The sequence below is a fragment of the Azospirillum brasilense genome (assembly GCF_022023855.1).
Classification (GTDB): domain Bacteria; phylum Pseudomonadota; class Alphaproteobacteria; order Azospirillales; family Azospirillaceae; genus Azospirillum; species Azospirillum brasilense_F.
Map to the genome: position 1 here is coordinate 633,882 of NZ_CP059452.1, position 115,343 is coordinate 749,224.

General features: G+C 69.2%; 88 protein-coding genes, 1 tRNA gene and 3 pseudogenes (2 of these 92 cut by a window edge). 43 read left to right on the forward strand and 49 right to left on the reverse strand.

Annotated elements, in window-relative coordinates; translation table 11 throughout:
- Positions 1-10,282, reverse strand: partial view of a filamentous hemagglutinin N-terminal domain-containing protein gene (locus H1Q64_RS29295; protein ID WP_237907389.1) — the 5' portion only. 7,625 nt of this gene lie to the left of the window's left edge; the window shows 10,282 of its 17,907 coding nt (coding positions 1-10,282); it begins with the start codon at positions 10,280-10,282; its stop codon lies beyond the left edge, outside the window.
- 21 nt (positions 10,283-10,303) lie between these two features.
- Entirely contained in the window at positions 10,304-11,935 is a 1,632-nt protein-coding gene (locus tag H1Q64_RS29300) for a ShlB/FhaC/HecB family hemolysin secretion/activation protein (protein ID WP_237907390.1), read from the reverse strand.
- A gap of 634 nt (positions 11,936-12,569) precedes the next feature.
- Here H1Q64_RS29300 and H1Q64_RS29305 point away from each other — a divergent pair.
- The 10 genes from H1Q64_RS29305 to H1Q64_RS29350 all read left to right on the forward strand — a co-directional run bounded on the left by H1Q64_RS29305 (position 12,570) and on the right by H1Q64_RS29350 (position 24,773).
- Positions 12,570-13,328: a molybdate ABC transporter substrate-binding protein gene (locus tag H1Q64_RS29305; RefSeq protein ID WP_237907391.1), complete on the forward strand. Its 759-nt coding sequence runs from the start codon at positions 12,570-12,572 to the stop codon at positions 13,326-13,328.
- A 362-nt stretch (positions 13,329-13,690) separates the two neighbouring features.
- Positions 13,691-13,766 (forward strand) — tRNA-Trp (locus H1Q64_RS29310).
- Positions 13,767-14,246: 480 nt separating this feature from the next.
- On the forward strand, positions 14,247-14,981 hold the full coding sequence (locus tag H1Q64_RS29315) for an RNA polymerase sigma factor (protein ID WP_237907392.1): 735 nt from the start codon (positions 14,247-14,249) through the stop codon (positions 14,979-14,981).
- A 74-nt stretch (positions 14,982-15,055) separates the two neighbouring features.
- Positions 15,056-16,120, forward strand: coding sequence for a patatin-like phospholipase family protein (locus H1Q64_RS29320; protein WP_237907393.1), 1,065 nt, complete (start codon positions 15,056-15,058; stop codon positions 16,118-16,120).
- Positions 16,117-17,298 carry an alanine racemase gene (gene alr, locus H1Q64_RS29325; RefSeq protein WP_237907394.1) on the forward strand — a complete coding sequence of 394 codons (1,182 nt, stop codon included), beginning with the start codon at positions 16,117-16,119 and terminating at the stop codon, positions 17,296-17,298. Before H1Q64_RS29320 ends, alr begins: the two co-directional genes overlap by 4 nt.
- Positions 17,295-18,497 carry an ABC transporter substrate binding protein gene (locus H1Q64_RS29330; RefSeq protein ID WP_237907395.1) on the forward strand — a complete coding sequence of 401 codons (1,203 nt, stop codon included), beginning with the start codon at positions 17,295-17,297 and terminating at the stop codon, positions 18,495-18,497. The genes alr and H1Q64_RS29330 overlap by 4 nt, the downstream gene beginning before the upstream one ends.
- A 2-nt stretch (positions 18,498-18,499) precedes the next feature.
- Positions 18,500-21,007, forward strand: a complete 2,508-nt coding sequence (locus tag H1Q64_RS29335) for an MFS transporter (protein ID WP_237907396.1) — start codon at positions 18,500-18,502, stop codon at positions 21,005-21,007.
- On the forward strand, positions 21,004-21,531 hold the full coding sequence (locus H1Q64_RS29340; RefSeq protein ID WP_237907397.1) for a GNAT family N-acetyltransferase: 528 nt from the start codon (positions 21,004-21,006) through the stop codon (positions 21,529-21,531). The genes H1Q64_RS29335 and H1Q64_RS29340 overlap by 4 nt, the downstream gene beginning before the upstream one ends.
- A gap of 44 nt (positions 21,532-21,575) precedes the next feature.
- Complete coding sequence (locus H1Q64_RS29345) at positions 21,576-23,717, forward strand: adenylate/guanylate cyclase domain-containing protein (protein WP_237907398.1); 2,142 nt, start codon at positions 21,576-21,578, stop codon at positions 23,715-23,717.
- A 15-nt stretch (positions 23,718-23,732) separates the two neighbouring features.
- Positions 23,733-24,773 carry a DctP family TRAP transporter solute-binding subunit gene (locus H1Q64_RS29350; RefSeq protein ID WP_237907399.1) on the forward strand — a complete coding sequence of 347 codons (1,041 nt, stop codon included), beginning with the start codon at positions 23,733-23,735 and terminating at the stop codon, positions 24,771-24,773.
- Positions 24,774-24,795: 22 nt separating this feature from the next.
- Here the strand turns inward: H1Q64_RS29350 and H1Q64_RS29355 are convergent, their stop codons facing one another.
- Both H1Q64_RS29355 and H1Q64_RS29360 read right to left on the reverse strand, forming a co-directional pair.
- The gene (locus tag H1Q64_RS29355; RefSeq protein ID WP_237907400.1) at positions 24,796-25,344 is read right to left on the reverse strand and encodes a hypothetical protein; all 549 of its coding nucleotides are present in this window, start codon (positions 25,342-25,344) and stop codon (positions 24,796-24,798) included.
- A gap of 144 nt (positions 25,345-25,488) precedes the next feature.
- Complete coding sequence (locus H1Q64_RS29360; protein WP_237907401.1) at positions 25,489-26,343, reverse strand: helix-turn-helix domain-containing protein; 855 nt, start codon at positions 26,341-26,343, stop codon at positions 25,489-25,491.
- A 774-nt stretch (positions 26,344-27,117) separates the two neighbouring features.
- On the opposite strand from H1Q64_RS29360, the gene H1Q64_RS29365 reads away from it, so the two are divergent.
- Positions 27,118-28,350: a plasmid replication protein gene (locus H1Q64_RS29365; protein WP_237907402.1), complete on the forward strand. Its 1,233-nt coding sequence runs from the start codon at positions 27,118-27,120 to the stop codon at positions 28,348-28,350.
- A gap of 21 nt (positions 28,351-28,371) precedes the next feature.
- Here H1Q64_RS29365 and H1Q64_RS29370 read toward each other — a convergent pair whose 3' ends face one another.
- From H1Q64_RS29370 to H1Q64_RS29380, 3 genes are all read right to left on the reverse strand, one after another.
- Complete coding sequence (locus H1Q64_RS29370) at positions 28,372-28,827, reverse strand: MarR family winged helix-turn-helix transcriptional regulator (RefSeq protein ID WP_237907403.1); 456 nt, start codon at positions 28,825-28,827, stop codon at positions 28,372-28,374.
- A 126-nt stretch (positions 28,828-28,953) separates the two neighbouring features.
- Positions 28,954-29,373, reverse strand: coding sequence for an organic hydroperoxide resistance protein (locus tag H1Q64_RS29375; RefSeq protein WP_237907404.1), 420 nt, complete (start codon positions 29,371-29,373; stop codon positions 28,954-28,956).
- Positions 29,374-29,555: 182 nt separating this feature from the next.
- The gene (locus H1Q64_RS29380; RefSeq protein ID WP_237907405.1) at positions 29,556-30,239 is read right to left on the reverse strand and encodes a lysozyme inhibitor LprI family protein; all 684 of its coding nucleotides are present in this window, start codon (positions 30,237-30,239) and stop codon (positions 29,556-29,558) included.
- Positions 30,240-30,700: 461 nt separating this feature from the next.
- On the opposite strand from H1Q64_RS29380, the gene H1Q64_RS29385 reads away from it, so the two are divergent.
- The 3 genes from H1Q64_RS29385 (at position 30,701) to H1Q64_RS29395 (ending at position 35,429) form a co-directional block, all read left to right on the forward strand.
- Positions 30,701-30,871 (forward strand): RSP_7527 family protein, encoded by a 171-nt coding sequence (locus H1Q64_RS29385; protein ID WP_237907406.1) that lies wholly within the window; start codon positions 30,701-30,703, stop codon positions 30,869-30,871.
- A gap of 156 nt (positions 30,872-31,027) precedes the next feature.
- Positions 31,028-32,095, forward strand: coding sequence for an HD domain-containing phosphohydrolase (locus tag H1Q64_RS29390; protein WP_237907407.1), 1,068 nt, complete (start codon positions 31,028-31,030; stop codon positions 32,093-32,095).
- Positions 32,096-32,108: 13 nt separating this feature from the next.
- Positions 32,109-35,429 (forward strand): PAS domain S-box protein, encoded by a 3,321-nt coding sequence (locus tag H1Q64_RS29395; protein WP_237907408.1) that lies wholly within the window; start codon positions 32,109-32,111, stop codon positions 35,427-35,429.
- Between the two features lie 36 nt (positions 35,430-35,465).
- Here the strand turns inward: H1Q64_RS29395 and H1Q64_RS29400 are convergent, their stop codons facing one another.
- From H1Q64_RS29400 to proV, 3 genes are read right to left on the reverse strand one after another with little or no spacing between them, the layout of a single operon-like run.
- Positions 35,466-36,362 (reverse strand): glycine betaine ABC transporter substrate-binding protein, encoded by an 897-nt coding sequence (locus H1Q64_RS29400; RefSeq protein WP_237907409.1) that lies wholly within the window; start codon positions 36,360-36,362, stop codon positions 35,466-35,468.
- 41 nt (positions 36,363-36,403) lie between these two features.
- A complete protein-coding gene (locus tag H1Q64_RS29405; protein ID WP_237907410.1) occupies positions 36,404-37,342 on the reverse strand; it encodes an ABC transporter permease in 939 nt (312 codons plus the stop codon).
- A gap of 2 nt (positions 37,343-37,344) precedes the next feature.
- Positions 37,345-38,541, reverse strand: a complete 1,197-nt coding sequence (gene proV, locus H1Q64_RS29410) for a glycine betaine/L-proline ABC transporter ATP-binding protein ProV (protein ID WP_145674028.1) — start codon at positions 38,539-38,541, stop codon at positions 37,345-37,347.
- A gap of 630 nt (positions 38,542-39,171) precedes the next feature.
- Between proV and H1Q64_RS29415 the strand changes: the two are divergent.
- Positions 39,172-41,212, forward strand: a pseudogene (locus H1Q64_RS29415) (M3 family metallopeptidase).
- Positions 41,213-41,301: 89 nt separating this feature from the next.
- The gene (locus H1Q64_RS29420) at positions 41,302-41,877 is read left to right on the forward strand and encodes a HutD family protein (protein ID WP_237907411.1); all 576 of its coding nucleotides are present in this window, start codon (positions 41,302-41,304) and stop codon (positions 41,875-41,877) included.
- 31 nt (positions 41,878-41,908) lie between these two features.
- Here H1Q64_RS29420 and H1Q64_RS29425 read toward each other — a convergent pair whose 3' ends face one another.
- From H1Q64_RS29425 to hutG, 4 genes are all read right to left on the reverse strand, one after another.
- Complete coding sequence (locus tag H1Q64_RS29425; protein WP_237907412.1) at positions 41,909-42,520, reverse strand: MliC family protein; 612 nt, start codon at positions 42,518-42,520, stop codon at positions 41,909-41,911.
- Positions 42,521-42,644: 124 nt separating this feature from the next.
- Complete coding sequence (locus H1Q64_RS29430; RefSeq protein WP_237907413.1) at positions 42,645-43,433, reverse strand: IclR family transcriptional regulator; 789 nt, start codon at positions 43,431-43,433, stop codon at positions 42,645-42,647.
- Positions 43,430-44,818 carry a formimidoylglutamate deiminase gene (locus H1Q64_RS29435; RefSeq protein WP_237907727.1) on the reverse strand — a complete coding sequence of 463 codons (1,389 nt, stop codon included), beginning with the start codon at positions 44,816-44,818 and terminating at the stop codon, positions 43,430-43,432. The genes H1Q64_RS29430 and H1Q64_RS29435 overlap by 4 nt, the downstream gene beginning before the upstream one ends.
- A gap of 35 nt (positions 44,819-44,853) precedes the next feature.
- Complete coding sequence (hutG, locus tag H1Q64_RS29440) at positions 44,854-45,654, reverse strand: N-formylglutamate deformylase (protein ID WP_237907414.1); 801 nt, start codon at positions 45,652-45,654, stop codon at positions 44,854-44,856.
- Positions 45,655-45,940: 286 nt separating this feature from the next.
- On the opposite strand from hutG, the gene H1Q64_RS29445 reads away from it, so the two are divergent.
- From H1Q64_RS29445 to H1Q64_RS29465, 5 genes are all read left to right on the forward strand, one after another.
- A complete protein-coding gene (locus H1Q64_RS29445) occupies positions 45,941-46,738 on the forward strand; it encodes a glutamine ABC transporter substrate-binding protein (protein ID WP_237907415.1) in 798 nt (265 codons plus the stop codon).
- A gap of 31 nt (positions 46,739-46,769) precedes the next feature.
- Positions 46,770-47,432: an amino acid ABC transporter permease gene (locus H1Q64_RS29450; RefSeq protein WP_035679436.1), complete on the forward strand. Its 663-nt coding sequence runs from the start codon at positions 46,770-46,772 to the stop codon at positions 47,430-47,432.
- A gap of 4 nt (positions 47,433-47,436) precedes the next feature.
- Positions 47,437-48,246, forward strand: a complete 810-nt coding sequence (locus H1Q64_RS29455) for an amino acid ABC transporter ATP-binding protein (protein ID WP_237907416.1) — start codon at positions 47,437-47,439, stop codon at positions 48,244-48,246.
- A 13-nt stretch (positions 48,247-48,259) separates the two neighbouring features.
- The gene (locus tag H1Q64_RS29460) at positions 48,260-49,456 is read left to right on the forward strand and encodes an MFS transporter (protein ID WP_237907417.1); all 1,197 of its coding nucleotides are present in this window, start codon (positions 48,260-48,262) and stop codon (positions 49,454-49,456) included.
- Between the two features lie 65 nt (positions 49,457-49,521).
- The gene (locus H1Q64_RS29465) at positions 49,522-50,718 is read left to right on the forward strand and encodes an ATP-dependent DNA helicase (RefSeq protein ID WP_137142537.1); all 1,197 of its coding nucleotides are present in this window, start codon (positions 49,522-49,524) and stop codon (positions 50,716-50,718) included.
- 69 nt (positions 50,719-50,787) lie between these two features.
- On the opposite strand, the gene H1Q64_RS29470 is transcribed toward H1Q64_RS29465, so the two are convergent.
- The 4 genes from H1Q64_RS29470 to bla form a co-directional block, all read right to left on the reverse strand.
- Positions 50,788-53,892 (reverse strand): molybdopterin dinucleotide binding domain-containing protein, encoded by a 3,105-nt coding sequence (locus H1Q64_RS29470; RefSeq protein WP_237907418.1) that lies wholly within the window; start codon positions 53,890-53,892, stop codon positions 50,788-50,790.
- Between the two features lie 14 nt (positions 53,893-53,906).
- The gene (gene nrfD, locus H1Q64_RS29475) at positions 53,907-55,040 is read right to left on the reverse strand and encodes an NrfD/PsrC family molybdoenzyme membrane anchor subunit (protein WP_237907419.1); all 1,134 of its coding nucleotides are present in this window, start codon (positions 55,038-55,040) and stop codon (positions 53,907-53,909) included.
- Positions 55,040-55,792 carry a sulfate reduction electron transfer complex DsrMKJOP subunit DsrO gene (gene dsrO / locus H1Q64_RS29480; RefSeq protein WP_237907420.1) on the reverse strand — a complete coding sequence of 251 codons (753 nt, stop codon included), beginning with the start codon at positions 55,790-55,792 and terminating at the stop codon, positions 55,040-55,042. Before dsrO ends, nrfD begins: the two co-directional genes overlap by 1 nt.
- Positions 55,793-56,070: 278 nt before the next feature.
- Complete coding sequence (gene bla, locus H1Q64_RS29485) at positions 56,071-56,961, reverse strand: class A beta-lactamase (RefSeq protein ID WP_237907421.1); 891 nt, start codon at positions 56,959-56,961, stop codon at positions 56,071-56,073.
- A 107-nt stretch (positions 56,962-57,068) separates the two neighbouring features.
- On the opposite strand from bla, the gene H1Q64_RS29490 reads away from it, so the two are divergent.
- The gene (locus tag H1Q64_RS29490) at positions 57,069-57,944 is read left to right on the forward strand and encodes a LysR family transcriptional regulator (RefSeq protein WP_237907422.1); all 876 of its coding nucleotides are present in this window, start codon (positions 57,069-57,071) and stop codon (positions 57,942-57,944) included.
- Positions 57,945-57,953: 9 nt separating this feature from the next.
- Here the strand turns inward: H1Q64_RS29490 and H1Q64_RS29495 are convergent, their stop codons facing one another.
- Positions 57,954-58,940, reverse strand: a complete 987-nt coding sequence (locus H1Q64_RS29495; RefSeq protein WP_237907423.1) for an aldo/keto reductase — start codon at positions 58,938-58,940, stop codon at positions 57,954-57,956.
- A gap of 342 nt (positions 58,941-59,282) precedes the next feature.
- Between H1Q64_RS29495 and H1Q64_RS29500 the strand changes: the two genes are divergently transcribed.
- The 3 genes from H1Q64_RS29500 (at position 59,283) to H1Q64_RS29510 (ending at position 63,841) form a co-directional block, all read left to right on the forward strand.
- Positions 59,283-61,310 (forward strand): methyl-accepting chemotaxis protein, encoded by a 2,028-nt coding sequence (locus H1Q64_RS29500; RefSeq protein WP_237907424.1) that lies wholly within the window; start codon positions 59,283-59,285, stop codon positions 61,308-61,310.
- Positions 61,311-61,427: 117 nt separating this feature from the next.
- Positions 61,428-62,567 carry an SbmA/BacA-like family transporter gene (locus H1Q64_RS29505; protein ID WP_237907425.1) on the forward strand — a complete coding sequence of 380 codons (1,140 nt, stop codon included), beginning with the start codon at positions 61,428-61,430 and terminating at the stop codon, positions 62,565-62,567.
- An 89-nt stretch (positions 62,568-62,656) separates the two neighbouring features.
- Complete coding sequence (locus H1Q64_RS29510; RefSeq protein ID WP_237907426.1) at positions 62,657-63,841, forward strand: HPP family protein; 1,185 nt, start codon at positions 62,657-62,659, stop codon at positions 63,839-63,841.
- Positions 63,842-63,895: 54 nt separating this feature from the next.
- Here the strand turns inward: H1Q64_RS29510 and H1Q64_RS29515 are convergent, their stop codons facing one another.
- From H1Q64_RS29515 to H1Q64_RS29525, 3 genes are all read right to left on the reverse strand, one after another.
- Positions 63,896-64,780 (reverse strand): ParB/RepB/Spo0J family partition protein, encoded by an 885-nt coding sequence (locus tag H1Q64_RS29515; protein ID WP_237907427.1) that lies wholly within the window; start codon positions 64,778-64,780, stop codon positions 63,896-63,898.
- Entirely contained in the window at positions 64,770-65,804 is a 1,035-nt protein-coding gene (locus tag H1Q64_RS29520) for an AAA family ATPase (protein WP_237907428.1), read from the reverse strand. Before H1Q64_RS29520 ends, H1Q64_RS29515 begins: the two co-directional genes overlap by 11 nt.
- Before the next feature lie 169 nt (positions 65,805-65,973).
- Positions 65,974-66,738, reverse strand: coding sequence for a M48 family metallopeptidase (locus tag H1Q64_RS29525; protein ID WP_237907429.1), 765 nt, complete (start codon positions 66,736-66,738; stop codon positions 65,974-65,976).
- 188 nt (positions 66,739-66,926) lie between these two features.
- Here H1Q64_RS29525 and H1Q64_RS29530 point away from each other — a divergent pair, with 188 nt between their 5' ends.
- Together H1Q64_RS29530 and H1Q64_RS29535 are read left to right on the forward strand one after the other, a co-directional pair.
- Positions 66,927-67,535 (forward strand): flavodoxin family protein, encoded by a 609-nt coding sequence (locus tag H1Q64_RS29530; RefSeq protein WP_237907430.1) that lies wholly within the window; start codon positions 66,927-66,929, stop codon positions 67,533-67,535.
- Between the two features lie 178 nt (positions 67,536-67,713).
- Positions 67,714-68,127 (forward strand): annotated as a pseudogene (locus H1Q64_RS29535) (hypothetical protein); the annotation flags it as partial.
- 303 nt (positions 68,128-68,430) lie between these two features.
- Here H1Q64_RS29535 and H1Q64_RS29540 read toward each other — a convergent pair.
- Entirely contained in the window at positions 68,431-69,459 is a 1,029-nt protein-coding gene (locus H1Q64_RS29540; protein ID WP_237907431.1) for an AbrB family transcriptional regulator, read from the reverse strand.
- A gap of 214 nt (positions 69,460-69,673) precedes the next feature.
- Here H1Q64_RS29540 and otnI point away from each other — a divergent pair, with 214 nt between their 5' ends.
- Together otnI and H1Q64_RS29550 are read left to right on the forward strand one after the other, a co-directional pair.
- A complete protein-coding gene (gene otnI, locus H1Q64_RS29545; protein WP_237907432.1) occupies positions 69,674-70,462 on the forward strand; it encodes a 2-oxo-tetronate isomerase in 789 nt (262 codons plus the stop codon).
- Positions 70,463-70,464: 2 nt separating this feature from the next.
- Positions 70,465-71,355 carry an AEC family transporter gene (locus H1Q64_RS29550; RefSeq protein WP_237907728.1) on the forward strand — a complete coding sequence of 297 codons (891 nt, stop codon included), beginning with the start codon at positions 70,465-70,467 and terminating at the stop codon, positions 71,353-71,355.
- Positions 71,356-71,390: 35 nt separating this feature from the next.
- Here H1Q64_RS29550 and H1Q64_RS29555 read toward each other — a convergent pair whose 3' ends face one another.
- The 12 genes from H1Q64_RS29555 to H1Q64_RS29610 form a co-directional block, all read right to left on the reverse strand.
- Entirely contained in the window at positions 71,391-72,347 is a 957-nt protein-coding gene (locus H1Q64_RS29555; protein ID WP_237907433.1) for a glycosyltransferase family 2 protein, read from the reverse strand.
- Positions 72,344-73,267, reverse strand: a complete 924-nt coding sequence (locus H1Q64_RS29560; protein WP_051140669.1) for a glycosyltransferase family 2 protein — start codon at positions 73,265-73,267, stop codon at positions 72,344-72,346. Before H1Q64_RS29560 ends, H1Q64_RS29555 begins: the two co-directional genes overlap by 4 nt.
- Positions 73,268-73,302: 35 nt before the next feature.
- Positions 73,303-74,736 (reverse strand): lipopolysaccharide biosynthesis protein, encoded by a 1,434-nt coding sequence (locus H1Q64_RS29565; protein WP_237907434.1) that lies wholly within the window; start codon positions 74,734-74,736, stop codon positions 73,303-73,305.
- Positions 74,733-76,166: an O-antigen ligase family protein gene (locus tag H1Q64_RS29570; RefSeq protein ID WP_237907435.1), complete on the reverse strand. Its 1,434-nt coding sequence runs from the start codon at positions 76,164-76,166 to the stop codon at positions 74,733-74,735. Before H1Q64_RS29570 ends, H1Q64_RS29565 begins: the two co-directional genes overlap by 4 nt.
- 97 nt (positions 76,167-76,263) lie before the next feature.
- Complete coding sequence (locus tag H1Q64_RS29575; RefSeq protein WP_237907436.1) at positions 76,264-78,516, reverse strand: GumC family protein; 2,253 nt, start codon at positions 78,514-78,516, stop codon at positions 76,264-76,266.
- 43 nt (positions 78,517-78,559) lie between these two features.
- Entirely contained in the window at positions 78,560-79,954 is a 1,395-nt protein-coding gene (locus tag H1Q64_RS29580; RefSeq protein WP_237907437.1) for a nucleotide sugar dehydrogenase, read from the reverse strand.
- 404 nt (positions 79,955-80,358) lie between these two features.
- Positions 80,359-81,537: a GNAT family N-acetyltransferase gene (locus H1Q64_RS29585; RefSeq protein ID WP_237907438.1), complete on the reverse strand. Its 1,179-nt coding sequence runs from the start codon at positions 81,535-81,537 to the stop codon at positions 80,359-80,361.
- 71 nt (positions 81,538-81,608) lie between these two features.
- Positions 81,609-82,499: a right-handed parallel beta-helix repeat-containing protein gene (locus tag H1Q64_RS29590; RefSeq protein WP_237907439.1), complete on the reverse strand. Its 891-nt coding sequence runs from the start codon at positions 82,497-82,499 to the stop codon at positions 81,609-81,611.
- A gap of 333 nt (positions 82,500-82,832) precedes the next feature.
- Positions 82,833-83,036: a hypothetical protein gene (locus H1Q64_RS29595; protein ID WP_237907440.1), complete on the reverse strand. Its 204-nt coding sequence runs from the start codon at positions 83,034-83,036 to the stop codon at positions 82,833-82,835.
- Between the two features lie 277 nt (positions 83,037-83,313).
- Positions 83,314-84,354, reverse strand: a complete 1,041-nt coding sequence (locus H1Q64_RS29600; protein ID WP_237907441.1) for a polysaccharide deacetylase family protein — start codon at positions 84,352-84,354, stop codon at positions 83,314-83,316.
- A 35-nt stretch (positions 84,355-84,389) separates the two neighbouring features.
- A complete protein-coding gene (locus H1Q64_RS29605; RefSeq protein ID WP_237907442.1) occupies positions 84,390-85,271 on the reverse strand; it encodes a glycosyltransferase in 882 nt (293 codons plus the stop codon).
- A gap of 872 nt (positions 85,272-86,143) precedes the next feature.
- Positions 86,144-88,324 carry a carbohydrate-binding domain-containing protein gene (locus tag H1Q64_RS29610; protein WP_237907443.1) on the reverse strand — a complete coding sequence of 727 codons (2,181 nt, stop codon included), beginning with the start codon at positions 88,322-88,324 and terminating at the stop codon, positions 86,144-86,146.
- A 430-nt stretch (positions 88,325-88,754) separates the two neighbouring features.
- Here H1Q64_RS29610 and H1Q64_RS29615 point away from each other — a divergent pair, with 430 nt between their 5' ends.
- Positions 88,755-88,901 carry a hypothetical protein gene (locus H1Q64_RS29615; RefSeq protein WP_237907444.1) on the forward strand — a complete coding sequence of 49 codons (147 nt, stop codon included), beginning with the start codon at positions 88,755-88,757 and terminating at the stop codon, positions 88,899-88,901.
- Between the two features lie 24 nt (positions 88,902-88,925).
- Here the strand turns inward: H1Q64_RS29615 and H1Q64_RS29620 are convergent, their stop codons facing one another.
- Positions 88,926-89,387 (reverse strand): Lrp/AsnC ligand binding domain-containing protein, encoded by a 462-nt coding sequence (locus tag H1Q64_RS29620; RefSeq protein ID WP_035679469.1) that lies wholly within the window; start codon positions 89,385-89,387, stop codon positions 88,926-88,928.
- Between the two features lie 195 nt (positions 89,388-89,582).
- On the opposite strand from H1Q64_RS29620, the gene proC reads away from it, so the two are divergent.
- Both proC and putA read left to right on the forward strand, forming a co-directional pair.
- On the forward strand, positions 89,583-90,425 hold the full coding sequence (gene proC, locus H1Q64_RS29625; RefSeq protein ID WP_237907729.1) for a pyrroline-5-carboxylate reductase: 843 nt from the start codon (positions 89,583-89,585) through the stop codon (positions 90,423-90,425).
- A 71-nt stretch (positions 90,426-90,496) separates the two neighbouring features.
- Positions 90,497-94,237 carry a trifunctional transcriptional regulator/proline dehydrogenase/L-glutamate gamma-semialdehyde dehydrogenase gene (gene putA / locus H1Q64_RS29630; protein ID WP_237907445.1) on the forward strand — a complete coding sequence of 1,247 codons (3,741 nt, stop codon included), beginning with the start codon at positions 90,497-90,499 and terminating at the stop codon, positions 94,235-94,237.
- 41 nt (positions 94,238-94,278) lie between these two features.
- Here putA and H1Q64_RS29635 read toward each other — a convergent pair whose 3' ends face one another.
- A complete protein-coding gene (locus H1Q64_RS29635) occupies positions 94,279-94,467 on the reverse strand; it encodes a hypothetical protein (protein WP_237907446.1) in 189 nt (62 codons plus the stop codon).
- A 211-nt stretch (positions 94,468-94,678) separates the two neighbouring features.
- Here H1Q64_RS29635 and H1Q64_RS29640 point away from each other — a divergent pair, with 211 nt between their 5' ends.
- Positions 94,679-95,719, forward strand: a complete 1,041-nt coding sequence (locus H1Q64_RS29640; protein ID WP_237907447.1) for an MBL fold metallo-hydrolase — start codon at positions 94,679-94,681, stop codon at positions 95,717-95,719.
- Between the two features lie 16 nt (positions 95,720-95,735).
- On the opposite strand, the gene H1Q64_RS29645 is transcribed toward H1Q64_RS29640, so the two are convergent.
- Positions 95,736-96,443, reverse strand: a complete 708-nt coding sequence (locus tag H1Q64_RS29645; protein WP_237907448.1) for an extensin family protein — start codon at positions 96,441-96,443, stop codon at positions 95,736-95,738.
- A gap of 217 nt (positions 96,444-96,660) precedes the next feature.
- Here H1Q64_RS29645 and H1Q64_RS29650 point away from each other — a divergent pair, with 217 nt between their 5' ends.
- Positions 96,661-96,963: a hypothetical protein gene (locus H1Q64_RS29650; protein WP_237907449.1), complete on the forward strand. Its 303-nt coding sequence runs from the start codon at positions 96,661-96,663 to the stop codon at positions 96,961-96,963.
- A gap of 15 nt (positions 96,964-96,978) precedes the next feature.
- Here H1Q64_RS29650 and H1Q64_RS29655 read toward each other — a convergent pair whose 3' ends face one another.
- The 5 genes from H1Q64_RS29655 to H1Q64_RS29675 form a co-directional block, all read right to left on the reverse strand.
- Positions 96,979-97,410: a hypothetical protein gene (locus tag H1Q64_RS29655; RefSeq protein WP_237907450.1), complete on the reverse strand. Its 432-nt coding sequence runs from the start codon at positions 97,408-97,410 to the stop codon at positions 96,979-96,981.
- Between the two features lie 138 nt (positions 97,411-97,548).
- Positions 97,549-97,884 (reverse strand): hypothetical protein, encoded by a 336-nt coding sequence (locus H1Q64_RS29660; protein ID WP_237907451.1) that lies wholly within the window; start codon positions 97,882-97,884, stop codon positions 97,549-97,551.
- Positions 97,885-97,943: 59 nt separating this feature from the next.
- Positions 97,944-98,762: an anti-sigma factor family protein gene (locus H1Q64_RS29665; RefSeq protein ID WP_237907452.1), complete on the reverse strand. Its 819-nt coding sequence runs from the start codon at positions 98,760-98,762 to the stop codon at positions 97,944-97,946.
- Between the two features lie 3 nt (positions 98,763-98,765).
- The gene (locus H1Q64_RS29670; RefSeq protein WP_237907453.1) at positions 98,766-99,314 is read right to left on the reverse strand and encodes a sigma-70 family RNA polymerase sigma factor; all 549 of its coding nucleotides are present in this window, start codon (positions 99,312-99,314) and stop codon (positions 98,766-98,768) included.
- Positions 99,315-99,405: 91 nt separating this feature from the next.
- Positions 99,406-99,777: a hypothetical protein gene (locus tag H1Q64_RS29675; RefSeq protein ID WP_237907454.1), complete on the reverse strand. Its 372-nt coding sequence runs from the start codon at positions 99,775-99,777 to the stop codon at positions 99,406-99,408.
- Between the two features lie 185 nt (positions 99,778-99,962).
- Here H1Q64_RS29675 and H1Q64_RS29680 point away from each other — a divergent pair, with 185 nt between their 5' ends.
- Entirely contained in the window at positions 99,963-100,313 is a 351-nt protein-coding gene (locus H1Q64_RS29680; RefSeq protein ID WP_237907455.1) for an ArsR/SmtB family transcription factor, read from the forward strand.
- A 10-nt stretch (positions 100,314-100,323) separates the two neighbouring features.
- On the opposite strand, the gene H1Q64_RS29685 is transcribed toward H1Q64_RS29680, so the two are convergent.
- The 3 genes from H1Q64_RS29685 to H1Q64_RS29695 are packed head-to-tail and all read right to left on the reverse strand — an operon-like array spanning position 100,324 to position 104,985.
- The gene (locus H1Q64_RS29685; RefSeq protein ID WP_237907456.1) at positions 100,324-100,647 is read right to left on the reverse strand and encodes a rhodanese-like domain-containing protein; all 324 of its coding nucleotides are present in this window, start codon (positions 100,645-100,647) and stop codon (positions 100,324-100,326) included.
- Positions 100,644-103,922 (reverse strand): efflux RND transporter permease subunit, encoded by a 3,279-nt coding sequence (locus tag H1Q64_RS29690; protein WP_237907457.1) that lies wholly within the window; start codon positions 103,920-103,922, stop codon positions 100,644-100,646. Before H1Q64_RS29690 ends, H1Q64_RS29685 begins: the two co-directional genes overlap by 4 nt.
- A 10-nt stretch (positions 103,923-103,932) precedes the next feature.
- Positions 103,933-104,985, reverse strand: coding sequence for an efflux RND transporter periplasmic adaptor subunit (locus tag H1Q64_RS29695; protein ID WP_237907458.1), 1,053 nt, complete (start codon positions 104,983-104,985; stop codon positions 103,933-103,935).
- 131 nt (positions 104,986-105,116) lie between these two features.
- Here H1Q64_RS29695 and H1Q64_RS29700 point away from each other — a divergent pair, with 131 nt between their 5' ends.
- The 4 genes from H1Q64_RS29700 (at position 105,117) to H1Q64_RS29715 (ending at position 109,248) form a co-directional block, all read left to right on the forward strand.
- Positions 105,117-105,320 carry a YgaP family membrane protein gene (locus H1Q64_RS29700; protein WP_174441400.1) on the forward strand — a complete coding sequence of 68 codons (204 nt, stop codon included), beginning with the start codon at positions 105,117-105,119 and terminating at the stop codon, positions 105,318-105,320.
- A gap of 85 nt (positions 105,321-105,405) precedes the next feature.
- Positions 105,406-106,701, forward strand: coding sequence for an NAD(P)/FAD-dependent oxidoreductase (locus H1Q64_RS29705; protein WP_237907459.1), 1,296 nt, complete (start codon positions 105,406-105,408; stop codon positions 106,699-106,701).
- A gap of 104 nt (positions 106,702-106,805) precedes the next feature.
- Entirely contained in the window at positions 106,806-108,647 is a 1,842-nt protein-coding gene (locus tag H1Q64_RS29710; RefSeq protein WP_237907460.1) for a sensor histidine kinase, read from the forward strand.
- Positions 108,637-109,248, forward strand: coding sequence for a response regulator transcription factor (locus H1Q64_RS29715; RefSeq protein WP_237907461.1), 612 nt, complete (start codon positions 108,637-108,639; stop codon positions 109,246-109,248). The genes H1Q64_RS29710 and H1Q64_RS29715 overlap by 11 nt, the downstream gene beginning before the upstream one ends.
- Positions 109,249-109,251: 3 nt before the next feature.
- Here H1Q64_RS29715 and trxC read toward each other — a convergent pair.
- A pseudogene (gene trxC, locus H1Q64_RS29720) lies at positions 109,252-109,699 on the reverse strand (thioredoxin TrxC).
- 267 nt (positions 109,700-109,966) lie between these two features.
- Here trxC and H1Q64_RS29725 point away from each other — a divergent pair.
- From H1Q64_RS29725 to H1Q64_RS29740, 4 genes are all read left to right on the forward strand, one after another.
- Positions 109,967-110,557 (forward strand): hypothetical protein, encoded by a 591-nt coding sequence (locus H1Q64_RS29725; RefSeq protein WP_237907462.1) that lies wholly within the window; start codon positions 109,967-109,969, stop codon positions 110,555-110,557.
- A 163-nt stretch (positions 110,558-110,720) separates the two neighbouring features.
- Positions 110,721-111,506, forward strand: coding sequence for an SDR family oxidoreductase (locus tag H1Q64_RS29730; RefSeq protein WP_237907463.1), 786 nt, complete (start codon positions 110,721-110,723; stop codon positions 111,504-111,506).
- A 29-nt stretch (positions 111,507-111,535) separates the two neighbouring features.
- Positions 111,536-112,909 (forward strand): aminodeoxychorismate synthase component I, encoded by a 1,374-nt coding sequence (gene pabB, locus H1Q64_RS29735; protein ID WP_237907464.1) that lies wholly within the window; start codon positions 111,536-111,538, stop codon positions 112,907-112,909.
- On the forward strand, positions 112,906-113,730 hold the full coding sequence (locus H1Q64_RS29740) for an aminotransferase class IV (RefSeq protein ID WP_237907465.1): 825 nt from the start codon (positions 112,906-112,908) through the stop codon (positions 113,728-113,730). Before pabB ends, H1Q64_RS29740 begins: the two co-directional genes overlap by 4 nt.
- A gap of 10 nt (positions 113,731-113,740) precedes the next feature.
- Here H1Q64_RS29740 and H1Q64_RS29745 read toward each other — a convergent pair whose 3' ends face one another.
- Both H1Q64_RS29745 and H1Q64_RS29750 read right to left on the reverse strand, forming a co-directional pair.
- Entirely contained in the window at positions 113,741-114,208 is a 468-nt protein-coding gene (locus tag H1Q64_RS29745) for a hypothetical protein (protein WP_237907466.1), read from the reverse strand.
- A gap of 104 nt (positions 114,209-114,312) precedes the next feature.
- Positions 114,313-115,343, reverse strand: partial view of a site-2 protease family protein gene (locus tag H1Q64_RS29750; protein WP_237907467.1) — the 3' portion only. The gene runs 55 nt beyond the window's last position; only the last 1,031 of its 1,086 coding nucleotides appear in the window; its start codon lies beyond the right edge, outside the window; the stop codon is at positions 114,313-114,315.

Genomic DNA, 115,343 nt, shown 5'->3' on the forward strand with positions numbered 1-115,343 from the left:
CGTTCATCTTGATCGGCGTGCCGGCGCCGGTGGCGGCGTCGGTGACGGTGCCGATGCTGCCGCCGGTGGCGGTCAGGCTGGCCGAATGGCCGGTCACATGGGTGCCGTTGCCGCTGCCCAGGATGGAGCCGGCGGCGGTCAGCGCGACCGCTCCGCTGGTGGTGTTGGCCGACACCGACTGGACCGTCATCGTGCCGGCCGACGCGATGGTGACCGAGCCGTTGGAGGCGGTGGCCGAGGCGACGGCAACGCCGGCGGCGGTGCCGTCGGTCACGTAGACGCTGCCGTTGGCGCTCGCCATGGTCAGGCCGGGAGTGGTGGTCTGGACCGACCGGCTGGAGGTGCCGATGCCCTTCCCGCCGGTCAGCGAGACCGAACCGCCGACGATCCGCGTCTCGGCGAGGCCGTCGTCATAGACGCCGCCGCCGCTGGAGCTGAGAATGACCGCACCGCTGCCGGCGTTGATGCTGCCGGCGATGATGTCGGCGTCTACCGCGGTGGAGGAGATGGTGATCGCCCCACCGCCGGTGCTGGCGCTGACCACCTGGAGGCGGTCGCCGGCCTGCACGTCGATCTTGCCGCCGGTCGTCGCGGCGTAGGCCAGCGCGGTGGCGCCGGTCGTGCCCAGATAGATGTCGCCCGACCCGCCGTTCACCTGCACCTGGGCCCCGCCCACGCCGACACGGGCGGAGGAGGTGCCGATGCCGCCGGCGCCGTTCAGCGCCACGGTCTTGGCCGTGACCGCGGAGCCGCCGTTGGCGGCCAGGATCTTGCCGCCGTTGCCGGTGGCGCTCAGCGTGACCGAGCCGTTGTTGGCCCCCGCCGTCACCGTCCCGGCGGTGATGGATCCGCCGGTCGAGGTCACGGTGATGCTGTTGCCCGCCACGTCGGTGGCGATGGCGACGTTGGTCAGCGTGATGTTGCCGCTGCCCGACACCACCACCGGGCCGTTCTGGACGGCAGCCGTCAGCCCACCCGTCAGAGACCCGGCAATGTCGAGGTAGACGCCGCCCGCGCCCGTGACGTTGGTGGTCAGCGCCCCGGTGCTGGACGTCGTGACCTTGAACGCCGAGTCCGCCGTCCCGATGCCGGTCCCCGCCGTCAGCGTGGCGCTGCCGGTGCCGAGGCTCAGGCTGGTGCCGCCGTTGAGGATCCGGCCGGCCGTCGCCGTCAGGGTCAGCGCCTTGCTGCTGTCGTAGGAGAGGTTGGAGACGGTCAGGTCGCCGGTCGCCGCGATCACCGTCAGGGCGCCGCCCGTGGTGATCGAGCTGAGGTTCAGCCCCGCCGCGTTCTTGACGAACAGCCCGCCGGTGCCGCTGCTGGCGGTCAGGCTGGACACGTTCATGCCCAGCGCCGTTGCGCTGGTGCCGATGGAACTGCTGTTGGTCTGCTCGTTGGTCTTCTTCTGGGCGTCCAGCTTCAGGGAGCCGGCGGTGATGATGGAGCTGTTGTTCACCGCCGTGATGCTGCCGGCGGTCGAGCTGTTGCCCGTCGCCGTCAGGCTGACCGTGCTGGAAGCGCCCGTCGTCACCGTGCCGATGGCGATCGCCCCCGGAGCCTTGAAGGTGAAGTCCAGGCCGGTGCTGTCGGTCAGGGTGGTGAAGGTGGTGACGCCGCCGCTGTCCGTGACGTTCCAACTGAGGTTGGTCGCCGTCAGGCTCATCGTGCCGGAGGTTGCGGTTCCGGTGGAGGGCGTGCGGTCGATGGTCAGCTTGGCGAGGTCGAGCGTGTCGGCAACGGTGAAGGTGCCGGGCGTCTTCAGCGTCAGGTCGGTCGTCGCGACGTTCAGCGTGGAGCCCGTGTCGGCGATGCCGCCCTTGGTGGCGGACAGCTCGACGCTGCCGCCGGTCACCAGATTGCCGCTGTTGGCACGGATGTTGCCGTCGCTGCTGGTCAGCGTCACCGACCCGGTCGTGGTGACGGTCCCGACGGTCAGAAGGCTGCTCCCCTGCGAACCGGTCGACAGCTTGATCGCACCGCCGCCGGTGCTCACCACCGACTGGGCGGTCAGGGCCTTGCCTTCCGACACCGCGATGCTGCCGACGGCGCTGGCGGTCAGCGTCGTGGTGCCGCCGGAACCGGCCGACGTCGAGATGGCGGAGACGTTGCCGATGGAACCGGTCGCCGTCAGGTTCACCAGATTGCTGCCGCCGATCGAGCCGCTGAGGATCGAGCCGCCCTGGTTGTTGATGACCGCGTTGGCGCCACCCATCGAGATCGAGCCGAGCGCGATGTCGCCGGTCGAGTTGTTCAGGGTCAGCGCACCGCCCAGACTCATGGAGTCGATGACCGTCGAACCGTGCAGGTTGATCACGGCGCCATTGTTGGCGTTCACCGTCAGGTTGCCTGTGGTGATGCTGATGAATTCACCCCCTTGCACACCAACCACGTTGGAGGAGGACGTCAAGCTCGCGATGCCGGCGTTGATCTTGAGGACCGAGTGGCCGTTCCCGACGATGCCGGGGGACGCGATCAGGTCGATCATGCCGGTCTTGCCGACGTCCAGGCCGCCGACAACCAACTTGCGGTGGCTGTCGAATGTGAAGCGCACGCCGCTGGCGTCGGTCAGCGAGGCCAGCACCGCCTGGGTGCTGCTCTCGGCGCCGGTCAGCGCGATGGCCGCGCCCGCCGTGTTCACCGAGGTCAGGCTGTAGGTGCGGTCGTTGATGGTCGACAAGGCGCTCTTGATCTTGAGCGTGCCGATGCGGGTGTCGGATTCGACGTAGAGGTCGCCCTTCACGTTGAAGGTCGCGGACGCCGCCGACAGATGGATCTTATTGTTGGAGGAGCCGATGGCCCCGCCGCCGCTCAGGGTCGCGGTGCCCGCGGTGATGCGGTTGGCCGGGTTGCCCGCGTTCGCCGACGCGGCGCCCATGATGGCGCCGGCGCTGGTCAGGTCGACGGTGCCCCAATTCTGCACGTTGAGCGTGCCGATGGACAGCGCGTGCTGGGTGTCCAGCTTGAAGGCGAGGCCGGTGGTGTCGCTCAGATTGGACAGCGTGGAGGTGGTGCCGTCGTCCGTCATGGTGAAGACGAGCTGCGGCGCGGTGATCTGATAGGTGCCGGCGCCGGTCGTCCGCGAGCTGGTCAGCGACAGCGCGGTCAGGTCCCGGCCGTTGTCCACGAAGGCGTCGGTCGCGGTGGTCAGCGCCAGCGTGTCGGCCATCGTCGCGATGTGGTTGGAGGACGATCCCGCCTGACCGATGGTCCCGGTCGAGGTGAGGGTGACCGTGCCGGCGGTCACCATCGAGCTGCCGGTGCTGAGGATATTCTTGCCGGTGCCGGTGGTCTCGATGGACACCTTGCGGGACAGGCCGCCGTTGATCGTGCCCAGGGCGACGCTGTTGTCGCTCTTGAACGAGAAGTCGAGGCCGCTGCTGTCCACGACGCTGGACAGGGTGTACTGGCTGCCGGTGTTGCTGTCGGTCAGCGCGAAGGTCAGCCCCTCGGACCGGATGTCGTAGACATTCTGCGTGCCGGCCGAGCCGTGCTTGACATCCAGGCTCAAGGCGTACAGGTCGGCGCTGTTCGTCAGATAGACGTTGCGCCCGGCGTTCACCTTGAGGGTCCGCGCCTCGGTCAGCAGCGGCGTGCCGGACGCCCCGATGGAGCCGCCTTCGACCGTCAGCGTCACCTCGTCCGCGCTCAGCGGCTTGGTTCCGGATTGGAGGAGCGACCCGTTGTTGGTCACCTCAATGTCCGCCGATGAACCGGCCTTCACATTCTTCAACGTCAGGGTGCCGGAGTTGCCGAGCGTCAGCGATCCCTTCAGATCGGCCGACAGGGTGCCGACCTGGGTGGTGAAGCGGGAGCCGCTGCTGGTGTGCCCGACGCTGGTCGCCTTCAACGTCAGGCTGCCCGCGGTGACGGTCGTGCCGCTGCTGTTCGTGGCGTCGATAGAGGAATCGCCGGCATTGGCCGTCAGATCGACGGTGCCGGTGCTCCCGACGTCGATCTTGGCGATCCGCAGGGCCTTGTCGTTGCTGATGTTCAGCTTCAGCCCGCTCTGGGTGACGTTCGACACCGTCAGGCCGGTTTGCGTGGAGTCGCTGAAGGTGGCGGTCAGGCCGGTCGACGTGATGGTGTAGTTATTGGTGGAGCCGCCAGACTTTTGGTGCCGGGTGTCCAGCGTCAGTTCGGACAGCGTGTCGTTGTTGCTGACCGAAACGTTGCCGCCCGACGTGATGGCCAACTTCGTCGTGCTGGTCAGGACAGCGCTGACGCCGCCGACGTTGCTGTTGGTGCCGGTGGCAGTCAGGGAAACCTGACCCGCCGTGATCCTGCCGGACCCGTTCCCGTTGACGGAGATACCACCGGACGCGCCCGAAGCCGCCCCGGTGGAGATCAGCGCCACCGAGCCGGTGGAGCTGGTGCCGGCGTCGATGGTGCCGGCCACGATGCCGCGATCCACGCTGTAGCGCAGGTCCATGCTGCCGTTGCTCGGCGTGGACAGGGCCAGCGTCTGGACGCCGCTGGCTTCCGTCACCGTGAAGCTGCGATTGGAGCCGAGGGCGTTGAACTGGTAGGTCCCCGTGCCGGTGGACGTCTTGTGCGTGACGGTGACGTCCAGCGCGGTCAGCGCGGTGTTGTTGTTGTTGATGTAGAGGTCGCCGTTGCTCACCAGGGTCAGCGACGAGGCGGAGGTCTTCACCGCCCGCGTGTCGGTGCCGATGGAACCGCCGTTGGTGCCGGAGCCGTTGGCCGACAGGGTGACGGAGGACGCCGCGATGGCCCCGCCGCCCGACATGGTGATCGTCGAGTTCTCCCCGCCGCCTGCGGTGGTCAGGCTGACCGAACCGCCGCCGGCGACGATCTCGGAAACCACGATATGCTTCTTGCCGGTGAAGCTGAAGTTGCTGTTGCCCGCACCCGTGATGTCGATCGAATGCGCCGTGCCGCTGTCGGCCAGCGAGTAGATCTGGGACCCGGTGCTGCCGATGGAGAAGGTGCTCTTGGTCGCGGAGGCCGTGGTGGCGTTCGTGCTGGTGATCGCCAGGCTGTTGAAGGCGCGCCCGTTGTTGTCGACGTAGATGTCGCGCCCCGATGTCACCGACAGGTTGCCGGTGTCGAGGCTGATGGCCCCGTAGAGGGTCGAATCACCGATGGAGGAGGAGGTTCCCGCCTCAAGCGACACCTTGCCGGCGGTGATCTTGCTGCCGTTGCCGGTGTTGGTGACGCCATTGGATGAGACGATGGCGACGCTTCCGCCCGTTCCAACGTTTACGGTGCCGACCTTGACCGCGCGCGATGAATTGAAGGCGAAGTTCAGCGCCGTGCTGCTGGTGACGGTCTGGATCGTGGACTGCGACGAGCTGTCCGACAGGGTGAAGACCTGCCCATTGACCGTGGTGATCCCGATGGTGCCGCCGGAGTAGGAGCCGCGCGTCAGGGTGAGGTCGGTCAGCGCCATCGTGCCGGCGATGCCGATGGACCCACCCGCGGTGATCGACAGGTTCGCCGTTGCCAAATCCAGCGCGTTCACGCTGCCGACGCCGCCGCTGGCGTTCAGGATCACCTTGCCCGCGGAAATCAGGGTGGTGGTGTCGGCGTCGCCCTGGATGCTGCCGTTGCTGACCTTCAACTCGACGGTGCCGTTGGTGGCGTTGACCGTCCCGACGGTCAGGGTGCCACTGGTTTGTGCGGCGCTGATGTCGCCACCCGCCGTCAGGCTGTCCAGCTTGACCGTGCTGCCGCTCAGGCCGAGCCACATGGAGCCGCCCGCGTTGGCAACCACGGTTCCGCCCTGCACGACGAGGGCGTTGGACGCGGAGCCGATGTCCTTCCCAGCGGTCAGGGTCACCGTTCCGGTGGAGCTGGCGCGCAAGCCGGCGCTGTTCGGGTTCAGGATCGACCCGTGGGTCGCCTTCACCGTGATGTCGCTGCTGGCGCTGGACGAGAAACTGGAGCCGAAGGCGATGTCGCCCCACGTCGCCGTTACCACAATGGGGTTGTTGGCGGCGCTGAAGAAGCTGCCGCCCAGCGTGACGAGATTCTTCTGGTTGTTGACGCCCGTCGAGGTCGGCAGGGTGATGTAGATGCCGCCGTCTGACGCCCTGGCGTTGAGGACCGGGGTGACGATGTCCAGATATTCGGTGCCCGAGCCGCTGCCGATCGCCTTGCTGGCCTTCAGGTTGACCGAACCGGCCAGCACCACCGTGGTCTTCGACCCGTCGTCCAGGATGGAGCCGTTCGTCGTCTCGGCGTTGAAGATGCTGTAGGTTTCGCTGGGCGAGGGCGTCCCGTTGTCGGGAAGGACGCCGTTCTTGTAGGTCAGATCGACCCGGCCCAGCCGGATGTCGCGGTCGCCCTTGAAGGAGAATATCTGGCCGGTGGTGTCGACCAGCGTGCGCAGCAGGTAGCCGTTGGTGGCGTCGTCGGTCAGGTCGAAGGCGAAGTTCGGCGCGGTGATCGAGTAGCTGTTCACCACCGTCGTGTCCGCATGCGTGCTGGTGACGCTCAGCGTCGCCATGTCGGACAGGTTGGTGACGTGCAGGTTGCCGCCGGTGGTCAGCGTCAGCTTCGTGGCGTTGAGCGCCAGCGGAGCGGAGGCGTCGCCCAGGCTGCCCGCCGCGGCGCTCAGCGTCACGGTGTCGGCGTTGATCCGCGTGTTCAGGCTGCCGTCGTCGCGGATGCTGCCGGTGGTGGAAGTCAGCGTGACCGTGCCGCCCGTTCCCACCGTGGCCAGATCGCCGACGATCAGGTCGATGTCGCTGTTGAAGTTGAGGGTGGAGAGCTTCGGGCTGCCGATCGCTTCCAGAATGGTCGCGGTGCCGTTGTCGCCGACCACAAAGTTGAAGTATTCGGAGGTGAGTTCCAGCGCGTTGGCGGCCCCACCGACATGGCGGTTGGTGATCGACAGGCTGGTCAGGATCACGCCGCTGTTGTCGAGATACAGATCCCCGACGTTGCTCAGCGTCAGCGACCCCGTGGAGGTGCGCAGATGGGTTCCGGAGCTCCCGATGGCGCCGCCCGTGCTCAGGCTGATGGCGTTGGCGGACAGCCGGTTGTTGGCGTCCTTGCCCAGGATCGCTCCGCCGGTCGCCGTCACGGAGATCGAGCCGGTGGTCGTCTTGATCGTCCCCAGCGTGGCGGCGCCGCCGTTCACGGTGAGCGAGATCGACGAGCCGGTGGAGGTGATGTTGTCCACGGTCACGGCGCCGGTCTGGGAGACCGTGACGTTGCCCGCGTTGTTGGTGACCGTCAGCCGCTTCGCCGCGGTGTTCACCGTCACGGTGGAGGTGCTGCCTCCGGCGGCGAGCGTGACGTTGTCGCCGGTGATCGTGCCGGACAGGCCGGAGATGCTGCCGTTGGCGGTCGTCAGGGTGACGTTGCCGTTGGCCCCGGCATTGACCATGGTCGCGGTGATGTCGGACACCGTGCCGTTCGCCGTGACGGAGATGCTGCTGGTTCCGTTGGCGCTGGTGATCGTCCCGATGGTGGTCGTGCCGCCGGTGGTGATCGCAACGTCGCCGTTGGTCGAGACGATGGAACCCAGCACCGCCGAGCCCGACGTCGTCAGGAACACCCCGCCCGCGCCGGAGGTGGCGTCGATGTTGTAGGAGCTGGCGGTCAGGGCCGTGCCGCTGGTGCCGATGCTGCCGGCAGCGTTCAGGACCAGGCTGTAGGAACTGATGGTGGTCGAGGCGTCGGCGTCGTTCAGGATGCTGCCGCCGCTGCTGGTCAGGGTCAGCGTGTTGCTGGCGCTGGCCACCGCGCCGACCGTCAGGTTGCCGGTCGCGGCGACGGTGGTGGCGCCGCCGCTGCTCAGGTTGGCCAGGGCCAGCGCGCCAGTGTTCGACAGGTTGATGCCGCCGCTGCCGGCCGTGGCCGTCAGGCTGGCGCCGGCGGTGTTCAGCGCCTGCGACGACGTGCCGATGGCACCGTTGCTGCCCGACGAACCTTTGGCGGTCAGCGTCAGCGCACCGCCGGTCAGCAGGCTCGCGCCCGTGCCGGTGATGTTGCCGGCGGTGCTGGTCAGCGCGACGGACCCCGTTCCGGCGCTGACCGTACCGACCTGGATGTTGCGATCACCGCGGAAGGCGAAGCTGTTCAGGCCCCCGACTTGGCTGATCGTGTCGAGCGCGGTGCCGCCGGACGAATCGGTGATGGTGAAGATCAGGCCCGTGGAGGCCAGGAAGAACTGGCTGTCGGCCCCGACCGTCCGGTGCGTGCTGGTGACGGAGAGATCGGTCAGTGTCCGGTCGTTGGTGACGAACAGGTTGCCGCCGGTGACCAGGGAGAGCTGGGTGCTGCTGGTCGACACCGCCGCTCCGCTGGCGCCGATGGCGCCGCCGGCGGTCAGGGAGATCGGGCCGCCGACGATCCGGCCGGCGTCCAACGCGGTCAGCGACCCGCCCTGGGCGCTGACGGAGACCGCCCCGGCGCTGCCCGAAACCGGCGTAGTGTCGATCAGGTTGGCAAGCTGGACGTTGTTGGTGGCCGTCAGCCGCACCGCGCCGCCGCGGGTCGTCAGCTTCCCGATGTTGGTCAGGTTGCTGGCCATGCCGTTGGCTTCCAGCACGATGTCGCCGCCGTTGGTGCGGATCTCGTAGCTGGCGTCGGTGAAGGCGATGCCGCTGGTGGTCAGCGACCGCAGGGTGAAGCTGTGGCCCGCCGTGGTCTGGAGATCGAGGCTGGTCTCCACCGTGATGAGGCCCGACGCTTCCAGCACGATGTTCGCGTTGCCGGCGATGCTCTCCAGCACCTGCTTCGACACCGTGTTGACGGCGTCGCCGCTGCCCAGGTTGGGGTCGTTGACGCCGATCGTGCCGTCCGCCGCAGCGCCGTCCTGGCTGCCCCCGGCGGAGCTGACGATGCGCAGGCTTTCCGGATCGAGCAGGAAGGTGCCCGCCGCGCCCTTGGGCGCGGTCAGGTCGACGCTGCCGGTCAGCGTGATGTCCTTATGGCTGGACACCTCGGCGAAGCCGCCGTCGCCGCCCTCGGCACCGCCGCGGGCGGAGATCTTACCGGCGTGCTTCGTGCTTTTCTGCGACAGCACCGTCACGCTGCCGCCCTTGCCGGACTTCACGGCGTCGGCGGACAGGGTGGCGCCGGCCTCGACCGTCACCTTGTCCGACCAAGTGCCGGAACGGCCCGTCTTGCTGCCGATGGCGACCTCGCCGCCGCCCTTGCTGCCGGAGGCGTCGACGCGGGCGTTCTTCTTCACGGCGATCTCGGCGCCGGTGGCGACGACGGTGCCGCCGGTCTGCCCCTCCCCGCGCCCGCTGGCGTCGACGGTGCCGCCGATGGTGACCTTGCCGGTGTCGCCGCCCGACAGGACGATCTTGCCGTTGGCGCTGCCGACCGAGGTGGCCTTGATGACGCCGTCGGTGTTGATGACGTTGTCGATCACGCCCTTCACGGCGCGCGCCGACAGGGTGACGCTGCCGCCCTCCGCGGCGATCTCGCCGGAATTGACGACCAGCGCCGCGACCGGCTTGCCGTCCGCGTCCTTCGCCACCGTCTTCACGGCGGAGCTGGCGTCGAAGCTGATCAGCCCGTCGCCGTGGAAATCGAGCGTGAAGGTCTCGGCACCGCCCAGCGCCACCTTGCCCAGCTTCGCCCGGATGACTCCGGAGTTGCGGACGTGCGGGGCCACGAGGGCGGCCAGGCCGCTGTCCTTGACGGTGATGTCGCCCTCGTTCACCACCATGGCGTTCGGCTTGGTGGAGGCTTGGTCGAACTGGTACTTGCCCGCCATGAAGTTGGCGTCGGAGATGTTGGCGGTGGTCGCCACCAGCCCACCGACGTCCACCTTCGCCCCGGCGCCGATCACCACGCCGTTGGGGTTGACCAGCATGACCGTGCCATTGGCCGACAGGCTGCCCATGATCTTGGACGGGTCGTTGCCGGTGACCCGGTTCAGCGTGACGCTGGAGGCCGAGGGCTGCTGGAAGGTGACCTTCTCACCGGCGTCGATGCTGAAGGACTTCCAGTTGATGATGGCCTTGTCGGTGGACTGCAGGATCTCCATCGACTTCGGGGTCGCCGACTGGATGGTCGCCGCGCCCGCGGTGACGGTGCCTTCCAGCGGGTTGGCGTAGGCCGCACCCGCGAACAGGGTGGACAGCGCCACGCCGATCACGCTGCGCAGCGCCAGCCGCGCGAAGTCGATGCCCCCTTGCGCCTTCGCCGCGCGGCGCTGGCGCCGGGTGCCGCCGCCGCGCTGGGGCGCCTCCGTCGCGGACGACAGCAGCAGCCGCTGGCGCAGCGTCTGGCGGTGGCGGCGCGCGCCGGGAAGCTCGGTGAAGCCGGAGGTGGTGGTGACGTTGCCCTTGCCCATATCCTGTTTCCCCCGGCCCTATCAGTATTGCGCAGTGATGTTGAAGAAGACCCGCATGTCCTTGTCGCCCTCGGTCGCGACGCGGCGGGTCAGCGGCTTGTCGATCTCAAGCGTCGCGAAAAGCCGTTCCACGAGGCTGGCGCGCACACCGCCGCCCACGGAGACCAGCGAATTCCGGCTGTTCTGCTCCAGGCTGGAGCGGTTCCACACCTCGCCGCCGTCGACGAAGCCATAGATCTGGACGGCTTGCGCGAAAGCGTTCTCCGGGACCACCGGCGTGTAGCGCAGCTCCAGCGACCCGGCCCAGCCGCTGTCGCCGGAGATCTCGCCCTCGTCGAAGGCGCGTCCGTAGCTCGGGCCGCCCAGCGCGATCTGCTCGCTGGCCAGCAGCGGCGTGCCCGCGGCCTGCATGGTGGCCGTCGCGAAAATGCTGAAGTTGGCCGGGAGTTGCTGCACGCGGGTGATGTCGGCGGTGAGTTTGGTGAAGTCGCTGCGCCCGCGCTCGCGCGATGCGTAGGCCGAGCCAAGCTTCGTCGCGTCGAGGATGTCCAGACCCTGGTGCACGAGGCCGCGCACCGCGGTGATGCCGTCCCAACCGTCGGTCCGGTCGTAGCTGAAACCGCCGCGCAGGATGCGCAGGCGGTCGCGGTTGAAACGGTCGCCGGAAATGTCGGTGTTCACGTCGCGGTATTCGAACTCGCCGACGGCGCGGAGGTTCTCCAGGCGCGAGCGGATCACCGGATAGCTGAGCGTGCCCACACCCGCGGCCACCCAGCTTTCCACGTCCAGCGGGTCCAGCGTCAGTCCGGGCCGCGACTTGGAATAGGAGCCGGTGGCCGAGAAGGTCAGCCCGTCGCCGGTCACCAGCGCCTGGTAGCCGGCGCCGACCGACCAAGCCCGCGACGCCGGAGAGGACACGCGCCCGCTGAGGTTCACCGTGTCGGCGTTCGGCCCGAAGGAGTTCAGCGCCGCCGTCGCGGTCGTCTGGGCGGTGCCGAGATAGGGCGTGTTGCGGTTGCTGAACGACACCAGGGCGTCCACCGCCTTGCGGTCCGTCTTCACCACCACCACCGAGGCGCCGAGCGTGTCCGGCGACGGCTCCAGGCTGGCGCGCACGCTCAGGCCGGCGAGGTCGTTCGCCAGGAGAAGACGGCGCTCGACCTCGGCGACGTTGATCGGCTTGACGCCGCGGAGCGGCTCCACCAGCCGCTTGACCGCAGCCAGCGCCGGGCCGATGTCGTCGGGATAAGTGATGTCGGACACGAAGCCCTCGACCACTTGGAGGCGGAAGGTGCCGTCCTCGATCGTCTGGGCGGGAACGATGACCCGGCTGGTGATGAAGCCGTCGTTGCGGTAGCGGAACTCGATGTCATTGGCGATCTTGAACAGGTCCGCCACCGACACCTCGCGGCCCAGCATATCTTGGTAAGCGGTCTTGAGGCTGTCCTGGCTGTAGGCGGTGGCGCCTTCGATGGAGACACTCCGCAACGTAAGACGGTAATTCTCGGCCCCCGCCGGTGCCTCCGCCGCGGGCGCCTTCGGCACCGTCACCGCGCCGCCCGGCACCGAGGGCAGCGGCATCACCGGACGCGGCGCCTCCGGACGCGGTTCCGCACCGGAGGGGAGCTGGGCCGGCAGCTGTTGCGCGAGCACGGGCGCTGTCGCACCCGCAAGAATAGCACTTGCCGCCAAGAAAGCCCACCAAGACGCTTTTCTTTTACCCACATCTTCGTTAGGGATGAAGATGAAGGAGGCGGCTTTGGTGGACGAGTTCATTGGACCGGTACCTTCACGCGATGGTCGTTGCTAACCTTTGATTAACGAAGACCCCGTCGGATCTCCATCTGAGGTAGCTATTTTTATCATACGATTTCGGATTGGGTGTTAGTCCTAGTTTGTCGGAATTTGTAACATTCATATCCTTGTCATAAGCGGCGCTGGGCTGGCGAACCGCATCGCAACACTGCGCTGACCGGGGGCGCTGGGTGCGCACCCCTCACGGCACGCTTCACTAGGCAGGGCGTCGAAGCCCAAAGGACTCATGACCGACGCACTTGTCGCATCGGGTTGCCTTGACGGGGAAAAGCTGCGGCATGCAGCCCGGCGAACATGTATTTTAAGTTGTGGGAAAGACGATGCGCTCCCTGTCCGGCGCTTCCGGATGAACGCGTCCGAAGCGGCCGTGCCATGACGGGAAGCATTGGTCCTCGCTCTTTTCCACGTCCGCTCCGTGCTCTATGCATAAGAAAAAGGCGTTTGGACACAAGCGGTGCGGACAGGGATCTCCATGAACAAGACGGCGGAGCGGTGGGACGGTGCGGTTCACCTGTTCGCCGCCGGTAGCCTGAAGGCCGCGCTGGGCGAACTGGTCCAGGCGTTCGAAGCGCGGGAAGGCATCCGGATCGCCCCCGTCTTCGCTCCTTCCGGTTTGCTGAAGGCACGGCTGCTGCAAAGTGGAGAGAACGGCCTGTTCGCCTCCGCCAACATGGCCCATCCCCGCGCGCTGGCCGACGTCGGACGCGCGGCAACCATTCGCCCATTCGCCCACAACCGGCTCTGCGCCATCGCCCAGCCGGAGGTGGGGGTCACGGCAGACACGCTGCTCGACCGCCTGCTCGACCCTTCCATCAGGCTCGGCACCTCAACGCCGCAGGCCGATCCCGCCGGCGACTACGCCTGGGAGGTCTTCCGCAAGGCAGAGGCCCTGCGCCCCGGCAGTTTCGCGGCGTTGGACGCGAAGGCGCTGCGGCTCACCGGTGGGCCGGAGAGCGAGGGGCCGCCGGAGGGGCGCGACCCCTACGGCTGGCTGATGGAGCGGCGCAAGGCCGACCTGTTCCTGACCTACCGGACCAACGCGCGGCTCGCGGCCCGGGAGATTCCGGGATTGAGGATCGTCGCCCTGCCGGCGGCGATGGCCGTGGGTGCCGACTATGGGCTGGCCGTCCTGAACGGCGCGGACCGCGGGCGGTCGGAAGCGCTCGCCCAGAGCATCCTGTCCCCAGCCGGTCAGGCGATCCTGCTCCGCCACGGCTTCACGAGCCCGTGACGCGGGAGGCGTCACACCCCAACCCTTCCCACGCCAAACCTTCCCACGCCAACCATGGCTTCCCCGACGCCATTCTTTAAAATTTGACATCGATATTTTCAAATGTGTCGTAGTTCTACAAATAGACCGGACTTTCCATTCCGCTTCATGACAATATTTACTTCTGTTGGTAAATTTTCACTTCCCATACTTCAGGGATGATAAGGCTGGCGGTGGTCCGGCCACGGTCGAGGTGCTTCCCCCAGGTCCGCTCGCCGTCCTGTCTGTGGTGAAAGAGCGTTTCGGGGTGGATCGCAGCAATTTTCCGCTGGTGTGCCGCTCTGAAATCGCCTAAAAGCGGCTTCCCGCTGCAAGGCGGCGACAGGAGTGTAGCTCAATTGGTAGAGCACCGGTCTCCAAAACCGGGGGTTGGGGGTTCGAGCCCCTCCACTCCTGCCATCCGGCAAGTGATTCGGATGGCCCCGCACACCGCGGTATCACCCCTCTGAATTATAGAAATCTGGAAACATTGTCAGGGCGGCGATCGAGCATTCGATCCCTTTGGTTAATAAACTTTTATCCTTAAAGCCCTGAACGGCTTGGCGCCGCGTGGCGTTACTGCCCCTATCCCGATCCTTCGCTGCGAACCCATAGAATCGACGCATCCGCCTGCGTGTGCATAGCCATGTCTTGATTATCAAGACATAGTGCGGTTGTGGTCGGATAGGCTTTTTTTTAGATAAGCTCGTCCGAAATACATAGGTATTTCGAAAAAAAGTATATCCAGTTCGTTCACACGTAGAACTTGGCGAGCGTCCCTTGAGCAAAACGCGCAAGGGACGTCATATGCAACAAAGAGCGCAACCTTTGGGGGATACCCCCACCGGAACAGCGTTGGATCGGCGGCGGGAACCGAAACGCCCCTGGCCCTCCCTGTCCATGGCCGGATCGCCGCGGCTTCTCTCCCACACCGGGGAGGATCTCCACGAATTGGACGATTCCGGCCTTTTGGAACGCATCGCGACCGGGGACCAGACCGCCTTCTGGGTCTTCTGGTGCCGCCATTACACCGACCTGTTCTGGACATATCAAAGGTTGTGCAAAGGAAACCGACAGGAAATCCACGACTGCCTGAGCGGGCTGTGCCTCAGCCTGTCGGATGTCCTGCCCCTCTACGCGCGCTCCATCCTCAACACGCGCACTTGGTTGCGGCGCACCGCCATCAACCATTTCATCGACCGGCACCGCGCCCACCAGCGCCATCCCGTCCTGGTCGGCTCCCTCGTCGAGATCGCCTCCATCGCCGACGGGTCCAGCGGGCGGGACGCCATGGACCCGGAACGCACCAACGCCGACCGTGCCCTGCTCGTCAAGGTCCTGGAGTCGCTCGACGGCATCCGGGACGAGCGGATGCGCCAAGCCGCCCGCATGCGCTTCATTGAGGAACAGCCCTACGCGGACATCGCGGCGGAGCTGTCCATCTCCGAAGAGCTGGCGCGCAAGTGGATCCAGCAGATCCGCAGCTATCTGCGCAGCGCCGTTCCCGATCACCGCGACCTGCTGGCGAAACCGCCGCCCGACACCCCGCAGGCGCGGCGCGCCACCAAGCACGGGGTGCTGACCAGAACACGCCCGCCCAAGGCCCCTCCCAAGGTGATGAAACCGGCGCTTTGACCAGCGCCGCACACCCGAGCACGACCCGTCCCATTCCGCCGTCCTCATCAGGACGCCAACGACCGGAGCCATTCATGCCCGACCAGACCATGCCCGCCCCCGCCGTCCAACCCGCCAACCGGAAGGGCGCCAAGCCGATCAACCTCGCGCTCCAGGGGGGTGGCGCCCACGGTTCCTTCACCTGGGGGGTGATCGACCGCATCCTGGAGGACGGGCGCCTGACCATCGACGGCATCGTCGGGACCAGCGCCGGCGCCATGAACTGCGCCGTCACCGCCTATGGCCTGACCATCGGCGGTCCTGAGGGCGCGCGGAGCAAGCTGCGCGAATTCTGGCGCCGCATCTCCGACGAGGCAAAGAAGGGGCCGCTCCAGCCGACCCCGTTCGACAAGATGTTCAGCAAGGGGAACATGGACTTCTCCCCGCTCTGGCAGATGTTCGACGCGCTGTCGCGCATGATGTCGCCGTACGAGTTGAACCCGATGAACATGAACCCGCTGCGCGACGTGCTGTCGGACGTGGTGGATTTCAAACGGCTGCGCAAGGCGCCGGCCTGCAAGACCTTCATCGCGGCGACCGACGTCTGCGCCGGCCGGCTGAAGGTGTTCGGTCCGAAGGACATCTCGGTGGACGCGGTCCTCGCCTCGGCCTGCCTGCCCTTTCTGTTCCAGGCGGTGCAGGTCGGCAACGCCTTCTACTGGGACGGCGGCTATTCCGGCAACCCGCCGCTGTTCCCGCTGATCGACCAGTGCGACAGCCGCGACATCCTGATCGTCCAGATCAACCCGGTCCGCGTGCCGGTGCCGCCGCGCACCGCCCGCGAGATCATGGACCGCGTCAACACGCTCAGCTTCAACTCCAGCATGATGCGCGAGCTGCGTGTCGTCGACTTCGTCTCCAAGCTGATCGACTCCGGCGAACTCAGCCCGGAGAAGCACAAGAAGATGCACATCCACACCGTCGACGCCGAAGAGGTCGTGGAGAAGCTGGGCGTCACCAGCAAGCTGAACGCCGACTGGGACTTTCTGATGTACATGTTCGAAACGGGCCGCCATAAGGCCGATGAGTTCCTGGATCAGCACTTCGACAAGATCGGCAGGGAATCCTCGACCGACATCAGCGCGAAGTTCCTTGCATGACGGGAACGCGGACGGGCCGGCGGGGCAGCACCACCGCCTGGGCGGACATCGATCTGCACGGCCTCGGCCGGAATCTGGAACGGTTGCGCCGCGGCCTTCCTCCCGGCCAAGCCGTCTTCGGCGTGGTGAAGGCGGACGCCTACGGCCACGGCGCCGGACCGGTCGGGCGAGCGCTCCAGCGGTTCGGGATCGACGGGCTGGTGGTGGCCGACATGGGCGAGGGCATCACCCTGCGGCGGGCCGGGGTCACGGCCCCTATCCTCGTCATCGACCCGCCGCTGCAAAGCCAGCTTCGGTTGCCCGCCCTGCACCGGCTGGGCGCCACCGTTACCAGCGCGGCGGAGGCGCGGGCGCTCGCCACCGCCGCCAACCGCGCCGGCCGGACGGTCGACGTGCATGTCCGGGTGAACATCGGCTTCGCCGGCTTCGGCGCGCCACGGACGGACCTGCCCGATGTGCTGACTGCGGTCGCCGCAGCGCCGGCTCTGCGGCTGGAGGGACTCTACACCCACCTGTCCGGCGCCTACGGCCCCTATGAGGATGGCGGCGTGGCGGAGTTGGAGCGGTTCGGCGAGGCGATCGACACGGCACGGTCCACCGGCCTGCTTCCGCCGCTGATCCACGCGCTCAGCAGCCCGGCTCTCGACCGACCCCTCCTAACCGACGCCGCGGCGCGCATCGGCTGTACCGCGGTGCGTTGCGGCGCCGCTCTGTTCGGCATCCGCATGGTGGGTGGAGAGGGATCGGCTTCCCTCGCTCCGGTGATGAGCGTGAAGGCCCGCGTCACCCGTGTGACGGCGCTGGAGCCGGGAGACGTCGCCGATTACGCCGCCGCCAGCGCGGCGCCCCGGCGCACGCGGGTGGCGGTCGTGCCCTTCGGCTTCTCCGACGGTCACCACCTGCACCGGCTGGCCGGCGGGGTCCTGTTGATCCGCGGATGCCCGGCGCCGGTCCTGGGCCGCCCCTTCATGAGCAGCCTGCTGGCCGACCTTACGGACGTCCCCGGCGTCCAGCCGGGCGACGAGGCGGTCCTGATCGGGCGGCAGGGCGATCACCGGATCACCGTGGAGGACATCGCGGCACGGTCCGGGCTGCGCCCCAGCGCAATCCCGCTTCTCGGGCCGCGGGTCGTCCGTCGCTACCGGTCGAGCGCCGCAAGGGAGGACCAAACGGAATGAGCCCCGCCGCCCCGCCGTTCGACTATCGAGCCCTTGCGGACAAAACCGGAGCCGCGGCGATCACCCGCCGCGGCTGGATGGCCGGCGCCGCTGCCGCCAGCCTCGGCGCCCTCTGCCCGTCGCCGGCGGTCCCGGCCGCCCCCCGCCCGCTCCCGTCGGTCCGGGACGTGCCGCGGCGCTGGCGTGTCGGCTACGCGGAATCCATGCCCTACGGCAATTACGCCGCGACGCTCGCCGCCATCCTCGGCGAGTTGGAGCGGATGGGCTGGACCGGCGGCCTGAGCGGCATGCCCTACCGTCCGGGGCAGACCGACACCGCCACCCTGTGGTCCTGGCTGGCCGCCCGTGCCGGCAGCCCGGTTCTCGACTTCGTCGCCGATGCCCACACCACCAACCTGACGCCCGACGGTGCCGCCACGCTGGTGAGACGTCTGCAGGATCCGGGCGACATCGACCTGATGATCGTCATGGGAACGGTCGCCGGCGTCGCCCTGGCGACCGACGCCCACCGGGTGCCGGTCCTCACCTTCTCCTGCACCAACCCGGTCGCCGCCGGGATCGTCGCGTCGGAGGCCGACACCGGGCGCGACCATGTGTGGGCGCATCTCGACCCGCGGCGGTTCCAGCGCCAGCTGGCCATTTTCCACAGGACCTTCCGGTTCCAGCGTCTGGGCATCGCCTACGACGACAGCCCGACGGGGCGGGCCATCGCCTCGCTGCCCGACATCGAGGCGTCGGCCGAGCGGCTCGGCTTCGCGCTGGTGCGGCGGCACGTCCGCGCGCCGATCGACCACCTCGACCAATACCGCTACGAGGTCGATCTGACCGCTGCCTGGGACGGGCTGTCGCGCGACGCGGATGCCGTCTACATCACCTACGGGCGCTGGCCGCTGGACCGTTTCACCTCGCTGGCCCGGCCCTTTCTGAAACAGCGCATCCCGACCTTCTCGCAGCTCGGCCCCGAGGAGGTGGAGCGCGGCGCGCTGATGAGCATCGCCCGCGCCGACATGGCGGGCATCGGCCATTTCGGCGCCGCCACCCTCGCCCGCGTCATGGCCGGCGAGCCGCTGCGCCACCTGCCGCAGGTCTATTTCGACACGCCCTCCATCGCCTGGAATGCGGCGACCGCGGCGGCCATCGGCTACCGCATCCCCTTTCCGGCGCTGCTGGCGGCGGATTCACTGCACGGAGTGCTCTAGCCATGGCCTCACCCGGCGCCCCGTCCGGCCGCTCCGGCCCCCTCCGCGCCTTTCTGGTGTCCGTGGTTCTGGTGGGAGTGACTCTGGCCTTCAGCCTGAGCATCAATCTCGGCTCCTTCCGCCAGAACCACGCGGGCACGCTGATGGCCGCCTTTGCGGTGGTCGGCGGCAAGACCGTGGAGAACGTCCAGGACGCGCTGGGCTACGGCAAGCCGTTGGACGACTTCTACGGGCTGGAGGCGATCCTCGACCAGCTCGCCGCCAATCTGCCCTGGGCGCGGGGGATAGGGGTGGCGGTGACGGACGGGCGCATCGTCGCCACCGCCAGGGGACGGCCCGTAGAGCCGATGGCGGAGGCCACCCTGCGCGGCGCCCGCGCCGAGTTGGAGCGGCGGCCCCACTGGTTCCGGCACGACGCCGACCGCGGGGCCTACTTCCTCTATCTGCCGATCCGCAATCCCGGCGAGGCCGAGCGGGACGGACGGACGGCGGACGCCCCCGCCGGTTTCCTGATCATCCAGTCCGACAGCGCCAGGGTCGACGACCGGGTGGAGGAATTCCGCGACAGCACCCTGCCGCAACTGCTGTGGACGGGGCTGGGGACGGTCGGCTTCCTCGGCCTGACGGGCCTTGCCATGGCCTTCGGTCTGCGCCGCGCGTCGGAGGGCCGCCGGGTCCGGCTGGAACGCCTGCGTCGGCTGCTGGCTCTCGGCGCGATGCTGGCCGCCCAGACCGCGGCGGCGGCGGAATGCTACACGCTGATTTCCACCGCCCATCTGGAGGCCGCCGAACAGGCGACCCAGATCGTCGCGCGGATGATCCGCAACGACGTCGAGTTGGTGGTCCGGCGCGGGCTGGACTATGGGGCGCTGGCCGGGGTGGACGGCTATTTCGAGCGCATCCGCGCCAGCATGCCCACCCTGCAATCCATCGAACTGGCCGTGCCCGGCGCAAGCCCGCCGGCGCACGATGGCCGTCACATGGTGACCGGCGTTCCCTTCCTGTCGGACATGCCGGACGTGACGCTGCGCTGGCCGCTCGCCCAGGACCGCGGCGGCGAGTCGCGCGAGCTGGTGGCCGTGGTGGACGGCGACCGGGTTGCCGCCCAACTGACCGAGTTCGGGCTGGACATGGCGACCATCCTCGTCACCTCGCTGCTGTTCATGTTCGAGATGGATCGTGCGCTCGGCGGGCGGACGCGGATGGTCCATCGTTCGGGCGACGGGCGCGCCGCGGCGGGTGAGACCGGCGATTTCGCCGGCTTCATCCGCTTTTCGGCCTTTCTGATGTATTTGGGCGCCTTTCTGCCGGTGTCCTTCGTCCCGCTGCTGATGACCAGCTTCGGTAGGGAGCCCTTTCCCTTTCTGTCACCGTCCCAGATCGCCGCGGCGCCGCTGACGGCGGAGATGCTGTGCGGGGTCGCCGCGGCGCTGGCCGCCGGACGGCTGACCGGGCGTCTCGGCTGGCGGGCGGTCTCACTGACCGGCTTCGCCGCTGCGGGGGCGGGAATGGCGCTGGCCGCCGTGGCGGTGATGACCGCCGACCCGATTCTGTTCATCCTGGCCCGCGGGCTGAGCGGGGCGGGCAGCATGGCCGGGCTCATCGCCGCGAACGCCCTGATCGGGCGGCTGCGCGGGGTTTCGGATGGTTCCGCTCTGCAACCCGGCCTGTTTGCCGGCATGTACGCCGGGGTGAATTGCGGGGCCGTTTCGGGCGCCCTGCTCTCCACCACCTACGGAGCGGTGACGGTGTTCGCCGCAGGCGCTCTGATCCCGTTGGCAGGGCTATTCTACACCGCTTTCGGCATTCCCCGCCTGCCCGGAACCGTCCCGCCGGACGCGCACTGCGCGCCCGCGGCCGTTCCCTCGCCCGGCAGCGCGACGGTCCACCCGCGGCGACGGCGTATCAAGGTGCCGCTGTTCCTGGCGCTGATCTCCCTGCCCACCGCGGTGGCGGCGATGTTCCTGCCCTTCTATCTGCCGCTGTTCATCGCGGATCTCGGCCTGTCGTCGGCGACGGTGGGCCGCGCCTACCTGCTGCACGGCCTGTGCGTCGTTCTGGCCGGGCCGCTGCTGACCCGGATGGCGGCGCGGCGCCTGCCGATTCCGGGGGTGACGCTGCTGTCGGCGGCGATGATCGCCGGGGCGCTGGCGCTGTTCGGTCTCCAGGCGTCGCTGTGGACGGCCTTCGCCACCGTGTTCGCGATCGGCTTGGCGGAGAGCTTCGGCCTGTCCGCCCAGATGCGCCATGTCGAGCTGCTGGCGGCGCGCGAGGCGCGGCGCCGCGATTCCGTGCTCGCCCTGCACGTCAACACCCGCAAGCTGGGACAGGCCGCCGGGCCGTTGCTGTTCGGCACGCTGGCCGCCGCCGTCCCGCTGGGCGCCGGCCCGGAGGGGGTGGGCGTGATCGGCGGGCTTCTGGCCGGCAGCCTGCTGCTCTTCGCCCTGCTGACGTGGCGGCGGACCGTCCCGCACCGCACGGCGCGCCAGCGGACGAAGGGCCGGCAATGACCGGCCTGCGCTTCGCCCTGCTGGCGCCGGACGCGCTGGGCGCCGTCCTGGCGCTGCAGCGGGAGGCCTGCGGCCCGCTGATGCACCCGCTTGGCGAGGCTGAACTGTTAGAGATGCTGGCCGGGCCGCACAGGGGCCATGGAGCGGTGCTCGGCGCGCTGACCGACAGCGCGCTCGCCGCCTTCCTCGCCGTGCAGTTTCCCGGTCGGGCCGCCCACAATCTGGGCCGCGACTACGGCCTTCCCGACGGGGACCTCCACCGGGCGCTGCACTTCACCGGCATCCTCGTGCACCCGGACCGGCGCGGACAGGGTCTGCACCGGCGCCTGATCGAAACCGCCGCCCAAGGGGTGCTGCCGCCGGACCGGCACCGCTACTGGTTCGCCACCGTCCGGCCCGAGAACACTGCCAGCGTGCGCGGAATGCTGTCGGTCGGCATGCATGTCTTCGCGCGCAAGCCCAAGCACGACGGCCACGACCGCCTTCTCTTCGTCCGCGACCTGTCCGCCCCGGCCGGCGGCTGAGGCTCCCCTTGTCACCGCTCCTTTGGCCCTCCGGAGACCGCCCGATGTCCCAAACGCCGTACCGGATACGCCTGCGCGTGGGAATCGCGCTGGCCTTTCTGCTGACGACGGTGCCGCTGATCGCGGTGATGCTCAGCTACCTCTATCATGAGAACTCCCGCACCGCGCTGGAGGTGGCGTCCCAGTCGATCGCGCGCACCACCCAGAGCGTCACCAACGACCTGAACGGGCTGGTCAGCCCGGTGGCCCGCGTCGCCGAGGCGATGGCCGGGTTCGGGCGGATCGACCGGAACGGGCTGCGCCGCATCGAATCGCTGCGCTACTTCTCCGACGCCCTGGCCACCCTGCCACAGCTCGCCTCGCTCTATGTCGGCTTCGCCGGCGACGGCGCCTTCTTCCAGATGGCCCGGCTGGCCCCCGACGGCGGGCGTTTCGGCCCCGCCACCCCGCCGCCGGGCAGCGCGCTCGCCCTGCGCATGCAGGATTCCAGTTCGGGCCGGTTCGCCGACTCCTATTTCTATCTGCGCTCCTGGGGGCAGGTCACCGGTGTGGAGCGGGTGGAGGCGACGGAGGACCCGCGCGCCGCCCCCTGGTACGTGGCAGCGCAAAAGGCCGGGTCGGCGGTGATGTCCGACGCCTTCGTCCTGTCGGCGACCGGGCGCCCGGTGGTCACCGTCTCCTACCGGATGGCCACCGACGACGGGGTGCCCATCGGCACCATCGGGGCCGACGTCTCGCTGGACCGGCTGGCGGCCCGGCTGGACGCCCTGCGCATCGGACCGTCCGGGGCGGTGTTCGTGATCGACGGCAACGGGCGGGTGATCTGCCACAATCGGGCCGACCTGCTGGTCGGCGGCGGCGGCGCGGCGGCGGCGCTTCACACCACCGCATCCTTTCCCGACCCGGTGCTGGCCGAGGCGGTGGAGCGCCGCAACAGCGGGGCCGGCGACCGCTTCATCGCCCCGCTGGGGCCGCAGGGCCGCGACTACATCGTCGAATTCGCGACCCTGGCCGACGGAATCGGCAGCGGATGGACCGTCGGCGTGGCGGTGGAGGTGGACGAGTTCGTCGGCTCGCTGCGCCGCGCCACCTACCGCATCGTCGTGATCGGCGCCGGGCTGCTGGCGGTGTCGGTCCTGCTGCTGCTGTGGCTGTCGCACCGGCTGACCCGTCCGATGCAGGACATCGTGTCGGAGACCAAGCGCATCCGCCATTTCGACCTGACCGGCCGCTTCGCCGTCCGCACCCGCGTGCAGGAGGTGGCGGAGCTGGCCGGCGCCGTGGAGGCCATGAAGGGCGGGCTGCGCCGCTTCGGCGCCTATGTCCCCAAGTCGCTGGTGCGCGACATCATCGTGACCGGCGACGGCGGCGAGCTGGGCGGCGAGACGCGCCCCCTCAGCATCCTGTTCAGCGACATCGCCGGCTTCACCGCGACCAGCGAAGCCATGCCGCCGCAGCAGGTCCTGGACCGGCTGACCACCTATTTCGAACGGATGACCGCCTGCATCCACGGTCATGGCGGCACGGTGGACAAGTTCATCGGCGACGCCATCATGGCCTTCTGGAACGCCCCGCGCCCCGACCCGGACCATGCGGAGCACGCCTGCCTCGCCGCTCTCGGCTGCCTGTCGGTCAACCGCGCCATCAACGACGCCTGCCTCGCCGCCGGCATGCCGCCGATGCCGACCCGGTTCGGCCTGCATCTGGGCGAGGTGGTGGTGGGCAACGTCGGTTCCTCCGACCGCATGCAGTACACGGCGCTGGGCTCCCACGTGAACCTCGCCTCGCGCATCGAGGGGCTGAACAAGGTCTACGGCACCAGCATCCTGGTCACCGGGGCGGTGGAGCACGCGGTGCGCGGGCGCTTCCTGTTCCGACCCGTCGATCTCGCCGTGCCCTCGGGCCTGTCGGCGCCGATCGAGCTGTTCGAGCTGGTCGGCGCGCTCGCCCCGCATTCGGCCTTCGCCCGCCCGCCGGAGACTCACGACCTCTGCCACCAGTGGCACGTCGCCGTCTCGCTCTACCGCGGCCGGCGCTGGTCGGCAGCGCTGGACCTGCTGCGGCCGCTGGCCGACGAGCCGGAGGTGGCGGCGCTGGCCCGGCTCTACATCGCGCGCTGCGAGCGGCTGATCGCCGACCCGCCCGGCGACGGCTGGGACCCCGCCGAGCATTTCAAATCCAAGTAGCCGGAAGAGGACGCGATGAAAAGCAGATGGACGGCGCGGCTGATGGCCGCCTGCACGGTACTGGCGCTGGCGCTCGCCGCCGCCGGGGTGTCCGCCGAGACGGTCATCAAGCTGGCCCACCCCAACCGCAACGACGCCTTCGACAACACCGCCGGAGCCATGGCGATCGTCTTCAAGAACCATGTCGAGGTGGCGACCGAGAAGCGCGTGCGGGTGGAGATCTTTCCCGAAGGCCAGATGGGCCGCGATGGCGACGCGGTGAAGCTGGTCCGCCAGGGGACCATCCAGTCGGCCATCTCCTCGGTCGGTGGGGTGGCGCCGCTCTACCCGATGCTGGCGGTCATCGACCTGCCCTTCGCCTATTCCTCGGTCGCCAACGCCTATGACGTCTTCGACGGCCCCTTCGGCCACCGGCTGGCCGAGGAGATCCGGCGCAAGGCGGGCCTCGCCGTGCTGGGCTTCGGCGATCCGGGCGGGCTGTTCACCATCACCAACTCCAAGCGCCCGATCCGCCTGCCGGAGGACATGAAGGGGCTGAAGATCCGCACCATGGATCTGGAGACGCACCGCACCATGATCGGCAGCCTGGGCGGCACGCCGGTCAACGTCGCCTGGTCGGACCTCTACAACGCGCTGGGCACCGGCGCGGTGGACGGCCAGATGAATCCGGTGCCGATCGTCCGCTTCGCCCGCTTCGACGAGGTCCAGCGCCACCTGACGCTGAGCAACCACCTGTTCCTCCCCTATGTCTGGGTGATGAACGCCAAGTTCCTGGACGAGCTCGCCCCCAGCGACCGCGCGGCCGTGATGAACGGCGCCCGTCTGGGCGTCGTCGCCAGCCGTGGCCTCAGCCGCCTGATCGAATCCTCGGACCGCGGCCTGCCGCCGCTGGCGCAGCGCATGGAGGTCCACACGCTGACCCCGCGCGAGGCGGAGGCGTTCCGCAAGGTGACCCAGCCCGCGGTGCGGCAGGCCATTGAGCGGCGGTTCGGTGCCGAGGGGGTCGAGATGCTGGCCGCCTTCGAACGGGCGATCCGCGAGGAGCGGACGCCGTAAGCAGCGCAGCCGGCCGGTCAGCTCATCCCATCCGCCGGACCGCTCCCCCGGCCAGCGCGCGCAGCCGGCCGGCGCGGCCGTGGCCGGTTTCCTCACCCGCCCCGTCTCCGGACGCGCTTCCCGCCGCCGCGATCACCGACAGCCGCCGCGCTAGTGCCCATTCCGGCGCGCAGGCCTCCTCGCACAGCCCCCGCATCTCCGCGATGGACGGGCGCCATTTCTGCGTGCGACGCCAGGTCCGCGCCGCCGCGTCGACCGCCCAGGCCGGGAATTCCCCCAGATCCTCCGCCCAGTCGAGCGCGACCAGATGCTCCACCTCCGGCGCGGTTCCCTTGGCCGGGTAGTGGCTGAGCAGGGCGAGGACGCGGGCGAGCAGATGGTCGGGCGAGGCCGGGGCCAGGATGGTGCCGGTCAGCTCGTCGAGCGCCCGCCGCGCCATCAGCGCCTGCTGGGCGGTTACCCCGTCGGGCGGGTTCCACTCCTCCGTCACACCGTCGAATCCGCGATCGCCAAAGCGCGGGCGGCGCTCCAGCCGTCCGGAGCCGAGGACATCCCGGAGGGGGGCCGGCAAGGCTGAAACCAGCGCGACATGGCGCTCGGCCGCGGGGGCGGACGGGTCGAAGGCCGGTAGTGGACGGGTCGGCAAAGGAGTCACGACCGATGGGCTTGGCCCCCTGGGCGGGGCGGAACGCGGCTGTGCGGCCATGGTGTGTCCTTACCTCCAGACGGGTTTGCGGGCTTGCGGGCCGTGGTCTTGGGCCGCGTTGAGCTTCGCCGCGGCGGCCATCCAGGCGCCGAGTTTCTGTTCGGGAACGGGGACGTTGGATGCCGGCCTTGCGGGGGTGCCGGGCGCCGTCGGCCGGAGCATCGGCGCCTTGCCGGCGGCGGCGTCCTGCGTCAGCCAGGCTTTCCAGGCGGCCCCGGTGTCGCGGTAGCGATAGCCGTGGGCTTGGCAGCGCAGGCGGAATCCTTCGGCGTGGCGGTCGAGATCCACCCCGGCGAAGCGGCGTTCGGCCCAGGCGCGGTCTCCGGCATCGGGCGTCCAGCCGTCCGGCACGGCTTGCGCAGGCCTGCGCGAGGTGTGCGAGTCCGGAGTCTGTTCAGATTCCGGCTGTTTCTGTCGCACTGGCGCACATGGGGAGTCGGCAGGAGCGACATCCTTGGCCGGCGTCTGCACAGGGGGCATCGCGGCTTGGTCACACGCTGCACCGGCCGCCGGAATCGGTCCGTCGACGGCGGCCAGCCGCAGCCGGTACAGGCAGGACAGCCGCCCGCCCGAGGCGGAGCGGCGGGACTCCCTCGCGATCACCCCGGATTCGGCAAGATGGCCGAGGATGCGGTTCACCGTGCTGCGGCTGCGCTTCAACGCGGTGGCGAGAGTCGCCTGGGACGGCCAGCACTCGCCGCGGGCGTTGGCGTAGGTCGCCAGCGCCGCCAGCACGGCCAGACCGTCGGCGTCGATGGCGGGATGGCCGAGCCACCAAGCCGGAATCCGGCCCCACCGCCCGTTGTCCGCGGGCGGGCCGGAGTCCGGCGTGTCGTCCAATGGTGTGTCGTCGCGGGGTGTCATGATGCGGTCTCCGCAAGGCAATCGGGACCGGCTCCGCACGGATTGCGGGCCGGTGGCTTTGCGGATCAGGATTCCCAGTGGCACGCGGCTCTTCAAACCGCGGGCTGTCGCTCCATAGCCGGGCATGGAGCGGTAACCCGCGCCGTTGAAGCCCTGGCCCGCGCTCCTGGAGCCATTGCCCGCTGCTATGGAGCGACAGCCCGCGCTTCATCGCCGAATCGGAATCCTGGAGCGGCAACCCGCGCCCCTGGAGCGATAGCCCGCGCCCTTGGAGCGGGGCGCATGGAGCCACAGGCCGCGGCTGGAACGTCGGAGCATGGAGCAACAGCCCGCGGTTCGGCGGATGATCCTCCGCCCTCCATGGAGCGATAGCCCGCGGGTATGGAGCGATGGCCCGCACCCTGCCCTAATCACCCGCACCCGGTGGTAGGCTGGTGGCGAGCACGGGATGGAGCTTTTGCTCGCGCTTCGCCGGTCCGACCCATGGAGTTCCGACTCGCGGGGAGACTCGCGGTCATGGAGCGATAGCCCGCGCCTTGGTCCGCACCTGCCCCTCGTCGGTGTGGAGCGATTCGCACCGGGGGATTGAGTCGCCGACAGAGTCGAAAGATGTCAACGCCATGCCGGAAAAGCGCGGGCTGTTGCTCCATACCCGCGGGCTATCGCTCCATGGGCGCGGGCAAAGGCTCCATACCGAAGGAGGTTGCCCGTCACGAAGCGGTTGTCAGCGCGCCCCCGCCGCCGCATGGTCATAGCCGGGCAAGGAGGGATTGGATGAGCAAGATCGCGACACCCGGCGCGCTGCAACTGGTTCTGTTCGAGCTGGAGGACCGCTCCCAGTCGCACCTGATCGCGCTGTACGATCTGGCGCCGCGCTATGTCTTCGCCTCGCGCGACGGCGGACGGTCCGCGGAGACCGCCCCCGCGAAGGGCAATTTCGTCGCGTCGATCAAGCGCGAGTTCACCTATCATGGCAGCACCTTCCACCTGACCATTCAGCCCGCCCGTCTGACCAAGATGGTCAACCGCGACATGGTCAGCCGTGACGACGGGACCGCCCAGGGCGACGGCCAGACTGAGATCGAATACGAGGTCTTCCCCGCCGAGCGCGAGCAGGTGGTGGAGCATGTGGTGCGCCGCCTCGCCATGGACCGCTCGCGCCTGTCGCTGGGCGGCGAGAACCGCGACAAGGTCCAGATGCGCTTCACCCTCTACGAGATCCAGCGCGAGCTGAAGGCGGTCGGCCACACCCTGTCGATCCGCGACATCCGCGAATCGCTGACCATCCTGGCGCGCTCGCGCATCATCATCGGCAAGCCGGCGGAGGGAGTGAAGAAGGGCCGCGGGGCCAACCTGCTGGAATCCACGGCCTTCCCGGTGCTGGCCATCCGCTCCCGACCCGACCTGATCGGCGACGAGGGGGGCGACGAGGAAACCCACCTGCAGTTCAACCCGCTGGTCTCCTCGGCCATCCGGAACCTGGAGTTCAAGCCGGTCAGCTACCAATGGCTGATGCGGCTGAAGAGCCCGGTCTCGCGCTGGCTCTACAACCGTCTGAGCGCCGAGTACGACTATTCGGGGGCGGAGGCGCCGGGCGATCTGGGCGCCAGGGCAATGACTCTGTCGGCGGACGAGATCATCAAGAACAGCGGCATGAATGTGTGGAGCCGCCGCCGCGACACGCTGCGCGCGGTGACCTCGGCGGTGGACGCCTTGGTCGAGGAAGGCATCCTGACCAGCGCGGAGAAGCTCTACGACAAGGTGGGCGCCCGCATCGAGGGGATCACCTACGTGATGTTGCCCAGCGCCAAGTTCCTCGCCCAGGTGCGCAAAGCGCAGGCGGTGGAGAGCGCCAACGTGGCGGCCATGCGGGCGATCACCGGCGACGACCGCCGGCCCACCGATTTCGTGCCGGTCACTCCCGCCGCGACGGTGGAGACCCGCGCCCGCCGCGCCAAGCGGCTGACCGAGGAGCCGCCGCGTCTGCCAATGGCCGAGGCCGGCTGACGAGAGCCCCCGCGGCCGGGTTCAATCCCGGTCGGCGGCGGTGTTCAGCGAGTCGCGCAAGCTCAGGAGCGCGTCGCGCAGACCGGCGAGGTCGGGCAGCGGACAGTTCGCCGCCGCCGCGATGTGCTCCGGCAGCGCCGTCGCCCGGTCCCGCAGCGCGGTGCCTTGCGGAGTCAGGTGGATGCGTACCAGACGCTCGTCCGCCGGGTCGCGCCCGCGGGTGACCAGCCCCTGCCCTTCCAGCCGTTTCAGCAGCGGGGTCAGCGTGCCGCTGTCGAGCAGCAGCCGCTCCCCCAGCGCCTTCATGGTCTGGCCGTCCTGTTCCCAGAGGAGGAGCATGACCAGATACTGCGGGTAGGTCAGCTCCAGCGCCTCCAACAGCGGGCGGTACACCCGCGTCATCGCCAGATTCGCCGAATAGAGGGCGAAGCAGGCTTGGTTGGCCAGAAGCAGCGGGTTGTCGTTCTCGGTGCTCATCGTTCGGGAGTTCCCAGCCAGGGACGCGTCACGGGCCTGTTGCGCGCGACCCCATAGCGCATGGGGATATGGCACGCAACACGCCCGCGAGCATGAAACCCTGTTATGCGCCCGGTGATGCGCCCTTTACGCGATGGCCGTGTTCACCGTGATGTTGCCCTTGGTCGCGTGGCTGTAAGGGCAGACCTTGTGGGCGCGGGCCACCAGATCCTCGGCCGCCGCCTTGTCCAGGCCGGGCAGCGACACGGTGAGGTCCACCGCGATGCCGAAGCCCTCGCCGTCGTCGCGCGGGCCGATGCCGACCTGGGCGGTCACCGTCACGTCCGCCGGAACGGTGATCTTGTCGCGGTTGCCGACGAACTTCATGGCGCCGAGGAAGCAGGCCGAATAGCCGGCGGCGAACAGCTGCTCGGGGTTGGTGGCGCCGCCCTTGCCGCCCAGTTCCTTCGGAGCGGCCAGCGCCACCGACAGCAGGCCGTCGTCGGTCTCCGCCTTGCCGTCACGCCCGCCGGTGGCCGTCGCCTTGGTCGTGTAGAGAATCTTCATTGCGTGCACTCCTTCGAACAGATGGATCGCTTCGATCGGGGAAGCGGGTTGCCGCTTGTTGTCGAGAAGGACTATCACGCAAAATTGAATTGCGCGCAATATGATTGACTATGCGCAATTGAATTGTGCGCAATGCATCGTCGGAATGGCGTCGCGGCACGCGCTTCGCAAGGCGGAGCGGATCAGGAAGCGCGCCGATAGGTCCAGATGAAGCTGCCGTTGTGGCCGCACCAGTAGCCGCTGGCGGCGCGGTTGGGCTCCAGGTCGGGGATGATGACCTCGCCGTCCTCCTCGGCGACCAAGATCAGGCCGCCGCCCTCCGCGTCCGGTGTGCCGACCGTCAGCCGTCCCTGGTCGTCCAGCCGCCCGATGCCGGAAAAGTCGCACACCCAGCGTCCCGCCGTGGGGTCGGCGCCGCTGACGCTGACGGCGATGGTCCCGTTGCGCAGGGCGATGGCGGCGATACCTATGAACCCCTCATGGTCGAAGTGGCCAACATAGCGACCGACGGGCGACGGCGGTGTGGCCGGATCGGTGCGGAAGGACAGGACCACCACCCGCCCGTCATAAGCGCGGCGCAGGCAGGCCATGTCGGCGCCGCAGGAGTCGCGCTCGCGCAGCCACGCCCGCTGGTCGGCCCTCACGGCGGCGCCGGCGGTGCCCTCCTCCGGGCTGGCGCCCGACAGCCGTTCCAGGGCGGCGCGGTAGGTCGCGGCCAGCCGCTCGTCCAGAGCGGAGAGCGCCGGATCGGCGCAGATGGCCTTTTCCGTCGGGGTGGCGGCCTTGGAGCAGGGAAAGCCCGCCGCTGCGGCGGTGGCGGTCGGCAGCGCCAGGAGAGCAAGGGCGAGCAGCGCTGGGCGAAGCATGCGGGTTCCCCTTCGACGGAATCCCCTTCCTTCGAGGGGCGGGTCTCGACTCTGCCGCAGCGGTGGAGCGCGGTCAACCCGTCCTCGGCGATCATCCAGTCCGGTGCGTTCCTGTCAGGTCGCGAAGGCAGGAAATCCGCGCTTCGCAGCGCTGTTGAAGTCTCTACTGTCGCAGCGCTGCGATGAAGTCTTTTAACAGCGCTGCGAAGACTTGTGTTGTTGAGTGATGATGCTCCCTTTTATTCTTGGTTGTGCGCTGCATCATAGTAATGGAAGCCATGCGTTATCGGCGCGTCGTCTTTCAGGGTGGTGGTGTCAATATATCCAGGCAGGCAGCACCGCCCCTCCGCCGGCATCGCGCAGGCCCCTTCCACGGCCAGCCGCCGACCCCGGCGCCCGAGCGGCACCGCCAGAGACATTCCCATCGAACCGCGGCCCTCGATGCCGCCATGAGGACAGCCATGAACGCCGACAACTTTGCGAACCCCCTGTCGTCTACGGAACTGCGCAACATCCGCCGCCAAGCGGAAGCCCTGCGGGCCGCCTACCTGCGCAGCCTGTTCCGCCGTCTGGCTGCGGCCTTCAGCCGTCCGGGCGCTGCGACCAACGGCGGTCTGACCGCCGCCCGCTGAGGCGCACCCGACACCACAGGTCCCCTGCACGCGGCCGGACGGTCCGGCCGCGACTTTTTCGCCCTGATGCATCCAATTTTAGCAAGATTCGTTAAGATCTTGCCGTGTATCATTTTCTAATGATACCCGAAATGGTGATTCGAGACGGGCGCAAAAATGCAGGTTGTAATCGTCGATGACGATCCTTCCACGCTGTTCATCACCAGCGCGGTCATCCGGCGGATCGACGACGCGGAGCCCGTCGGCATGGGCAGTCCGCTGGAGGCTCTGGATTGGCTGGCCGCTAACACGCCCGACCTGATCCTGATCGACCATGTCATGCCGGACCTCGACGGCATGGACGTGCTGGAGCGCATCCGCGCCCAGCGGCATCTCGCCGACGTTCCGGTGGTGATGATCACCGCCGACACGTCGGTGAAGCTGCGGGTGGCCGCCCTTGAAAGCGGCTGCACCGATTTCCTGACCAAACCCATCATCGTGCCGGAGCTGCTCGCCCGTGCGCAGAACCTTCTGCGCCTGCGGCTGGGCCAGCGGATGATGCGCGATCAGGCCGCCGTCCTGCGCAGCCGGGTGGAGGAAGCGACTGCCCAGCTCCGCCAGCAGGCGCAGGAACTGGTGGCCCGCCTCGCCCGTGCCGCCGAGTACCGCGATCCGGAAACCGGCCTGCACATCGAACGGATGGCCAACTACTCGCGCGTCATCGCCGAAAGGCTCGGGCTCGACCCGAATGACTGCGCCCGGCTGGCCGAGGCCGCGCCGATGCACGACATCGGCAAGATCGGCATTCCCGACGCCATCCTGCTGAAGCCCGGCCGGCTGACCGGCAGCGAAATGCGGGTGATGCGCGAGCATCCGGCGATCGGCCACGCCGTTCTCCAGGGCAGCGAGCATCCGCTCATCTGCGAGGCCGCGGAGATCGCGCTCGGCCATCACGAGAAGTACGACGGCACCGGCTACCCCAAGGGCCTGCGGGGGGAGGAGATTCCGCTGGCCTGTCGCATCGTCGCCATCGCCGACGTGTTCGACGCGCTGACCACCGCCCGCCCTTACAAGACGCCCTGGCCGCTCGACACCGCGAAGGCCTACATCGTCGAGCACAGCGGCACCCATTTCGACCCGGCCTGCGTCGACGCCTTCCTGCGCGCCTGGACGTCCATCCTCGCCATCCACGACGCCCATCCCGACCCGGATTTCACCGGGACGGACGGCGCCGCGTTCCGCTAGACGGGAGGGCGCGATGCCGGACACAGCCGTTTCCCTTCCCCTGCCCGAGCACGGCCACCGCGCCTACGCGTTCCGGTCCAAGGCGCTGGTCTCCGGGGTGTGGATGGCCACGCTCCTGCTGACCGCGGCGGCCTGGACCGCGGCTTTCTACCTGACGGAGCGCGACCAGCGCGACGCGCTCCAGCGGGCCGAGCGCGACACCGGCAACCTGGCGCACATCATCGCGGAACAGACCACACGGGCCATCGCCGGGACCGACCGCATCCTGTCCTTCATCGGCTATGATCTGTACCGACTGGGCAGCCAGAGCCCGCTGCTGCGCGACGTGATGCGGAATGCGACGCTGGATTCGGACCTGCTGCTCCAGCTCGCCTACGCGGATGGCAAAGGCGACCTGATCCAGACCAGCGTGGACAACGCCCCGGCCCGGGTGAATCTGGCCGACCGCGAGCATTTCCGCGTGCACAAGGAGGGCACGGTCGACGGGCTGTTCATCAGCCGGCCGGTCTTCGGGCGGGCGTCGGGCAAATGGTCGATCCAGCTCAGCCGCAAGGTCGACGCCCCGGACGGTGGGTTCGGCGGGATGATCGTCGCCTCGCTCGATCCCTTCTATTTCGGGCGCACCTTCGACAATCTGGATGTCGGCCATGACGGAGTCATCTCCATCATCGGCCGCGACGGCATCCTGCGCGCGCGCAGCGTCATGGACGACCGCATCATCGGATTGGCTCTCGGCATGTCGCCGATCCTCCGGCAGGCGCAGGAAAAGACGCAAGGCTTCCTGCGTTCGGTCAGTCCCGTCGACGGGGTGGCCCGCCTGACCAGCTTCCGCAGCCTTCCGCACTACCCGCTGATCGTCAGCGCGGGCTTCGGCGAGGCGGAGTTCATGGCCGAAACCTGGGCGCGGCAGCGCGCCTACTCCGTCGGGGCCAGCCTGACCACCGCCCTGCTGTTCGTCCTGGCCGCGTTGGTGACGTGGCAGAGCCGCGCCCAGGAGCGATCCCATGCCACGCTGGACGAGGCGGCGCGGCATCTGCGCGCCAGCAAGACGAAGCTGCGCGACATCGCGGAGACGGCGTCCGACTGGTTCTGGGAGATGGACGCCGATCTGTGCTTTGCCGGCGTGTCCGGCGCCTACGCCGGCTCGATCCGCGATCCGGAGCTGTACCGCGGTCGGCGCTGCGAGGACATCGCCCAGCGCGAAGCCGGCGACGGCGTCCATTGGGAGGAACACCGCCGCACCCTGGAGGACCGGCAGCCCTTCCGCGATTTCGAATTCGCGGTCCGCGGACCGGACGGCGACACCCGCATCTGGTCGCTCAGCGGCAAGCCCGTCTTCGACGACCAGGGCGCCTTCGCCGGTTACCGCGGCTCCGGCTCCGACGTGACGGAACGGCGGCGGGCGGAACGGTCGCTGAGCGACAGCGAGCGGCGCTACCGCGCCATGTTCGCCGCGGTCGGCCAGCCCATCGTCGTCACCGACCAGAACGCCGTGATCACCGGCTTCAACCCGGCGGCGGAATCCCTCTTCGGCTTCCGGGAGGCGGAGATGATCGGGCGGAACGTCAGCGCCCTGATGCCGGACGGGCACGCCGGCAACCATGACCGCCTGTTCCGGGATTACCAGTCCAGCGGCCGCGGCAGCCCGAGCGGCATGATCCGCGAGGTGCCGGTCCGGCGCGCCGACGGCACGCTGTTGCCAACCGAGATCGCCCTGTCGAGCTGGCGCGGCGGCGGGCGGGAGCATTTCATCGGCGTCTTCCACGACCTGTCCAAGGCCAAGCAGATCGAGGCCGACCTGCGCCGCGCCCGCGACAGCGCCGAACACGCCAACCGGATGAAGAGCGAGTTCCTGGCGACCATCAGCCACGAGATCCGCACGCCGATGAACGGCGTCCTGGGCACGCTGACCCTGCTGGACGACGACGGGCTGAAACCGGAGGAGCGGCGTCTGGCCGGCGTCGCCCGCCGTTCGGCGGAAAGCCTGCTGCGGCTGCTCGACGACATCCTGGACTTCTCAAAGCTGGAGGCCGGGCGGATCGCCATCGAGGAGGAGACCTGCGCGCCCGCCGACCTCGCGGAGGCGGTGATGGCGGTGTTCAATCCGTCGGCGACGGACAAGGGGCTGACCCTGTCCTGCCATATGCTGCCTGGCGTGCCGGAGGCGGTGGTCACCGATCCGGCCCGCCTGCGGCAGATCCTGTTCAATCTGGTCGGCAACGCAGTGAAGTTCACCGGTACCGGCCATGTGGCCGTGCGCGCCCGCCGCGGCGCCGACCTGCCGGACGGGCGCTTCCTCCTGGAGTTCGAGGTGGAGGACAGCGGCATCGGCATCGCCGCCGAGTCCATCCCGTCGCTGTTCGACCGCTTCACCCAGGCCGACAGCTCCATCACCCGCCGCTACGGTGGCACCGGTCTGGGGCTGGCGATCTGCAAGGAACTGTGCGGGCTGCTCGGCGGGACGATTTCCGTCTCCAGCGTGCCGGGCAAGGGAAGCCTGTTCCAATTCTCGGTCGCCTGCGCGCTGGGCGATCCGGCGGCGCTGCGCCACGCCGCGGAGGCGCCGCCGGCCGCCCCCCTGCCCCCTTTGCGGGTCCTGGCGGTGGACGACAACGCGGTGAACCGCGACATCGTGCGCGGGTTGCTGGTGCGCGGCGGGCACAGCGTTGTCACCGCCATGGATGGGGACGAGGCGGTCCGCAGCGTGGAGCGGGCGGAGGAGCCCTTCGACGTGGTTCTGATGGACATCCAGATGCCGGGAATGGACGGGCTGACCGCCACCCGCCTGATCCGCGCCTTGCCGGCGCCGCGCAACGGGGTGCCGGTGATCGCGCTGACCGCCCACGCCTCGGGCAGTTCGCTTCCGGAATGCATGGCGTCGGGCATGAACGGGTTCGTGCCGAAGCCCTTGCGTTCGGCGGCGCTCGACGCGGCGATCCGCGCGGTCATCGACAGTTCGGCTGACAAGGCGGTTGACGAGCCGGTTGACGAGGCGGTCCGGGAAAGCGCTCCGGTGGCGGAGTTGCTGGACCGAGAACAGGTGGACAGCGTTGCCGAGGCACTCGGTCCGGAGTTCTGGCCCGAGGCCTTGGAGGGCTTTTCCCGCACCGCGCGGGAGCAGGTGGCGCAGATCAGCGCCGCCCTGGCCGCCGGTGACGAGCACCGCCGCGCCGCCCACACGCTCAAGGGGCTGTCCTGGAACATGGGGGCGAAGCGGCTGGGCGACCTTGCGCTGGCGCTGGAAAAAGCCCCGCCCGACGAGGCCCTGGCCCTGGCCGGAAGCCTGGAAGGCGTGCTAAAGGACAGCGTCGAGGCATTGTCCGGACCCTTGTGAGGGTAAGGGCAGTGCCTCGGGCCTGTCCCGGCCTCGTCAGGAGGCAGGCATCTCGCCGGTCACCCAATAGTCCACACGCTGCTTGTTGTTGGCGATGTAGTTGTCGATCGCCTTCTCATAGGAGGTGGCGTCGGCCTCCAGCATGATTTTCTCCAGATCCTCCAGCGGCAGATACATCCGGGTCAGGAACTCGGCGACCTTGGGGTGCTCCTGGTAGAAGTTCTTGCGGGCCATGACGTGGACGCGCTCCAGCCCGCCCAGCGAGCCCTTCGGGTCCTCCAGGTAGCGCAGCTTCCACTTGGCGAACATCCAGTGCGGGCTCCAGGCAGTGACGGCGATCCAGTCCTCGCGCCGATCGGCGCGGCCGAGCGCGGCGGTCATCGCGGCGCCGCTGGCTGAGACCAGCTCGTAGCCGTCGAGGCCGTAGTCCTTCAGCGCCTTCTCCGACGCCTGCATCAGGCCCGAGCCGGGATCGATGCCCTGGATCTTGCCCTTCAGCTTCTCGCGGATTTCCGGCTTGGCGAGGTCGGCGATGGTCTTCACCTGATCTTCCGGCACATAGTCCGGCACGGCCCAGCCCAGGCGGGCGCGGGTGTAGAGCATGCCCAGCGGCACGATGTCCTTGCCCACCTTGTCCAGATAGGAGGCGTGGGTGGTCGGCAGCCAGGACATCATCATGAAGTCGAGGTCGCCCTTGGCGAGCCCCTGATACTGCAGGCCGATGTCGGCAAGCACCAGCTCGACCGGCTGATCCAGTCGTTCCTGGATGAGGCGCTGGGCGAGCTTGGTCACCGCCTCGGCGTCGGACCAGGCGGTCCAGCCGATGCGGACCGGCTTCCTGTCCTCGGCAGCGAGGCTCGCGGAGGACAGGGCGGTGCTGCCGATCACGGCGGCGACGCCGAGGGCCATCATCTTCAGAAACGTGCGTCTCATGCAAAAAATCCTTTGTTTTGTATGGTTTTGGGGATGGCGGTTCATCCCGCTTCCGTGACTCCGTGCGTGGGAGACAGGTGCGTGTCGTCCCTCGGCTGCGCCGCGCGGCGGCGGCTCAGCAGGGAGCGCAAGGCGGATCGGGGAGAGCGTCCCCCCGCATCCGGGGTTCCGAAACTCTGGGTGATGCGGTCGAGCAGGATCGCCAGGATCACCACGGCCAGCCCGCCTTCAACGCCGAGGCCGATGTCCAGCCGCTGGATGCCGCGCAGCACCTCGTTGCCGACGCCGCCCGCCCCGATCATCGAGGCGATGACGACCATCGACAGCGACAGCATGATCGTCTGGTTGATGCCCGCCATGATCGACGGCAGCGCGGTCGGCATCTGCACCTTGAAGAGGAGCTGACGCGGCGTGCAGCCGAAGGCGAGGCCGGCTTCGACCAGCTCGTGCGGGACCTGCCGAATGCCCAGGCTGGTCAGGCGGACGACCGGCGGCATGGCGAAGATGATCGTCGCGATGATCCCCGGCACCCGGCCCAGACCGAACAGCATGGCCGCCGGGATCAGATAGACGAAGGCCGGCATGGTCTGCATCAGGTCGAGCGCCGGACGCACCACCGTTTCCACCCGGTCGTTGCGCGCGGCGACGATGCCCAGCGGAACGCCGATGGTCAGGGCGATGGCGGTCGCCGTCAGCACCAGGGCCAGCGTGTCCACCGTCTGGTGCCACATGCCCAGCCCGGCGACGACCAGCAGCGAGGCTGCGGCGAACAGCGCGAAGCGCCAGCCATTCCGCCATAGACCGATCAGCACCACGATGGCGGCCAGCCCCACGCCGGGCAGCGAGGTCAGGGCGGCCTGGACGCCGTCGGCGACCGCGCCGACCACGAGGTCGATGCCGTCGAACAGCCATTGCGCGTGGTCCAGCAGGAACATCACGGCGGCGTCGGCCCAATCGCCGATGGGAAGCTTGAACTCCATGGTCAGCGCGTCCGTCCAAGGGTTTCCAGATAGGCGGTCTTGGAGATCGCCCCGACATAGGCGCCCTGCCCGTCCACCACCGGCAGCGGGCACGGGGCCGACGCGATGCGCGGCAGCACCTCGTCCATCGGCAGGTCGACGGGAAGCGGCTCGATGCCCGGAAGCAGCGCCTCGTCCAGCGTGGCGGAGCCGTTGTGCCGCTCGATGGCGGAAACCAGAGTCTCCACCGATACCACGCCCTGGAAGCGGCGGCGCCCGTCCTGGACATAGCCGAACTCGCGGTCGCGCTCGCGCAGCTGGCGGACGGCGGCGCGCGGGCCTTCGCCGGTGTGGCGGATCAGCGTCACCTGATCGCGCCGGGCGATGTCGCCCGCCGTCAGGATCTTGGTGACGTCGATGTTGCGGAAGAAGGAGCGGACGTAGTCGTTGGCCGGCTGCTTCAGGATCTCGTCCGGGCGCCCGACCTGGATGATCTGGCCGCCTTCCATGATGGCCAGCCGGTCGCCGATGCGGATCGCCTCGTCCAGGTCGTGGCTGATGAAGACGATGGTGCGCTGCCGTTCGGCCTGAAGCCGCAGCAGCTCGTCCTGCATCTCCGTCCGGATCAGCGGATCGAGGGCCGAGAAGGCTTCGTCCATCAGCAGGACGGACGGCTCGTTGGCGAGCGCGCGGGCCAGCCCGACGCGCTGCTGCATGCCGCCCGACAGCTCCCGCGGGAAGCTCTCCGCGTAGGCGCCGAGGCCGACCGCGTCCAGCGCCTGCTGCGCCTTGTCGCGCCGCGCCTTCAGGCTTTCCCCGGCGATCTCCAGCCCGAATGCGGCGTTCTCCCACACCCGCAGGTGCGGCAGCAGGGCGAAGGACTGGAACACCATGCCGAGGTCGCGCCGCCGCAGCTCGGTCAGCTCGGCGCGCGACAGCTTGGTGATGTCCCGCCCGTCGATCCGGATTTCGCCCGCGGTCGGGTCGATCAGCCGGTTGAGCATGCGGACCAGCGTCGATTTGCCGGAGCCCGACAGGCCCATGATGACGAAGATTTCGCCGGCCTCGACCTCGAATGTGGCGTCGAGGACGCCGACGGTCTGGCCGGTGCGTTTGAAGATCTCTTCCTTGGAAAGACCCGCCTTCAGCAGGTCGAGCGCCTGACGTGGGTGGCGCCCGAAAATCCGGGTGACGCCGTTTACGGCAATTTTCGCGGTCATCCGCTGATGCCTCCGCTCTTGGCAAAATGCGTGTGGTTCCGGAGCCCGAACGGGACCGGTCCGTCTTGCAGCCTTCATTGGAAGCAGGGGGAAGCAGGGGCGTGCCGGGGTGGAGAGGCACGCAAGGCAAGGACTTTCGTCCGCACGCCAGCAATTTCGACAGCCGCGTCGCGACCGCCTCCCGCCAACCACAGGGAAAGTAAATCTACATGAGAAAACGCAAAAACAGCGAAGACTCATGAAATTGAAGGCCATATGAACAAGAAAACAGATTTATCTATGCATGCATACCGATGTCACCTCTGAAACAGACTGGAGTTGTAGGGAAATGCGCACGCGGAATGGCGCTCCTGAAGCGCGTTCAAGAGGACAATTCCTGGCCGCCACTGACAAGAGGCTAACAAACTTTAGGAGAGATTTGAAGCCTTTTTATGTCTCGGTTGGATATGGTACCGGATCAATGTCGTTCAAGCGTGAATTTAAAGGCTTATTATCCTAATTCTGCGTTGCGGTTCCTTCCTTTTTCGCCGCTCTGGGATGCGCCCTGCGGCGACCGGCATGTTGTGGCGGCGGACCGGTTGCGGCACCATGTTCGGCATGTCTTCCGTTTCCGGTCAGCAAGGGGCCTTGATGAGCAACCCGTTCTTCGAAACCTGGACCACGCCCTTCGGCCTGCCGCCCTTCGACCGTATCCAGGCCGAGCATTTTCCGCCCGCCTTCGACCATGGCATGGCGGAGAACATCGCGGAGATCGCGGCGATCACCGGAAACCCCGACGCCCCGACCTTCGCCAACACCATCGAAGCGATGGAGCGCAGCGGGCGCTTCCTGAACCGGGTCGGCGGCGTGTTCTGGAACCTGAACTCCAGCAACACCACCGACGCGCTGGAGACCATCGCCCGCGACTACGCACCGAAATTCGCCCAGCATTCCATGCGCATCGCGCTGGACCCGGCGCTGTTCGCCCGCGTCGCCGACCTGTACGAGCGCCGCGCGACGCTGGACCTCGCCCCCGACCAGTTGCGCCTGCTGGAGCGCCAGCATCTGGGATTCGTGCGCAGCGGCGCGCTGCTGCCGCCGGACGCCAAGGCGCGGATGACCGCGATCACCGAGCGGCTGGCGACCCTGCACACGCTGTTCGGCCAGAACGTGCTGCACGACGAGAAGGACTGGCAGCTCGTCCTGGAGGAGAGCGACCTCGCCGGCCTGCCGGACTTCGCGCGCAACGCCGCCGCCCAGGCCGCCAAGGAGCGCGGGCAGGAGGGCAAATACGTCATCACGCTGGCCCGTTCCTCGGTGGAGCCGTTCCTGACCTTCTCGGCCCGCCGCGACCTGCGTCAGGTCGCCTACGAGGCCTGGATACGCCGCGGCGAGCATGAGGGCGAGCACGACAACCGCCCGCTGATCCGGGAGATCGTCGCGCTGCGCACCGAGCAGGCGAAGTTGATGGGCTACGCCAGCTACGCCGACTTCAAGCTGGACGACAGCATGGCGAAGGACACCTCCGCCGTCGAACGGCTGCTGCTGCAGGTCTGGGGGCCGGCCAAGGAGAAGGCCGCCGCCGAGCGCGCGGAGCTTCAGGACTGTGCCCGGGCGGAGGGCATGAACGAGCCGATCGCCCCCTGGGACTGGCGCTATTACGCGGAGAAGGTGCGGCAGGCCAAGTACGAGATCGACGAAGCGGAGGTGAAGCCGTATTTCGTGCTGGAGAACATGGTGCGCGCGGCCTTCGACACCGCCGGGCGCCTGTTCGGGCTGACCTTCACCGAGCGGCCCGACCTGCCGGTCTACCACCCGGACGTCCGCGTCTACGAGGTGACGGAGAAGGACGGGCGGCATGTCGGCATTTTCCTGCACGACAATTTCGCCCGCTCGTCGAAGCGTTCCGGCGCCTGGATGAGCAGCTACCGGGACCAGGAGAATTTCGACGGGGCGGTGTCGCCGATCATCGTCAACAAACAACAACTTCTCCAAGGGCGAGCCGACGCTGCTCAGCTTCGACGACGCCGAGACGCTGTTCCACGAGTTCGGCCATTTCCTGCACGGCTGCCTCAGCAACGTGCGCTACCCAAGCCAGTCCGGCACCTCGGTCCGCCGCGACTTCGTGGAGCTGCCCTCGCAGATCTACGAGCACTGGCTGGCGATTCCGGAAACGCTGTCCACCTACGCCCGGCACCACCAGACCGGCGAGCCGATCCCGCAGGATCTGCTGCGTCGCCTGCTCGCCGCCCGCAACTTCAACCAGGGTTTCGGCACGGTGGAGTACACCGCGGCGGCGCTGCTCGATCTGGAGTTCCACACCCGGAGCGACGCCGCCGACACGGATGTGGCTGCCTTCGAGCGGTCGGTGCTGGACAAGATCGGCATGCCGGCGGAAATCGCCGTGCGCCATCGCCCGACGCATTTCCAGCACCTGTTCGCCGGCAGCGGCTACGCCGCGGGCTATTACGCCTATCTGTGGGCCGAGGTGCTGGACGCCGACGGGTTCGAGGCGTTCCTGGAAACCGGCAACCCCTTCGACCCGGACCTTGCGGCGAAGCTGAAGACGATCTATTCGTCGGGCGACACCCGCGACCCGATGGAGCTGTACACCGCCTTCCGCGGACGCGAGCCGCGCATCGAGGCGCTTCTCAAGCACCGGGGCCTGACCCAGTCGCTCGGGGACGCCTGACGCACCGCCCATCGGCGCCGCAGACACTTTGACGAGGACAAGGGACAGGGGATGGGCCGGACGCCCTCCCCCGTCCCGAGAGGATTCTTATGGCTGTTTCTCTTCTCGACCCCGCCCGCTACCGCCGCATGCCCTGGAAGAACGGCGGCGGGACGACCACCGAAATCGCCCTCCAGGAGCTGCCCGGCGCCCCCGGCCGCTTCCTCTGGCGGGTCAGCATCGCCGACGTGGCGGAGGCCGGTCCCTTCTCCGCCTTCACCGGCTGCGAGCGGCTGATCGCCGTCATCGAGGGGGCCGGCATGCGGCTGACCGTGGACGGCGTCCCGGCGACCGTCACCAACCGCGCCGCTCCCTTCCGCTTCTCCGGCGACGCAGCGGTGGATTGCGCCCTGCTTGACGGGCCGATCCGCGACTTCAACCTGATCTTCGACCGCGAGCGGGCCGACGCCCGGCTCGACATCCTGCCGGCCGACAAAGCCGCGGACATCCCGGCCGGCGGCGTGGCGCTGGTCCACGCGCTGGCCGGCGAGGTGATCCTGCGCACCGGCGATAGCGTGGCGCGCGTGTCGCCGGGCTGGACCGCCCGTCTGGACGACACCGCCGCCACGCTGGAGACCGGGCCGGGGGCCTGCGCCGTCCTCGCCCGCGTCGCGGCGCGCGGGTAAAGGACCCCGCGTGAGGAGTTAGGTTGAGGGCTTACGGCGCCTTCCGGCAGGTCATCTCCGGAGCGCCGTAGCCCCAGGTCACCCGCGCTTCGCCCTGATGCTCCCAAAAGCTCTCGTTGCGGCCCTGATAGCGGGCGCCGGACGCCGCCGGCTGGCCGACCATCAGCGACACCTCGTCGCCGCGTTCGGCGATCATCATCGGCGGCTCGGACTCGAAGAAGGTGGCGGTCAGCTCGTTGCCCGCTTGGCCGTCGCAGGCGAAGCGGACCGGGCCGATGGAGGGCACCAGCCGGTACCGGGCCTGAAGCTCGGCGATGCGCAGGCGGTATTGCTCCCCGACGCAGGCGCGGCGGTCGTCGGCCTTCCAGCAGTCGTTCCGGCCCTTGATCCAGCCGTGCTGCTCCGCCTTCAGCACCGGGGGGTGTTCGTTCGCCGCCTTGCCCGAGGCTTCGCCATAGACCTCGGCCAGCTTGCGGTCGAGCGCCGACAGGTCGGCGTCGGTGCAGACCATCTGCTCGATGCTGCCCGCCTCCACCTTGGCGCAGGAGAAGGAGGGGCCGGCGGTTTCTGCGGCGAGGGCGGTGCTGCCCCATGCGACCGTCGCCATGAGGGCGATGCGCAGGGCGTTGCGGTGTGCACGCATGGGGCTTCTCCCCTGCAATCTTCCGACCCGGTCAGAATGCCGCGTTCTACGTCCCGGGAAAAGACATCCCCTCTCCCCGGAGGGGCGAGGGTCATTTGGGCGACCGCTTCGCCGTGCCCACCGCTCAGCCGCGCGGCAGGTAGCCGAGCTGGTGCGAGATCGCGTCCGCCGTCTCCACCACCTTGGTCCGCAGATGGTCGAGCGTGGCGGGCTGGTCCATCACGGCGCTGGGGCCGGAGAGGTTGATGGCTGCGATGACCTCGCCCCGGTGGTCGCGGATGGCCGCCGCGATGGCGACGATCCCCGACACGAAGGAGGAGCGGTTCATCGTCCAGCCGCGCTTGCGGTCCTCCGCCACCTCCTGGATGAGCGAGGTCAGCGTGACCGCCGTGGTGTCGCTGTAGCGGTCCAGACGCACGCCGGTGTAGAGCTGCGCGATGGCCTCGTCGGTGAGGCCGCTCAGCAGCATCCGCCCCATCGCGGTGGCGTGGGCCGGCAGGCGGTAGCCGACCGCGATGTTGCTGGACAGCGTCATGTGCGAGTGCGCGCGGTAGACGTAGACGATCTCCGTCCCGTCGCGCACAGCCATGTGGGCCGAGATCTGCGTGCTGTCGCGCAGCCCGTCGATGTAGGGGATCGCCACCTCGATCCCGTCCAGCCCCGACAGGTAATGATAGCCGAGCTGCATCGACCGCGGCGCCAAGCGGTAGGACTTGCCGTCCCCCACCCGCCCGATGTAGCCGAGATGCTCCAGCGTGAAGACCAGCCGGTAGGCCGAGGCCCGCCCGATCCCCAGCGCCTTGGCGATGTCGGTCAGGGACAGCGTCCGGCGCTGCGGCGTGAACAGCTCCAGGATGGCCAGCCCGCGCTGCAGCGCCGGGGCGATGTAGGTGTTCGGATCGGTCTCGCTCATGTGTCCCGGCGCAACCCCTCGATGGCGCGCCGGTAGGCGGCCCGGATGGCGTCCTCCCGGACGTGGCGGCCGTCGCGCACCACGGTCCGCCCCGCCGCGACCACGTCGCGCACGGCGTGCCCGTCGCTGGCGAAGACATAGGCGTCCAGAAGGCTGTCGTCGGTCCGAGAAAGCAGTTTCGGGTTGTCGGCGTCAAGCACGACGAGGTCGGCGGGCTGGCCCACCTGAATGCCGCCGCCAGCCACCGGCTGGCCCAGCGCCTGCGCGCCGCCGGCCACCGCCGCCCGGTAGAGGCCGCCGCCGATGGACGGGCAATCCCCGATGCGCAGCACGTTGCGCCGCCGCTGCACCAACCGCTGGCCGTATTCCAGGAGGCGCAGCTCCTCCGCCGCGGACACGCTGATGTGGCTGTCTGACCCGACGCCGAACCGCCCGCCCTGCGCCAGGAAGGGGATCGCCGGGAACAGCCCGTCGCCCAGATTGGCCTCGGTCGTCAGGCAAAGACCGGCCACCGCGCCGCTCGCCGCCATGCCGTCCACCTCTGCCGGGGTCACGTGCGTGGCGTGGACGAGGCACCAGCGCGGCCCGACCGGAGCGTTCTCCAGAAGCCACTCCACCGGGCGCTTGCCGCTCCAGGCTACGCAGTCGTCCACCTCCGCCGTCTGCTCGGCGATGTGGATGTGGATGGGCGCGCCGGTGTCGAGCGCGTCGAGGCCGGCCAGCGCGTCGCGCATCTCCTCCGGCGTCACCGCGCGCAGCGAATGCAGGGCGAGACCGGTGCGGCGGCCCGCCCGCTCCGTGCCCATCGCCTTCTGCATGGCGGCGACGATGGACAGCAGCCCGTCCACGTCGTTGATGAAGCGCTTCTGCCCGTCGGACGGCGGCTTGCCGCCGAAGCCGCTGTGGGCGTAGAGCACCGGCAGGTGGGTCAGGCCGATCCCGGCCGTGTCGGCAGCGGCCAGGATGCGGCGCGACATCTCCGCCCGGTCGGCGTAGGGGCGCCCGTCGGCACCGTGGTGCAGGTAGTGGAACTCCGCCACCGCCGTGTAGCCCTGCTTCGCCATCTCCATGTAGAGCAGCGACGCGACGGCCTCCGCCGCCTCCGGCGTCATGCGGCGGACGAAGCCGTACATGGCGTCGCGCCACGTCCAGAAGCTGTCCTCCAACGCGCCGGCGTATTCGGTCAGCCCGGCCATGGCGCGCTGGAAGGCGTGGCTGTGCAGGTTGGGCATGCCGGGGATCACCGGTCCGGCGGCCCGAGGCAGGCCCTCCGCGGAGGCGTCCCGCTCCACGGCCGTCAGCGTGCCGCGCGCGTCGAAGCGCAGCGCCACGTTCGAGGCCCAGCCCTCGGGCAGCAGCGCCCGTTCGCAGAACAGTTCGTTCATGCCGTCCCCCGTCACGCTGTCCATCACCGCCTCCATCACGCCCGCTCCTCAGCCCAATCGGCCATCGCTCCGATGAAGCGCCGGAGATGCGGACGAATCCGCGCGGCGCGCGCCTCGTCGAAGGCGAAGGGCGCATCCTCCTCCATGTAGGTCACCTGCGCCATCTCGAGCTGCACGGCGTGCCAGCCCTCGGCCGGGCGCCCGAAATGGCGGGTGATGTGGCCGCCCTTGAAGCGCCCGTTGAGGACATGGGTGAAGCCGTCGGCCCCGGCATCCGCGCCGACCGCGACCAGCCGGTCGCTCAGCACGGGATCGGCGCTGCGCCCGTCGTTGGTGCCGATGTTCAGGTCGGGCAGCCGCCCCTCGAACAGTCGCGGCACGACGGAGCGGATGGAATGGGCGTCGAACAGCACCGCCCGCCCGAACCGGTCGCGCAGCCGGGTCATCTCCGCGGTGATGGCGTCGTGGTAGGGCGCCCAGTAGCGGGTGACCCGTTCGGCCACCTCCGCCGCGTCCGGTTCGGCGCCCGGCTGGTACAGCGGCGCCCCGTCGAACAGGGTGGTCGGGCACAGGCCCGTGGTGGCGCCGCTGTAGAGCGGCGTGTCGTTGCTGGGGCGGTTCAGGTCGACGACGTAGCGCGAGAAGCGCGCCTGGATCACCCCGACTCCGAGATCCTCCAGGAAGTCGTAGAGCCGCGGCAGGTGCCAGTCCGTGTCGGGCAGGCCCTGCGCCTCCGGCACCAGCCGGCCTATGAATCCGTCCGGCAGCGCCGTGCCGACATGGGGCAGGCTGACCAGCACCGGACGGCGCGCGGCGCGAAACCCGAAAACGTCCATATCCTCTCTCCCGTGCGACAAGTGTTTTGTCAGCAAAACTTTCTGCTTCCCTGTTCGGTCGCCCCCGGCTTCCGCGACGTTCGCGTTACGTGGCCGCAATACCAGCGTTGCCATAGGGCGTCCATCATGCTCCAGTATGACAAACGGCGTTGACGCGACTGTTTTCCCTGGGCAACATATGTTTTATAGGCAAAACATGGCGCTGCCAAGCCGCTCGCTGCGCAAGGGGGTTCCCCGGCGTCCGAAACTGGCAACGCAGGCGCAACGAACAGGGAAATTCCGACCCATGAAGTCCTTTGGTAAGTTTCTCGCCGCCGCCTCCTTCGCCGCCGCCGCGGTCGTCACGGTGGTCGGCGCCGGGTCCGTCCCGGCCCGCGCCGAGGACGCGGTGATCGCCTCGATCAAGCAGAACGGCACCTTCCGCGTCGGCGTGGACGCCACCTTCGCGCCCTTCGAATTCTCGCAGGACGGCAAGAAGACCGGCTTCGACATCGAGCTGGTCGAGGCCATCGCTAAGGAGCTGGGCGCCACCAAGGGCGTCGAGTGGGTGGACATCGACTTCAAGGGCCTGATCCCCGGCCTGATGGCCAACCGCTTCGACATGATCGCCTCGGCCATGTACATCACCGAGGAGCGTCGCAAGGTGGTCGCCTTCTCCGACACCTACTATCCGGGCGGCCTCGTCATCATGGTCAAGGCGAACAACACCGCCGTGAAGGGCCCGGCCGACCTCGAAGGCAAGACCGCCGCCGTGCAGATCGGTACCAAGTCGGTCGTCCATCTGAAGGAGCATTTCCCGAAGACGAAGATCGTCGAGGTCGAGACCAACGCCGAGATGTTCGGGCAGGTCGAGACCGGCCGCACCGACGTTGCGGTGACCGGCAAGCCCGCCGCCAAGCTCTACGCCCAGACGCATCCGACCGTGAAGGTGCTGGACGACCAGCTCACCACCGAGGATTACGGCTTCGCCATGCGCAAGGACAACACCGAGCTGGTGACCAAGGTGAACGCCGCCATCACCAAGCTGAAGGCCGACGGCACCTATCAGAAGCTGGTCGACAAGTGGTTCGAAGCCAAGAAGTGATCGATATCTTCGTGAACGGAGGACCCCTCCCGTGACGCTCGACTTCGCCCCCGTCTGGGGAGGGTTGCCGGAGCTGCTGAAGGGCACCGTGGTCACCATCGAGGTGACCGCGGCGGCCTTCCTGCTCAGCGCCGTGCTTGGCCTGCTCGTCGGCATCATCCGCCTCAACCCGGCGCGGCGCGTGCTGTACGGCATCGCGTCGGCCTATGTCGCCTTCATCCGCGGCACGCCGCTGCTGGTGCAGCTCTTCCTGCTGTTCTTCGGCCTGCCGCAGTTCGGAATCCTGCTGCCGGCGTGGCTGTGCGGCGTGATCGGGCTCGGCATCTACAGCGGCTCCTACGTGTCGGAGGTGGTGCGCGGCGCCATCCAGTCGATCGACCGCGGCCAGATGGAAGCCGCCCGCTCGCTCGGCATGTCCTACCGCGAGGCGATGTGGGAGGTGGTTCTGCCCCAGGCCTTCCGCCGCATGCTGCCGCCGCTGGGCAACGAGACCATCGCGCTGATCAAGAATTCTGCGCTGGTGTCGCTGCTGACCATCGACGACGTGATGCGCGAGGGGCAGCGCATCATCTCCACCAGCTTCCGCGCGCTGGAGGTCTACATCGCCGTGGCGTTGATCTATTTCGTGCTGACCAACGCGGCCACCTGGATCCTGCGCCAGATCGAAAAGCGCATGACCGTGGAAAGAGGGTAAGCCGGTGATCGAGATCCGCAACGTCTACAAGAGCTTCGGCAGCACCGAGGTGCTGAAGGACGTCAGCCTGACCGTGCCGCCGTCGCGCACCACCGTGGTCATCGGCCCGTCCGGTTCGGGAAAGAGCACGCTGCTGCGCTGCTGCAACTGCCTGGAAACCGCCGACCGCGGCGAGATCCGCATCAACCACCGGACCATCATCGCCGACGGCAAGCCGCTGCCCGACAAGGAGCTGAACGCGCTGCGCGCCGAGACCGGCATGGTCTTCCAGTCCTTCAACCTGTTTCCGCACATGACCACGGTGGAGAACGTCATGCGCGCTCCCGTCGTGGTGCGCGGCATGGCCAAGGCCGAGGCGCGGGAGCTTGCCATGGGGCTGCTGCGCAAGGTGGGGCTGGACGACAAGGCCGATGTGTATCCGTCCACCCTGTCGGGCGGGCAGAAGCAGCGCGCCGCCATCGCCCGCGCGCTCGCCATGAAGCCGAAGGTGATGCTGTTCGACGAGCCGACCTCCGCGCTCGACCCCGAGCTGGTCGGCGAGGTGCTCCAGGTTATGAAGACGCTGGCCGAGGAAGGCATGACCATGATGGTGGTGACCCACGAGATGGGCTTCGCCCGCGAGGTCGCCGACACCGTGGTCGTCATGGCCGACGGGCGCATCGTCGAGTCCGGCTCGCCGGAGCAGATCTTCACCAACCCGGTGCAGGAGCGCACCCGCGGCTTCCTGCGTGCGCTGGTGGACGGCCATCTCGCCGGCGCCCGCCCGCAGCCGGCGGCGGACGACCCGCTGGACGCCCTGCCCGGCAACCACTGACCTTCCCGCGATCTTGCCCCACACCACCCATCGGCCTCCGGCCTCGCCTCTGACGGTGCTGGCCGCGCTGATCCTCGGCGTCTGCGTCATCCAGGTCGCCAACGGCATCCTGCAGATCCTGCTGCCGCTTCGCCTCGCCGAGGCGGCGGCCCCGCCGCTGGTCGTCGGGGCGGTGGCGTCGGCTTATTCGGTCGGCTTCGTGCTGGGCTGCTGGGCGGCGCCCTGGATGATCCGCCGGGTGGGCGGGGTGTGGTCCTTCGCCGCCTTCGGGCTGCTCGCCGCCGCCGCCACGCTGCTGCTGAACCTGCTGCCCGACGCGCGGGCCTGGGTGGGGCTGCGGCTGCTGATGGGGGTGTCCTATGTCGGGATGCTCACCGTCGCGGAAAGCGGGCTGGCCAGCCTGACGCCGCCGGGATCGCGGGGCAGCGTCTTCTCCCTCTACATGATCGCCTGCAAGGTGGCGGTGATCGGCGGCCAGATGCTGCTCGCCAGCCCGGACCTGTCGGCCCTGTGGCTGACCGTCCTGGCGGCGGGCTGCTACGGCCTGTCGCTGGTGCCGGTGGCGGTGATCCGCCCGCCGGCCAGCGCCGCGCCGAAGGGGCCGTCGCCGTCGCCCTGGCAGTATGTGCGGCGGGCGCCGGTGGCCTTTGCCGGCTGTCTGATGGTCGGGCTGTGCAACACCGCGGTCACCGGCATCGGCCCGGCCTGGCTCGCCGGGCTGGCCTTGCCCGCCGCCGGGGTCGCGCTGATCATGTCGGGCATCCAGGTGGGCAGCGTGGTTCTGCAATGGCCGATCGGCCGATTCTCCGACCGGCACGACCGGCGGCTGGTGATCTTCGCGGTGTCCGCCGTGGCGACGGTCGCCGCTTTCCTGATCGCCGCCTTCGCCAACCCGCCCGGCGGGGCGGCGCCGCAGACCGTCCTGCTCGGCCTGTTCACCCTGTGGGGCAGCGCCGCCCTGTCGCTCTACGCGATCTGCGTCGCCCACGCCAACGACCATGTGACGGTGGAGGAGACGGTGCCGCTGGCGAGCGCGCTGCTGCTCGCCTGGGCGTTGGGGGCGGCCCTCGGGCCGCTGCTGGCGACGGCGGCCATGGAGTGGTTCGGGCATGACGCGCTGTTCGTCTATGTCGGGGTGGTGTCGGGCGGGCTGACCCTGTTCGCCGGCCTGCGCCGGGTTATCAGCGGTCCCTTCCGGGCCGAGCCGTAAGGCTTGGCCGCGGGCAGCCGGGCGGGCTAGTGTGTCCCGCCCAGCAGCCCCCTCCCCCGCGCTCCATGCCAAGCACCACCGACACCCCGACCGATGAGCAGTTCCGGGCGATCCAGGCCATCGACGCCTGGTACGCCGACCCCGCGGCCCCGCAGATGTTCTGGTTGGCCGGCGAGGCCGGAACCGGCAAGACCAAGACCACCGTCTTCGCGCTGGACCATCTCCAGGACCGCCGCAATCTGGAGAATTTCGTGGTCGGCGCGCCCACCGGCAAGGCCGCCCAGGTGCTGCGCCGCAAAGGCATCGACCGGGCGGCGACGCTGCATTCGCTGATCTACGCGCCGCGGCAGGACGACGACACCGGCGAGCTGTTCTTCGCCCGCAAGTCGGAGGGCAAGTTCGCCGAGGCCGACCTGATCGTCTGCGACGAGGGCTCGATGGTCGGGGACGACGTGGCGGGCGATCTTCTGCGCTCCGGCAAGAAGATCCTGATGATCGCCGACGACTATCAGCTCCCCCCGGTGACCGGCCAGGGCACGCTGACCAAGGGCGAGCCGGATTTTCGGCTGGTCGAGCCGCACCGCACGGCGCGGGAGAGCCCGGTGATCCGGCTCGCCCATCTGCTGCGCCGGCAGGAGCTGCCGCGCCGTTTCGGCACCGCCGGAAACGCCCATGTCCTGCCGCTGAACCGGGTGACCGAGCCGTTGGCCCTGCGGGTGGACACCCAGACCATCTGCGGCACCCACCGTGTGCGCACCGACTTCACCCGGCGCATCCGCACCCGCCATGGCTTCGACACGGTGATGCCCCAGGCCGGCGAGCGGGTGATCTGCCGCCGCAATGACCGCGAGGAGGGTCTGTTCAACGGCATGATCGGCACGCTGACCCGCCCGGCGGCGGAAGGGCGGGGGCGCCAGGACGGGCTGTGGTCGCTCGGCGTCCATATGGAGGACGAGGTGAAGCCCCGCAGCAAGCTGATGGTTCACCCCTGGATGTTCCAGGCCCACTACAGCGGCGAGACCAAGGCGCCGCGGGTGGAGCGCGACGTGCAGCAGTTCGATTGGGCCTGGATGATCACCTGCCATTCCGCCCAGGGGTCGGAGTTCCCCTCCGTCACCGTGCTCGACGATTCCGCCGCCTTCCGTGAGCACAAATGGCGCTGGCTCTACACCGCCGTCACCCGCTCGCAGGACGAGCTGTTCCTGCTGCTGCGCAACGCCGATCTGGGCGGGAACTGGCGGATGCCCGACCTCGACGCGTGACGGGATGAAGTAACCCTCTCCCCAGAGGGGAGAGGGAACTCGAATGGCGATCGTCCTGCCAACCATGGCTCATGCCGCGGCGACTCGCTCCAGTTTGGCGGGAAGGCCCTGGCGCACCGCCGTTCCGGCGATGGGATCGACCCAGACCGAGGCGCCCGGACGGGTCGGGTCGTGCAGGCCGAGGTCGTTGATGTTCACCCCCGCACCGATCTCCGGCACCACCGGCTGGCTGAGGCCGCCGATGACGTGCGGCCGCGCGCCGAACTCCTTGTGGCCGAAGCCGTGCTCGACGGCGAGCACGCCGGGCATCACGCCGTGCCGGACGATGGCGGTCGCCAACTCCGACCCGCCTGGCGTGGCGATGCGGATGCGGTCTCCGGTGGCGATGCCCAGCCGCCGCGCGTCCTCCGCGTTGATGCCCACCGGATTCTCCGGGTGCAGGTGGCGCAGGCGGCTCGCCGCGATGGTGTAGGCGCTGACCAGCACCGATTTCGAGCTGATGAGCTGGAAGGGCCAGTCCTCCACCCTGTGGACCTGCCGCATCGGCGTGCCGTCGGCGAAGGCCGGGGGCGTCCAGGCGGCGGTGCCGGTCCAGCGCTTGCCGGTGACGCTGCTCTTGGCAGCGCCGACCGCCTCGTTGTAGACCAGCAGCCCGTCCTTGAAGCGGTGGGTGGCCTTGTCGCCCTCGAAGCCCTCCGCCTGGTTCTGGTAGCGCCCGCCGCGCGCCAGGATGAAGGCGACCTTGCGCCACTCCTCCTCCTTCAGCACCGCCTGGAGAGCTGGCAGGACGCGGGCGACGCCGGACAAGGCGATGTCTTCGTCCGTGGCGTCGGGCACCGGCTGCTTGCCCAGCCACGCGATGTTGGCGCCGCCGCGCAGGTACCAGTCCTCGGGCCGCTCCAGCGGATGGGTGTTCCCGTCCATGTCGGCGATGGCGTCCGGGCCGAAGCCGGGCAGGCCCAGCCGCTTCGCGAGCGCGATCAGGAAGGTCTCCATCTGGACGTGGCGGCCGTCCGGCAGCGGCTCCGTGCGCGGCGTCACCACCGGCCAGCGCGCCGTCAAGGTCTTGGTCGGCACGCCCGCCCAGGGGGCCGCCCAGCCCCAGGTCTCGTACAGCACGGTGTCGGGGATGATGTAATCGGCGAAGGCCGTGGATTCGTTGATGAAGGGGTCGATGGCGACGATCAGCGGCAGCGCCTTCGGGTCGCGCAGCGTCGCCTCCACCTGGGCGCGCACACCGGGGATGCCGTAGACCGGGTTGCTGTTCCACAGGAACAGGGCCTTCAGCGGGTACGGGTAACCGTCCACCACGCCGCTGGTCAGATACTCGGTGGTGAGCTGCGGGGCGTTCGGGTACCAGGGCGCCTTGGCCGGATAGGGCTTGCCGGCCTCCTTCTTCGCCTTGAACTCGCTGGATTTCTCGTAGGGAATGGGGCGGCTGATGGCCGTGCCGGAGGGCTTCACCTGTCCGGGGAAGCTTGCCAGCTTGTAGCGCGGGCCGTCCTGCTCGTCCGGGAAGCGCCCGCCGCCGAAGATGGTGCCGCCCTTCCAGTTCAGGTTGCCGATCAGCGTGTTCAGCGTCACCACGCCGAAGGCGTTGTAGAAGCCGTTGCCGGCCATCATGCCGCCGTGGGTGTTGGCGGCAGCCTTCTTGCCGTGGCTGGTGAACTCCCGCGCCAGCCCGGCGATGACGTCGGCGGGGATGCCGCAGGCGTCGGCGTAGCCGGCGAGGTCGAGCTTCATCGCCTGCTCGCGCAGCAGGGTCAGGCTGGTCTTCACCGCGACGTCGCCCGCCGGGGTTGCCACCGTCCCGCCGTGGAACAGAACGGCCGGTCCCGTCAGGGCGTCGTGGGCCACCGGAGTCCCGCTGGGGTCGAGCACGACGAAGGCGTCCTTGGCGCCGTAGCGCTCTTTCTCGTCCAGCGTCACCCAGCCGAGGTCGGAGGCGCGCAGCATCCGGCCGTCGCGCGGGTGGCCCGTCTGCTGGATCACCAAATGGGTGGCGTTGCACCAGCCGGCCTCGCCCGCCGCCTCCGCCGCTTTGCCATTGGGCTGGGACAGGTAGGTGGCGTCGATGCGCCCGTTCTCAAACATCCAGCGCATCATGCCCAGGACCAGGGCGCCGTCGGTGCCGGGCCGGATGGGAATCCAGTCGGACCGCTCCGCCGCCGCGCGGTTGTCGGCGTTGGTCAGCACCGGATCGACGACGACGTAGTTCAGAACGCCGTCCGTCCGCCCCTTGGCGAGCAGCATGGCCTGCCGCTTGAACGGGTTGCCGGCGTTCGACGGGGCGGTGCCGATGAACAGCACGAACTCGGCGTTCTGCAGGTCCGGCTTGGCGTGCGGCATCTTCTTGGCGTCGCCGAACACCGCCCCGGAGCCGGAGCGGTAGGCGCCGCCGCAGTAGGAGCCGTGCCCGACGAAGTTGATCGTCCCCAGAGCCTGGTTGAAGAAGCGCCGCACGAAGGGCTCCCGCCCGTCGTTGACGGACGACAGCAGGGCCACCTGATTGACCTTCGGCCCCAATTCGGGGGCGGCCGGGTCGATGGGCGTCTTCAGGTCGCGCAGCGCCCGCAGGCCGGGCACCGGACCTTCGCCGAACAGGTCGCCGCCCTCCGCGATCTCCTGGACCAGCCGGTCGAAGGCGATGGGTTCCCACTGGCCGGAGCCGCGCGGGCCGACCCGCTTCATCGGCGTGGCGACGCGGAAGGGCGAGGTCAGCATCTCCAGCGCCGCGTTGCCACGGCCGCAGGCGGTCGAGCGGCCCTTCAGCCCCTTCTCGTCCAGCCGCGACAGGGACTTGAAACTCTCCTTGATCGGCGTGCCGTAGGGCAGGAAGGGATCGGTGGACAGCGGGCTGTAGGGGTTGCCGGCGACGCGCAGCACCTTGTTCTTCTCCACATCGACCCGGACGCGGACGCCGCACAGGGTGGTGCAGCCGAGGCAGGCGACGTTGGCGACGATTTGGCCCGGCGTCGGGGTGAGGTCGCCGGTCGCAGGATCGACGCGGAATTCCGGGGCCGGGGCGTTGCCGGAGATGGCGTGGTCGGGCTTGTCCCCGGCCCAGGCGCCCTTCACGAGCTTGCGCCCGGTGTCGGAGAAGCCACCCGCAAAGGCGGCGAGCGCGCCGGCCGCGGCGCTGGTCTTCAGGAGAAGGCGACGGGAAATCGACATGATGGGTGCTCCGTTCACTCGGCGGCGGCCACGGTTCCGGCGGGCGCCTGAGGCGCGCGGACCGGACCGGGCGCCGGGCGGCGCGGGGAAGGCAGGACGGCGGTGAGAGCGATCAGCAGGAACAGCCAGAGTCCCGCCGTTCCGACGATCCCCAGCAGCCCCTCCGGACCGGCGGGCAGCGCGTAGTCGTAGAAGCCGGCGCCGGTCTTCGGCACGGTCTGGCCGCCGATGAACACGGTCCAGCGGAACATCCAGGCGCCGTGCAGGGCGATCAGCCCGGTCAGCAGCCCCGTTCCGGCGGGCTTGGCGACGGCGATGGCGAAGGGCAGCGCGGTAGCGGCGACGGCCCAGACGGCGGTGACACGCCACGCCTCCGACCCGGCGACGCTGCCCAGCGCCTCCGCGTGGGTGGCGTCCAGCCCGAACAGGCCGAGCGCCAGCCACAGCCCTCCGACCAGCATGACCCCGCCCAGGAAGCCGGCGAGCAGCCGGTTCGCCCGCACCTCCACCGCGCGGTCGTTGCCGGCGGCGAAGCGGTTCAGCACCAGCACCAAACCGGCGGCGCCGGCCAGCGCGGTCATCAGGAACTGCACGGGCAGGAAGGGCGTGTGCCACAGCGGGCGCGCCTTGACCACCGCGACCTCAGCCCCGGTGTAGAGGGCGACGAGGAGCGCGCCGGCCAGGGCGAACAGGCCGGCGGCGCGGATCAGCGCGTCGCTGCGCCCGCCGCCCAGCGACGCCAGCCGGTAGAGCGCCGCAAGGCGGCTGTCCACCCGGCCATGCGCCTGCAACTCCTCGCGGAAGCACGCCCAGCCGTAGACCAGCAGGCCCGTGACGTAGAACGGGATGAAGACGGAGCCCCACCACATCCACGACGTCGGACGCAGCACGACGTAGAAGTGCCAGAAGCGGCCGGGCTGGTGGAGGTCCGACAGCAGCGCCACCGGTGCGGCCAGCCCGCAGGTCAGCGCCACCAGCAGGGCGGTGCGCCCGAGCTTGCGCCAGCCCTCCCGGGCGAAGGCGTAGCCGGGCAGGCTGAGCAGCAGGCCGCCGACCGACAGGCCGATCAGGAAGAAATACTGCACGGCCCAGGGAAGCCACGCGACCTCGCGGGTCACGTTGATGACCTCGACGATGTGGTTGTCCATCACGCGTGCTCCTTTTGGGCGTGGGTCTCGCTGCTGGGCCGCCAGAGCGTCGGCGTGCCGTCAACCTTCCCTTGGAAGCGGGGATCGAGGCCGAGGTAGAAGACGCGCGGCTGGGTCCCCTGCTCCGGCTTCAGCACCTTGGGGTTCTCCTCGCGGAGCAGGGTGGCGACGGCGCTGTCCGGATCGTTCAGGTCACCGAAGATGCGGGCGCCGCCGACGCAGGTCTCCACGCAGGCGGGCAGCAGCCCGGCCTCCACGCGGTGGACGCAGAAGGTGCATTTGTCGGCGGTCTGGGTCTCGTGGTTGATGAAACGCGCGTCGTAGGGGCAGGCCTGGACGCAGTAGGCGCAGCCGACGCAGACGGTGTTGTCCACCACGACGATGCCGTCCCGGCGCTGAAAGGTCGCGCCAGTCGGACAGACGGGGATGCAGGGTGGGTCCTCGCAGTGGTTGCACAGGCGCGGCAGCATGTAGCTGCCGGCCTTGCCCTGCTCGGTCACCTCGTAGGTGGAGACGATGGTGCGGAAGCTGTTTTCCGGGACGTCGTTCTCCATGATGCAGGCGACCGTGCAGGCTTGGCAGCCCACGCATTTGCGTGTGTCCACCACCATCGCCCAGCGATGCGCCGGATCGCCGTCCCGGCGGAGCGACGCAGCGCCGGGCGCTGCGGCGGCAGGCATCGCTCCCACCGTCGCGGCGCCGATGGTCGCGGCGCCGGCGCCGAGGCAGAAGTTGCGCCTTGATCGGTCCATGGCTGGCCTCTTCGCACCTGATTCCTTCGGCCGCGACGAACCGCGGCCCTACGGTGCGAAGGGTACCGGCGCCCTGCCCCCACTCCCATTGGGGGCATCCCTACACTTCTTAGGGTAAACCCCAGTGACGACATGCCGCAGGGGGCGGTCGTTCAAGGCAATCGCACTTGACCTTCATAGCCCTCTCCCCCGGTTTCGGCGGACCAGAGGTCCGCCTGTCGCGTCAGCGCAAACTTCGTTTGCGCGTGAGCGGAGGGGAGAGGGGATTTCAAATGCGATCAGCCCTTGAGGGCGTCGGCGACCGCGCGGGCCACGCCGGCGTGGATGGCGTCCCGTTCCTTGAAGGCGTCGGCCGTCTCTGTCAGGTAGCTGGTGATGAGCAGGGGCGCCCTACCCTCCGGCCAGACGATGCCGATGTCGTTGGCCGTCCCGCGCACGCCGGTGCCGGTCTTGTCGCCGACGCGCCAGCCCTTCGGCAGCCCGGCGCGCAGGCGCTTGTCACCGGTCCGGTTGGCGACCATCCAGGCGATGAGCTGCTCGCGCGACGCCGGGGTCAACGCGTCGCCCAGCATCAGCCGCTCCATGCTGTGGACCATCGCCGCGGGCGTGGTGGTGTCGCGCGGGTCGCCGGGAATGGCGCTGTTCAGCGACGGCTCGTTGCGGTCCAGCCGTGTCTTTTGGTCATCCAGCGTGCGCAGGAAGGCGGTCAGCCCAGCGGGGTCGCCCACCGCCGGCAGCAGCAGGTTCGCCGCCACATTGTCGCTGAGCGTCATCGTCGCCTCACACAGTTCGGCCACCGTCGGGGGCGGGCCGTCGAGGCGGGTTTCGGCGAAGGGGGCGTAGGGGACGAGGTCCGCCTTGGTCACCGGGATGCGTCGGTCCAGCCGTTCGCGCCCCTCGTCCACCCGCTTCAGGACAGCGCCAGCCAAAAGAAATTTGAAGGTGCTGCACATCGGGAAGCGCTCGTCCGCGCGATGCCCGAAGCGCTGGCCGGTGCCGGTGTCGAGCACCGCCACGCCCAGCCGCCCGCCGCTGCGCTTTTCCAGCGCGGCGATCGCGTCCGCCAGCCTTTTGTCCCCGAATTTCCTGGGTTTCTCCGCCCTCGCGCCGGTCGCCGCCAGCAGCGTCACGCCGCCCGCCGCGGCCAGGAAAGCCCGCCGTCCGATCATCGTGTCCTCGTGTCATGCCGTGTCGATGGACGGACGATAAAAATCTCCCGGCGCTCGGACAAACGATGATAGTTTTCACAAGCCACAAGAAAAACTTATAGCTGTCCATGGCCCGTCCACAGCTTCCGCTCAACGCGCTCCGCGCCTTCGAGGCGTCGGCCCGCCATCTCAGCTTCACCCGCGCCGGGCTGGAACTGTGCGTCAGTCAGGCGGCGGTCAGCCAGCAGATCCGCACGCTGGAATCGCGGCTCGGCGTCACCCTGTTCCGCCGCCTGCCGCGCGGCCTCGCCCTGACCGACGAGGGGGCGGCGCTGGTGCCGGTGCTGATGGACGCCTTCGAACGGATCGGCGCGACTCTCGACCGCTTCGCCGACGGGCGCTACCACGAGGTGCTGACGGTCGGGGTGGTGGGAACCTTCGCCACGGGCTGGCTGCTGCCGCGCCTGCCGGCCTTCACCGCCGCGAACCCGGCGGTCGATCTGCGCATCCTGACCAACAACAACCGGGTCGATCTGGCCGGTGAGGGGCTGGACTTCGCCATCCGTTTCGGCGACGGCTCCTGGCACGGGGTGGAGGCGGTGCCGCTGCTCGACGCCCCGCTGACCCCGCTCTGCGCTCCGGCGCTGGCGCAGCGGCTGTCCAGCCCGGCGAACCTCGCGCGCGAGGTGCTGCTGCGCTCCTACCGGGTCGAGGAGTGGCAGCGCTGGTTCGCGTTGGCCGGGGTGCCCTGCCCGGCCATCCGCGGCCCGGTCTTCGACTCCTCCCCCACCATCGCCGCCGCCGCCGCGATGGGCGCCGGGGTGGCGCTGCTGCCCGCGCGGCTGTTCGGGCACGACCTCGTCACCGACCGGCTGGTCCGCCCCTTCGCCATCGAAGTGCCGGCGGGCCGCTACTGGCTGACCCGCCTGCACTCCCGTCCCGAGACGGCGGCGATGCAGAGCTTCCGCCACTGGATCGCCGCCGCCGTTCGCATGGACGATTAGGCCGGCGTCTCAGGCGGGAGTCGGGGCCTGCTCCGGCAGGACGCCGGCCTGTTTCAGCTCCCGCCAGAAGTCAGCCGGGATCGGCTGCTTCATCAACGCGACATTCTCATGGACGCGCGGCGGGTTCTTGGTGCCCGGAATGACCGAGGCGACGACCGGGTGCGCCGCGCAGAATTGCAGGGCCGCCGCCCGCAGGTCCACACCGTGCCGTTTGGCGATCTCGGCCAGACGGTCGCGTGCCGCCACCTTGTCCGGCGGGGCTTCCTGGTACTCGAAGTTCTTGCCCCCGGCGATCAGGCCGGAGTTGTAGGGGCCGCCGACCACGACGTGGACGCCGCGTTCCTGGCAGCGCGGGAACAGGGTGTCCAGCGCCGGCTGGTTCAGCAGGCTGTAGCGCCCGGCCAGCAGGAAGACGTCCGGGTCGGCCCGCTCCAGCGCCATCACGCAGGGCTCCACCCGGTTGACGCCCAGACCCCAGCCGCGGATCACGCCCTCCTCGCGAAGCCGGGTCAGGGCCACGGCGGCGCCCTTCATGGCGGTGTCGAACACCTCCAGCCAGCGGTCGCCGTGGGCGTCCTCCGCGCAGTCATGAATGTAGGCGATGTCGATGCGCGCCATGCCCAGCCGTTGCAGGCTGTCCTCGATGGAGCGGCGCACCCCGTCGGCGGTGTAGTCGTAGTCCACCCGGAAGGGCAGCCCCTTCACGAAGGGGCCGTGCTGGCCGCCCTTGCTGGAATCGGCGCGCAGCAGGCGCCCGACCTTGGTGGACAGGACGAAGTCGTCGCGCGGACGGTTGCGCAGGACATGGCCGAACCGGTGCTCCGATATGCCGGGGCCATACTCCGGCGCCGTGTCGAAATAGCGGATGCCGGCGTCCCAGGCGGCGGCCAGCGTGGCCTCCGCCACGTCGTCCGGCACCTCCTCGAACATGTTGCCGAGCGGAGCGCCACCAAACCCGATGGGTCCGGGCGGAGCGAAATGCTTGCTGTCCGGCATGACCGACCTCTCGTTGTTCCGTGCGTGTGCGGGATCCCAGTCTGCGCTCCGGCGGCGCTTCCCTCAACATGGGGCCTCAACATCGGCCCTCAACATCGGGATGGTTCCGGCGTTCCCATTCGCAACTTGCCGACGTGGGCGTAGCAATTTGCGACACGGATGGGAGCGCGTTGGCAAATTGCAACGGTTGGGAAGGAACAACCGCGCAGCCCACTCGGGATTTTTGCTGGGTGGAACAGCAATTGCGCGGAGATTGGGAGTTGGTACGGAATTTGAGAATGATTTGATCCGGTGCGGGCGACCGACGCCGAACAAAAAATACCCCAGGCAGGACATCCCATCATGACCACCTCCCTTCGTGCCTTCGCGAATTTGCGCACCGCAACCAAGGTCTACACCGGCTTCGGGGTCACGCTGGCCCTTCTGGTCACGTTGGGAGCGGTTTCCTGGAGCGGCCTTCGGTCCAACGATACAGCGCTGCGCAGCTACGCGGCGCAGTCCAACATCACGGTGACGTTGGGAGAGGCCGATACCGCGCTGTCCGACGCGCTGGGAGCGGCAGCGGAGTTTCTCGTTTCCGGCACGGACGGCGCGGCCAACCGATTCCGCGCGACAGCCGGCGAGTTCCGCCGGCAGTTGGACAAGGCGGCCCCCGGCATCGGCGATTCGGCCGATCGTCAGGCGGTGGAGGAGATCCGCGGGCTGGAGCGGGACTTCCTGACCGGCTTCGACCGTCTGGTCGCCCTGCGCACGGAACGGGACGGCATCGTTGCGGAGGTGGTCAACAAGCTGGGCGCCGACATTCGCCGGACGTTGAGCGATCTGGTGACGGCGGAACGGCAGACCGGCAATCTGGACCGCACCGTTCAGGCCGCGGGCGTCAGCGAGCAGTATCTGCTGGTGCGCGTTCTGGTCGCACGCTTCGTGACCGAGACGAAGCCCGAGGATCTGGTCCGCATCCGCCAGGATCTGGCGTCAGTGGCTGCCGACGTCGAGGGCGAAGCCAAGGGCTGGGCCGACTCCCCGGGCGCCGCCAAGCGCACCGAGGTGCTCGCCAAGCTGCCGCGCTACACCGCCGGCATCGAGCGCATCGCCGCCATCGCCGAGGAGATGACACGCGTCAACGCCGACACGCTGACCCGCGCCGGCGCCCAGATCAATGGGAAGATCGGGTCGATCCGCCAGCACTCCACCGAGGTCCTGAAGGGGCTGGAGGTCAGCGCCGCCGCCGCGGTGACCGCCGCCGAGCGGCAGGGCGCCGCGGTGACCGCCGCCGCCGTGGCGCTGGGCCTGCTGCTGGCCTGGATGATCTCGCGGGCGATCACCCGTCCGCTTGGCGCCATAACCGGGGCGATGGGCCGGCTGGCCGAAGGCGACCGGACGGTGCAGGTGGACGAGGGGTGGCGAAAGGACGAGATCGGGGCGCTGGCCCGCGCCCTCCAAGTCTTCAAGTCGAACGCCGAGGAGATGGAGCGCATGCGCAAGGCGCAGGAGGAGGCCGAACGCCAAGCCACCGAGCAGCGCCGCGCCACCATGATCCGCATGGCCGACACCTTCGAAGCGACCGTCCAGGGCATCGTCGAGGCGGTGGCGAGCGCCGCCGGCGGCATGCACAACGCCGCCAGCACCCTGTCCGGCACCGCGTCGGACGCCAGCGAGCGCTCGCTGCTGGTCGCCTCCGCCTCCGAGGAGGCGTCGGCCAACGTGCAGACCGTCGCCAGCGCGACGGAGGAGCTGTCGGCCTCCATCGCCGAAATCGGCCAGCAGGTGGAGATCTCCACCCGCATCGCCGGTCAGGCGGTGACCGACGCGGAAGGCGCCGATCGCACCATGTGCGCCCTGGTCACCGCCGCCGAGCAGATCGGGCAGGTGGTGGAGATCATCAGCGGCATCGCTGCCCAGACGAACCTGCTGGCGCTGAACGCGACCATCGAGGCGGCGCGGGCCGGCGAGGCGGGCAAGGGCTTCGCCGTGGTGGCGGGCGAGGTGAAGGCGCTGGCCAACCAGACCGCCAAGGCGACCGACGAGATCCAGTCGAAGGTGCAGGAGATCCAGCAGACCACCGGCGGCGCGCAGAAGGCCATCGGCAGCATCGGCCAGACCATCGCCCGGATGAGCGAGATCGCCACAACCATCGCCGCCGCCATCGAGGAGCAGGCCGCCGCGACCCGCGAGATCGCCAGCAGCGTCTCCCAGGCCGCCCAGGGGACGGAGGAGGTGTCGCGCAACATCGCCGGCGTCAGCACGGCGGTGTCGGAGACCGGCAGCGCCGCCAGTCATGTCCACGGCACGTCGGAGGAACTGGCCGCCGAGGCCGTGCGCCTGCGCAGCGAGGTGCGCAGCTTCATCGCCACCGTCCGGGCCGCCTGATCCGGCGGGATGAGGGGATCGCCGCTTGTTCCGGTTCCCCTCCACCGGAAGGGTGGTAGGCTGAACCGAGGCGCCTGAGCAAAAGGCGTCTCGGTTGGGCGGCCGGGATGGTCGGTCATGGTGAGTAGGATTTCCCTGAGAGCCGCCTCCGGCTTTGTCCGGCGTTTCGCCGGGCTGGCTGGGGGCTACTGGGCGGGGCGGGACCGCTGGTCGGTATGGCTGCTGACGGCGGCTCTTCTGGCCCTGACGGTGGCGCAGGTGTCGGTCCCGGTCATGTTGAACCTGTGGAGCCAGCGCCTGTTCGACGCGCTGGAGCAGCGGGCGATGGACCGTTTGCCGGTCATGGCTGCGGCGGCCGGCGGCATTCTGCTGTTCAACATCGCCGTCACCGTGTCACATCTGTGGGTGAAGCGGCGCATCCAGTTCGGTTGGCGGGCGTGGCTGACCCGGCGCTTGGTCAGCGGTTGGCTGTCCGACGGGCGCGAACTGGCCCTCCCCTCCCGTCCAGGCGACCATGACAATCCGGACGGACGCATCGCCGAGGACGTCCGAATCGTCACCGAACTCGCCATCGACCTGGGCCATTCGTTGACCTACTGCCTGCTGCTTCTGATCAGCTTCTCCAGTATTTTGTGGCAACTTTCCGGTGTCGTGCATGTCACGCTCGGCGGCGTGAGCGTTCCGGTGCCCGGCCATCTGCTCCTCCTCGCCTTGGCCTTCTCCGCCGCCGGGACAGCCGCGGCCATCGCCGTCGCCCGGCCGCTCGTCCGCGCGGCGGAGCGCCGGCAAGGGCTGGAGGCCGATTTCCGCTTCGGGCTGGCGCGGGTTCGCGAGAACGCCCCGGTCATCGCCCGGCAGCATGGCGAGGCCGTCGAGCGCAGCCGGATGGCCCTGCTGTTCGGCGGGGTGCGCCGTGGCTGGGAGCGGCAGACCGCCGCGCTGGTCCGCGTGATGGCCTTCGGCGCGTCCTATTCGGTGCTGTCCACGGTCTTTCCCATCCTGGTGGTGGCGCCCCGCTACGTCGCGGGGGCCATCACGCTGGGGATGATGATGCAGACCGCGCAAGCCTTCCAGCAGGCCGTCGCGGCGCTGTCCTGGCCCATCGACAATCTGGCGACCGTCGCCCAGTGGAAGGCGTCGGTGGAGCGCGTGCTGGGATTGAAGGAGGCGCTGGACGGGATCGCCCCCTTGCCCCCGGTCAAGGCGCGTGTCCCGGATTCGCTGTCCGATGGCGGCAACACCGCGCGGAAACGGTAAAGCGGCCCGGCACTTTCCGTTTGACCTCAACTTAGCTTGAGGTTCTATCCTGCCGCCGCACGCCGAAACCTTGGGAGGGACCGGGCCGAATGCACCGCGAGATACGGCTCCTGCTGCGCCGCTGGAAAATCACTCTGCTGAAGAAACGCGAAAACCGCCGCCGCCTTGCCCTGTTCAGGCCCATCCTGCCCGGCGCGAACCTGAAGGACCGGCTGATCGCCTGCTGCGGCGCCATGCTCGGCCTCGCCGCGACGGGCCTGCTCTGCCACAACCTGCTGACCCACATCACCAGCGCGCCGGCCCTGGTGGCGCCCATGGGGGCGTCGGCGGTTCTGCTGTTCGCGGTGCCGGCCAGTCCGCTGGCTCAGCCCTGGTCGATCATCGGCGGCAACACCCTGTCGGCGCTGGTCGGGGTGATGGTTGCGGCGCTGATCCCCGACCCGATGCTGGCCGGCGGCGTGGCGGTGGCGCTGGCCATCGCGACCATGTCGATGACGCGCTGTCTGCACCCGCCGGGCGGCGCCGCCGCGCTGACCGCGGTGATCGGTGGACCGGCGGTCGCGGCGTCGGGGATGCAGTTCGTGTTCTATCCGGTGGCCGTCAACTCCATCCTTCTGGTGCTGGCAGGCTGGACGTTCCACCGCTTCTCCGGCCATTCCTACCCGCACCGGGCGCCGCCCAAGCCGGCCAACAGCCATGGCACCGCCGATCCGCCCGCCCGGACGCGCGGCGGCCTGACCGCCGACGACCTGGACGAGGCGATCCGCGAGTTGGGGGAGGCGCTGGACGTCAACCGCGACGACCTGAGCGCCCTTCTGGAGAAGGCCGAACTTCACGCCATGGAGCGGATGCACGGCGGGATCACCTGCGGCGATATCATGGCCCGCGATGTGGTGACGGTGAGTGCGGAGGCTCATCCGGAGGTGGCCCGTGCCCGCCTGATCGAGCACAGCTTCCGCACCCTGCCGGTGGTGGACCGGCGCAACGTGGTGGTTGGTCTGGTCGGGCACCAGCATCTGGTCGGGAACGCCGCGACGGTGGCCTCGGTGATGGCCCCGCCGGTGACCGCCGGCCCGGAAACCCCAGCCTTCCGCCTGCTCGGCCCACTGTCGGACGAGAGCACGCACGAGGTCGCCATCGTGGATGGGAGCGGCGGACTGCTGGGGGTGGTGACCCAGACGGACCTGCTGCTGGTGATGGCCCGCACGAACCTGCTGCAATCGTTGGACAGCGCCCGGAGCCCGGCTGCGCTGGTGGTGTCGGAAAGCCACTGAACCGCAACGGCAGCCCCGGCTCCGCGAGAAAATTTTCTCGCGGAGCCGTCTTTTTTACTCCCCTCCCCTGCCCTCCCCGGCGCCGAGGATCGCGTCGATGTCGTCGCGGATCGCGCGGAGCGTCTCCCGGTCGATGTCCGCCAGCGCCAAACCCTGTTCACGGACGCTGGCGACGGTCTGGCGCGCCCCGAACACCACCTTCGCCAGTGGCTTCGGCAGAGCGCTGCCGGTGGGAAGCGCGTTGCTGCGGGGCTTTGCCGCCACGGGCGCCGGAGTCTCCTCGTCGGCGGAGCGCCGGGTCATCTCCGTGACCAGCGCGTCCCAGCCGCGCAGCTGTTCGCCCTCCCCTTTCAGCCGGGCGATCTCCACCAGCCGGTAACGCGCCGGGCGATGCAGCGGATACTCATCGCGGATGCGCTGCGGCAGGCGGCTGATGAGGAGCGCGCGGGAAATGTCCACCCGGTCCTTGCCGACGATCCGCCCGACATCCTCCTGCCGGTAGCCATGGCGCTCCATCAGCCGGGCGTAGGCGTCGCCCTCCTCGAAGGGCGACAGGTCGGCGCGGACGACGTTCTCGATCAGCGCCAGCTCGTCCGACGCGCCGGTGACGGTGACGGCGTAGATGGTCGGGTGGCCGAGCGCCCGCACGGCGCGGAAGCGCCGCTCCCCGAAGACGAGCTGGAAGCGGCCGTCGCCCAACTGCTGCACGCCGACCGGCTGCGCCAGCCCATGCTGCGCGATGGAGGATTTCAGCGCCTCCATGTCCGCTTCGTCGAAATGGCGGCGGGGCTGGTCGGGGTTGGTGACGATGCGGCCGACGTCGATCTCCACGACGACCGGGCCGCGGCGGTTGAAGCCCTGCCCGTCCTCGCGGGCTTGGCGCTCGGCCGCGGCGGTGGCCAGCACACCGGTGTTCGTCCGGGCCAGTTTACGCGACATGGGCCATCACCTCCGGCATGCGGGCACGTTCCTGGATCAGCGCGTCGGCGACGGCCTGATAAACCTCGTAGCCCGGCGCGTCCGGCACCGCCTCCAGCGCGGCGCGCCCGGCGGCCACCGCCTGGGCGTAGACGGTCGCCCGCGGGATCGGGCCGAAGACGCGCAGCTTCGCGCCGAACAGGTTGCGGATGTCGTCCAGCGACGCCTGATCCTGGGTCAGCCGCGCGTTGAACATCGTCGGCAGGATGCCGAGCACGCTGACCCCCGGGTTTGCCCGGCGGCGGATCATGTCCAGGTTCTCCAGCAGGAACTCCACGCCGGCGACGCTCAGCATCTCCGTCTGGCAGGGAATGGCGACGGTGTTGGCGGCGGTCAGCGCGTTGCGCGCCAGCATGCCGAAATGCGGCGGGGTGTCCACGAAGATGAAATCATAGCTCTGCCGCGCCCCGCCATCCAGGCATTCACGGAGCGCGCAGTCCCCCGAGGACTGGCTTTGCAGCTCCGCCTCCGCGTCGCCCAGCCGCATGCCGCTGGGGATCACGTCCAGCCCGCTGTCGGTGGTGACGATGTAGTCGCCGAGGTCGAAGTTTCTCCCCCGCGATTTCAGCGCCTCCACGGACGCTTTCAGCGCGTAGTAGAGGGTTTTTTCCTCGCGCTCGCGCTCGATGGAGTTGATGCCGAGATGGATGGTGGCGTTGGCCTGCGGGTCCGCGTCGATCAGCAGCACCTTGAAGTGCCGTGCGAGCAGGGTGGCGGTGTTGACGGTGAAGGCCGTCTTCCCCACGCCGCCCTTGCGGTTGGCCGCGGCACAGATCAGCGCCGGGCCATGCTGCGTCACCGTTCCGATCTTCTCCTGCAGCAGCAGGGAAATGACCGGAGCGGGGATCTTCTCGCTGCCGTTCTCCCAGCGCGAGATCTTCGCCTTGTCGTATTTCCGGCCGAGTTTTTCGTTCAGCCAAGCCGCGAAATCCGGCTGGTTCAGCGTCCGGCCTTCCCGGAACGCCTTGATGTCCTCGCCGCGCATGGTTCATTCCCCTGCCTTGCCCCGAGGCCACTTTTGCGCGGCGCCGGAGTGCGGTCAAGACGGAATGTTGACTCCGGGGCAGGGGAGGGGAGTCAACATTCGGCGAGAAAATTTTCTCGCGGGAAACGCTCGGCGGGTGGTGCGACCGCGGCACCACCCGCTGCTCCGGTCAGCTCGGCTTGTAGGCCGCCTTCGCCTCGGGCATCAGCTTTTGCAAGGCGGCGATGCGGTCCGCCGTGCCGGGGTGGGTGGACATGAAGGTCGGCTGCTCGGCCCCCGCCTGCTTCATGTTCTGCCACAGCTCGATGGCCGCCTGCGGGTCGTAGCCGGCGCGGGCCATCATCAGCAGGCCGGCGCGGTCGGCCGCCAGCTCCTGGTTGCGGGAATAGGGCAGCAGCAGGCCGTATTGCGCGCCGGTGCCCAGCGCCGCGGCGATCATCTCGCTGCCGCCGACCCCGCTCGCTCCGGCCACGGCCCCCAGGATGCTGGTGCCGGCGTCGGTGGCCATCTGGGTGCTCACCCGCTCGGCGGCGTGGCCCTCCAGATTGTGGGCGATCTCGTGACCGATGACGGCGGCGAGCTGCGCGTCGGTCTTGGCGTATTGGAACAGCCCCTCATAGACGCCGATCTTCTGGCCGGGAAGGGCGAAGGCGTTGGCCTCCTGGCCCTGGAACACGCGGACCTCCCAACCGGCGGGATCGAGCGAGGCGGCGCGCAGCAGGCGGGCCGAGATCTGCTCGGCGCGGCGCTGGTAACTGGCGTTGGCGGTGGCCGGGGTCGACTGGATCAGGCGTTGCCAGTCCTGTTGGCCAAGCTCGACGAGCTGTTCCTGCGAGACGAGGTTCAGCCCGAGCCCCGTCGAGTTTCCGGCGCATCCGGCCAGCGCCAGGGACCCGGCCAGCGCCGCGGCAAGGCACAGGGGTCGGACGGTCATGGTCGGCATTGCTGTTCCTCCGTTGTGGTTCTGTCCACCGCATCCTATCCGATGGCGGATGGGCTGTGCCGGGGCAATTCGGTGGTCATGTTTTCGGTGGCCGTATTCTGGAAGCCGCAACGTTTGCCGGGGCGGGATGTTGCTTCCCGTCACCGCCGGCAGGCGGTGGATCGCATCCGGAGAGCACCATGCCGATCAAAGCCTTCGCGCTCAACTGTACCCTGAAGTCGTCGGGAAAGCCCTCCTCGACCGACGCGATGATCGGCCTGCTCCAGAAGGACCTTGCCGCCCATGGGGTCGAGGTGGGCGCGCCGGTCCGCGTCGCCGATCATGACGTTAAGCCCGGGGTCACTTCGGACGAGGGGCCGGGCGATGCATGGCCGGACCTGCGCCGCCAAGTGCTGGAGGCGGATATCCTCATTCTCGGCACGCCGATCTGGATGGGCCAGCCGTCCAGCGTGTGCAAGCGGGTGCTGGAGCGCATGGACGCCTTCCTGGGCGAGACGGACGACCAGGGCCGCATGGTGTCCTACGGCAAGGTCGCGCTGGTGGCCGTCGTCGGCAACGAGGATGGTGCCCACCATGTCTCGGCGGAGCTGTTCCAGGCGCTGAACGATGTCGGCTTCACGCTTGCCGCCAACGCCGTCTGCTACTGGGTGGGGGAGGCGATGCAGAAGACCGATTTCCAGGACCTGGACAAGGTACCCGATAAGGTGGTCTCCACCTCGGCCATGGCCGCGCGCAACGCCGCCCACCTCGCGCGCTTCCTGAAGGAGAAACAGTATCCCGGCGAATGATGGCTCCCGGCGATTAGACGTCTAATAGCGTCGCATCGCCGTCTCCTCCCGGCCGTGCCATTCTGTGGATATCCTCTCAAGAGCCTTCTCAACCGCCCGCGCGATTCCATGTATAGTCGGTCTTGTAGGCCGGCGATGCGATGGCGTCGCCGCGGGTGGATGGTGGCAGGAGGAACGGGTGGCGACGCTCAAGGAATTCGAAGAAGCCTTGAAGACGGCGGGCAACACGGAGGCCCTGGAGATCCTGGGCAAGCTGCGTGAGCGCGACAAGGCCCAGCGGTCGATCCGCCCGGCGCGGCGCGTCGTCGGCAAGAAGATGACCCCGGAACTTGCCGCGCAGATTCTGGAGCTTCACCGCACCACCGACATGACGCAGCAGGAAATCGCGTTCCAGCTCAGCGTCAACCAGGGCCGCGTGAACGAGGTCATCAAGCGCGGCAAATGGCTGAACGACGACCCGAACGCGCCAGAGGCCGTCGCCCGCGACAAGGCCAAGGCCCGCGTCAAGGACGGGGTGGGCATTGAACCGCGCCCATCCCGTCCGAAGAAGAAAAAGGCGGCCAAGCCGGCCGAGGAACCGGCGGTCGAGGAACCGGTGGTCGAGCCGGTTCAGGAGGCCGTGGCGGAGGACGTGCCTCCTGCCGCAGCGCCGGTTCCGGAAGAACCGGCCCACGCGCCCGAGCCGGTCGAGGCGGCCCCGGAAGCGCCCGTGCCCGAACCGGCTCCCCTAGAGCGGGTTGAGATGGCCCTGAACCCGGACACCCAGGATGCGGTGGCCGAGGAGAAGGCAGCGGAGGACAAGCCGGCTGCGGAGAAGGCGCTCAAGGAGAAGAAGAAAAAGCGGAAAGCCGAACCGCCGGCGCAGCTTCTCTTTGACGGGCTGTAAAGCGCCTGCTCAGCCGCGGCGGGGCTGCCACCAGCGGGCCAGGAAGCCCAGCCCGGCGAAGCGCACGACGTGGTGCGTGCCGACGAAGGCGGTGTCGAGGCCGAGCACGAAGGCCACGATGGTCATCGCCTCCACCCCGCCCGGCGCGTAGGCGAGCCAGAGCTGGCCGAAGGGGAGGCCGAGCAACCACGCCCCTGCCCAGGCGAAGACCGAGGACAGGACGAGCGCTAGCGCCACGCTTTCCAGTGACGGGCGTAGCGCCGCCCGCAGGGAGGCCAGCGTGACTCCGGCGAAGCGCGACCCGATCATCGCCCCGGTCACCACGAAGCCCGCGTTGAGCAGCCAGCCCGGCAAGCGGTGGTCCACGAGGCCGCTGCCGTGCAGCACCGCACTCCCCAGCATGGCGCCGAGCAGCACGCCGCCGGGCACGCGCAGCTTCTGGAACAGCAGGCCCGCCAGGGCGCTGGCCCCGACCAGCAACGCCAGTTCGGGCAGGGCGCCCGCCGGGTCGGATAGGGCAGGGCGGGGCGGCAGACCCGGCGTGGACGACACCAGGTCCAACAGCCAGGGCATGGCGGCGACCAGGACGAACAGCCGCAGGCTCTGCGCCAGCGCCACCCGCGGCAGATCGGCCCGGCTCTCCGCCGCCAACACCAGCACCGCGCCCAGCGCGCCGGGGACGGCGGCGTAGCGCGCGGTTGCCGGGTCCCAGCGGTGCACCCGCTCCAGCCACGCCGAGCAGGCGTAGAGGCAGGCCATCACCGATCCAGCGAGGAGCGCCATGCTGAGCGGCCAGGAGGCCATCTGGTGCAGCGTGTCGGGCGTCACCCCGGCGCCCATGGAGATGCCCAGCAGAACGAAGGCGGCGGTGCCGAGCGGGGAGGGCAGGCGGAGTTTCAGTCCGCCGAGCGCCCCGCCGGCCACCGCGGTCATCGCCCCCATCAGCCACGCCGCGGGAAGCCCGGCGACGGCGAACAGCCCGCCACCCAGGGCGGCCAGAAGGAGGGTCTGGGCGGTGGAGGCGAGTTGCTTCATCATCCGTCGGGTCCGGCTTCGGCAAAGGGCCGTGCACTGTGCGTGTCCCCCGCAATGTCGTGCAACCGGTAAGGGCGGTCACCTGACAAGCGTGTGCGGCATGGGCCGGCGATTGTCGGGACCGTCCGCCTGCTGCATTGTCGGAACAACCAGCCGCCACGGCGGCCCAGACGACGCGGGAGGGGACCATGCCGATAAGAACCGGGGGACGGACGCCATGAAGTTCGCCGCCAACCTGTCCATGATGTTCACCGAGCGGCCCTTCTTGGAGCGGTTCGGCGCGGCGGCGGCGGCCGGCTTCGACGCTGTGGAGTTCCTGTTCCCCTACGATACCCCAGCGGAGCGGATCAAGGCGGCCCTGGACGCCCATGGGCTGACCCAGGCGCTGTTCAACCTGCCGCCCGGCGACTGGGCGGCGGGGGAGCGCGGCATTGCCAGCCTGCCCGGTCGCGAGGTGGAGTTCCGCGAGGGCGTGGCGACCGCCATCGCCTACGCCAAGGTGCTGGGCAACCGGCTGCTGCACTGCATGGCCGGCATCCCGCCGGAGGGACAGGGGCACGATGCAGCTCTGGCGCTCTACACGGACAACCTCCGCCATGCCGCGGCGGCCTGTGCGGAGGCCGGGTTGACGCTGCTGGTGGAGCCGATCAACAACCGCGACATGCCGGGCTATCTGATGAACAGCACCGGGCTGGCCCGTCGCGTGATCACGGCGGTGGGGGCGCCGAACCTGAAGCTCCAGCTCGACCTCTACCATTGCCAGATCAGCGAGGGCGACCTCGCCACCCGCATCCGGGCCAACGCCGACCTCACCGCCCATGTGCAGATCGCCGGCGTGCCCGACCGGCAGGAGCCCGACCGCGGCGAGGTCCACTATCCCTATCTGTTCGAGGTTCTGGCCGACACCGGCTACCGCGGCTTCATCGGCTGCGAGTACCGGCCCCGCGCCCGGACCGAGGATGGGTTGGGCTGGTTCCACACCGCAAGCAAGCAGGCTGCGCGTTGACCATGGACCTGCTCGCCCCCCTGTCCAGCATCGCCGCCGTCGTCGTGCCGGTGTTCCTGATCGCCGCCCTCGGCTTCGGCTGGAGCCGCGCCAAGCTGCCCTACGACAGCGCCTTCATCACCACCTTCGCGATCAACGTTTCCACCCCCTGCCTGGTCTTCTCCTCGCTGGCCCGCCTGACGCTGGGCGGGGACGACCTGCTGACCATGGCGGTGGCCTCGGTCGGCAGCATGGCGCTGGCCGGGCTGATGGCGACGCCGATCCTGCTCGGCAGCCGCCTGCCGCTGCGCGTCTATCTGCCGGCGCTCAGCTTCCCCAACGGCGGCAACATGGGCATCCCCATCTGCCTGTTCGCCTTCGGGGAGACCGGGATGGGGCTGGCGGTGCTGTTCTTCGCGACGCTCGCCGTCCTCCAGTTCACCATCGGCCCGGCCCTGGCGGCGGGGCGCACGGACGCCAAGCAGGTGCTGCGCACCCCGGTGATCTACGCGGTCGCGCTGGCCGTGCTGGTCCTGATGACCGGCTTCCAGCCGCCGCAATGGGTGACCAACACGACGACGCTGCTCGGCAACTGCGCGGTGCCGCTGATGCTGTTCTCGCTGGGGGTGGCTCTGGCGGGGCTGCGGATGCAGGGCATGATGCGGTCGCTGGCTATGTCGGCGCTGCGCCTGCTGCTCGGCTTCGCCGCCGGGCTGGCGGTGGTGGAGGTGCTGGGCCTGGGGGGCACGATGCGCGGCGTCGTTCTGCTGGAAAGCACCATGCCGGTGGCGGTGTTCAACTACCTCTGGGCGCTGCGCTACAACAACGCGCCGCAGGAGGTCGCCGGGATGGTGCTGGGGTCCACGGCGCTGTCGTTCCTGACGCTGCCGCTGCTGCTGGCCATGGTGATGTGAAAAGGGGAGGGGGGCAATACTTCGCCCCCCGCGCCTCACGCCGTCGCGGCGTCCGAATGGGTCGCCGCGCGCACCCTGCGGTGGAAGGACGGCGGCACCACGCAGGTCCCGAAGAACATCAGGTAATGCCGCATCTTCGGATCGCCCGCCCGGGTCGCCTCAGCCAGCAGGCGGCGGACGGCGTTCCAATCGCCCTCGCGGCGGGCCATGCCGACGACCTTGGTCATCAGGAAGGCGGCGTAGGCGTTGCCGGTCATCAGCGGACGATGCGTGCGCGCCCACTCGAAGGCTTGCCGCCAGTCGTCGACCGAATGCAGCGAGGCGCGGCCCTCGTCGATCTCCACGAAGCACAGCGGCTCATCCACGAAGACCAACTCCGCGCCGGGTTGATCCAGCGCGCGGAACAGCCAGCCCCAATCCTCGAAATGGCGGTAGTCCGGCATCGGCACGGCGAGCGCCAGAGAGCGCGGCACCATGATGGTCGGGGTGGCGAGATAGCCGGGGCGGGACAGCGGGCTGCGGCGGTCAATCAAATAGTCGCTGATCGGCTCGCCCGGCTCCGGCCGGCGCTGCGGCCAGACGTAGCGGCGCTCGCCGATGCTGACGCTGGTGCTGCAGGAGACCACCGGCAGCTTGGCGCCCGACGCCTTGGCGGCGGCGAGCTGCCGTTCCAGCTTCTCCGGCGCCCAGGAATCGTCGTCATCCAGGAAGGCGATCCACTCGCCGAGCGCCGCCTGCACGCCAGCGTTGCGCGCCCCCGCGGGGCCGAGCGACGCCGGGTTCTGCACGATGCGCAGGCGGCGGTCCTCCACCGCCTCCAGCGCCGCCACGGTGGCGGGGTCCGGCCCGTCGACGACGACGACGATCTCCAGATCCTTGATCGTCTGGGCGCGCACGCTCTCCACGGCGTTCAGCACGAGATGCGGGCGGTTGCGCGTCGGGATGACCGCGCTGACGGTGACGGGCGGGGCCTCCGCCGCAACGTCCTTCATCGCTTGTACTCCAGATATTGGAAGCCCATCAGGCCGTAGAGATAGCCGCTGCCGACGCAGATCTTCTGGAGCCGGCGGATCGGCCAGCTTGTGTCGAAGGCCATCACCATCGGCACCAGCGGCAGGGCAGCGAGGTTCAGCGCGATGTGCGCGAGCCCCAGCGTGGAGCGCTTCACCAGCGTGCGGCGCTGGCCGTTCAGCTTGGCCTCGGTCAGCGACACGCAGGTGCCCAGGCGGAAAGCGCGGCGCAGAATCCAGCGCGCCGTCATGCGGCTGGCCGGCACATGCTCCTCGATGGTCGCCTCGTCGCACCAGACGATGCGGTGGCCCTGGCGGCGGATCTGCTCGAAGAACAGCACGTCGCTGCCGCCGGACAGGCTCAACTCCGGGTCGAAGCGCACGCCGCCTTTCAGGATGGAGCGGCGGAACAGCACGTTGCCGGTGGCGCAATAGGCCGGCTCGCTGCCCGTGGGCATGCGCTGCAGGTCGTGGAAGCGCCCCTTGGTCAGCCAGTCGGGCGGGCGCTTCTCGTAGATCGGCAGGACGGGGCCGGCGACCACGGCGGCGCCGGTGCGCTCCATGGCGGTGACCAGCCAGTCCAGCCAGCCGGGGCTCGCCACCTCGTCGTCGTCGATGAAGGCGATCAGGTCGGCGTCCGTGGTCTCGTCCAGGCAGCGGTTGCGGGCGGCGGGAATGCCCGGCACCGGCTCCGCCGCGTAGCGGATGGGGAAGCGCCAGTCTTGCGCCATCTCGCGGCACAGCGGTTCGGCGGAGCGCGCCGGATCGTTGTCCACCACCAGCACCTCGACGTCCAGCGGGGCGTCGGGGTTGAAGGTCAGCCCCTCCAGCGACAGCAACGTGCGGTGAAGATCCTTCGGCCTGCGGTAGGTGCACACGCAAACCACCAGCTTTTTCGACATGGTGCCTGTTCCTTCCTCACGCCTGTTCATGGTGTTCATGCCGGGGATCGGGTGCGTTTCAGCCGGGCCAGCGCGATCCGCACCTGACCCATCAGGTTGGCGGGATTGAGCACGGCCAGGGCCAGCAGATAGAGGCTGCCCGCCGGGGCGAGCTGGACGAGCAGCAGGTCGCTTTCCATCGCCGTGATCTTCAGCCCGGCGGCGAAGAGCAGGGCGGCGGTGGTCACCTTCAGAAGATCCTTCACCGGCACCGCCAGCACACCGGCCCGCGGCATCAGGATGACCGCGGCCACCACCCAGCCGAGCTGGGCCGCCAGCGAGCCGTAAGCCGCCCCGATCACCCCGAAGCGGGGGATCAGGAACAGGTTGGCGCCGACGTTCAGCACCGCCGTCAGCATGGTCAGCTTCAGGATGTAACCGGTTTTCTTGGTCAGGTGCAGCGACAGGTCGAAGTGGTAGATGCGCAGGATGCTGATGAAGACCGACAGGGCGACGAGCGGCATGATCGCCGCACCGGTTTCGCGGTACGCCTCGCCGAGCAGGAGCCCGACGATGCCCTGGGCGGAGATCACCTCCATCAGCACCAGGGGCAGGCAGACCAGCAGGAGGATCGTCAGGTTCTGCGCCATGATCGGGCGCGCGGCGCGCGGGCCTGCGCTGTCGAAGGCGCGCGACGCCATCGGCAGCGTGACCAGCGAGGCCGCCGACGCCACCAGCATGATCGGCTGCTTGGCGAGGTCGAAGGCCATGGCGTAGGCGCCGGCCGCCGCCTCGCCGATGAACCAGTAGATCAGGAAGCGATCGGCGAAATCGAGCGCCCAGCCGACCATCAGGCTCAGCATCAGCGGGCCGCCGAAGGTCAGCAGAAGCCCGACCCGCTCCCGCGCCGGCCAGCGCAGCGAAATGCCCTTCAGGTCGGAGCGCAGCCAGATCGCCGTGACCAGCAGGAAGCCGATGCTGGTGCCGAGCAGCAGCCCCTCCTCCTTCCAGCCGATCAGCACGAAGGCGGAGCCGAGCGCCAGCCCGAACAGCGCCTTGGCGAAGGACTTGGCCGCAAAGACCGAGCCCTTCAGCCGCGCCCGCGACATCTGGATCGACAGGTCGAACCAGGAGATCAGGATCGCGATGACCGGCAGATACAGCACATAGTCGATGCCGTTCATGCCCGGATAGAAGGCCACCACCGTACCCAGGATGGCGAGCACCCCGCAGGCCACCACCAGGAAGGCGGTGACCACGGTGGAGAGCCAAGCGTCCCGCTCGGCCGCGTCGCCGCCGCATTTGCGCAGGACGAACAGGCCCATCCAGGAGAAGCCGCAGGCGTTGATCGCCGCCGCCGCCGCCATCACCAGCGCGTAATGGCCGTAGGCCTCCGGCGTGACGATGCGCGAGAAGACCGCGACCGCCGCGAAGCCCAGGATGCCGACGGCGATCCGGGTCGCGAAGAAGGCGAAGCCGCTCGACATCATGACCGCGACTCCGCAACTGGGATGCCGTTCTGCAGTTTGGGCCGCCGTCCCGCCGCCGGACGCGGGGTCAGGACGTGGGCATGGACCGTCTTGGCCAGCCGCGTCTGGAAGGCGGTGAAGAGGAACCACAGCAGGCCGTTCTGGATCAGCAGGCTGCTCTCGGCGACGTTGCCCAGCAGGAGCATCATGGCGAAGACGATGTGCCAGCGCGCCGCTCCGCTGCGGTCGACCGGGACGATCCGGGCTATGCGCGACAGGTAGATCACATAGGCCACCAGGAAGAGGCCGAGGCCGAGCAGGCCGACGTCCAGCGTCGTCTGGATGAAGCCGTTGTGGGCGTGGATGTCGAAGCGGCCCGAGGTGCGCCAGAACAGCGCGCCCGGCGCGTCCAGCCCCGACCAGAAGGCGCTGAAGCCGTAGCCCAGCACCGGCTGCTGCTCGATCATCCGGATTGCAAAGTCCCAGATCAGCGTGCGCCCGGTCAGCGTGATGTCGCGGCCGAGCAGCGCGGTGATGCTTTCCAGGTTCAGCAGCGCGAAGATGGCGGCCAGCATGATGACCATGGTGCCGCCGTACAGCTCCAACGCCAGCGACCCGGCGTCCTGCCGGTGGGTCACCAGCATCACCAGGGTCATGCCGGCCGTGGCGACGATCAGCGCCGTGGCGGAGCCGGACATGGCGAGGCAGCCAGCCATGATGGCGAAGGTGCCCAGCCGCCAGACCAGCGCCAAGGTGTCGGTCACCGGGCGGGAGCGCAGGACGAACAGCCCGGCGGTCAGGCCGAAGGCCATGGCGTCGCCCAGGCCGTTCTTGTGGGAGAAGACGCCGCGCCACTGCGACCCCTGCTCCGCCGGCATCAGGCCGTAGCTCGGCAGGCCGACCGCCAGAAGCGCGCTCAGCACCGCCAGCACGAAGACCGCGCGGTGGATCAGCCGGGCCAGGGCGACCTCGCCGTAGGACAGGCCGACATAGAGGCCGAAGATGGTCGTGCCGACCAGGGCCACGCTGCGGCGGATGGTCAGCGACGGGTCATGCGACCATTGGCTGGACGCGATGGCCAGCACCACCATGAGGGCCATGGGAATGCTGAGATAGCGGAAGGCCCGGACGCCGTGGAGCATGACGATCCGCAGCAGGGCCGTGGCGTAGAGGCCGGCGAAGATGAGCTGCTTGATGGTGTCGCCGGAGGATTCCGGCGCGCCGCCCGCGCGCAGGATGAAGCGCTGCGAGGGCGCGGACATCATCACCGACAGCAGCGCGTCCCACAGCAGGATCAGGCCGATGGCGCACACCACCTGATCGAACAAGCTGGGCGTCAGGTCGGCCGCGCTGCGCAGGAGCGGCGGCGTCCGTGGCCGGGCGGGCGGCGCGCCCGCAGCGGGCGCCGCCGCCAGAGCGGCTCGGTTTCGCGGAAATGGCGTTGCACTCATCCTGTTCCCCCGATGAACCCCCAGGACCAACTCGTCCCTTGGGGTACGGAAACGCCCGGCCGCCGGGGCGCCGGGCGTTTCCGCCGTCACGTCATGGTCAGCGCGTGTAGTAGCGGCGCGCCTCGTTCATGCCGTAGGCCTCTTCCGACGCGTCGGTCCGGGCCAGCTTCTTCAGGTCCACCCGGCTCAGCACGACGCTGGTCACGTCGCGGCCCAGCTCGGTCAGCCGGTCGATGGCCCGCTGGACGACGGCGCGCGGCGTCTGCTCCCAGCGCACCACGAACAGGCATTCCGTCGCCGACCGGGTCAGCACGCCCGCGTCCGCCACGACCGCCATGGGCGGGGTGTCGAGGATGACGCAGTCGTATTCGAGCGAGGCGAACTTGATGATGCTCGCCAGCTTCTCCGACCCCAGAAGCTCCTGCGGGTGGTCGCAATGCGGGCGGCCGACGACGTAGTGCAGGCCGCTGCGGCCGTCCACCTGGACCACGTCCTGCCATTCCGCCTTGCCGACGATCAGGTCGCTCAGGTCGCTCGGGGCGTTGTCGCCCAGCACGTTCCCGATGCGCGGGCAGCGCAGGTCGCATTCCAGCAGCAGGACCCGCCGGCCGGACGCCGCCAGCATGCGCGCCAGGGTCAGGCAGACGGTGGTCTTGCCCTCGCCGGGAACGGCGGAGGTGACCATCACCACGCTGCCGGTGTTCAGGGCGCCGCGGGCGTAGAGCGACACGCCGATGGCGCGCACCGCCTCGCTGTACTCCGACCGCGGACGGTCGAGGACATAGTCCTCCGGCTTGGCGTTCTTGTGATGCGGCAGGGACGGCACCAGCCCGATGGCCGGCACGCCGATCGTCTCCTCCACATGCTGGGTGTTGCGGAAGGTCTTGTTCAGATGGTCGCGCAGGAAGGCCAGGAACATGCCGATCAGCAGGCCCACGGCCAGACCGCCGCCGACGAACAGCTTCTTGCCCGGCGTTGACGGCTCCAGCGGCGGTTCCGCCAAGGACACGACGCGGGCGTCGCGCTGCTGAAGGTCGTCCTGCTCGCGCGTTTCGACGAGACGCTGGAGCAGACCTTCATAGACGCGGCGGTTGGCGTCGGCCTCGCGCTGCAGCTGGGCCAGACGGACGTTGGCGCCCAGTTCGCCGGCGGTCTCGGCGGTCAGCTTCTTCAGCGCGGCCTCAAGCTCGCGCTCGCGGGCGCGGGCGATCTCGACCTCGTTGTTGATGACCGCCATGATCTTGGTGGCTTCCTCGCGCATCTTCTGGCGCAGGTTCGTCAACTGGTTGACGTAGGCCTGCACCGCCGGATGCTGGTCGCCGTAGCGGGTGCGGTACTCGGCCAGCCGGCGCGCGATGCCCGACTCCTCCTCGCCCAGCCGCTGGATCAGCGGCGAGCCGAGCACCTCGGCCGCGTTGCCCTCGGTCGGGCTGCGCGCGACGATCCGGGCGTTCTGCGCCCGCGCCTCCGCCCGGCCGCGCTCCGTCTGGGCGACGACCAGGGCGCGGTTCAGCTCGGCCAGCTGCTGCGACAGGAAGGTCTCGCCGCCGGTGCCGCCGAGCACGAGGCCCTGCTGCGCGCGGTAGTCCTGCACCGCCTTGTCCGACACCTCGACCTGGGCGCGCAGCTCGTTGATGCGGTCCTCCAGCCACTTGTTGGCTTGCTGGTTGACATCCTTCTTGGTCTGGAGCTGGTCGCGCAGATACTCGTCCACGAAGGCGTTGGCGATGCGGGCCGCTTTCTCCGCCTCCTTCGCCTTGAAGGAGACGAGGATGGTGTAGGACTGGGCGTCGCTGGTCGCCGACAGGCCGCGGCGAACGTCGGCGATGACCGCGGCGCGCTCCTTCTCCGGCGACGTCGGCTCCTTCACGCCGATGCCGGCGGAGTTCAGGTAGCCGGTGATCTGCTGGCGCAGCGGCGACAGGTCGTAGCCGACGGTGTCGTTGATCCCGGCGATGGCCCGGTCGATGGCCGAAGGCCGCTCGATGGCGCCGTTGAACTCCGGGTCATGGACCAGCCCCAGCCGGTCCACCACCTTGGCGGCGGTGGCGCTGGAGGTGATCATGTCGATTTCGGTCCGGATCGCCGCCGCCTCGCGCGGGAGGTTGGAGATCACGGCGTTGATGTCCGTGACCTCCGTCGTGCGCGGGTCGATGATGAGCACGGCCTGGCTGGTGAACCGCGGCTCATAGAGCAGGGCACCGGTGGTGGCCAGCGCGGTGCAGCACAGAACGCTGGCGATGATCGTGCTCCGGCGCCGGCGCAGCACCTGAAGGAGGTCGCGGAGCGCGACCTCCCGCGTGCTGGCTTCGGACCCCAGGGCTCCGTCTACATGAGTGTACGCGGCCATCCCATTCTCCTGAGGATCGGTCGGTTAGGGTCCAGGCCGGCGGTCAGCCCTTCACGATCTTCTCGTCGACGATGCCCGCCTTGCCGAAGGCGTTGCGGGTGTCGACGATCAGCGGCAGCCCGTCCAGGAAGGCCTTCAGATCGAAAGAGTCGTGGTCGGTGCACAGGATCGCGGCGTCGAAGGCGCCGTCCCGGATGTCCTCCAGCGCGACCGACGGCGTGCCGGCCATGCGGGCGAGACGGCGCGTCTCCGGAAGCTCCGGCACATGCGGGTCGTAGTAGAAGACCTCGCAGCCGCGGTCCTGGAGAAGATCGATGATCTTCAGCGCCGGGCTTTCGCGCATGTCCTCGATGTTCTTCTTGTAGGCGACGCCCAGCACGAGGATGCGCGACCCGCGCAGCGCGCGGCCCAGCTTGGAGTCCATGGCCTGTGACAGCCGCTCCACCACGTAATGCGGCATGCGGGTGTTGATCTCGCCGGCCAGCTCGATGAAGCGGGTGGCGACGTCGAACTCGCGGGCCTTCCAGGTCAGGTAGAAGGGGTCGATCGGGATGCAGTGACCGCCCAGGCCGGGGCCGGGGTAGAAGGGCATGTAGCCGAAGGGCTTCGTCTTGGCGCCCTCGATCACTTCCCACACGTCGATGCCCATCGCGTCGTAGACGACCTTCAGCTCGTTGACGAGCGCGATGTTGACGCAGCGGAAGATGTTCTCGGTCAGCTTCACCGCCTCGGCCGCTTCAAGCGACGAGACCGGTATCACGCGCTCCAGCGCGCGGCCGTACATCGAGCAGGCGATGCGCAGCGCGTTGGGGTCCTCACCGCCGACGATCTTCGGGATGCGGGCGGTGGTGAAGGTCTCGTTGCCGGGATCCTCGCGCTCCGGCGAGAAGGCCAGCAGGAAATCCGTGCCGCTGTTGAGGCCGGTCTTCTCCAGGATCGGGCGCACCACCTCGCGCGTCGTGCCGGGGTAGGTGGTCGATTCGAGGACGATCAGCTGGCCGGGGCGCAACACCTGGGCGATCTGCCGGGTGGTGACCTCGATGCAGCTCATGTCCGGCTCGCGGTTGCGAGTCAGCGGCGTCGGCACGCAGATGACGATGGCGTCCATGTCGGCCAGCGACTGGAAGTTCGCCGTGGCCGTGAAGCGGCCCTCCTCCAGCATCCCGCGGACCTCGTCGGTCGACACGGTGCCGATGTAGGAGGTGCCACCGTTCAGGCTGGCGACCTTTTCCGGATCGATGTCGAAGCCCGTCACCGAGAAGCCGGCCCGCGCGAACAGCCGCGCCAGAGGCAGGCCGACGTAACCCAGGCCGATGACGCCGACGCTGGCGGTGCCCGCCGCGATCTTCGACTCCAGCGTCGCCAGAGCTTCCGGAATGCCGGACGTGCCGACCGAACCCCCGCTCACCAACAGGTCGGCAAACTCATTGCTCGACATAAGACGTCTCCTTTTCCGACTCTCTTGTTCGTAGAGGTTTCACCGTTATTCGCGCTGTATTGCAGAGATCAATTTCACCGACACAAAACCGAAGCCAAGGTCCGGTTCTGACATCGGGCCTTGGCTTTTGCTGTTCATTAGACTGATCGATCGGCGTTTCCTCTCACCGAATACATTAGGCTGCTTTGTCTAAGCACCCAGCAATCGTGATAGAAAAAGTGGCAGCCGTAAACGTCGTAAAAGGCCGAACCACCGTCAGTTGATCGGGTGACCTTTCTTGTGAGACTTTAGGGATGACCTTCCCGAAAGGCGCTTCATTAACCCCTTTTGAGTAACCACCCGCAGAATAGACGAAAGGAGCCTGACCGGCGCGTCGGCGGCCGGACGGCTCCTTCGCACCGCGGTCATCCCTGGACGGCGACTCCCTCCGGTTGCAGCCCGGTGGTCTCGGGCAGCGTGTTGTGCATCAGGAAGCTGGCGTCGCCGTCGCCCATGGTCAGCAGCCAGTTGCCGCGGTCGGCGAACGCGTCGCGGTCGATGCCGGCGTCCGGCCCGGCGTGCGCCATCACCCGCACCGGGAAGCCCACGCGGTCGGGCACCTTCATCATGCCCATGGCGAGGAAGGTCCGCTCCGCCCGCCTGTTCAGCGTCCGGCAGATCAGGGCGGTCGCGCGCTCCGTCGCGGCGATGCGCAGCGTGTGGCTGAGCAGGACCCATAGCCACTTCGGCTCGCACAGGTAATCCACGATGGCGAGGCAGGGCTCCTTGCGCCAGGTCTCGCGGCGCAGGACCACGTAGCCCAGCGGCTCGCCCCCGCGCGTCAGGATGAAGCGGCGGTAGTCCGAGGCGCAGGGAATCGCGTCGTAGCGCCAACGCAGATGCGTCAGGTCGCGCAACGCGATCAGCGGATAATGCGGGGAGGCGCGCCGCCAGATGGCGTCGGCCCGCCCGTCGAACCGCCCGATCTCCTCGAACCGCGCGCCGGTCGCCCGGCTCAGCAGGTGGCCGCCGATCCGCGCGCCGTGCAGGGCCGGCCCGGCGATCGTCCCGATGGTCCGCATGCGGCCCTGAAGCGAGGACGCTTCCAGGCAGCGCCGCGTGTCCAGCGGGAAGACGTAGGCGGGCAGGGCGCCGATGTCGATCCAGCCGGCCTTGCTGTAGGCCTTGTAGGCGGAATCGGAAATGTGGATGGCCATCGCCAGAGGACGGCTGTCGAGCTGCGCTTCCGCCAGGGGCGTGAAGGCGCCGCGCATCCGCCATTCCGGCAGGACCATCAGGCTGTTGGCCCAGGAGGCCGGGATTTCCCGGTCCCGCGCCTTCAGGCGGAAGGGAATCCCGCATTGCTGGCCGACGATCTGTCCCTGCCGCTTGCACACCCAGACTTGCGGCCCGTCCGCGTCCCGGTCGGGCACCTCGTCGAAGAGCCAGCGGTTGTAGGCCTCGTCCACCTGCCAGACCCGTTCCCCGAACATCTTGCGCTGGAAGCCGCGCAGCTCCCCCGTGTCGGAAGCGTCGAAACGGAAAACGGTTTTCTTCAGCCGGTCGGTGATCGACTGACCGACGGTGCTGCTGCTGGTGCTCACATGCCCCCCCTTGTTCGAACGCGCCGTCCCTTTCCCGGCCCGCGGCTCGCCCGCGGACGTCGGGGCCGAGGTCAGCGCACGGATTCCGGCCGCATTCCGGACGCTTCCTGCACGGTTCCTCCCGTTGGCTGGTTAGTGGTGGTCCCGGTCCGGGTTCCGGTTTCTGCTCTGGCGTCGTTGCTGACCCGGTTGCCGGTGACGGTCTTGCCGATGCTGTCGGCGATGATGATGGCGGCCCGCTTGCCGTTGCGGTGGAAGACGTTGTCGCGCAGCTCCAGCGTGATCGAGCCGTTGCCCTTCTGGTGCTGCAGGACGCCGCCGTTGTTGTCGTAGAACTCGTTGTCGTAGACCCGGTAGGTCACGTCGATCCCGCGGTTCTGGCCGAGCGAGAGGCCCGCGTCGGCGTTGCGGAAGATGACGTTGCGATAGATCTCGGTGCTGGACTTCGCCAGGATGCCGGCGCCGCGCGGGTTGTCGTGAATCAGGTTGTCGTGGATCTTCAGCGCGCTGCCCGCCTGCCCCTGGTCGTGGTAGAGGCCGTGGGAGCGGCCTTCGCCGCCGTTGACGCCGTTGTTGAAGACCCGGTTGTGGGCGACCTCGCCGGTCAGGATGCGCCCGTTCCACCCGGAATAGACGCCGCCGTCCTTGCGCCAGCCGTTGTCGGCGATGGTGTTGCGCGTGATGATCTGGTCGGTGTTGTCCGCCGCGTAATGCACGATTCCATAGGCGCCGTTGCCGGTGATGGCCGATCCGTCGATCCGCAGCCCGTCGGAAGTCCCCTGAACGACGATTCCGGAGCCGCCGTTGCCCGCGACCGTCACGTTCGTCACCGACACGTTGCGCGCCCGCGGCCCGAGCAGCAGGCCGGTGTCGGCCGCGCCGGTGATGCTCAGCCCGTCGAAGGCGACGTTCGTCCGCCCGTTCAGGCTGACCGCGACCGAGGCGCCCCGCGCGTCGATCACCGGGGCGTCGCCCTTGATAGGCGCCGTAGGTGACCGGCCGGTCGGTCGTGCCGGAGGAGGATGCCAGGAGGCTGCCGCGCCAGCTCTCCCCGCGCTCGAACAGCACGCGGCTTCCCGGCGGGAAGGTTGTGGCGTTCACCTTCTCCAGCGATTTCCACGCCTCCTTCGGGCCGCGGCCCGACCGACGGTCGTCGCCGTCCGTGGCATCGACGTAAAAGACCGGTGCATCCTCAGCGGTCCGTCGCGCGCTGACGAGCAGCGACGGCTGGGGCGGGACGCTCGATGGCGGGGGGAGGTGGGGGCAGGTAATCCATGGGTCTGTCTCGCGCGGCCTTACAAAGCGACGCGGATCAGCGCATAGGCGAGGCCCCAGGCCGCCAAAGCACAGCCGGTGCACAGCAAGGCCCAGCCGGCCCGCTGGAGATCGAGCAAGGGGGGGACGACGCGGTCCGTCGCCTTCGGGGCGGCGTCCGTCGGCATGACGTCCACAACTCCACCCAGCAGGTTCGGGCTGGCCGGCGTGGCTTGCTCGATCATAGCGATCTCCTCGCGGGGGGCCTGATAGGCGGGGGAACCAGCGACCAAATCCGCAGCGTGTTCCTATTGCGGTATTTTGTGTTACGCCGCGGACAAATAAAGGGAAATGAAAAGGGATCACGCTTAAGCGATCAGCGCACGATAAGGGGGCATTCCAAAGGGAGGAATAGGACTTCTCTTTGGAATTGCTGCGCGGTCATCGCCTGTAATGCCTATGCCAACGGCAAGAACTCCCTCCCCCGCAACGGGAGAGGGAGCGTTTCATAGGCCGGACCGCTCAGCCGGCGAGGGCGCGCTTCATGTTGCCGGCACCGCCGCGCAGCAGACGCTTGACCAGCTGCTGCTTCGCGGGCGCCGGACCGTTCTCAAAGCAGATCCGCTGAATCCGCCGCTGCGGACCGCCGCGGCGCGGCCAGGAAGTGCCGAAGGTGACGTCGACCCCTTCGTCGTACAGTTCCCCGAACAGCGCCTCGGGCAGGCCCTCGTCGGAATAGGGAAAGGCGAAGGAGCCGCAACCGGGGCCGAACAGCTCCCGGATGCCGGCGACGCTGCCCGTCACCTCCTCCTTCCGCTGCTCCGCCGTCAGCAGGCGGTGGTTGGGATGGTCGAACCCATGGGCGCCGATCGACACCCCCTCCGCCATCAGGTCGGCGATCTCGTCGCGCGTCAGATAGGGCTTCTCGTCCGCCAGGAAGCCGGCCGTGTCAAACTCCAGCACGGTGGCGATCTCGTCCAGCACGGCGCGCTGGTGCCAACTCACCTTCATGACGCCCGCGGCGGGGTTGGCGGCGACGGCGCCCGCCCGCGCCAGGGTGGCGGCGCAGACGGCGCGGCGCGGATCAGCCTCCGCCAGCCGGCTCAGCCGCTCCGCCAGAAGGCTCGCCTTGTGCCGGTAGAAGAGCGTCTTGTTGTCGAGGAAGTTCAGGTTCAGGTACAGCGCCGGACGGATGCCCTTGCGGCGCAGGATCGGCATCGCGACCTCCGCGACCTCGCGCATGCCGTCGTCGAAGGTGACCAGCAGCGACGGGCGGCGGATCTCCGGTCCGCCCATGGCCGACCCGGTGACCGTGGGCAGGTCCGTCGGCTCGAAATGCTTCAGGAGGAAATCAAGATCCTTCGTGAATTCCTTCGGCGTGCGGGGCCGGTAGATGTGCTTCAGATGGTCCGGCACCGTGTCGCAGACGGCGTGGTAAACGACGGCCAGCACCGGGCTGCCGTAGGCGTGATGGCAGGCGGTTCCCAGCGGGTTGCGCAGCGCGTCCGTCCACCGGAGCCGCCGACCCAACCCGCCACCGGAAATCACGTCGGCAACGCTCATCAAATCCTCCCACGGAAGGGTCAGAGGGCAGAGGGTCAGAGAGCGTCCGCGCCATCGGGAGCGAGGCGCTTGGGCTGAATCATGGCGCTGTGGATCCGGGTCATGGCCTGCGCCTCGGTCGGCGTGCGGACCAAGCGGTACAGCATCCTCTTCAGGCCCGGCGGAGTCAGCCGGAACCCGATCTGAAGCGAGGCCGTCGCCAGGAATTCCGAATTGGTCAGGAAGCCCGACCGCCAGCACCACACCCGGAAGGCCCATTCGTTGACGGCGTAGCGCAACCCGCCGCGCCGGACGCGCTGGGCCATGCTGGTGCGGAAGAGGAGAAGCGCCTCCTGCACCGTTTCCATGCGCGCCCCGGCCTGAAGCAGGCGGACATACAGGTCGTAGTCCTCCAGATTCCCGAAGCAGGAGCGGTAGCCGCCAATGGCGGTCAGCGCCCGTCGCCGCACCATCATGGTGGGGTGCGACAGGACGCAGTGCCATTTCATGCCCTGGCTGATCTCTTCGTGCGTCTCCGGGCTGCGCTTCACGCAAGTGATGGCACCGGGGTCCTGTTCGAACTCCGCGTGCCAGGAGAACGATGCGTCCAGCGACCCCTGCTCGGCGAAGGCGCGCGCCTGCGTCTCGAAGCGGTGGGGCAGGCAGATGTCGTCGCTGTCCATGCGGGCCACCAGATAGCCCGTGCAATATTGCAGACCGTCGTTCAGCGCGCGGGCCAAGCCCCCCTGGTTGCGCCGCCGCACCACCACAAGCCGGCAGGCGTTGGACGCCTGATAGCGGGCGATGACCTTTTCCTGCTCCTCCCCGATCCGTCCATCGACCACCAGCACGCATTCACGCGGGAGAAGCGTCTGTGTATAGACGCTCTCCAGCGCGGCCTGAAGGTTATCCGCCTTCTCGCCCGCGTAGGTGGCCATAAGCACGCTGATCGATTGAGTGTCCCGACCGTCCCTCGGTCCGCTCATGTGATTCATACCTGGTCTCCACCCCTCTTGTCGTGGCGACGCGGACGGCGTCCGGCGGTCCGGCCATCGGGTGTCTCCCCGCGAAGGGGGCGCCCTATGGCCATGACCACGGACACCGCGGCCCTGGGAATGGAGGCGTGTGCGTGCCGCCCAGAGCCCCGCTCCCGTGGCACGCGCGCGGAAGCGGTTTCGGCGTTCCTTCCCCGGTGGCCGTCGGTCGGGCGCTTGTGTGGCGCCAGCCGTCCCGTCCTTGTCGTCGTTGTCAGTGCCGTTCTTGCCCTGTCTCGTCCCTTTCCTGGTCGGTTCTGTAGGGGTCTCCCTCCGGTCCGCATCCCGGACTAGGGCACCCCTGGCCGTCGTATCGGCCGGTGCCGATGCACGCATAGGCACGGAATAGGTCTGTGGACGCTATCAAAGGGCGGAAGGCGGGTAAACCTACATAAAGTGCAAGATAAATATCCCCTTCGCAGCGTCCCAAAGGGAAAGCCGTCTGCCACTTTGGTCGATTTGGGAGAAAGTGGGGGATGCCGCGCGCACTGCGGAGAAATAACGGCTGATCGTCATGAAAAGGCGGCGAACGGGGGTGGCGTTCGGTCTTCATCACTCCGCTAAGGCAGGCCTTATTGTGCGGCGCACAAGAAATAGAGGCGAAAGCAGAGCCGCCGGCGGGACTGTGCTTTCGATTATTGCCGTTTTGTGTCGCGAGCGGAAGCCGGAAACGCTCTCCTGGAAACGCTCCGTCGGACACGCCGCCCCGACATGCCAACGCCCGGCCAGAGACTGGCCGGGCGCGGACGTTGCCAAAGGGGCGGAACCGCCGATCGTCAGATGATCGGGTTGGCCTTGGAGACCGAGGAGATGGTGTTGTTGGTCACCGTCTGCTTGATGCTGTCGGCGATGTTGATCGCCGCACGACCGTTGTTGTTGTAGAAGGTGTTGTCGTACAGGCTCAGCGTGATCGACCCGCTGCCCTTCAGGTGCTCCAGGATGCCGCCGTTGTTGTTGAAGATCTCGTTGCCGTAGATCTTGTAGGTGACGTTGGTGCCCTGGTTCTGGCCGATCGAGATGCCGACGTTCGAGTTGCCGTAGATCGTGTTGTTGTAGATCTCGGTGCTCGACTTGGCGAGGATGCCGGCGCCGCGCGGGTTCGAATAGATCACGTTGTCGTGGATCTTCAGCGTGCTGTTGGCCTGGCTGTGGTCGTGGTACAGGCCGTGCGACCGGCCGTCGCCGCCGCCGCTGCCGTTGTTGAAGATCGTGTTGCCGGCGATCTCGCCGCTCAGGATGCGGCCGTTCCAGCCCGAATACACCGCATCGGTGCGCCAGCCGTTGTCGCTGATGATGTTGTTGGTGAAGTACTGGTTGGCATTGTCGGCGGAATAGTGGACGAGGCCGTAGCCGCCGTTGCCGTCGATCGTGGAGTGATCGATGCGCAGGTTGTTGGAGGTCCCGCTGATCACCACGCCCGAACCGCGGTTGTCCAGGATCTGGGAGTTGGTGACCTTCACGTTGTTGGCCCCGCCGTTGAGCAGCAGGCCGGTGTCGTTCGAACCTGTCATCGTCAGGTTGTCGAACGTGATGTTGTCCTTGTTGTTCAGGCTGACGGCGTAGCTGGCGCCGCTCTTGGCCTTGATGATCGGGTCGGCGCCGGTGCCGTAGGCGCCGTAGATGATCGGCTTGTCGGAGGTGCCGGAGGTCGAGACCAGCAGGCTGTCGGTCCACGTCTCGCCGCGTTCGAACAGGACCAGCGAGCCGGCGGCGAAGCTGGTGGCGTTCACCTTGGCCAGCGACTTCCAGGCCTGGTTCGGGTTGTTGCCGGAGTTGCTGTCGTTGCCGTGCGTCGCGTCGACGTAGAAGACCTGCGAGGGCGGGGTCGCCGGATAATCCGACGTGCCGCCCGGATTCGTCGGAGCGGGCGGGGCCGTCGGCGTGGTGGGCGTGGTCGGGGTGGTCGGAGTCGTGGGGGTGGTGGGCGTCGTCGGCGTGGTGGGCGTTGTGGTCGAGGAGGGGAAGAACTCCTTCGGAGCGGCGACGACGAGCGTGCCGTCCCACCACATGCCGGACTGGCCCTTCACCACGTCCTTGCCGTCCAGCGCGCCCTTGTCGTAGGTGACGGAGGCGTCGGTCGGGTTGACCGCGTTGCCGTTGATGGTGATCTTGTTGACGATCAGGTTGCGGTCCTGGCCGTTCACGAAGCCGTCGTTGTCGTACTGGATCTGGACCTTGTGGGCCTGACCGGCGGCGATGTCGGCGTTGAAGGTGAAGTCCTTGGCGGTGGTACCGGCGGAGCCTTCGCCGATCACCTTGCCGTCCACCATCACCTTGAAGTGCGGGGCGACGCCGCCCGCCACGTTGCCGGCGGCGTTGACGACGATCTTCGTGGCGCCCGTCACCGCTTCGGCGGTCGCGGCGGGGAAGAAGTCCTTCGGCGCGGCGACGACCAGCGTGCCGTTCCACCACATGCCGGACTGGCCCTTGACCACGTCCTTGCCGTCGAGCGCCCCCTTGTCATAGGTAACCGACGGATCGGCCGCGTCGAGCGCGTGCCCGTTGATGGTGATCTTGTTGACGATCAGGTTGCGGTCCTGGCCGTTCACGAAGCCGTCGTTGTCGTACTGGATCTGGATCTTGTGGGCCTGATCCGCCGTGACGTTGGCGTTGAAGGTGAAGTCCTTGGCGGTGGTGCCGGCGGAGCCTTCGCCGATGACCTTGCCGTCCACCATCACCTTGAAGTGCGGAGCGACGCCGCCCGCCACGTTGCCGGCGGCGTTGATGACGATCTTCGTCGCATTGTCGGCGGTCGCGGCGGCGTCGGCCAGGGCCAGCGGCTGCGCGGTCTGCAGGGCCTGCGCCTGGAGGAGGGAGGCCGGCGTCGCGAAGCCATCGGCGGTGGACACGGAGGTCTCGCTGATGGTCAGATGCGACGTGTCGGCGCCGAAATCGCCAGCGTAGTTGGTGTGGTCGGTCAGATCCTGGTGGTGAAGGTCGATACCCAGATCGTCCATGGTCTGCACTCTCTTCCTTGTGGGGATGCCACCGCGGTTGGTGGCCGGCGGGGCAGGCACGCGGTCGGTGCGTCCCCGTCCTTTCGGTTAGCGCTCTAGCCTTTTGGCTTACCCCTTAAGACTATCGACTTCGCTGTGGCCTTAAATGGGACGATTTTAGGATAATAAATCTCAAATGCGTGATAATCCGGTCACAGTGAGGCCAATCCGCCCCGGTGGCGCGATGGTTCGGCGCTTCAACCGGTGGGAAAAGCGCCAGCGCCACCCGCTGCGGCAGCGGTACTGAACGGAGCGGTGCGCAGCCAAGAATGGCGGGGATGCGGACAAAAAGGAGGGCGTTTTCGGAATCAGGCCATCCATTGACTCGGGTCAATCCGCCGAAGCCGGTCCGGGCGTAGCCTTCCCTCCATGCTTTGCAAGGAGGTATGACATGGAAACGATGGTCTTTCTGGCGCTGGCGCTTCTGCTGACCGGTTTCCTGACGGCGCTCTCGGTGCTGGGCTTGGCCACGCTGCACGCGACGGTACGGGTCGTCCTTCCGGCCCGCTCTGCGGTGGCCCCCGTCCGGGTGTCGTGACCGGGCGCCTTATATGATCAGGCGTCAGAGGGGGAGGGGGCCGTCGTTCTTGACCTCCTCCATCACCGCGTAGGTTCGGGTTTCCCGGACGCCGGGCAGCGACAGAAGCACATCCCCGAGGAACCGCCGGTAGGCCGCCATGTCGGCCACCCGCGTCTTCACCAGATAGTCGAATCCGCCGGCCACCATGTGGCATTCCAGGACCTCCGGCGCGTGTCGGATGGCCTGGGCGAAGCGGTCGAACACGTCGGGCGTCGTCTTGTCGAGCAGCACCTCGACGAACACCATCAGCCCGAAGCCCAGCCGGTGCGGATCGAGCCGCGCCGTGAATCCCGTCACATAGCCGTCCTTCAGCAACCGCCGCATCCGCTCGCCGGCGGTGGTGGCCGACAGGCCGACCCGCTCCGCCAGATCCACGGCGGAAATCCGCCCGTCCATCTGCAAAATTGCCAGGATGCGCCGGTCGGTCCGATCAAGCTCCGTCATTTTCGCGCTCCATGCCGCCTGTGGCCGTTGATATCGCGGCGTTGAGGCAAAAACAACCATGGAGGCACGGCGGACTCCGCGATAGTCTGCGGATGCCGCAGTGGAACAAGCAAAACAAAGCGGACGCCGCGGCTTTGAAAAGACGAATTGGATCGGGTGAGAGACACCGTGACCTTCGACATTGACCCCAATGCTATGGACGGTGCCGGATCGGCGCCGGGCGGCGGTACGATCCTTCTGCTGGGTGCCGGACGCATGGGCGGCGCCATGCTGCGCGGCTGGCTGGCGCAGGGCGTGCCGGCCTCCGCCATTTCGGTCGCCGACCCTAGCCCTGCGCCGGATCTGGTCGAACTGGCCGCGCGGACCGGCGTCCGCTTGAATCCGGCGGACGGCGCCGCGGTTGATACCCTCGTGGTTGCGGTCAAGCCGCAGATGGTGGAGAGCGCTGCTGCGGGCGTGCGGGCGGTGCTGGCGCCGCACACGCTGGTGCTGTCGATCATGGCGGGCAAGACGCTGGCCAACCTGCGCCGTCTGTTCCCGGCGGCAGGCAGCGTCGTGCGGGCGATGCCGAACCTTCCGGCGGCGGTCGGGCGCGGCGCCACCGTCGCGGTGGCCGAGCCGGGCTGCCCGGCCGAGCGGAAGGCGCGCGCCGCGTCCCTGCTGACCGCGGTCGGGAGCCTGGAGTGGTTGGCCGACGAGATGCTGGTCGACGCCGCCACGGCGCTGTCCGGCTCCGGCCCCGCCTATGTCTTCTACCTCGTGGAGTGTTTGACCCGCGCCGGGGTGGAGGTGGGGCTGCCCGCCGACGTGTCGGAACGGCTGGCCCGCGCCACGGTCGAGGGGGCAGGGGCACTGATGGGTGCCACCGGCCAGTCGGCGGCCGAGCTTCGCGCCGGCGTGACCTCCCCCGGCGGGACCACGGCGGCCGGCCTTTCCAAGCTGATGGCCGATGACCACCTCCAGAGTCTGTTGAACGCGACCCTGCGCGCGGCGGCCCAGCGTGCCGCCGAACTGGGCGGAACCGGCCCGAAAGCCTGAGAAACACCCCTTTCACCTCACCATCAAGGACCGGCTCGCCCCCGGCCTGCGGATTCGAGCGGACGACACTGATGAACAGCATGACCAACCCGACCGCCACCCGTGCCGACACCCGGACCGCCATCCCGCCCGCCGCGTCCGGCCGCGCGGCGCCCTTCGCGGATTTCGCCCCGCCGATCCGTCCGGCGACCGAGCTGCGCGCCGCGATCACCGCCGCCTACCGCCGGCCCGAGCCGGACTGCCTGCCTTTCCTGTTCGAGCAGGCGTCACTGCCGCCCGGTGTCATCACCGCGGCGGCGGCGACCGCCCGCAAGCTGATCACCGCCCTGCGCGCCAAGCCGCGGGGCCGCGGCGTCGAAGGGCTGATCCACGAATACAGCCTGTCCAGCCAGGAAGGCATGGCGCTGATGTGTCTGGCGGAGGCGCTGCTGCGCATCCCCGACCACGCCACGCGCGACGCGCTGATCCGCGACAAGATCGCCGGGGGTGACTGGCAGGCCCATCTCGGCAAGGGCGGCTCGATGTTCGTCAACGCCGCCACCTGGGGTCTGCTGATCACCGGCAAGCTGACCTCGGCGGGCGGCGAGCAGGCGCTGTCCTCCGCCCTGACGCGCCTGATCGCGCGCGGCGGCGAGCCGCTGATCCGCCGCGGCGTCGATTTCGCCATGCGCATGATGGGCGAACAGTTCGTCACCGGCCAGACCATCCAGGAGGCGCTGACCAACGCCCGCCCGATGGAGGCCGAGGGCTTCCGCTATTCCTATGACATGCTGGGCGAGGCGGCGCTGACGGCGGAGGACGCCGCGCGCTACTACGCCGACTACGAGAACGCCATCCATGCCATCGGCAAGGCGTCGGCCGGGCGCGGCGTCTATGAGGGGCCGGGCATCTCCATCAAGCTGTCGGCGATCCACCCGCGCTATTCGCGCGCCCAGGCCGACCGGGTGATGGACGAGCTGCTGCCACGCGTGAAGGCGCTGGCGCTGCTCGCCAAGGGCTACGACATCGGCCTGAACATCGACGCCGAGGAGGCCGACCGGCTGGAGCTGTCGCTCGACCTGATGGAATCGCTGTGCTTCGACCCGGATCTGGCGGGCTGGAACGGCATCGGCTTTGTCGTCCAGGCCTACGGCAAGCGCTGCCCCTACGTCATCGACTTCCTGGTCGATCTGGCGCGGCGCAGCGGCCACCGGCTGATGATCCGTCTGGTCAAGGGCGCCTATTGGGACAGCGAGATCAAGCGCGCCCAGCTCGACGGGCTGCCCGACTTCCCGGTCTACACGCGCAAGGTCTACACCGACGTCTCCTACGTCGCCTGCGCCCGCAAGCTGCTGGCCGCCCCCGACGCGGTGTTCCCGCAGTTCGCCACCCACAATGCCCAGACGCTCGCCACCATCTACGAGATGGCCGGCAGCGACTTCCAGGTCGGCAAGTACGAGTTCCAGTGCCTGCACGGCATGGGCGAGCCGCTCTACAAGGAGGTCGTCGGCCCGCTGAAGCGGCCCTGCCGCATCTACGCGCCGGTCGGCACGCACGAGACGCTGCTGGCCTATCTGGTCCGCCGCCTGCTGGAGAACGGGGCCAACAGCTCCTTCGTCAACCGCATCGCTGACCCGGCGGTCCCCGTCGATGAGCTGGTCGCCGACCCTGTGGCGGTCGCCAAGGCCATCGCCCCGCTGGGCGCGCCGCACGCGCTGATCGCCCTGCCGCGGAACCTCTACGCGCCGGAGCGGGCCAACTCCGCCGGCATCGACCTGTCCGACGAGACGGAGCTGGCCCGCCTGTCCGCCGCCCTGTCGGCCAGCGCCGAAATGACTTGGACCGCCGCGCCGCTGCTGGCGGACGGCGAGCGGGCGGGGCAGGCCCAGCCTGTGCGCAACCCGGCCGATCGCCGCGACGTGGTCGGCACGGTGACCGAGGCGAGCGAGGCCCTGGTGGCGGAGGCCTTCGGCCACGCCGTCGCGGCGGCGCCCGCCTGGGCCGCCACCCCGCCGGAGGAGCGCGCCGCCTGCCTGTTCCGTGCCGCCGACACGATGCAGGAGCGGATGCCGACCCTGCTCGGTCTGATCGTCCGCGAGGCCGGCAAGTCGCTGCCCAACGCCATCGCGGAAGTGCGGGAGGCCATCGACTTCCTGCGCTACTACGGGGCGCAGGCGCGCGACCGCTTCGACAACGCCACCCACCGCCCGCTGGGTCCGGTGGTCTGTATCAGCCCGTGGAATTTCCCGCTCGCCATCTTCTCCGGCCAGATCGCCGCGGCGCTGGCCGCCGGCAACCCGGTGCTGGCGAAGCCGGCCGAGGAAACCCCGCTGATCGCCGCCGAGGCCGTGCGCATCCTGCACGCCGCGGGCATCCCCGCCGGGGCGCTCCAGCTTCTCCCCGGCGCGGGCGAGGTCGGCGCCGCCCTGGTCGGGCACGAGGCGGTGCGCGGCGTGATGTTCACCGGCTCCACCGAGGTGGCGCGGCTGATCCAGCGCCAGCTCGCCGGGCGCCTGCTGCCGGACGGCGGGCCGATCCCGCTGATCGCCGAGACCGGCGGCCAGAACGCCATGATCGTGGACAGCTCCGCCCTGGCCGAGCAGGTGGTGGGCGACGTGATCGCGTCGGCCTTCGACAGCGCCGGCCAACGCTGCTCCGCCCTGCGCATCCTCTGCCTGCAGGAGGACGTGGCCGACCGCACGCTCGCCATGCTGAAGGGCGCCATGCGGGAGCTGCGCATCGGTAACCCGGACCGGCTGGCGGTCGATGTCGGCCCGGTCATCAGCGAGGAGGCCCGCGCCACCATCGCCGCCCACATCGAGGCGATGCGCGCCAAGGGCCGCAATGTGGAGTTCCTGCCGCTGCCCGCCGAGACGGCGGACGGCACCTTCATCGCCCCGACGGTGATCGAGATCGGCGGCATCCATGAGCTTGAGCGGGAGGTCTTCGGCCCGGTCCTGCACGTCGTCCGCTTCCACCGCGACGACCTCGACGCGGTGGTCGATGCGATCAACGCCACCGGCTACGGCCTGACCTTCGGCTTGCACACCCGCATCGACGCCACCATCGAGCGGGTTACCGGGCGGATCGGCGCGGGCAACGTCTACGTCAACCGCAACACCATCGGCGCGGTGGTCGGCGTGCAGCCCTTCGGCGGCCACGGCCTGTCGGGCACCGGCCCCAAGGCGGGCGGCCCGCTCTACCTCTCCCGCCTGCTCAGCCGCCGCCCCAAGGGCTGGCTGGAGTTTCGCGGGCCGGACGCCGCACGCGCGGCCGGGCTGGCCTACGGCGAGTGGCTGCGCGCCAAGGGCTTCACGGCGGAGGCGTCGCGCTGCGCCGGCTACGTGGCGCGCAGCGCCATCGGCGGCGGCGCGGAGCTGAACGGCCCGGTGGGCGAGCGCAACCTCTATGAACTGCATGGGCGGGGCCGCGTCCTGCTGCTGCCGCAGACGCGGACGGGCCTGCTGCTCCAGCTCGGCGCGGTCCTGGCGACGGGCAACAGCGCCGCGGTGGACGCCCCGCCGGACCTGGCCGAGCTGCTGCGCGGCCTGCCCCCGGCGCTGGCCGTGCGGGTGCGGACCACGGCGGATTGGCGCGACGTCGGGCTGCTCGCCGCGGTTCTGGTGGAAGGCGACCGCGAACGCGTGACCGCCGTCAACCGGCGCGTCACGGAGCTTCCCGGCCCGATCCTGCTGGTGCAGGCGGCGAGCGCCGAGGCTTTGGCGGCGGGGCGGGGCGAGGGCTACGACCTCGACCTGCTGCTCAACGAGCGCTCGGTCAGCGTCAACACCGCGGCTGCCGGCGGCAACGCCAGCCTCGTCGCGATGAGCTGACGGGGCGAAAAGAACGGGTTGCGGGTCGGGCGGCGCGCCGCCTACTCCGCAACCTCCCGTTCGATCACCAGCTCCTCGTCGTCGATGCGCAGGAAGGACCCGACCTCCAGATCGCCGCGCGCGATGGCGTCGTTGATGATGATCTGCGCCTCCGCGAGTGTGATCGTCCGGTCGTCAAAGAAAACCGGCCCGTCGGCGTGGCGGATGATCCTGAACGTTGCGGTGGTCATCCGGGTATTCTCCTTTGGCAATGCCCTTTGGTTAACCGCTGCGCGGCCCATTCGTCGCGAATCCCCCGATGCTCCCGCGGCGGAGCGGGCATGGAGCGAAACACGAAGTGCGTCAATGGTCGGAATGTTCTATTAGCGGATAGTTGACCGGACGCGAACCAACGGGTAGCCAAGAGGCCGGGGGCACCGCAGCGCAAGGAGGACCATCAGGGTGAAAGACGACGCCGAACTCATCCGCCATCCGCTTTCCGAAGCACCGGACAATGGAACGGTCAGGGAGGTGGCGCCGGGTGTGCTGTGGCTGCGCCTGCCGCTACCCTACGCGCTGGACCACGTCAACCTCTACCTCTTCGAGGAGGGGGACGGCTGGGCGCTGTTCGACACCGGGCTGGGCGACGACGTCAGCCGCGAGTGCTGGGACCGGCTGCTGGGCGGCCCGCTGGGCGGCAAGCCGATCGTCCGGCTGGTGGTCAGCCACTTCCACCCCGACCATGTCGGTCTGGCCGGCTGGCTGCACGAGCGTTTCGCCCCGCCGCTGCACATGACCCAGAGCGAGTATTACTACGCCAAGCTGCTGCAACAAGGGCGTGATCCCCAGGCGCTGGAGGCGCAGGACGCCTTCTACCAAGCCGGGGGCCTGTCGCCCGACGAGATCCAGCAGATGCTCGGCCGCGGCCTCAGCTACCTCAACCGCACGACCGGGCTGGCCCCCAGCTTCGAGCGGATGATTCCCGGCCAGACCCTGCGGCTGGGCGGGCGCGACTGGCGCATCCTGACCGGCGGCGGCCACTCGCCGGAGCAGGCGATGCTCTATTGTGCCGCCGACCGGCTGTTCCTCGCCGCCGATCAGGTCATCGCGCGAATCTCCCCCAACGTCAGCGTCTCGGCGATGCAGCCCAAGGCCGACCCGCTGGGGCTCTACCTGTCGTCGCTGGCCGCGATCCGGGAGGAGGTGGCGGCGGACGCGCTGGTCCTGTCCGGTCACCGGCTGCCCTTCTACGGGCTGGACCACCGCACCCGCGCGCTGGAGGCCCACCACGCCGACCGCTGCGCGCAGATCGCCGAGGCCTGCCGCACCAAGCCGCTGAGCTGCAAGGAACTGGTTCCGGTGCTGTTCCGCCGGGCGCTGGATTCGCACCAGTTGAGCTTCGCCTTCGGCGAGGCGCTGGCCCACCTCAACCACATGGTCGGGCGCGGCGAGCTGCGCACCGAGACACGCGCCGACGGCGTGCTGGCCTACCACAGCGCCTGATCCGGCGGGCGGTGCCTCAGCGGCAGACGCGGTACGGCCCCATGTCGAGGTGGAAGTGGTCGCCGTGGGCCTCGTTGTAGTCGGGGCCCAGCACCGCGCGGAAGACCTCGCAGGCGCCGTCGCGCACCTCGCGCAGGAATGCCCCCTTACGTCCGTCCGCCGGCGCCCAGTCGCCGGGCAGGGCGATGGTGGTCCCGTCGGCCAGCGTGAATCCGGCGATGTCGAGGGCGTTGGCGGTGGCGTGCTCGCTGCGGCGTCCCTCCGCCCGGCCGTAGACGTTGCGGCAGGCGTAGCTTCCCAGATGCCGCACCCGCGCCACGCGCTGGCCGAAATGCCGCTGCGCCGCCGGCTGGAGCGTGTGCGTCTCGAACAGCATCCAGGCGGCGGCGAGCGGGCAGGTGACCGTGAAGCCGCTGTTGAAGGCCACCGCCGAGCGGCTGACCTGCACCGCATCGGTCAGGCCGCAGCCCGGACCGGTCTGCCGGTCGGTCACCGGAGTGAAGCGCAGGCCCGTGTCGCCCAGAACGGCGTGGCACTGCCGGCGCGCACCCTCCAGCCGGGACAGCTTGAGGCGGGTCAGCAGGTTCGGCACCTCCCCGATGTCCAGCGGCGCCCAGGGGTCGTAGCGGGGCGGAACCGTTACCGCGCCCGTTCCCACCATCGCCGCCCCTCCCACGGCGGCCAGAAGCAGCAGGGCCGCCGTCCAGCGGAAGAACCGTCCCATGCGTCAGCCGTCTCTCTCCGTTGCGCTGCCGCAGTCTGAACAGCCGGGACGGTTGCGCGGCTCAGCCGGATCGTATTCCTCCTAATTGCTTATGAACCGGCGGTGGGGGCGGACTGTTGTCCAGGCGGCGGTTCATCCGTTCGTGCAATTGGACGGAGCGTGACTTCCATGCCACACTTCCATTGTTACCCTTCGTCACGCGGTGAGGGAGAGGCCGATGTCCGATGCACATGATGAAGTCCTGGCCATGCAGGGCCGGACCGAACGCGCGAATTCCACGATTCCGCTCACCGCGTCCTCCGCGCTGGCCTCCGCCGCGGCGCTGTTCCGCAAAATCGAAACGCCCGTGCCGCCGCCCGCCGAGGAGTGGATCGTCGGCGACGCCGGGGCCTTCGGCATTGGCGCCTACGGTCGCCTGCCCGCCACGGTTCCTGCGGCGTCGGTGGCGCCGGAACTGCTGGCGCGACGGGAGCTGGCGGCACGGCTCGACGGCGGGATGGCCGAGGACACCGCCGGCTGAGGCGCGGATCGTCGCTCAGCCGTCCTTGCGATAGAAGTCGACCAACGCCGTGAGAACGGCGGGATCGTCGTAGCGGCCAAGGAACAGGTCGCCGATGGCCCGGCGCAGCAGGATGCTGATCCGGGCGCGGGCGCGGCCATGGACGGCGCCCTCCAGCCGGCGGCAGCGGTTGCACAGCAGGCGGACCCGCTCGACCGCGGAGCGGGTGATGCGCAGCGCCTCGACGCTGACCAGGATGTCGGTGGTGGCAGCGTATTCGGTGGCCTCCGGCCAGGGCACGCGGCGCCCGCGACCGTCACGCCACGTCTCGTCCGCCCCGTCGTACCAGCGTCCGTCGGGCAGGCAGCGCACGACCACCCCGTCGGGTCGCCCGCAGCAGCGGCAGCGCAGATTCCCCGAGGTCTCCCCCACACGCACCGGATCGAGATAGGGCGCACGGATCTGCATCCGGCTCCCGGAGCGTGTCTGCCTGCCCCGCATCGGCTGTCCCATTCCCCGTCTTGAAACCCCCGACCGGGGGAGGTCCCCGGCGGAACGGGGACCATGACACGGAACGGCCGGTCAAGCGCGTGACTTCTGCGCGGATCAGGCCGCGAAGGGCATAAGGAGCAGCGTGACCGAGGCCAGCGTGAAGGCGGCCATGGAGCGGCGCCCCACGGCGACGGCGGCCTCGTCCTGTCCGCTCTCCTCCAGGCGCAGCGCCAGGAAGCCTTGGGCCATGCCCGACGCGAAGGTGATGAAGTGGATGATCGCGAGGCCGGGCAGCGCGTCCAGCCCCAGGAACAGGGTGACCGCGCCCAGCACCATGCCGTTGAAGGCGGCCTGCCGCAGGATCGGTTCCCAATGCTCGCGGGCGACGAAGGTTTCGATCATGTCCAGCGGATGGCCGTTCCGCTCGTCCGGATCGGTGTACAGGCTCATGGCTGGGCTCCACAGGCTTGGTGGGGCTCCGCCCGATAAGGTTTCAGGGCGGAGCGGTGTCAGGATCGGCGGATGCTGTCCGCCATCTTCTTGGCGACGGTCAGCAGATCGCCGTCGGCCTTGTTGCCGGTGATGGTGTAGGCGACCAGCCCGGCCCGCCAATAGACGAGCCGCAGGCTGTCCTGCACGACGGTATGCAGCGTGCCGTCCTGCGCCGGCTCGCCGGACGCGACGAACAGGGTCAGCAGTTCGCCATCCGGTTCCCTGTAGAGAAACTGGAGAGCGGTGCCATGGTTCCATGGCACGATGCTGGCCCGGATCAGGGTCAGTTCCGGACCGATGGCGGGAAGCGCCACCGTCATGCCGCGGCCCTCCGGCAGCGGCACCTGGGCGGTCTGAACCGGGACGGGTGTGACGTTCGTCTGGGGCGGGGCCGGCTGCAGCGTGTTGAGCGCGACGGCCTTGGAATGGGCGTCCGCCGCCTCGTCGGCGAAGGCCGGGACATCGTCGACCTCGCCGGCCAGCTGCGGTCCGGTGGCCCCGCCCGACTGCACCCACACGGTCAGGCTCCACCCCCCCATGACCAGCAGCATGGCAGCGGCCAGCGGGGCGACCCGCCGGGAGAAGCGGTCCATGTCCAGCCGCCAACGCAGGCGCCCGGCCAAGGTTTCGGTATCTTGCACCGAAACGGCGGCCATCATGTCGAGGCCGAGCTTCAGCATCTCCTGCTGGTGCCGGTACTCGTGCAGCTTGGCGGCCAGGGCCGGGTTGGCGGCAAGCTGCGCCTCGAAGGCGGCGCGGCGGGCCGGTTCCATCTCGCCGTCCATGTAGAGATGCAGGTCGGCGTTCTGGTTGAGGCTGATGGGATCGCTGCCCATGGCTCACCTCACCGCCCGCAGCGCGGTCTGGGCGCGGTCGCGCTGTCCCATCTCCCGGTGGCCCATCTCCCGGTGGCCCATCTCCACACGCAGCGCCTCCCGTCCGCGGGCCAGACGCGACATCAGCGTGCCGAGCGGGATGTCCAGCTGACGGGCGGCCTCCTGGTAGCTCATCCCCTCCACGGCGACGAGGGTGAGGACGCGGCGCTGCTCGTCGGGAAGGGTGGCGAAGGCCTCGATGGTCCGCATCAACTCGACATGGTCCGGCTGGTTGGGCGGCATCTGCCCGTGGGTCATCGCCTCGATGGTCGAGGCGCCGCGCGCCCGCACCTGCTCCCGCCGCACCCCGTTGACGTGGACGTTGTGCAGGATGCCGAACAGCCAGGAACGCAGGTCGCCGTTCGGCCGGAAAGTCCGGGAGCCGGAAATGGCGCGCACCAACGTCTCCTGCACGAGATCCTCCGCATCGTCGCGGTTGCGCGCCAGCGCGAGGGCGTAGCGGCGCAGGGAGCGCAGTTGATTCGACAGTTGATCGCGCAGGCTGAACGTCACGTCTCCACCCCGTGGACTGGATTTCCCGAATTCCTGCTCCGTTTTCGTTTCGGGAAGGCCTTTTAATCCCGGGGCGGGACGCTTTCCGCAGTCAATCGTCGTCGTGGTCGCGGGGCGGCCGGTGCAGGGAGCCATCGGCGAGGATGATCTCGCTGGCCATCAGCCCGCCCTTGCGGACACGCCCGGTGATGGTGATGGGGGCGCCCGGCTCGATTCCCGCCGGCAGGAAGCCGCGCACCGTGACATCGGTCCGTGCGCTGTCATCCTGGATGGTCATCCAATTCGCGCCCACCGCGGCGACCGTTCCGGAGACGGTGCCGCCACCGGTCCGCAGCGCGTCGGCGACCGGCTGCGGTGAGGAGGGCTGAACCGCGCGGTCCCGCTCGCCCGCGTCGGCGGAGCCGGACAGCAGAAGGGCGGCGAAGGCCGCGGCCAGAACAGGGAGGGTGGTGGAACGGTGCATGATCCTGTCTCCATCGCAAGGGGCGGGAGGTCCGCCCGAACAGGAGTGATCATGACAAGGCGCGTCTGAGCCTCGCCTGAACGGGGCGTTCAACGGCGGTTCAGGAAGGCCGGTCACAATCCGCTTGATCGGCGGGGGGCAGCCTATAAATTAGAGAAATCTCATTTAAAGGTTGGACGTGGCCCATGCCATCCATCGAGCCGCCGCTTGACCCCGCCGAGCTGGAAGAGCGGGCCGCCGAGGCGGAAGCCTTCCTGCGCTCCATCGCCAGCCGCCACCGGCTGATGATTCTGTGCAGCCTGCTGGACGGAGAGATGCCGGTGGGCGACCTCGCGCGGCGGCTCGGCCTGTCGCAGTCGAACCTGTCCCAGCACCTTGCCAAGCTGCGGGACGAGGGGCTGGTCGCCACCCGGCGGGACGGCACGTCGATCCACTACCGCATCGGGTCGGACCGGGTGCGCCCGATCCTGCTGGAGCTGTACCGCCAGTTCTGCGTCGGCGCGCGCTGCGTGGCCGACGCAGACCCGATGCCCTGAGGCCCGCCCCTCAGCGCTCGACCGGCCCGGAGGCGGCCATCCAGGCGGCCATGCCGCCGTTCAGCCGGTGGATGTCCCCGGCAAATCCGCTGGCCGCCATCTGGGCCGACGCCGGGCCGCAGCGGCGACCGCTCTGGCAATGGAAGACCAGATGCTTGCCCGTCGCGTCCGGCACGCGGGCCGGGTCGAACCGCGACAGCGGCACCAGCGTGGCGCCGGGGATGCGGACGGCGCGGTGCTCATGCGGCTCGCGGACATCGACGATCACCGCCGAGCCGTCCTTCAGCCAGCCCATGACGGTGGCTGCGTCGACGGTCTTGATCCGGTCGCTCATGGCGTTTGCGCTCCGGTTGAGGCCGAGGAAGGAGAGTAGGGTCTTGAGCATGGTAATCCCTGGATGTTGGAAGGTTCACGATGGTCGGCGGCATCCCCGCGCAGGACGATGTAGATCGCCGGGATCACCAGCACCGTCAGGAGGGTCGAGCTGAACAGCCCGAACAGCAGCGAGATCGCCAGCCCCTGGAAGATCGGGTCGGTCAGGATGAAGGCGGCGCCGATCATCGCGGCGACGGCGGTCAGCAGGATCGGCTTGAAGCGGATGGCCCCAGCCTCCAGCACCGCCTCGCGCAGCGGCGTCCCGTGCTCCCTCAGATGGCGGATGAAGTCCACCAGCAGGATGGAATTGCGCACGATGATTCCGGCCAACGCGATGAAGCCGATCATCGAGGTGGCGGTGAAGGCCGCTCCGAACAGCCAATGGCCCAGCACGATACCGATCAGCGTCAGCGGCACCGGCACCAGGATGACCAGCGGCAGCTTGAAGCTGCCGAACTGCGCGACGACCAGCAGGTAGATGCCGAGGATCGCCACCCCGAAGGCCGCCCCCATGTCGCGGAAGGTGACGTAGGTGATCTCCCACTCGCCATCCCACAGCAGCACCGGGCGGCTCTGGTCGTCGGGCTGGCCGTGCAGGCGGATCTCCGGCGCCGCGGCCAGCCCGGCGGCGGCCCAATCGACGGTTTTCAGCCGTTCCTGCACCGCCAGCATGCCGTAGACCGGCGCCTCGAAGCGCCCGGCCAGATCGGCCATGACCATCTCCGCGAAGCGCCCGTTGTGGCGGAACAGCGTGTGGGAGGCCGGTTCGCGGGTCATCGTCACCAGATCGCCCAGTTCCACCGTGCCGCGCGCCCCCGGAACCGGGGTGGCGAGCAGGCGCTCGGACAGGAACAGGCCGGAGCGCGGCATCTGCACGGCGATCTCGATGGGCGTGCGCCCCGCCCCGCGGTGCGAGTAGCCGACCGGCACCCCGCCGGTCAGCGCCCGCAGCGTGTCGTAGACGGCCTGCTCCTCCACGCCGTGGAACTCCAGGCTCTCGCGGTCCAGGGCGAAGCGCAGCCGGTCGCCGGTCGGGCGGATGCTGTTCTCCACATCGACGATGAAGTCCACGCCGCGGAAGGCGTCCTCCACCGCCAGCGCCGCCTTGCGCCGGGTCTCGGCGTCGGGGCCGTAGACCTCCATCAGCAGGGTGGACAGCACGGGCGGGCCGGGCGGCACCTCGACCACCTTCAGGACGGTCCCGGCGGGCAGGGGCAGGCCCGACAGCCGCGCCCGGATGTCGAGCGCGACCGCGTGGCTGCTGCGGCTCCGCTCGCTCTTGGGGGCGAGGTTGACCTGGAGGTCGCCCTGCTCGGGCTGGTCGCGCAGGTAGTAGTGCCGGACCAGACCGTTGAAGTTGAAGGGGGACGCGGTCCCGGCGTAGGCCTGGACGCTGGCCAGCTCCGGCAGGTCGGCGATGGCTTGGGCGGCGGCGAGCAGCGCGCGCTCCGTGTCCTCGGGCGCAGCGCCGCGCGGCAGGTCGAGCACCACCTGAAGCTCCGACTTGTTGTCGAAGGGCAGCAGCTTCACCGCCACGTCCTTGGTGTAGAACAGCCCCGTCGAGGCGAGCATCGCCACCCCGACCACCAGCAGGAAGATCCAGGCGCGGCGCTTGCTGCGCACGATCGGGCGCGCGGCGGCGCGGTAGAGGCTCCCCAGCCGCCCGCCGTCCTGCTCGCCGTGCCCACCCGCCGGAGACTCCCCCGGACGCAGCGTTACCATCAGCCAGGGCGTCAGCACCATGGCGACGAAGAAGCTGAAGACCATGGCGGCGGAAGCGTTGGCCGGGATCGGGCTCATGTAGGGCCCCATCAGGCCGGACACGAACATCATCGGCAAGAGCGCGGCGATGACCGTCAGGGTGGCGACGATGGTCGGGTTGCCGACCTCCGCCACCGCCTCGACGGCGGCCTGGACCTTGCTCCGCCCGTCGCGCATCGACCAGTGGCGGTCGATGTTCTCCACCACGACGATGGCGTCGTCGACCAGGATGCCGATGGAGAAGATCAGGGCGAACAGGCTGACCCGGTTGACGGTGTAGCCCATCAGCCAGGACGCGAACAGGGTCAGCAGGATCGTCGTCGGGATGACCACCAGGGTCACCAGCCCCTCGCGCCAGCCGATGGCGAGCACGATCAGCCCGACGATGGTGACGGTGGCGAGCGCCAGATGGAACAGCAGCTCGTTGACCTTCTCGTCGGCCGTCTCGCCGTAGTTGCGGGTGACGGTCAGCGTCAGGTCCCTGGGCAGCCCCTCCGCCTGGATGGCCTTGACGCGCTCCAGCACGCGGTCGGCGATGGTGACGGCGTTGGCCCCGGCGCGCTTGGCGATGGCGATGGTGACGGCGGGGGTGCGGACCAGCCCGCCCGTGCCGTCCGGCACCAGATGCCAGGCGCCGCTCTCGCCGGGGCGCGCCCCCGCAACCACGTCGGCCACGTCCTTGACGTAGACGGGCCGCCCGTCGCGGGTGGTGACCAGAAGCAGCCCGATGTCCGCCGTTCCCTGGAGCGTCTGGCCGGCGACCACCGGCAGGCTGCCGCCCGCGCTGCGCAGCGACCCGGCGATGAAGGAGCGGTTGGCGTTCTTCACCTTGTCCACCAGCTGGTTCAGCGTGACGCCGTAGAGCGCCAGCCGTTCCGGGTCGGGCTCCACCCGGATCTGGTCGGGCTGGCCGCCGACGATGACGCTGCGCCCCACATCCTCGATCTGGGTGAGTTGGCCCAGCAGGTCGTCGGCCACCCCGTGCAGGGCGTTGACGGTCCATCGCCCGGCGGCCTCCGCCCGGGGCGACAGGGTCAGCGTCAGGATGGCGACGTCGTTGATGCCGCGCCCGACGATCAGCGGCTCCGGGATGCCCAGCGGGATGCGGTCCATGCTGGCCCGCACCCGCTCGTGCACGCGCAGGATGGCGTCGTCGGACGGGGTGCCGACGAGGAAGCGCGCGGTGACCACCACGCGGTCGTCCATGGTCTGGCTGTAGGTGTGCTCGACCCCGTCGATGCCCTTGACGATCTCCTCCAGCGGCCGGGTGACCAGCTCCACCGCGTCGCCGGCCTTCAGCCCGTCCGCCTGGACGAGGATGTCGACCATGGGGACGCTGATCTGCGGCTCCTCCTCGCGCGGGAGGGACATCAGGGCGATGGCGCCGACCGCCAGCGAGACGAGCAGCAGCAGCGGGGTCAGGGGGGAGCGGATGAAGGTCCGCGTCAGCACCCCGGAAAGGCCGAGTCTCATGGCGCCCCCCTCACGAGCCCGCCGGGCGGACGATGACGTCGCCGGGCTTCAGGCCGGACAGGATCTCCAGCCCCCCGGGCCGGTCGCCGACCGTGGGAATCTCGCCACCCGCCTGGACCGGGACCTCGCTCCCGTCGGCCAGCCGGACGAAATCGGTGCCGAAGCGGCGCAGCAGCCAGTCCGGCGGGATCACCACCGCGTCGCGCGTGCCCGTGGCGACGTAGACCCGCACCCGCTCGCCGACGAAGAAGTCGCCGAGGCCGCTGACCGTGGCGTCGGCGATCACCTGCCCGCCGGCCATCTCCGGATAGACCTGCCGGACGGCGCCGCGCACCAGCGCCGTGGCGCCGGGCTCGGCGAGGGCCACCGGCGCCAGCCCACGCTGGCCGACCAGCACCGGGTCGCCCTCCTTCAGGAAGCGGGCGTGCCGCTCCGGCAGGCGCAGCCGCAGGATGTAGGTGTCGGTGGCGATGCTGGCGACCGGCTCGCCCGGCATCACCACGGCGCCGTCGATCACCTTGACCTGAAGGATGCGCCCGGCGGCGGGGGCCAGCACCTCTCCCTCCCGTGCCTGTTGGTCGACGACGGAGCGTTCGGCCTCCATGGCGGCGATCTGGGCGCGGGCGACGTCCAGCGCGGCCTGCGCGTCGTCCAGCCGCTGCTGCGTGCCGGTGCCGCTGGAGCGGAGCTGGCGGGCGCGGCCCAGCTCCAGCTCCGCCTGATGCTGCTGCGCCGTCAGCGCCCGGATGCGCGCGTCGAGTGCTGCGAGCTGGAGCGGCAGCTTGGGGTCGTGAACGGTGGCGATAACCTGTCCGACGGTCACCTTGTCGCCCTCCGTCGCCTTCAGGTCGGCCACGGTGCCGCCGATGCGGGTGCGGGCCAGCGTCTCGCGCACGCTCTCCACCGTGGCGAAGACGGCCTTCAAATCCTCCACCGGGCGCGGCTGCACGGTCAGGGTGCCGGGCTCGGCCGCCGTCGCGGACACAGGCAGGAGAGCCGCCAGCAGAAGGGCGGCGAACAGCGGCTTGCGGGTGGGTGGGCGCGGACGGGGAGAGCGGGGCATGGCGGGCCACTTCGAACGGGAGGAACGAGTCTCAGGGTGTCTTGACTCCTTATTTTAGACATTGCTAAATTAGTGTCAACGAATGAAATCACGCGACCGCCATCCCGAACCGGCACGGAGGAGACCGCCTCATGAGCATCGACCGCATCGTCATGGCCTTCGCCGGGACCATGATCCTGCTGAGCCTCGCCCTGTCCCAGCTTCACGGGCCGGGGTGGCTGTGGCTGACCGCCTTCGTCGGTGCCAACCTGCTCCAGGCGGCCTTCACCGGCTTCTGCCCGCTGGCGATCGTCCTGAAGCGGATCGGGCTGCGCCCCGGCATGGCCTTCGAGTAGGCGCGGACCGGGCAGGGGGAGCGTTCGATCGAAACACACAACCGGGCAGCCCAACAGACCCGGATCTTCTGGAGAGGAAACGGATATGGCCCACATCGTCGTACTCGGGGCGGGCATCGGCGGCATACCGATGGCCTACGAGCTGAAGGATCGGACGCGGCCCGGCGACCGGATCACCGTCGTGTCGAACAGCAGCCAGTTCCAGTTCGTGCCGTCCAACCCCTGGGTGGCGGTCGGCTGGCGCAAGCGCCGCGACATCACCGTCGCGCTGGCCGAGCCCTTCGCCCGCAAGGGCATCGCCTTCAACCATTCCGGCTGTCGCGCGCTGCGGCCGCAGGACAACGCGCTGGATCTCGGCGACGGGACCAGCCTCGGCTACGACCAGCTCGTCATCGCCACCGGCCCCGAACTGGCCTTCGACGAGATCGAGGGCTTCGGGCCGCAGGCCAACACCGTCTCGATCTGCCACGTCGACCACGCGGAGGCGGCGGCCGAGCGGTGGGAGGCGTTCTGCCGCAACCCCGGCCCGCTGGTCGTCGGGGCGGTTCAGGGGGCGTCCTGCTTCGGCCCGGCCTACGAGTTCGCGATGATCGCCGACGCCGACCTGCGCCGCCGCAAAATCCGCCACAGGGTGCCGATGACCTTCGTCACGTCGGAACCCTACATCGGGCATCTCGGGCTGGGCGGGGTGGGCGACACCAAGGGACTTCTGGAATCGGCGCTGCGCGAGCGCCACATCCAATGGATCGCCAACGCCCGCGTCGACCGCTTCGAGCCCGACACGGTCCACGTCACGGAGGTCGACGCGGACGGCAAGGACAAGGCGCGGCACATGGTGAGCAGCCGCCTGACCATGATGCTCCCCGCCTTCCGCGGCATCGCCCCGTTGCGCGGTGTGGAGGGGCTGGTGAACCCGCGCGGCTTCGTGCTGACCGACCGCCACCAGCGCAACCCGACCTTCCGCAACGTCTTCGGCGTCGGCGTCTGCATCGCCATCCCGCCGGTGGAGAAGACCCCCGTCCCGGTCGGCGTTCCGAAGACCGGCTACATGATCGAGACCATGGTGACCGCCGCCGCCCACAACATCCGCGCCATCCTGGACGGCAGGGAACCGACGGAGGAGGCGACCTGGAACGCGCTCTGCCTCGCCGATTTCGGGGACAGCGGCGTCGCCTTCGTCGCCATGCCGCAGATCCCGCCGCGCAACGTCAACTGGTCGTCGCACGGGCGCTGGGTCCATCTCGCCAAGGTCGGTTTCGAGCGCTACTTCCTGCGCAAGGTGCGCAAGGGCATCGGTGAGCCGGTCTATGAACGCTACGCGCTGAAACTGCTGGGCCTGACGCGCGTGCAGCCGGACGCGCCGGCCACGCTGGACGGGTAAGGAGCCATACGGATTGAAAGTGGCCGGGCACGGGTGTATGCGGCGCGTGGGAAGCTGCCTTCCCCGCGCCTTTTCCCGTTCACCGGCCCCGTCCGAAGGAAGCCATGCTCCCCACGCTCCGACCGGTCCGCCTGACGCTCGCGCTGGCCGCGATGCTCGCCGCGGTGGCCCCGGCCGGGGCGGCGGAGCCGCCGATCCGCGTCGGCGTGCTGGCCTACCGTGGCGGCGACCACGCAAACGCGGTGTGGGAGCCGACCGTTCGCTACTTGGCGGAGCGCTTTCCACAGCGCGGGGCGGAGATGGTGCCGCTCGACCTGCCGGGCATGGACGCGGCGGTGGCCGCCGGCGGCGTCGATTTCGTGCTGACCAACACCGGCAATTACGTGGAGCTGGAGGCCCGCCACGGCGTCACCCGCATCGCCACGCTCCACTCTTCCCGCTCCGGCGCGTCGGGGGCGGCGGTGGGCTCGGCTTTGATCGTCCGCGCCGGGCGCGACGACATCCGCAGCCTCGCCGACCTCAAGGGCAAGACCGTAATGGCGGTGGACCCCGATGCCTTCGGCGGCTTCCAGGTCGCCTGGGGGGCGATGCTGACGGCCGGGATCGACCCCTACGGCGACCTGAAGGAACTGCGCTTTTCCGGCTTCCCGGTGGACCGCGTCGCCTTCGCTGTCCGCGACGGCGAGGTGGACGCCGGCGTTCTGCGCGCCTGCGTGCTGGAGGAGCTGGCCCAGGAAGGCCACCTCGACCGTGCGGGTTTCCAGGTCGTCGGCGCCCGGACGGAGCCGGGATTCGGCTGCGCCCTGTCCACCGGACTCTATCCCGACTGGCCGCTCGCCCGGCTGGCCAAAACGCCGGAGGATCTGGCCAAGGCGGTGGTGGTCGCTCTGTTCCAGATGCCCGACGGCCATCCGGCGGCGCTGGCCGGCGGCTACGAGGGATGGACGGTGCCGATGGACTACCAGCCCGTCCACGGCCTGTTCCGCAGCCTGCGCATCGGCCCCTATGAGCATCTGCGCGACGTCACCCTGCTCGACCTTGCGCGGGAGCATTGGCACTGGCTGGCGCTGGCGGGGCTTGCCCTGCTGTGGTGGGCGGTCCATTCGCTGCGGGTCGAGCATCTCATCAAGGTGCGCACGGCGGAACTGCGCGCGGCCAACCGCGAGCTGCGCCGCGAGATGGCCGAACGCCGCCGCGCCGAGGACACTGCCCGCGAGCGGCAGAAGGAGATGGACCATGTCGCCCGCCTCTCCATCCTCGGCGAGATGGCCAGCAACATTGCGCACGAGCTGAACCAGCCGCTGGGCGCCATCGCCAACTACGCGCGCGGCTGCACGCGGCGGCTGGAGGCCGGGGTGGGCAGCGCCGCGGAGTTCGCCGAGGCGTCCCGCGCCATCGCCGCCCAGGCCGACCGCGCCGGGCAGATCATCGCCCGCATCCGCGACTTCGTGCGCAAGCGCGCCGTCCAGCTGGAGCCGGCCGACGTCAACGGCGCGGTGGAGGCGGCGCTGCAGCTTTGCGAGGGGCGGGCGCGCAGCGGCAACATCCCGGTCACCCGTGACCTGGCCCCCGCCCTGCCGCCGGTCCTGGCCGACCGGGTGCAGATCGAGCAGGTCGTCCTGAACCTCGTCAAGAACGCCCTGGACGCCATGGATGATGGGGTAGGGGAGGGACGGGGCGTCACCGTGCGCACCGGCCTGGACGCGCAGCGGCGGGTGGAGATCGCCGTGGCCGACCGCGGGCATGGGCTGTCGGAGGACGCGCGGGCGCGGCTGTTCGATCCCTTCTTCACCACCAAGCCCGGCGGCATGGGGCTGGGCCTGTCGATCTGCCGGACCATCGTGGAAAGCCATGGCGGCCATCTCTGGGCCACCGACCATCCGGGCGGGGGCACCGTGGTGCGCTTCGTCCTGCCCGCAGCGGAGGAGAAGGTCGATGCAGGCTGACGCGGCCCGCACCGTTTACGTGGTGGACGACGATCCGGCGATGCGCCATTCGCTGGGCTGGCTGATCGGCTCGCTGGGCGTGGCGGTGGAGCCCTTCGGCTCCGGCGAGGAGTTCTTGCGCGCCGTCCGCGCCGACCGGCCCGGCTGTCTCGTCACCGATGTGCGGATGCCGGGGATGAGCGGGCTGGAGTTGCAGGACACGCTGGCCCGCGCCGGCTCCGTCCTGGCCGTGGTGGTCATCACCGGCCACGGCGACGTGCCGATGGCCGCCCGCGCCTTCCGCGCCGGGGCGGTGGACTTCATCGAGAAGCCCTTCAACGACCAGCTCCTCCTCGACCGGGTGCATGAGGCGTTGGAGACGTCCCGTCGGGCGTGGGAGGCGCAGGCGCGCAAGGCCCATGTCCGCGCCCTGCTGGGCCGTCTGACCCCACGGGAGCGGCAGGTTGCCGATCTGGTGGTGCAGGGCAAGCCGAACAAGGTCATCGCGGCAGAGATCAACCTCAGCCTGAAGACGGTGGAGGTGCACCGCCACAACGTCATGGACAAGCTGGAGGTCGCCTCCGTCTCCGACCTGACTCGGCTGCTTCTGGAAGCGGAGTAGCGCTCAGACGGCTGCCATCGCCTGCCGCACCCAGCCGAGCAGGGCGGGCAGCGGCATCGCCCCGGCGGTGCGGGCCATCTCGCGTCCGTGATGGACCAGCACGAGGGTCGGGATGCTGCGCACACCGAAGCGGGCGGCCAGATCGGGCGCCGCCTCGGTGTCCACCTTGGCGAGGCGGACATGGGGTTCCAGCTGTCCGGCGGCCTGCTCGAAGACCGGCGCCATCATCGCAGGGCCCGCACCACTCCGCCCAGAAGTCGATGAGCAGCGGCAGGTCGCTGCGCTCCGCCTGGGCGGTGAAGCGGGCGGCGGTGAGCGCGATCGGCTTGCCCTGGAACAACGGCTGCCCGCAACGGCCGCATTTCCCGGCCCCCCGCTGGTCGAGGCGTGTGCGCGGCAGGCGGTTCAGGGTGTCGCAGCTCGGGCAGGCAACATGCAGAAGGTCGGACATGGCGCGGCTCCCCTCCAGGACGGGCATCTTCATGAGCGTGATCTAATGCAGCGCATGTCAAGCGCAAGAGGCCGGCGGCGCGGGGCGGGGTCGCGGCCAATACCCCTTATCGTCGTGAGGGCAAGCGGACGGCACGACCCTGCGATGTGCGCCTTCGGCATTGCGGTCGGCGGGGCGCTGTTCCTAGAATGCCGCCCGTGGCCGCTGCCCCGCCGGGAGCGGCCAAGTCCTTTCCGCCCACATCCTCCCGCAGAACCGCAATTCCGAATGAAGCCCTCCTTTTCGTCCGTCTCCGCCGCCGGCTGTTCCTCCGCGAACGATTCCGGTTCCGTCCTGGCGCGCGCGCGGACGCTGACGGCGGGATGGGGGGATGGGGCGCGGGCGCTGTCCACGCTGCCCGCCGTCGCTGTCCCCGCCGCCTATCGGGCGCTGCTCGACCACGACCGCGGCATGACCGCCGTCCTGTCGGAGCGGTGGGGTGAGCCGGTGGGCGTGCGGGTGCTGCGCCAGCGGGCGGAGCCGGGAGGGGCGGCGCTGCTGCGCGACATCGTGCTGACCGTCGGGCCGGACGCGCGGCCGGTGGAGCTGGCGAGCATCCGCATCGCGCTCGACGGCTTCCCCGCGGCCTTCGCGGAGCAGCTTCGCGAGGGGACGGAGCCCTTCGGGCGTCTGCTGACTCGCAACGGCGTCGCCTTCTCGGTGGAGGTGCTGGGCCTGCTGACCGCTCCCGGCGCCGAGGTCTGGGCCGTGGAAGGGCGGGTGTCCCCCGGCGCCACGCTGTATGGGCGCCTCGGGCGGCTGGTGCGGGCGGACGGCTGGACCATCGCGGAAACTGTGGAACTGCTTCCCCGTGCCTGAAGTCTGATGCAGGGCTATCGCATTTGGCCTTTATAACCCTCTCCCCAGAGGGGAGAGGGAACTTCATATCCAGTTACCCCGAAGTCTGACGCCGAACGGGGTGCCATCCGGCGGAGCATCTGCTAAACCTGCAAGACCGTCCACGCTCTCCGCATCGGTGACCATGACCGCCCCGCATCTCCCTTATCTGTCGCAGTTCTCGCTGGAAGGCCGGGTGGCGCTGGTCACCGGGTCCGGGCGTGGGTTGGGTCTGGAAATCGCCCGCGCCATGGCCGGGTCCGGCGCCCATGTGCTGCTGAACGGGCGCGACGCCGCGCGGCTGGAACCGCAGGCCGAGGCCATCGCCGCGGCGGGTGGGCGGGTCTCCGTGCTGGCCTTCGACGTGGCCGACCGGGACTCGGTGCGGGACGCCTTCGCGCGGATCGCCCGCGACCACGGGCGGCTGGACGTGCTGGTCCAGAATGTCGGGCAGCGCAACCGCAAGCCGCTGACCGACTTCGCGGACGAGGAGATCGGCGAATTGCTGAACGTCGATCTGGCTGCCGGCCTGATCCTGGCGCGGGAGGCGGCGCGGCTGATGCTGCCCCAGGGCTTCGGACGGCTGATCACGGTGACCTCCATCTCCGGGCAGATCGCCCGCGCCAACGACGCGGTCTACGCCGCCGCCAAGGCCGGGCTCGCCGGCATGGTGCGGGCGCTCGCCGCCGAGTACGGCGCAAAAGGCCTGACCAGCAACGCCATCGCTCCCGGCTTCTTCGCGACGGAGACCAACGCCGGCATCACCGGCAACCCGGCCCTGTCCGCCTACTTCGAGGGACGCACCCCGATCGGCCGCTGGGGCCGCCCGGAGGAAATCGCCGGGGCCGCGGTGTTCCTGGCCTCGCCCGCCGCGTCCTACGTCAATGGGCATGTGTTGGTGGTGGACGGCGGCGCCACCATTCTCATGTGAAGGCCGGTCTTACAGGAAGCAGCACCGCCATGCTGGCGATCCCCTTGTCATGCGCCGATCCGGCGGAGGCCTTCCGCGCCCTGTCCGGACAGCCTTGGTCGATGCTGCTCGACAGCGCCGCCGCGCACCCGGCCCATGGCCGCTACAGCTACATCGCCGCGGAGCCCGTCCGCACCCTGGAGTCGCTGGACGGGCGGGCGCATCTTGATGGCCAGCCGGTGGACGGCGACCCCTTCGCCGTGCTGGCGGAGGAACTGGCGCGCCACGCCCGACCCGAGGGGCCGCCCGAGGGACCGCCGAAACCGGCGCCCTTCTGCGGCGGGGCGGTCGGCTTCATCGGCTACGAGGCGGGTCTGCGGCTGGAGCGCATCCGCTCGCGCCATGCCAACCCCGGCGGCCAGCCGGAGATGGCCTTCGGCTTCTACGATGCGGTGGCCGCATTCGATCATGCGGAGCGCCGCGCCTGGGTGATCGCCGCCCGCCCGGAGGCCGAGGGCCGCGCCCGCGCCCTGGCCGCTCGGCTGGAGGGCGGCGGAGCATCCCCCCTCGGCCCCGTCCCGGCCGCCCCCTGGCGGAGCGAACTGGAGCGGGACGATTATCTGGCGCGGGTGGAGCGGGTGCTGGAGTACATCCGGGCCGGCGACATCTATCAGGCCAACTTCACGCAGCGCTTCCTGGCCGAGCGGCGCGACGGGCTGGACAGCTACGCGCTGTACCGGCGGCTGCGCGCGATCAGCCCGGCGCCCTTCGCCGCCTATCTCGATTGCGGCCCGCGCCTGCGCATCGCCAGCGCCTCGCCGGAGCGCTTCATCCGCCTCAGCGCCGCCGGGGAGGTTGAGACGCGCCCGATCAAGGGCACCCGTCCGCGCTACGCCGATCCTGCCGCGGATGCCGCCGCCGCCGCGGAGCTGGTGGCCAGCGTCAAGGACCGGGCGGAAAACCTGATGATCACCGACCTGCTACGCAACGACCTCGGTCGGGTGTCGCGGGTGGGCAGCGTCCGGGTGCCGACGCTCTACGGGCTGGAGAGCTTCGCCAGCGTGCATCACCTCGTCTCGGTCGTCACGGCGCGGCTGCGGCCCGGCCTGGGGGCGGTGGACCTGCTGCGGGCGGCGCTGCCCGGCGGCTCGATCACCGGGGCGCCCAAGATCCGCGCCATGCAGATCATCGACGAGTTGGAGGTGGCGCGGCGCGGTGCCTACTGCGGCTCGGTCGCCTGGCTCGGCTTCGACGGCGCGATGGACAGCAGCATCGTCATCCGCACCCTGTCGGTCACGCCGGATACGGTGTTCGCCCAAGCCGGCGGCGGCATCGTCGCCGATTCCGACCCGGCGGACGAGCATGAGGAGATGATGGTCAAGATCCGCGCCCAACTCCGCGCGCTGGGGGAGGAGCGGGCATGAACCCAGGCATGAACGCCGTCTGGCTGAACGGCCGCCTGCTGCCGGCGGAAGAGGCGCGGATCGACCCGGCGGACCGTGGCTTCACGCTGGGCGACGGGCTGTTCGAGACGATCCGGGTGGCCGGCGGCACCGCCCACCATCTCGACCGGCATCTCGCCCGGCTGGCGGACAGCGCGGCGCTGCTTGGCCTGCCGCTCCCCCAAGGCGCGGCAACGCTGACGACCGCGGCCGCAGCGCTGATCGCGGCGCAGGGCCGCGTGGAGGGCGTGCTGCGGATCACGCTGACGCGGGGCACCGGAGCGCGCGGCGTGCTGCCGCCGGCGGACGCTACGCCGACTCTTCTGATAACCCTAGCGCCCGCTCCGCCGCCCACCGGCCCAGTGGAGGCGGTTATCGCCCGCATCACCCGGCGCAATGAGCATTCGCCGCTGTCGCGGGTGAAGTCGCTGAATTACCTGGATTCCATCCTCGCCCGGCAAGAGGCGGCGACGCGCGGCGCGGGAGAGGCGCTCCTGCTCAACAGCGCGGGCCGTCTGGCCGAGTCCAGCGTGGCGAACCTGTTCATCGTCCGGGATGGGCGCCTGCTGACCCCGCCGGTCGCCGAGGGCGCCCTGCCGGGGATCCGCCGCGCGCTGATCCTGGAGCGGGGCGATGCCGGGGAGGCGCCGCTTTCCGTCGCCGACCTGCTGGGGGCTGAGGAAGCCTTCCTGACCAACAGCCTGGGTCTGCGCCCGCTGCTGCGCGTCGACGGGCAGGCCATCGGCGCCGGAAGGGTGGGGCCGGTGACCGCGGCGCTGCTGAAGGACATCGCGGCGGAGTAGAACGGCCCGGTCACGGGCGGATGTAGGACCAGCCCTCTTCCTGAAGCTGCATCAAGCGGACGACCCCGGAGGGCACCAGCTTGGCTTCCGGCACCATGGGGACCTCGCCCTGCTCGACGCGGATCATGCCGTTGCGGGTGTTCTCGCAGGCGGAGTAGGTCAGGGTCGGCAGGCTGCCCTTCAGCGACGCCAGCCGGTCCTTCACGGGCGAACGGTCGGCGCGCAGCATGTGCAGGCCGGGGCCGAAGGTGACCAGCTCGACCTCCACCGTCTCACCGATGTTCTTGTAATATTCGATGATGTTCTTGACGTTGTTCAGCGCCATGTTCATCAGCGCCGGGTCGTTGCTGCTGACCTGGATGGCGACGCGGTGAACGCCGGGCTGGTCCGCCGCGGCCTTCCGCCCCGCCATGGCCGCGGTCATCCCGGCGAATCCGGCCAGAGCCAGCGCCGCCCGGCGCGTGGAGCGCATTGCCATGTCATCCTCCCTTCCGGTGTGGGGGCATCCGCTGTCCTAGCACAATGACCCCGGACGCTGCTTGTTCCCGAAGGGAGAGGCGCCGCAACGGAAGGGGGAGGGCGTCAGCGGCGCAGGGCGTGTTTGGCGGCCTGAACCATCATCATCTCCCCCACATTTTCGGGCGTCACCAGACCGACCAGCCGGCCGCTTCCGTCATCGACGCCGACGGCGGGCAGGCTCTTCTCCTGCATCAGGCGCAGCGCCTCCTCCAGCTTGCCGTGCTGGTGGATCACCGGGATATCGGGGCGCATCACCTCCAGCACCGGCGTGTCCGGGCCGCGGTCGCGCAGGGCGCGGATCAGGTCGTCGCGGGTCAGCACGCCGCGCAGCTTGCCAGCCCCATCCACCACGGGAAACTCGTGCTGGGTCGTCCGGATCAGGCACTGCACCGCGTCCTCCAGCACGCCGGAGGGCGGCAGCGTCTCGAAGCGGGTGACCATGGCGTCCGACACGACCACGCCATGGGTGATCTCGCGCATCTGCACCGCGTGCGCCTCCGACGAGGCGCCGAGATAGACGAACAGCGCGATGAACAGCAGCATCGGGTTGCCGAACAGCCCGAGCAGCCCCAGCCCGATGGCCACCGCCTGCCCGACCGAGGCCGCCACCTGGGTGCCGCGCACATAGCCCATGCGGCTCGCCAGCACCGCCCGCAACACACGCCCGCCGTCCATGGGGAAGGCCGGGATCAGGTTGAACAGCGCCAGGAACAGGTTCACCACGGCCAATCGGGACAGCACGTCGATGCCGGCGTTCCGCACCTCCGCCGCCTCCGCCGGCACGAAGCCGCCGAGCGCGGCGTAGAGCAAGGCCGCGATCACCAGATTGACCGCCGGCCCGGCCAGAGCGACCACCAGCTCCTGCGAGGGCTTCTCCGGCAGGCGTTCCAGCCGGGCCACCCCGCCGATGGGCAGCAGGGTGATGTCCGGCGTGCGCACGCCGTAGCGCCGGGCGGCGAAGACGTGCCCGAACTCGTGCAGCAGGACGCAGAGGAACAGCAGCGAGAGGAAGACCACCCCCTCCAGCGCCGCCGGCCAGCCGCCCTGCGCGTGGTAGGCGGCGCCGATCCACAGAAGGAACAGGAAGAAGGTGA

Excerpts from the sequence above, each read along its gene's own strand:
- H1Q64_RS29305 (WP_237907391.1), top strand. The coding sequence starts at position 12,570 with ATGAACAAGACGGCGGAGCGGTGGGACGGTGCGGTTCACCTGTTCGCC.
- H1Q64_RS29315 (WP_237907392.1), top strand. The coding sequence starts at position 14,247 with ATGGCCGGATCGCCGCGGCTTCTCTCCCACACCGGGGAGGATCTCCAC.
- H1Q64_RS29320 (WP_237907393.1), top strand. The coding sequence starts at position 15,056 with ATGCCCGACCAGACCATGCCCGCCCCCGCCGTCCAACCCGCCAACCGG.
- alr (WP_237907394.1), top strand. The coding sequence starts at position 16,117 with ATGACGGGAACGCGGACGGGCCGGCGGGGCAGCACCACCGCCTGGGCG.
- H1Q64_RS29330 (WP_237907395.1), top strand. The coding sequence starts at position 17,295 with ATGAGCCCCGCCGCCCCGCCGTTCGACTATCGAGCCCTTGCGGACAAA.
- H1Q64_RS29335 (WP_237907396.1), top strand. The coding sequence starts at position 18,500 with ATGGCCTCACCCGGCGCCCCGTCCGGCCGCTCCGGCCCCCTCCGCGCC.
- H1Q64_RS29340 (WP_237907397.1), top strand. The coding sequence starts at position 21,004 with ATGACCGGCCTGCGCTTCGCCCTGCTGGCGCCGGACGCGCTGGGCGCC.
- H1Q64_RS29345 (WP_237907398.1), top strand. The coding sequence starts at position 21,576 with ATGTCCCAAACGCCGTACCGGATACGCCTGCGCGTGGGAATCGCGCTG.
- H1Q64_RS29350 (WP_237907399.1), top strand. The coding sequence starts at position 23,733 with ATGAAAAGCAGATGGACGGCGCGGCTGATGGCCGCCTGCACGGTACTG.
- H1Q64_RS29360 (WP_237907401.1), bottom strand. The coding sequence starts at position 26,343 with ATGACACCCCGCGACGACACACCATTGGACGACACGCCGGACTCCGGC.
- H1Q64_RS29365 (WP_237907402.1), top strand. The coding sequence starts at position 27,118 with ATGAGCAAGATCGCGACACCCGGCGCGCTGCAACTGGTTCTGTTCGAG.
- H1Q64_RS29370 (WP_237907403.1), bottom strand. The coding sequence starts at position 28,827 with ATGAGCACCGAGAACGACAACCCGCTGCTTCTGGCCAACCAAGCCTGC.
- H1Q64_RS29375 (WP_237907404.1), bottom strand. The coding sequence starts at position 29,373 with ATGAAGATTCTCTACACGACCAAGGCGACGGCCACCGGCGGGCGTGAC.
- H1Q64_RS29380 (WP_237907405.1), bottom strand. The coding sequence starts at position 30,239 with ATGCTTCGCCCAGCGCTGCTCGCCCTTGCTCTCCTGGCGCTGCCGACC.
- H1Q64_RS29385 (WP_237907406.1), top strand. The coding sequence starts at position 30,701 with ATGAACGCCGACAACTTTGCGAACCCCCTGTCGTCTACGGAACTGCGC.
- H1Q64_RS29390 (WP_237907407.1), top strand. The coding sequence starts at position 31,028 with ATGCAGGTTGTAATCGTCGATGACGATCCTTCCACGCTGTTCATCACC.
- H1Q64_RS29395 (WP_237907408.1), top strand. The coding sequence starts at position 32,109 with ATGCCGGACACAGCCGTTTCCCTTCCCCTGCCCGAGCACGGCCACCGC.
- H1Q64_RS29400 (WP_237907409.1), bottom strand. The coding sequence starts at position 36,362 with ATGAGACGCACGTTTCTGAAGATGATGGCCCTCGGCGTCGCCGCCGTG.
- H1Q64_RS29405 (WP_237907410.1), bottom strand. The coding sequence starts at position 37,342 with ATGGAGTTCAAGCTTCCCATCGGCGATTGGGCCGACGCCGCCGTGATG.
- proV (WP_145674028.1), bottom strand. The coding sequence starts at position 38,541 with ATGACCGCGAAAATTGCCGTAAACGGCGTCACCCGGATTTTCGGGCGC.
- H1Q64_RS29420 (WP_237907411.1), top strand. The coding sequence starts at position 41,302 with ATGGCTGTTTCTCTTCTCGACCCCGCCCGCTACCGCCGCATGCCCTGG.
- H1Q64_RS29425 (WP_237907412.1), bottom strand. The coding sequence starts at position 42,520 with ATGCGTGCACACCGCAACGCCCTGCGCATCGCCCTCATGGCGACGGTC.
- H1Q64_RS29430 (WP_237907413.1), bottom strand. The coding sequence starts at position 43,433 with ATGAGCGAGACCGATCCGAACACCTACATCGCCCCGGCGCTGCAGCGC.
- H1Q64_RS29435 (WP_237907727.1), bottom strand. The coding sequence starts at position 44,818 with ATGAACGAACTGTTCTGCGAACGGGCGCTGCTGCCCGAGGGCTGGGCC.
- hutG (WP_237907414.1), bottom strand. The coding sequence starts at position 45,654 with ATGGACGTTTTCGGGTTTCGCGCCGCGCGCCGTCCGGTGCTGGTCAGC.
- H1Q64_RS29445 (WP_237907415.1), top strand. The coding sequence starts at position 45,941 with ATGAAGTCCTTTGGTAAGTTTCTCGCCGCCGCCTCCTTCGCCGCCGCC.
- H1Q64_RS29465 (WP_137142537.1), top strand. The coding sequence starts at position 49,522 with ATGCCAAGCACCACCGACACCCCGACCGATGAGCAGTTCCGGGCGATC.
- H1Q64_RS29470 (WP_237907418.1), bottom strand. The coding sequence starts at position 53,892 with ATGTCGATTTCCCGTCGCCTTCTCCTGAAGACCAGCGCCGCGGCCGGC.
- nrfD (WP_237907419.1), bottom strand. The coding sequence starts at position 55,040 with ATGGACAACCACATCGTCGAGGTCATCAACGTGACCCGCGAGGTCGCG.
- dsrO (WP_237907420.1), bottom strand. The coding sequence starts at position 55,792 with ATGGACCGATCAAGGCGCAACTTCTGCCTCGGCGCCGGCGCCGCGACC.
- bla (WP_237907421.1), bottom strand. The coding sequence starts at position 56,961 with ATGATCGGACGGCGGGCTTTCCTGGCCGCGGCGGGCGGCGTGACGCTG.
- H1Q64_RS29490 (WP_237907422.1), top strand. The coding sequence starts at position 57,069 with ATGGCCCGTCCACAGCTTCCGCTCAACGCGCTCCGCGCCTTCGAGGCG.
- H1Q64_RS29495 (WP_237907423.1), bottom strand. The coding sequence starts at position 58,940 with ATGCCGGACAGCAAGCATTTCGCTCCGCCCGGACCCATCGGGTTTGGT.
- H1Q64_RS29500 (WP_237907424.1), top strand. The coding sequence starts at position 59,283 with ATGACCACCTCCCTTCGTGCCTTCGCGAATTTGCGCACCGCAACCAAG.
- H1Q64_RS29505 (WP_237907425.1), top strand. The coding sequence starts at position 61,428 with ATGGTGAGTAGGATTTCCCTGAGAGCCGCCTCCGGCTTTGTCCGGCGT.
- H1Q64_RS29510 (WP_237907426.1), top strand. The coding sequence starts at position 62,657 with ATGCACCGCGAGATACGGCTCCTGCTGCGCCGCTGGAAAATCACTCTG.
- H1Q64_RS29515 (WP_237907427.1), bottom strand. The coding sequence starts at position 64,780 with ATGTCGCGTAAACTGGCCCGGACGAACACCGGTGTGCTGGCCACCGCC.
- H1Q64_RS29520 (WP_237907428.1), bottom strand. The coding sequence starts at position 65,804 with ATGCGCGGCGAGGACATCAAGGCGTTCCGGGAAGGCCGGACGCTGAAC.
- H1Q64_RS29525 (WP_237907429.1), bottom strand. The coding sequence starts at position 66,738 with ATGACCGTCCGACCCCTGTGCCTTGCCGCGGCGCTGGCCGGGTCCCTG.
- H1Q64_RS29530 (WP_237907430.1), top strand. The coding sequence starts at position 66,927 with ATGCCGATCAAAGCCTTCGCGCTCAACTGTACCCTGAAGTCGTCGGGA.
- H1Q64_RS29540 (WP_237907431.1), bottom strand. The coding sequence starts at position 69,459 with ATGATGAAGCAACTCGCCTCCACCGCCCAGACCCTCCTTCTGGCCGCC.
- otnI (WP_237907432.1), top strand. The coding sequence starts at position 69,674 with ATGAAGTTCGCCGCCAACCTGTCCATGATGTTCACCGAGCGGCCCTTC.
- H1Q64_RS29550 (WP_237907728.1), top strand. The coding sequence starts at position 70,465 with ATGGACCTGCTCGCCCCCCTGTCCAGCATCGCCGCCGTCGTCGTGCCG.
- H1Q64_RS29555 (WP_237907433.1), bottom strand. The coding sequence starts at position 72,347 with ATGAAGGACGTTGCGGCGGAGGCCCCGCCCGTCACCGTCAGCGCGGTC.
- H1Q64_RS29560 (WP_051140669.1), bottom strand. The coding sequence starts at position 73,267 with ATGTCGAAAAAGCTGGTGGTTTGCGTGTGCACCTACCGCAGGCCGAAG.
- H1Q64_RS29565 (WP_237907434.1), bottom strand. The coding sequence starts at position 74,736 with ATGATGTCGAGCGGCTTCGCCTTCTTCGCGACCCGGATCGCCGTCGGC.
- H1Q64_RS29570 (WP_237907435.1), bottom strand. The coding sequence starts at position 76,166 with ATGAGTGCAACGCCATTTCCGCGAAACCGAGCCGCTCTGGCGGCGGCG.
- H1Q64_RS29575 (WP_237907436.1), bottom strand. The coding sequence starts at position 78,516 with ATGGCCGCGTACACTCATGTAGACGGAGCCCTGGGGTCCGAAGCCAGC.
- H1Q64_RS29580 (WP_237907437.1), bottom strand. The coding sequence starts at position 79,954 with ATGTCGAGCAATGAGTTTGCCGACCTGTTGGTGAGCGGGGGTTCGGTC.
- H1Q64_RS29595 (WP_237907440.1), bottom strand. The coding sequence starts at position 83,036 with ATGATCGAGCAAGCCACGCCGGCCAGCCCGAACCTGCTGGGTGGAGTT.
- H1Q64_RS29600 (WP_237907441.1), bottom strand. The coding sequence starts at position 84,354 with ATGAGCGTTGCCGACGTGATTTCCGGTGGCGGGTTGGGTCGGCGGCTC.
- H1Q64_RS29605 (WP_237907442.1), bottom strand. The coding sequence starts at position 85,271 with ATGGCCACCTACGCGGGCGAGAAGGCGGATAACCTTCAGGCCGCGCTG.
- H1Q64_RS29610 (WP_237907443.1), bottom strand. The coding sequence starts at position 88,324 with ATGGACGATCTGGGTATCGACCTTCACCACCAGGATCTGACCGACCAC.
- H1Q64_RS29615 (WP_237907444.1), top strand. The coding sequence starts at position 88,755 with ATGGAAACGATGGTCTTTCTGGCGCTGGCGCTTCTGCTGACCGGTTTC.
- H1Q64_RS29620 (WP_035679469.1), bottom strand. The coding sequence starts at position 89,387 with ATGACGGAGCTTGATCGGACCGACCGGCGCATCCTGGCAATTTTGCAG.
- proC (WP_237907729.1), top strand. The coding sequence starts at position 89,583 with ATGGACGGTGCCGGATCGGCGCCGGGCGGCGGTACGATCCTTCTGCTG.
- putA (WP_237907445.1), top strand. The coding sequence starts at position 90,497 with ATGAACAGCATGACCAACCCGACCGCCACCCGTGCCGACACCCGGACC.
- H1Q64_RS29635 (WP_237907446.1), bottom strand. The coding sequence starts at position 94,467 with ATGACCACCGCAACGTTCAGGATCATCCGCCACGCCGACGGGCCGGTT.
- H1Q64_RS29645 (WP_237907448.1), bottom strand. The coding sequence starts at position 96,443 with ATGGGACGGTTCTTCCGCTGGACGGCGGCCCTGCTGCTTCTGGCCGCC.
- H1Q64_RS29650 (WP_237907449.1), top strand. The coding sequence starts at position 96,661 with ATGTCCGATGCACATGATGAAGTCCTGGCCATGCAGGGCCGGACCGAA.
- H1Q64_RS29655 (WP_237907450.1), bottom strand. The coding sequence starts at position 97,410 with ATGCAGATCCGTGCGCCCTATCTCGATCCGGTGCGTGTGGGGGAGACC.
- H1Q64_RS29660 (WP_237907451.1), bottom strand. The coding sequence starts at position 97,884 with ATGAGCCTGTACACCGATCCGGACGAGCGGAACGGCCATCCGCTGGAC.
- H1Q64_RS29665 (WP_237907452.1), bottom strand. The coding sequence starts at position 98,762 with ATGGGCAGCGATCCCATCAGCCTCAACCAGAACGCCGACCTGCATCTC.
- H1Q64_RS29675 (WP_237907454.1), bottom strand. The coding sequence starts at position 99,777 with ATGCACCGTTCCACCACCCTCCCTGTTCTGGCCGCGGCCTTCGCCGCC.
- H1Q64_RS29680 (WP_237907455.1), top strand. The coding sequence starts at position 99,963 with ATGCCATCCATCGAGCCGCCGCTTGACCCCGCCGAGCTGGAAGAGCGG.
- H1Q64_RS29685 (WP_237907456.1), bottom strand. The coding sequence starts at position 100,647 with ATGAGCGACCGGATCAAGACCGTCGACGCAGCCACCGTCATGGGCTGG.
- H1Q64_RS29690 (WP_237907457.1), bottom strand. The coding sequence starts at position 103,922 with ATGAGACTCGGCCTTTCCGGGGTGCTGACGCGGACCTTCATCCGCTCC.
- H1Q64_RS29695 (WP_237907458.1), bottom strand. The coding sequence starts at position 104,985 with ATGCCCCGCTCTCCCCGTCCGCGCCCACCCACCCGCAAGCCGCTGTTC.
- H1Q64_RS29700 (WP_174441400.1), top strand. The coding sequence starts at position 105,117 with ATGAGCATCGACCGCATCGTCATGGCCTTCGCCGGGACCATGATCCTG.
- H1Q64_RS29705 (WP_237907459.1), top strand. The coding sequence starts at position 105,406 with ATGGCCCACATCGTCGTACTCGGGGCGGGCATCGGCGGCATACCGATG.
- H1Q64_RS29710 (WP_237907460.1), top strand. The coding sequence starts at position 106,806 with ATGCTCCCCACGCTCCGACCGGTCCGCCTGACGCTCGCGCTGGCCGCG.
- H1Q64_RS29715 (WP_237907461.1), top strand. The coding sequence starts at position 108,637 with ATGCAGGCTGACGCGGCCCGCACCGTTTACGTGGTGGACGACGATCCG.
- H1Q64_RS29725 (WP_237907462.1), top strand. The coding sequence starts at position 109,967 with ATGAAGCCCTCCTTTTCGTCCGTCTCCGCCGCCGGCTGTTCCTCCGCG.
- H1Q64_RS29730 (WP_237907463.1), top strand. The coding sequence starts at position 110,721 with ATGACCGCCCCGCATCTCCCTTATCTGTCGCAGTTCTCGCTGGAAGGC.
- pabB (WP_237907464.1), top strand. The coding sequence starts at position 111,536 with ATGCTGGCGATCCCCTTGTCATGCGCCGATCCGGCGGAGGCCTTCCGC.
- H1Q64_RS29740 (WP_237907465.1), top strand. The coding sequence starts at position 112,906 with ATGAACCCAGGCATGAACGCCGTCTGGCTGAACGGCCGCCTGCTGCCG.
- H1Q64_RS29745 (WP_237907466.1), bottom strand. The coding sequence starts at position 114,208 with ATGGCAATGCGCTCCACGCGCCGGGCGGCGCTGGCTCTGGCCGGATTC.